Below are 107,348 nucleotides of genomic sequence, written 5' to 3'. Positions count from 1 at the left end.
CGCACGCGGCCACCACCTCGACGAGGCCACGTGGGATGCGTGGCGGGACGAGGACAACAAGTGGGTCGCGCAGCTGAAATGGCAGGCCGGCCGCACCACCAACAAAGCGCACTGGCAGTTTCTGCCCGACGGACACGGCGGCACCATCACCGCTCTGGACGACGCAGCGGCCGAGCTGGTCGATCCGGACTTCGGGCGTCAGCTCCGCGGTCTCGCGCCGGTCCGAGCCCTCGAAGTTGCCCCGCAGGAAGAGTCGCAGCAGACGTTCGACGAGTACTACGGCACCACCGCGGACAGTGAACTCGACGAAGCCGTCGACGACGAACCGGCGGACGTCGTTGTGAACGAGCCCAAACATGATGCACTTCCGGCACCCAAAAAGGACAAGAGGGGCAAACCTGCCATGCCGTCGTGGGAAGATGTTTTGCTGGGTGTCCGCAGCAGCGGGCACAGCTGACATGAACCGCTGACAGTCGAGAAGGGTGCCGGGAGTGGGGGTCAAAGTATCGACCATCTGGTACACCGACGCACCTGACCCGGCGTCCTTGTTACGCGAGACGTCGGCGTCCGATCACGCTGCGGCCGCGGCCCTCGTCGGCCGGTTGATCCCCGACCTCACCGCGCTGCCGACAGCACCGACCCCTTTGCCGCAGTCCGCCGGAGTCGGACCCGACGCGATCGTCGTCGGTTGTTACCCGGGCACCACCGTCGTGTGTTCGCTGAACCTCTCGATCGCCAAACCGTCGTTGATCCCGGAGTCCTGGGTACGGCCTCTCGCCTCGGAGCACACGTACTTCGTTGCAACCGACCCGGAGAACGCATGGGGTGCGTTCGCCTACTGGGAACGCGGAACCCTTCGCCGCTCGTTCAGCGCGACCCCGATCTACATCTACGAGGACCTCGGCCTGCCGCTGGTGTGGGAGCGACCGTTCTGGGCAGGCGAACGCCCGTTGATCTATCCGCCCGGGGTGCTACCGGACCCACAATCGCTTCCGTTCCACCCGCAGGAATTCGCGGAAGCAGCGAACGCAGAATGGCTCGGGTTCCGCTACACGGGAGCGCCGCGCGGCGACGAGTTCGATCCGATGTCCGTTCCCGCGTCCGGTTTTGCGCTCTACACACCCGGCGAGGAACCGGCCGCCGAAGCTCCCGCACCGGTGTCCGCGCCGACCGATCGCAAGTTCATGCGTTGGCTGCGACGGAAATCCCCAGAGCCACAAAGCTGAGCACCCCGCCGACGCACACGCCGTACACCGGCCATCGCCACACCCGCGTCGACCGCCACCGCAGTACGGTCGGAGCCGCACCGCCGACGACGATCAGGTTGATCCCGATCGCGAGGAACACGTTGATGTGGGCGAGTTCTCGTCCGAACGCCGTCAGGGCAGCGCCGACGAGTACGGCCACGAACACTGCCACCGGGATGCCGGTGAACAACACGTCACGGTCGCGTGCCACGGCCCTGTCGGTCACGACGGCTGCAGCCGAACACGTTCGTAGAACGCCATCGCGGCAGCCGTGGCGACGTTGAGCGAATCGGTACCGGGCGCCATCGGGATCCGGGCCCTGACGTCGGTGGCGCGCATCGCGTGTTCGGTCAGTCCTGGCCCTTCGGCGCCCAGCAGCAGGGCCACCTTCTCCCCGGTCATCGCCTCCGCCAGAGGAATCGCCGACGGGTTGGGCGTCAGCGAGATGGTCTGAAAACCTCTGTCCCGGAGTATCTTCAGACCTCGAGGCCACTCCGGTACGCGGGCGAACGGCACTCGAAGAACGTGCCCCATCGACACTCGCACCGCGCGACGGTAGAGCGGGTCCGCACACGCGGCACCGAACAGCACGGCGTCGGCACCGAGTCCGGCCGCGTTGCGAAACATCGACCCCAGGTTCTCGTGATCGTTGACGCCCTCCAACACGACGACAGTTCTGGCGCCGTCGAGTACGTCCGCGAGCTCCAGTTCCGGCGGGCGGTGCGCGGCGGCGAGAACGCCACGGTTCAGGTGGAAACCGACGGCCTCGGCCATCACGTCCGCGGTCGCCCGATAGAACGGCACGTCGACGCCGTCGAGTCGGTCGCCCAGCTCTTTCAGGCGGCGGTCGACACCGAGAAGGCTGATGGGCGCGAACCTCGAGGTGAGCAGACGCTCGGCCACGAGCACACCTTCCGCGATCACCAGGCCTTTGCCGTCGGGCAGATCGGGTCGACGGTCGGACGAGTTGAGATCGCGAAAGTCGTCGAGCCGCGGGTCCGCGGAGTTTTCGATGTCGATTACGTGTACCACGTGTCCATCTTCCCACCCGTATGAAAAGCGTCCCCGTCTATGCCAAGCTGAGGAGCGATGACTACCGACGACACGATCACGATCCGTACCGCCACCGACGACGACTGGGATGCCGTCGCGCTGCTCGACGCGCACGCGTTCGGAGAGCACCAGAATTCCGAGGACCTGGCGGAGACACAGATACTGACCAGCTCCGAACACGTCGTCATGGCGTGGGACGGGGATGCGCCCGTCGGAGTCGCGATGCACTTCCCGATGTCGGTGACGGTCCCCGGCGGCACGCAGGTGGAGGCGTCGGGTGTGTCGTGGGTATCGGTCGCGCCGACGCACCGCAGGCGCGGAATCCTGCGACGCATGTTCACCCGGCAACACGAGAAACTCGAGAAGGCTGGTGCGCCGCTGTCGCTTCTCACCGCGAGCGAAGCCACCATCTACGGCCGGTTCGGTTACGGGCCTGCCACCGAGGAACATTCTGTGGTGCTCGATCGCCGGTTCGCGCAGTTCCACAAGGACGTCCCTCCCGTCACCGGGGTTCGCCTGATCGAGTCGGCCGAGGCATCGACCCTTCTCCCGGACATCTATCACCGGTGGCAGCGCAGGACGGCCGGGGCCCAGCCCAAACCGCCCATTCGCTGGGAGCGCTTCTTCGCGGACCGCGAGAACCGGAGGCACGGACTCACCGAACTGTTCTTCATCGCGCACGCCGACGGTTACGTCGCCTACCGGCGCAGCCCCACCGAGTCCAAGATCGTCGTCCAGGAATTCATCGCCGTCACGGACCAGGCGTACGCGGAGCTGTGGCAGGTACTCGCCGGGGTCGACCTCGTCGACACCATCGAAGTGAACCAGGCTCCCGACGAAGCGTTGCCGTTCCTGCTCACCAGCAATCGGCTACCGAAGATCACCGCCCACCACGACGCACTGTGGTGCCGGATCATGGACGTCGAGGCAGCGTTGGAGGCCCGCACGTACGGAGTCGACGCTCAGTTCGTCCTCGAGATCGAAGATCCGTTCCTGAACGCGGGCGGCACCTTCGACGTGACCATCTCCGAGGGACGTGCGTCGGTGACGCGTACCGAAGCAGCACCGGACGCGACGATGAAGCTCGACGTGCTCTCGGCGATGTATTTCGGCACTCACAGCGCCACCAGGTTCGCGGCGGCGTCGAGGCTGTGGGCACGTGACCCGGAAGCGCTGCACACCGTGGACCTCGCCTTCTCCACCGACCGCGCCTCGGTCATGGGCTGGGCCTTCTAGAAATCTACGGCCGGCCGACCACGCCGTTGGTGAAGGCGTAGTGCACGGCCTGCGCCCGGTCCCGCAGCCCGGCCTTGGCGAACAGGTTGTTGATGTGTGTCTTGACGGTCGCTTCGCTGACGAACAACGCCGAAGCGATCTCGCGGTTGGTGAGCCCTTCCGCGATGTGACGGAGCACCTCGGTTTCGCGCGGGGTCAGCTCCACCGGAGGAGCCGTCGGCGCCGCAGGTCGGGCGACGGCCAGCAGGCGCGCCTGCACCGCACGGTCGAGTACCGACTGACCTGCCACCGCCGCGCGGAGCGCTGCAGCAATTTCGTGTCGTCCGGCATCCTTGGTCAGATATCCGACGGCCCCTGCGCCGAGCGCGCCGAGGATGGAGTCGTCGTCCGCGAAGGTCGTCAGCACCACGACGGGCAGGTCCGGGTGTCGTCGATGCAGCTGCGCGGTCGCCTCCACCCCACCGATCCCCGGCATGCGAAGGTCCATCAGGACGACGTCGGGATCGACGCGGTCCACCTCCGCGATCGCCCCCTCGCCGTCGGACGCTGTCGCGACGACGGAAATGTCCTCGACGAGATCGAGCATCGTCGCCAGGGCTTCTCGCACCGACGTCTGGTCGTCGGCGATCACCACGCGCACGCTCATGCGTCGAGTGTGACGTGTACGCGCCACCCCTGGTTGGTCGGCCCTGCCGTCGCCGTACCCCCGACGAGGGCAGCTCGTTCACGCATTCCGACCAGACCCATCCCGCTGCCGACGACCGCGCTCGGCGACTCGGACGCCTGATTGTCGACGGTCAGTTCGATGCTCTTCGGGTGGAACGTCAGTGCGACGTCGACGGGTGCGTGAGGTGCGTGCCGATGCGCGTTGGTCATCGCTTCCTGAACGGATCGAATCAGGAACTGCGAGCCCTCGACCGACGGTTCTCGCGGTGATCCGTGCACCTCGAACCTCGCCTGATCGCCGACGAGATCACGCAGCGTCGGCACCAGCGGGAGGGCGTCGTCGCGCAGTGCCTGTACCGCGCGACGTGCCTCCACGAGGCCTTCTCGCGACAGCGACTGCGCCCGTCTGATCGATTCGCGGGCGGACTCGATCCGATTGCCGTCGAGCAACGCGTCGGCGACCTCGAGCTGCATGGTCACCCCGGACAACGAATGCGCGAGAACATCGTGGATGTCGCGCGCGATCCGGGCCCGTTCGGCGAGCGCTCGTTCACGAATCTGTGCCTCCAGTGCCGCCACCCGGTTACGTCGCGAATAACCGAGAAGCGCCGGCATGCCGACGACCAATCCGGCAATGGGCGGCCAGGTGTCGATGCCGCAGGCGTCGGCGATCGCGAGCGACACCGCACACGCGACGCTCACCGATGCCGCGAGCGGTAACGACACCGACGGACGGAAGCGGTACCCGATACTGCCCGCGACGAAGAACGGGAACACCGAGGCGATGGAATCGGTCGCGAACGGAAGCAGGGCCGCGGAGGCGACGATTCCGACACCGATCAAGCCGTTGCCCACCCGTGCCGGCACCCATTTCTCCGGCGCCGTCCGCACCGACATGACGACGCTGTTGACGACGAGCAGGCACAGCACGAGAAGGCCCTCACCCTCCACCCCGAGTGGGCGGAGGGTGAGGAACGAGGCGACGACGATCACCGCCGCGAAGTACGGGGTCAGCACGGATTCAGTCTGTCACTCACGCCGCGCGGGCGGCTCCGTGCCGCCACACCGCGTGGTCACCGGTCTTGCGTGCCTGCCATGCAATGGCGTGCCCGGTACGCGTGGCGCGGTAGAGGACCACAAGGCCCTCGGCCAGGAAGCCGACGCCCAGCGACAGCATCAGCGCGTGTCCTGCGACGGTTGCCGCCGACGCGTCGATGGAGGCTTCGATCGGTGCCGCGACCAGACGTACGGCAACCGACGCGATCAGCAGGGCCACCGACGCGACCGTGTAGCGCATGAAGGCGAAGCCGTCGCGGGGTTCTATCTTGATGGTGAACCCGCGAAGCACTCCCAGAGCCGCGGCGACGGCGACGCCGAACGCCACGAAGGCAACGGCCATCGGGGTGATGCCGACGGAGCCGATACTCGCGAGGCCGATGACCGCGATGACCCCGGGGAGCACCAATGTCCGGCGAACTTCGATCATCTGACCCGTCATGCGGCGGAACAGTAAGTAGAGAACCAGGGCTGCGATGAGGACGATCCAGGTGATGTTCATGTCCACAACGCTAGGAACGATCGAGTGCATTCGTATCGACCCACGGGTGGAGATCAGGTGGAGCTCGTCTCCGCCCCCTGACATTTGTCATGGCTCGGCCGTGACATCGTCACGCCAGCCGATGACGCACAGCACTACTGGCCGCGGCCGGATCGGACGAAAGTTGTTCTCATGAAACAACCAGACGAAGGAAACCTCTTCACCGACCTGATGGAGTTCGGCCCCGCGCCGACGATGGCGCGAGAGGTCGTCGTCATCGTCATCTCCCTTGCCCTCCTGGCCGCCGTCATCGCCCTCGTGGGCACCAGCACGCTCGTGTGGATCGTCGCCGCGGTCGCGGTCGTGTTCCTCGCGGCACGCTTCGCGTTCGGTCTTCGTGAGTGGGGCAAGCGATGAGCATCATCGACGTCGACGGCATGACCCGTCGTTACGGCACCGGCAAGACGGCGTTCGAGGCGGTCAGCGACCTGAATCTCTCGGTGCGGGAGGGCGAACTGTTCGGACTCCTCGGCACCAACGGCGCCGGTAAGACGTCCACTCTCGAAGTGATCCAAGGACTTTCGCGTCCGAGCGAAGGGACGGTGTCCATCATGGACATGGATCCGGTCCGCGACCGCCGCGACGTGCGCCCGAATCTGGGGATCATGCTTCAAAAGGGCGGACTTCCATCCGACCTGACCGCACTCGAGAGCCTGGAGATGTGGGCGGGCACGTGCAGCAACCCGCTGCCGGCACGCGACGTCCTCGCCCGAGTGGATCTGGCGGACCGCGCGGACACCCGGGTCAAGTTCCTCTCCGGCGGCGAGCAACGACGATTGGACCTGGCGTGCGCGATCATCGGGCAGCCGCGGGTGCTGTTCCTCGACGAACCGACGACGGGTCTCGATCCCGAGAGTCGCCGCAACACATGGACTTTGATCGAGGAACTCAAGCAGTCAGGTGTGACGATCATGCTGACCACGCACTACCTGGACGAAGCCGAGCAGTTGTGCGACAGGCTCGCGATCATGCACAAGGGCCGCGTCGTCCGTAGCGGAACCGTCGCCGACGTCATCTCCGGGCATCCCGCGAAGATCCACCTGGAACTCCCACCCGTGACGCTCCCCGAGCTACCCGGGGCGACGCTCGACATCGAAGGCGGTCGCCTCGTCATCTCCACCCAGACCGTGCAGGACACGTTGACCGACCTGTTGCTGTGGGCACGACAGTCCGGAGTACGCCTCGAAGGACTCGACGCCCGCGCCGCATCGCTGGAAACCGTGTTCCTCTCCATCGCAGACGAATTCGACGATCGTAAGGAAGTTGCAGCATGAGTACCCTGGCCACTCTCTCGCGCTCGGAGTTCACACTCCTCGTTCGCAACCGAGTACTGCTGTTCAACGCCATGATCATGCCGCTGCTGTTCCCCGTGGTGGTCCTGATCATCGGGCGGAACAGCGACGCGGGGTTGACCGACACGATCGTGTCCTCCGCCCTCGAAGTCTTCTCCCTGTTCCTGCTCGTGTTCCTGGTGTACTACAACTTGCTCTCGGCGTACGCCACGAGACGGGACGAGCTGGTACTCAAGCGACTTCGCACCGGTGAAGCCACGGACAATCAGATCCTGCTCGGCCCGGCCGTACCGTCGTTCGCCCTGACGATTCTCCTGACCATCGTCATCGTCGCCGTCATCGCAGTCCTGGGAGGCGGACTCCCCGTCAACCCGATACTCCTCGTGATCGGATTCGGCGGCGGCGCAGCACTGTTCGCCGCGCTGGCCCTGATCACGTCGACGTTCACCCGCAACGCCGAGGCAGCACAGATCACCAGCCTGCCGATCATCCTCGTCGCCATGGCCGGAACGTCGTTCCTGCGGGGAATCGTTCCCGAGTCGGTGGACACGGTCATCGACCTGACTCCGATGGCGGCCGTCCTCGACGTCGTCAACCTGGGGTGGCTCGGAACCACCGATCCGGATTCGGCCGCACTCGCCTTCGCCGACACCTTCTCCCCCGCCCTGAAGCCGATTCTGGTCATCGCCGCGTGGATCGTCGGGTCGATCGTGATCGCCAAGACACACTTCCGCTGGGAACCACGTGCCTAGAGTCCTCGGTCACGCTCTGGAAAGGTGGAGGACATGAACCTGCGGCGCTACCTCGATCCGCGAACGACATGGCGGGACACCAGCGACGTCGACAAAGTGCGGCTCTACACCCGCCAGTCGTTCGTGAGCATCATTGTCCTTCTCGGAGTGGTCGCGCTCGCAGAATCGGTGACCGAACGACTGTGGGTGTCCGGAGTCGCTCTCGCCGTCACCGCGGGCGCGACCGTGATCACGGTGCACCGGATGCCGATCATCGGCGGAATGCGCACCGGCGAGATTCGGTGGCCCCTCGCCGTCACGGCGGTCGCTGCAGTGGTGGCGGGGATCGCCGGAACGGCCACGTTCAAGATGTGGGCACTGCTCATCGTGGCCATCCCGGTGACGGCCCTCATCCCGCTCCGGTGGTCGGCGGCCATCGGGGTGGTCGCCGGAGTCGCAACCGGCGTCTCCCCTTACGGCCCCCTCGCCGGCGTCATCGCATTCGTAGTCGTGGTGGGTATGGCAGCCACGGTCAAGCTGTCGATGTGGCTACTGGCCGTCGTCACCGAACTCGACGCGTCCCGGGAGGCGGCAGCCCTGCTGTCCGTCGCCGAGGAGCGACTTCGATTCTCCCGCGACCTGCACGACGTCGTCGGCCGCGCTCTGTCCGCCATCGCGGTCAAGAGCGAACTCGCCGCCACACTGTCCCGACGCGGCGACGAGCGCGCCGCCGAGCAGATGGAGGAAGTCCGAGACCTGGCTCAGCACTCCATGACCGAGGCCAGACAACTCGTCCGCGGATACCGCTCGATCGACCTCGCCGCCGAACTGAACGGAGCATGCTCGCTCCTGCGGGCCGCAGGCATCGAGACGACCGTCACCGGCAGCCCCGACGACGTCTCACCCCACTTCAGCGAAGCTGCCGCCTGGATCGTGCGCGAAGGTGCCACCAACATCCTCCGCCACTCCGACGCCACCCACAGCAGCTTCGACGTCACCGAGAACTCCGTCCGCATCACCAACAACGTCCCCCACCGGCAACGGACAACCGACGGCACCGGACTCGCAGGACTCCGGGAACGACTCGCCGCCGTCGGCGGAACCGTCGACACCACCCTCACCGAGGACGAGTTCACCCTTACCGCGACCTTCGCCTCGGCATCGGCATCGGCATCGGCATCGACGAGCACCTCCACCCCCGCCCACCCCACTCCCGCCCACCCCGGTCATTCCGCAGGCTCCACTCCCGCCCACCCCGGTCATTCCGCAGGCTCCACTCCTAAGGTTGGTTCATGATTCGCGTACTCCTGGCCGACGACGAGAACCTGATCCGTTCCGCCCTCGCGACGATGCTGTCGCTGGAGGACGACATCGACATCGTGGCGCAATCCGATTCCGGGGAAGCAGCCGTCACCGCGGCGCAGCAACACTCACCCGACATCGCTGTTCTCGACCTGCAGATGGGCGGAATCGACGGTATCGAGGCCGCGGGTCTCATTGCCGACGCCGTCCCCACCTGTGCCGCCATCATCGTGACCAGCCACGGCAGGCCGGGATATCTCAAGAAAGCATTGGAAGCCGGAGTTCGCGGGTTCCTACCGAAGACGACATCGGCCGCGACGCTCGCCGAAGTTGTCCGGACCGTGCACGGCGGCGGCCGATACGTCGATCCATCGCTCGCCGCGGAAGCAATCGGCGCGGGAGATTCTCCACTGACCCCGCGTGAAGCGGACGTGCTCGAGTTCGCGGCGGACGGCGCGACCATCGCCGAAATCGCCTCACGCGCTCACCTGTCCCAGGGAACCACACGCAATTACCTGTCCTCGGCCGCTGCGAAACTGGGAGCAGCCAATCGGCACGAGGCGTCAGCCGTTGCGCGACGCCACGGCTGGATTTGACGTCACTTCCAGGGACGGCAGCCGACGACCGGGCGCGGCCCGGCTGACCCCGATCCGTAAACCGTTGTGCTTCAGCAGGTACACGGCCGCGATGACGCCGGTCAGGAGCGAGACGACGCCGCCGACGACGAGAGGGGCGCGGGGGTCCAGTACGTCCGCCAACCACCCGAGGACCGGACTTCCGATCGGTGTACCGCCGAGGAAACAGAGCATGTAGATACCCATGACTCGTCCACGCATGTCCGACGGCACGGACATCTGCAGTATGTTCATCGCCGACGTCGAGAACGTCAGGTTCAGTGCACCCGTCGGAATCAGCAGCAGCGCAACGAGCAGGTAGTTGGGCATCAGGCCGACGAGAAGTTCGAACACACCGAACGCGATGACCGCCCCGAGGAACAACCGGAGCCGAGGCGTCGTCGATCGTCGCGCGGCCAACGTCGCTCCCAGCAAAGTGCCCACCGCCAGCGTCGTCGACAGCAGACCGTATGCATCGGCACCGCTGCCGAACGAGTTCCGAGCCAACACCGCAAGACTCAGCGGAAAGTTCAAGCCGAACGTGGACACCACGAACACCGTCGCCAGCAACACTCGCAGGTCGGGCCGTCCCCACACGTAGGAAAAACCGGCTCGTACTTGCCCTTTCGCTCGTGGGGCACGTTCCACGGCGAACAAGTCCTTGGCGCGCATCGCGATCAACGCACCGAAGACGGCGGCGAACGACGCTGCGTTGATCAGAAAGACCCAGCCCGTTCCCACGAGCGTGATCAGGACACCGGAAATCGCGGGCCCGATGATCCTGGCCATGTTGAACGTCATGGAATTCAATGCAATTGCGTTGGACAGAGTCTCCTTGCCGACCATCTCGATGGTGAAGGACTGACGCACCGGAGCGTCGATGGCGGACGAGCACCCCAGCACGAAGGCGATGACATAGACATGCCACAACTCGACTACGTTGCCCACGTCCAACAGTCCGAGCACCAGACCACACACCGCAGCGAAGACCTGCGTGATCATCAGAAGCTTGCGCTTGTCGTAGCGGTCCGCCAGCACACCGCCCCACACCGACAGCAGCAACGTCGGACCGAACTGCAACGCCATGACGATGCCGACGGCAAACCCGTTACCGCCGGACAACGTCAGAACCAACCAGTCCTGAGCAACACGTTGCATCCAGGTCCCGACGAGCGACACGATCTGCCCCGACGCCCACAATCGGTAATTGCGCGTACGAAGCGCAGCGAACATCGGCGAGGCTGTGGGCACCCCATAGATATTAAACCTATCTAACGAGTCGTTCCGCAGGCTCCACTTCCGCTCCCTGCCTATTCGGACTCGCTCACCAACGCGCTGATGATCCCAACGGCATCGCGCAGGGTTGCGAGCTGGGTCTCGTTCAACCCGGCCAGCTGCGCAGTCATCCACGCCTCCCGCGCACTCGCCTCGTCCGCGATGAGCGTGTGCCCGGCGGGCGACAGCGACACGATCACCTGACGGCCGTCGGTCGGATGCGCGGTGCGCACCACCAATCCCAGGTCCGCCAGTGACGCGATGACCCTGGTCATCGACGGTGGCTGCACGCGTTCACGAGCCGCGAGAGCCCCCGGTGTCATGTCCCCCTCTCGGCTCAGCGTGGCCAAGGCCGACAGCTGAGTCAACGACACTTGCGAATCGACTCGTCTCCCCCTCAGATGACGAGTCAATCGCACGACGGCAAGCGACAGGTCGCTCGCCAGTTCACGGTTGTCCTTCACGTTATTTCCCGACGTCACAGCGAGGAGACTACGCCTAGCAGCGAGGATGAGCTCAGGTAACCGCGTCCGTGATGGGTCCGACCACGAAATACGCCACGAACAGTAGAGCGACGACCCAGAGCAGGGGATGTACCGACTTGGCCTTGCCTCGACCGACCGCGAGTATGACCCAGGCGATGAAGCCGACGCCGATACCGTTCGCGATGGAGTAGGTGAACGGCATCACGAGGATGGTCAGGAACGCGGGAAGAGCGATCTCGAACTTCGTGAAATCGATGTCCCTGACCTGTCCGATCATCAACGCACCGACCACGACCAGGGCGGGGGCCGCGGCTTCGATCGGGACGATGGCGGTCAACGGCGTCAGGAACATCGCGGCGAGGAACAGCACACCGGTGACGACGTTGGCCAGGCCGGTACGCGCTCCTTCCGCGATTCCCGACGCGGACTCGACGAACACCGTGTTCGACGACGCCGACGCCCCGCCGCCGGCGATGGCTCCGGTGCCTTCGATGACGAGTGCCTTGCCGATGCCGGGGAGCGTGCCCTTCTCGTCGACGAGATTCCCCTCCTTGCCCAGACCGGTCATCGTTCCCATCGCGTCGAAGAAGTTCGCGAGCACGAGGGTGAACACCAACAGGCTGGCAGCCAGTACACCGATGCGGGTGAACGCACCGAACAGGTTCACATCTCCGACCAACGACAGGTCGGGGATCTGGAAGAGCTGATCCGGGAGAATCGGGACGCTGAGGTTCCACCCCTTGGGGTCGACGCCCTGCGACGGACCCACGTCGGTGACGGCCTCGACGATGGCCGCGACGACGGTGGTGACGACGATTCCGATGAGCAGTCCACCGCGCACCTTGCGTGCGACGAGGATGCCCATGAGGAGAAGTCCGAAGACGAACACTGCCGTCGGCCACGACGCGATGGAGCCGTCGATGCCGAGCCCGACGGGAACCGTCGTACCGGCGGCGTCGGGAATTCGCCGGACGAATCCGGAGTCGACCAGACCGATGAACGCGATGAACGCTCCGATGCCGGCCGCGATCGCAGCTTTCAGCTCGGACGGGATCGCGTTGAACACGGCGGTACGGAATCCGGTGACGGCCAACAGCACGATGATGATCCCGTCGATCACCACCAGACCCATTGCCTCGGGCCAGGTGACCTGAGGCGCAATGGTCACCGCCAGCAGGGTGTTGATGCCGAGTCCGGCTGCGATGCCGAAGGGGTAGTTGGCGACGATGCCGAACAGAATCGACATGAATCCCGCGACGAGCGCGGTCACGGCAGCGACTTGCGACACCGGCAAGATGTTGCCGAGCACGTCCGTCTTGGCCGCGGCGTCGTCGGCGGAGAAGCTGCCGAGGATCAACGGGTTGAGTACGACGATGTACGCCATCGCGACGAACGTGACGACGCCGCCGCGCACTTCGGATCCAACGGTGGATCCACGTTCGGTGATCTTGAAGTAGTTGTCCAGGAGCCGGGACTGGAAGGCCATGGAGGTAACCTACATTTCGTGGACCCCGAGTCGGAACCGAACGAGCTCAGCCCCAGGCTGACCGATCCGGCTCCGGTGCTCGCGGCCGGTCTCGCTCTGTGGATCGCGGCAACGGTGGTCGTTCTGCTCGTCGGCGAACGGTGGTCGTCGGCGCTGCCCGTCTGCTGGGCCGGAATCGGCGTCGGAGCAACCGGTTACGTGGTGTTTCTCGTCCAACGCGCAGCATCGAGGCGCGGCAAAAAGACCGCGCAGCGCGGCTTGAACTGACCGACCGCCGTCCATAACCCACGTCACGTCGTGCCGCCGCACGTAATCGTCGTCACGCCACACATGCTCTGACGTGCGGAAACTCACCTCTGAATCGGTTGAGTTACACAGATTTAACGTGGAGTATTGGTTATGTCAGTTTCAAGCAACCGAGTAATCCACGAAAGCAAGGCCATGAAGTTCGTTTCGCAGTTCCGTACCCGCCGTAACCACACCCGCTCGCTTCGCGCCCTCTACGCACGCGCACACGCAGTCAGCAGCCCCTCGATGCGCGACGAACTCCTCGTCATCGCGCAGCGGTCCGACTACGCGGGTCGCTGATCGCACGGACCACGACGATCCACAGCAGTCCCCACAGGGCTCCGAACACCCAGCCCGCCAGCACGTCCGTCGTCCAATGGGCGCCCAGGTAGATCCGGGAGAACCCGATCGCCAGGGTGCCGACGACGGGCAACGCCAGCAGACTGCGCCTGTGCAGCCACGGCGTTCGTGACGTCACCAGGACAGCGATCGTCACCGTCGCGAGGATCGCGGACATCATCGCGTGGCCGGACGGGAACGAATAGCTCGAGATCTCGACCAGTCGCTCCGGAACCGGTGGCCTGGCACGCCCCCACAGCAGCTTGGCCAGACTCATTGCGCCCCAACCCGTCAGCATGGCACCGCCGACCATGATCGCGTCGGGCCGCCGGCCGGACATCAGCAATGCCGAGCATCCCGCGATGGACCACACGAACATCCACACCGTGTTCCCGAGTGTCGTGATCACCCAGAACAGTGACGTCACCCAGGCCACGCGATGCTCGACCATCCACAGAAGGACGTCAGCGTCCACCCTCGGCCTCCCTGTTGTCGGCGATGTGAGTGGTGCCGTCCTCGGCCACCCACCAAGCGAGGGTTCGGTCCCCCGCCACAGCTCCGCGAAGTCGAACGATCAATTCGTGGTGCACGACGACCCGCCCCGCGGGTAAGTCGAGTCCCAGTGCCGCGCAGGCCAACACCGCCGATGGCTCACGATCGAAGGAACTCACCCGTCCCACGCCTCGGACATCACCCTGGACAGCGTCCGAGGCGAGGCGCACATCGAGCACCGAAGCCAGCACGGACGCGGACTCCAGTGTCGACAGCACGGTGACGTCGGCGTCGAGGACGGCTGCGAGCCACGGTCGATCGAGCACCATCGCATCGATCGGGTCGACGAGTGCACCCGACACGGATCGAACCTGCGGTGGCAGGTCCAGGTCGTCCTCCTCGACGCGCCCGGACGCCACTGCGTCGGCGATCGCTGTATGAGTTGTCGCGATCACCGCAGGAGTCGGTGTGCGCGAGGGATCGGCGAGACGGTCGATCAGCAGCCGGGTGAACCAGGCGCTGTCGCAGTGGGTCGGCGCCAGCGCAGCTGCGAGATCGTCCGCACTCGGGTGCTCGAACACGTCGAGCAGTCCGTCGAACGTCGTGTCCGACGGCGCACGGTAGGTTCCGACCGACGTGCCGTCGACGACGGCGTGACGCCGCAACCACCACGCGGTGTATCCGTCCCGATCCTGCAGCGCGGCACGCGTTCTCGGATCCGCCAACAGCTGTGACAGCGCTTCCGGCCAGGCATCGGAGTCCACGAGATCCAGGTCGCGGACCGCGACGAGCGTCTCCGGGTCATCGGCCAGCGACGCCCACCACTCGGCCTCGTCGTCGAGATCGTGATCCGGCTCGGTCGGCAGGTCGTCGGTGACGACCCCGAATCCCCAGCCGACACCCACAGCGCGTAGCGCATCCGGTCCGTGTGAACGTACGACGGCGGGATCGACCGTACCGAACGGCGAGTCCTCGGCCAAGACGGCCGCCAACGGTGCGTCGGGCAGCAACAATTCGTCCGCCGCACGCAGTTCGCCGGTGGAACTGGCCAGCGGAATCGATCCGAGCCACCCGGGCAGACCGTCGGCGTTCGCGGCAAGAGTGAGTACGGCGTCGGTCAGCTCGTCGACGGCATCACCGTCGTCCCAGTCCAGTTCGTCCAGAAGAGCTTCCAGCGCAGGATCGGACAGCATCTCCGCGGCGGACAACTGTGCCGCGCCCAGCCTCGTCAACAGTGGACGAGCGGCATCGGGGTGAACCAACCGAGTCCAGTGCACCCCGATCGCACCGCTGACGCCGTCGGCGAGCACCGTCGTCCGCGGCCCCGTCACCGTACGGCCGTCCGCGAGTGGAACAGGAAGTGCAGCAAGCTCTTCCGATGCAACGCCGTCGACGACGAGAGCCGCGAGCCCGTCGTACAAGCGACCCCACCATGCCGGTTCGCGGTCCACACCGGTGAGCATCTCGGCGAGACGTGCCAAACCGATGCGACGAACGTCGACCGCCGCCAACGCCGCTGCGTGTCGTGGACCGGACATCGACGGCGCAACCAGGTCCGGGAACGTCTCGGCCATCACCTCCGCCAACTCGTCCGTCAGCCCGGGCAGAACCATAGCGCGGGACGGAACCAGATCCACCCCTCCGACTCCGAGAAGCCATGCAGTGGAGGATGCCTCACGCAGAATCGACTCCCGCAGGACCTCGTCCACGGCACTGCGCGCGAACCCGGGCACCGGGACGAACACAGGCCGCACCGAGGGAGGCAGGGCCGCCAGCATCCGGCCGTATCCGGCGGCAAGCCCGGCCACATCGGCACCGGGCAGTACCCGTCGGCGATCGGGTTGCATGGCCACGTCGGCGATCGGTATCGCCGGTAGCGACAACTCCTCGTCCGACCGCGTGGGCGCGCGAAGAACATTCGCGGAATCGGGTACCGGCCGGCCGTCGACGGTCGGCATCAGCCACCGCACACGCTCGGTGCGATACTGCCACCACCGGCGCCCGTCCACGTCGACGGCTTCCACCCCGACGCCGACGTCGGTGACGGCGCGTTCGAGCCGGTCGCCCGCGATGTCGATGACCGTCAGAGCTTCCAGTTCCAGCAACAGCGACGCCGCGTCCTCGCGCATCGAAGCGAGGATCTCGTCGGCGTCTCGCACCCGCAACACGATTTCGGAGTCGAACCCGTCGGCGGGCGGGACCGAACTCGGCCACGCCAGTCGCAGAACCGGAACACCGGTCGCCGGCGGCACCACCCCGGCGTCCGCCAGCGCCTGCATCGTCCGATCGGCGCTGAAGACCACTCCGCCTGCAGCGGAACGGAATTCGATCTCGTCACTGACTGCGCGCACCGCGGTGAAACCGACACCGAACCGGCCGACACCCTCGGTTTTCGCGGACACCCGCAACGCCGTCAGAGCGTGCACCCCACTTCGATCGAGCGGAGCGCCGGTGTTCGCGACGTGCAGGAACTCCCCATCCGACCACGCGCGGAGCGAACCGGGCACCCCGCCGCGTGCGGCAGCGTCGGCGGCGTTCTGCGCCAGCTCGGTCAGCAGCCGTTCGCGATAACCACCGCGCACCAGATCACTCTCGGTGGCAGAGTCCTCCCGCAATCGGGTCGGCGACGACGTCCACGCGGACAGAACCGCCGCGCGCAGCGATTCGGTGTCGAATGGATCGCTCAATCGGTCGATCGATCGTCCTGCTCGGCGGCGTCGGCGATAGCCTCCGACTCGGCCTCGGGCGCGGCGACCTCAGTCGTGGCGGCCTCAGGCGTGGCGGCCTCAGGCGTGGCGGCCTCAGGCGTGGCGGCCTCAGGCTCGGCGGCCTCCGGTGCGGGTGGTGTGGCGACGACCTCGAGAGCCGCGTCGTCGTACGGGTCGAACTGTGGGGACCCGGCGCCGGTCGGCAGCTCGGTGTCGGAGTGCGCACCACAGCCGTACTCGACGTGCACCACTCGCCCGTCGGCGGAGTACTCGTTGCCGCACACTCCGAAGGCAGCCGACAACGACCCCGCGATCGGCAGGAAGAATCCGCAGAGCCCGCAGGTCGACGGAGCGGCCTTCGCCATCTCGCTGCCCGGGCCGAAGTCACCGTCGTGCCACCGTTCGGCTGCGTCGAGCCTCTCCTCCCGGCTCGGAACCTGGGTGCGACCCAGACCCAGTTCGAGAGCGACGTCGTCGACAGCGGGGTCACCGGTCGCCACGTACCCGGGAACCAGACGCGGATCCTGGTGCCGGGGCGGGAGTAGATCACCCGGTCCGAGGTCGCCCGGACGGATCCGCTCGTCCCACGGCAACCACGCGGGCGCAACGAGAGCATCGGGGCCCGGGAGCAACACGATTTCACTGATGGTCGCGACGTCGGCGTCCTCGGGCGCGGCGACGACCACCGCCCACTGCCATCCGCGGTAGCCCTGCAATTCGGCACGGAAGCGGTGGGTGGCCGCCGAGCGATCCTCGGCGGTGACGCCGAGATATTCTCCGACGCCGCCTTCGGCCGAATCGATCAGCGCCGCACGAGCCAACTCCGCGGCGTCGGCGAGAACGGGACGAATCTGGTCGAGCTCAGGAGACGATGTGAAACTCACACATTCATTTTGCCGCATCACTTCGGATGCGCCCAGTTCGGGCTGCCATGATGGGGCGATGCCTGCGCCGTTTCGTTCCGGGGTGAAGACCACAGCGGCTGCCGCGATGGGTTTGCTCACCGCCGCGGGACTGATGACCGGATGCACCGAGACGGAACCGGAATCGCCGGAGACATCGGCCGACGCGCTGTCCGTCACCGTTGTTCGCACACTGCCCCACGACCGGACGTCGTTCACCCAGGGGCTCGAGATCTCCGACGGAGTGCTGTACGAGAGCACGGGCCGCAACGGAACGTCCTACGTCCGCGTGAGCGACCTCGACACAGGCGACATCCTTCGGCAGGTCGACCTGTCCTCCTCCTACTTCGGTGAAGGCATCACCGTTACCGACAGCACGGCCTGGCAGATCACCTGGCAGGACGGTGTCGCGTTCGCCCGCGACCCGCAGACACTGGCCGAACGCGCCCGCGTCGACTACGACGGTGAAGGGTGGGGACTGTGCGAAGCGCCGACGGACGGTTCGTCGCGGCTGATCATGAGTGACGGTTCGTCGACGCTGACGTTCCGCGATCCGGCGACGTTCGACGCCACCGGCGAGGTATCGGTCGCCCGGGACGGGAACCCGCTGTCGAACCTCAACGAGCTCGAGTGCGCCGAGGACGGATCCGTGTACGCGAACGTGTGGAAGACGTTCGACATCGCGCGGATCGATCCGCAGACCGGCGCCGTCACGGCGATGATCGACGCTCGGCCGCTGTGGGACGCCATGACCGACGAGGAACGGGCCGGAGCCGACGTCCTCAACGGCATCGCACAGATACCGGGCACCGACCGGTTCCTCGTGACCGGAAAATTGTGGCCGACGATGTACGAGGTGGAGTTCACGTGAGTCGGTGTACTCGCCCATCCGACTTTCAGTGCAGAATTGATCCGTGACCGATCCCCGTGATTCCGACGCCCCCGCGGGTGAGGACCACCCAGGGTTCGACAATTACCGGCCGGCCCCCCGCGCCGCGAACCGGCGTACCCCGCTGCCTCCTCTGCACCCACCGAATCCCCAGCCTCAGGCCGATCGGCCGCAGGACCGGAAACCGCAAGGGCCGAAAGCTCCCCCGATTCCGCGGAAGCTGACGGTCACCCGGGTCGCCGCGATGCGCAGCCGAGAACTGACGGGCAAGGGCATCGCGACGTTCCAGCGCGCAGCAAAAGCCGACGGCGCCGACAAGTCCGGCCTGACGGCACTGACCTACGCGACCATGGCCAACTTCGCGTCCGACGCTGCCATCGCCGTCGCCCTGGCCAACACGTTGTTCTTCTCTGCCGCAACCGGCGAGGACAAGCTGAAGGTCGCGCTCTACCTCGTCATCACGATCGCACCGTTCGCCGTCATCGCGCCGCTGATCGGACCGATGCTGGACAGGTTGCAGCACGGCCGTCGCATCGCGCTCGCCACCTCGTTCGGTCTGCGGACGGTGCTGGCGGTGGTGCTGGTGTTCAACTTCGACAGCTGGGTCCTGTATCCGGCTGCACTGGGAATGTTGGTGCTCAGCAAATCCTTCGCGGTACTCAAATCCGCGGTGACGCCCCGCGTACTTCCACCCGAGATAGACCTCGTGAGGGTCAACTCACGGCTCACGGTGTTCGGCCTCATCGGCGGCACCATCGTCGCGGGCGGAATCGCCGCCGGAATCGCGTTCGTCGCAGGCTCCCCTGGTGCGCTCTGGTTCGTCGCCGCCGTCACGGTGTTCGGTGCATACCTGAGCATGCGCATCCCCTCGTGGGTGGAGGTCACCGAAGGCGAAGTCCCCGCAACCCTGAGCTACCACGGCGACGACGCCCAGACGGAAGTGATCCGTCGCGGCCGAGCCGGGGAAACACCGTCGGCGACGCCCGCGAAGGCGCGACGCCAGCCGCTGGGCAAAGCTGTGATCATCGGGCTCTGGGGTAACGGAACCATCCGAATCCTGACCGGGTTTCTGACGCTCTACGTGGCCTTCGTCGCGAAAGCTCAGACCGAACACGAGCCGATCAAGCAGGCTGCGATGCTGGGGCTCGTCGGCGCCGCTGCCGCGATCGGCAACTTCGCCGGCAACGCGGCAGGCGCTCGGATCAAGCTGGGCAGGCCCGCCATCGTCGTCCTCCGGTGCACCACCGCGGTCACCGTCGGCGCGATCGTCGCAGCGATCACCGGCAGTCTGCTGACCGCCGCGCTCGCAGCGCTGATCGCATCCGCGGCGAGCGCACTGGCCAAGGTCTCGCTGGATGCATCACTGCAGTCGGACCTGCCACCGGAATCCATTGCCTCCGGATTCGGCCGATCCGAGACCGTGCTCCAGCTCTGCTGGGTGATGGGCGGAACCATGGGCGTACTGCTGCCCACCGAGTTCTGGCTCGGTTTCACCGTCGTGTCGGTGGTGCTTACGATCGGTCTGGTCCAAACCTTCCTCACCTACCGTGGGAAGTCGCTGCTCCCCGGATTCGGGGGCAACCGACCCGATCACGCCGACCAGGAAATCCCCGACGCCGTCGGACATCCGTCCGCCGCGACCAGCACGAACAGAACGTGAGCACAGTGAATTTCGCACCGAAGACCAAGAAGATACTGGCCATCGGCACCGTCGGCCTCGTAGTCGTCGCAGTTGCGTTCGTCGCGGTTCTCGCGTTGCTCGTCAAGGATGCACCGTCGCATCGGCCGACCGTCACCGCATTCGCCGACGGTAGAACCGTCGTCGTCGAGCCGTACCTCTACTGCCCCGTGAACGAGCCGCTGTGCGACACCGACGGCACCAGCGCCACCGTTCCGGTGAGCGAGGGCCACCCGTTGCAGCTGTCGTTGCCCGGTGAGATCACGTCGGCGCCCTGGATCCTCGCCGCGGTCTACGCGGACGGCGACGGCGCCGTCGAGTCGGACACCCTCTACCTGCCCGACGAGAAGCTGGGCATGACGGTCCAGCCCCTCGACGACGAGGGCAGGGAGCTACTGGGCGTCGAAATCCGACTGCCGTCGGGCGTCATCGACGCCGACACTCAGCAGGAGGAGATCATCAGCCACGCGATCTGGTCGATCGCGACCAAGACCGACTGATCAGCTGTCGAGCTCACGCGCGACGGCGCGGACGACCTCGGAGATCTTCTGAGCGGTCTTGCGGTCCGGGTACTTGCCCTTGCGCAGCTCCGGCTGAATGGTGGCCTCGAGCAACGTGATCATGTCCTCGACCATGCCGTGCAGCTGGTCCGGGGTGTGCTTGCGCTCGACATGCTCACGCCGACCCTGAGTGTTCTGACGCACGGTCGGAGCCGGTTCGAGGACCTTGAGACTGAGCGCCTGCGGTCCGCGGCGGCCTGCGGCCATGCCGAATTCCACGCGCTGACCGGCCTTGAGGCCGTCGACACCTGCAGGGAGCGCAGACGAGCGAACATAGACGTCCTCACCTTCCTCCTGAGAGAGAAAGCCGAATCCCTTGTCGACGTCGTACCACTTCACCTTGCCGGTAGGCACTGCGCTCACCCGTCCATTTGTCTCGATTGTTGTTGCTGGCACAAAATTTCGCGCCCCGCACGATCGGCGAGACGCGAATACGACAGTCTACCGCGAGTGGGCCGGTGCAAGCACCTGGGTTTCTCCGTCGGGTGAGCCGACGTCCGGCGAGCGACTACCGTCTGGAGATGTGACCGATCGACGACCCCGAGGCAGCTCGGCTCTGCTGCGCGTAGCACTCGTTCTTTTCGTTGCCGGACTGGTTGCCATCGCGGCGATCTTTCTGGTTCCGGCGGTGGGCGGAAACGAGCCGCCGCTGTGGCTGTACCTGACCGCGATGATCGCCGCACCGCTCGGCTTCGTGCTGGCGCTGGTGTTCGCACTGTTTTCCGGCCGACGAGCACGATAGACGGGAGTACCGACCATGCGTCCGATACTTAACATCATCTGGCTGATCTTCGGCGGGCTGTGGCTCGCCCTCGGATATTTCGCAGCGGGAATCATCTGCTGCATCCTCATCGTCACGATTCCGTTCGGAATCGCGTCCTTCCGAATCGGCGTCTACGCACTGTGGCCGTTCGGAAAGACGGTCGTCGAACGTCCGACGTCGGGGGTCGCATCGGTGATCGGCAACGTGATCTGGTTGATCGTCGCCGGTGTCTGGCTCGCCATCGGGCACATCGCGACTGCCGTCGCGATGGCCATCACCATCATCGGGATCCCGCTTGCGATCGCGAACCTGAAGATGATTCCGATCTCCCTGATGCCGCTCGGCAAGGACATCGTCGACGCGTGATCACTTCTGCCCCTTCCGCCCCAATCCGGATGGGTGTGACTTCCATCACATAACAGGGTGGTAACGGAAGGGCAACGGACGGACGTCGTCGCGGTGCCGACGCCTCTAGCTGCAGATTCGTTCGTTACCGAAAATCGGACACGAGCACGCCGCGTTGCGGCTCGAAAAAGCAACAGTTACCAAATGGTGACACTCCACGGGAACTTCAGTACGGTCAGTGGCGGCTGAGAAACTTCGGCCGAATCCGTTCCCGCAGCGCCAAACCTCGTCCCGCGGAAACGGACCCCCACCAAGAACACCCAGGGGACGAGGACGGGGGACCCACACGTCCTCTCGGATAACCGGAACGCTCCGCTCACGCGGAACATTCCTTGGGGTGAAGCCCGTCGATCCTGCAGTGATCTCACTGCTGGACACGCCGGGCCGGGCTACCTCTCAGCCCGAACCCGACAGCTGACCTCGCAGGCGCCTGTGGAGAGGATTCGAAGAAAAGTATGAGCGGACGTCATCGCAAGCCGACCACCACCGGCCGCACCGTCGCCAAGGTCGCCGTCACCGGCGCCATCATGGGCACCGCAGGCATCGCCTTCACCGGTACCGCCAACGCAGCTCCTGACTCCGATTGGGACCGTCTCGCTCAGTGCGAAGCAGGCGGCAACTGGGGCATCAACACCGGCAACGGTTTCCAGGGTGGTCTGCAGTTCTCCCCGAGCACCTGGAACTCGCACGGCGGCCAGCAGTACGCAGCCACCGCGAACCAGGCCAGCCGCGAAGAGCAGATCGCAGTCGCCGAGAAGGTTCTCGCATCGCAGGGCTGGGGCGCATGGCCCTCCTGCTCCTCGAGCCTCGGCCTCAGCAGCGCACCGTCCGAGCGCAGCGTGCCTGCCTCGCCGAAGTCCGCTCCCGAAGCACCCAAGCTCCCCGACCTGACGTCCATCCCGACGGTCGACGGCTCTGCCGAGGTCATCGACGGCATCACGAGCGCCGTGCAGACCTTCACCAACGACCCGCAGATCGCCTCGATCATCAAGGACGCGACGCAGGGCATTCAGCTCGACCCGCAGCTGGTCGAGTTCTACCAGGCCAACAAGGCGTTCCTGCCTCAGTAAGGCACATCGCCGGTACGAGAAAGGCCCCCGAGACCGTGGTCTCGGGGGCCTTTCTCGTCTGTTCGTATCGGCTGTGTCAGCGGTTGACGACGGTCACAGGGTGCGCGTAGGGCAGTTCCTCCACGGGCAGCGGGAACTCGGTCTCCTCGCCGTACGGCGACAAGCCTCCCGAGCGCGTGGACGACAATTCTGTCACCGCATGGTCACCGCGTGCGGTGTCCGGCCAGCCTGGATCGACATAGGGCTTCTTCGACTTGTTCACCATGCGCCCATTTTGACACCTGCGCTGCGGCATACACCAGCCCAGGTCACTAATCTGATACGTGATGACCGATAAAGCAGCGCCACCGGACCTCGCCACGTGGCTGGAGTCCCGCTCCGATTCCGAACTCGTCGGCTTTCTCACGCTGCGTCCGGACCTGACGGTGCCACCGCCGTCGACCATCGGTGTTCTCGCCGGCCGCGCCGAGCAGCGCGCGTCGATTCTCCGTAGCGCCGACTCACTCGACACCCTCGCGCTGACGATTCTCGAGCTTCTCTCGATCGAGGGTGCGGGTGATCTGCCGGTGACTCGTGCGCGTCTCGACGACGTGATCGACAAGCGCGCCACCGCCAAAGCCGTCGATCGTGCGCTGACGGCGCTGCGGGAACGCGCTCTGGTCTGGGGCACTCGAACCCTTCGGATGGCTCCCGCGGCACCGGACGCCGTGCCGTGGCGAATCGGCCGCATCCTGGACGCAGACGACTCACTCACGCCCGAGCGCGTCACCGAAGCGCTCGCCGGTATCGAATCGAGCGAACGTGGCCTGCTCGACACTCTCGCGAGGTCTTCTCCCGTCGGTCGGACCCGCGATGCCGCGCCGGGCACGTCGCCGGACCGTCCGGTCCAGAAGCTGCTGCGCGCCGGGCTGCTGACGTGGCTGGACGAGCAGACGGTCGAGCTTCCGCATCAGGTGGGTCAGGCGCTGCGCGGCGAGCCGATCTCCGATCCCACCTCGCTGACTCCACCCAAGCCGACGACGACCAAGTACACGGCAGCCGACGTCGACGCCGCGGCGGCGGGCGAATCGCTCGAGCTGATCAGGCATTGCGCGGCGATCATCGAGTCCTTGGCGGTCGCACCCGCCCCGGCGCTGAAGGCCGGCGGTCTCGGCATCCGAGAACTCAAACGCATCACCAAAGCGACGGGTCTCGACGAGAACCAGGTGGGACTGCTCGTCGAACTCCTCGCGGCCGCGGGCTTGATCTCCAGCGGCACCCCCGATCCCCTTCCGTCGAACGACTCCGGCGACGACTACTGGGCGCCCACCTCCGCCGTCGACGCCTGGACGACGGCAACGCCTGCCGCGCGCTGGCACGCCCTGGCGTCGGCGTGGCTCGATCTGCAGCGTGCCCCCTGGCTCATCGGTATGCGCGATTCCAACGACAAACCCGTCGCCGCGCTGTCCGAGGAAGTTCGCTCGCCTGCGGCCCCGCGCGACCGTCGTACGATCCTCGAGTACCTGGCCGATCTGGGCGCCGGAAACTCGGTGACGCCCGCCGACGTCTCGCGCGGACTCGGCTGGAGACGTCCACGGGCAGCGGCCAGGTTCGCGATGCGCCCGACGCAGAAGATGATCGACGAAGCCACGACCCTCGGCATCGTCGCCCGCGGTGCGCTGTCGTCACCGGGCAAAGCGTTGTTGCACGGCGGCGACGCCGAAGCCGCCATGCGGTCCGTTCTTCCGAAACCGATCGACTACATCCTCCTCCAGGCCGACCTCACCCTGGTGGCACCGGGACCTCTCGAACCTGATCTGAACGACCGGATCGAGCTCGTGGCCGACGTCGAGTCGGCAGGCGCGGCGACGATGTACCGGATCACCGAGGACAGTCTGCGCCGAGCTCTCGACGTGGGCATGAGCGCGGCCGAGTTGCACAGTCTGTTCACCACACACTCCCGTACCCCGGTTCCGCAGGGACTGAGCTACCTGATCGACGACGTCGCCCGGCGCCACGGACGACTCCGGGCCGGTGTGGCCTCGTCGTTCGTCCGGTGCGAAGATCCGGCTCTGCTCGCCGAGGTTCTGGCCTCCCCGGCGAGCGAACAACTGGCGCTCCGCGCGCTCGCTCCGACGGTCGCCATCTCGCAAGCGCCCCTGGCCGAAGTCATGAACGTCCTCACCGCGGCGGGGCTTGCACCCGCAGGCGAGGATTCCAACGGCGCCATCGTCGACCTCCGCAGCCGCGGTGCGCGGGTCCCGGTCCGCAGAACCCGAGCCCAGTTCCGCAGCCCGGCCGTACCCACCGACGAGCAACTCGCCCGGCTCGTCACCGAACTGCGAGCGGGCGAACGCGCCTCCCGGGCGAGCGGTCACACCGTGCGTTCCGACGGCACCCGCGCAACCGGAACCGCGACGCTCGCCCTGCTCCAGACCGCACTGCAGGTGCGGCGAAGCGTCACAATCGGCTACGTCGACGCCCAGGGCACCGCGTCGAGACGCGTCGTCGATCCGGTCGCGATGGGCGGTGGTCTGCTCGAGGCATTCGATCCCGCGACCGGTGAAGTACGTCGCTTCACCCTGCATCGCATCACCTCGGTGGCTCTCGTCGACTGACGTGAGCGGCAATGCAGTTCCGCTCACATGCGCGGACGGCACGTTATGTGGACAATGGAACAGTTGCGCATTTTCGATGCGCATCAGGCGCGTTGCGCCGAAGAGTTCTGTAGGAGGAACACGTGACCGATGGGCCTTTGATCGTCCAGTCCGACAAGACTCTGCTGCTGGAAATCGACCACCCGCAAGCCGGTGAAGCGCGCGGCGCCATCGCTCCGTTCGCGGAGCTCGAACGAGCGCCCGAGCATGTGCACACCTATCGCATCACCCCGCTCGCACTGTGGAACGCGCGTGCGGCCGGCCACGATGCGGAGCAGGTCGTCGACGCACTCGTCAACTACTCGCGCTACGCCGTGCCTCAACCGTTGCTGGTGGACATCGTCGACACGATGGCACGGTACGGACGCCTTCAGCTGGTGAAGAGCCCGGTCCACGGACTCTCGCTCATCAGCCTGGACCGTGCCGTCCTCACCGAGGTCATGCGGCACAAGAAGATTGCGCCGATGCTCGGCGCCAAGGTCGACGAGGACACGGTCATCGTTCACCCGAGCGAGCGCGGGCATCTCAAGCAGATGCTGCTGAAGATCGGCTGGCCCGCGGAAGACCTCGCCGGGTACGTCGACGGCGAAGCGCACCCGATCGATCTGGATCAGGAGGGCGGCCATTGGTCGCTGCGCGACTACCAGGAGATGGCCGCGGATTCGTTCTGGGCCGGCGGCTCGGGCGTCGTCGTCCTCCCCTGTGGCGCCGGCAAGACAATGGTCGGTGCCGCCGCGATGGCCAAGGCCAAGGCCACGACGCTGATTCTCGTCACCAACACCGTCGCGGGCCGCCAGTGGAAGCGCGAGTTGATCGCGCGTACCTCGCTCACCGAGGAAGAGATCGGTGAGTACTCGGGCGAGCGCAAGGAAATTCGCCCTGTGACCATCGCCACCTACCAGGTCATCACTCGTCGCACCAAGGGCGAGTACAAGCACCTCGAGCTGTTCGACTCGCGCGACTGGGGTCTGGTCATCTACGACGAGGTCCACCTGCTTCCGGCGCCGGTGTTCCGCATGACGGCCGATCTGCAGTCGCGGCGTCGCCTCGGCCTGACCGCGACCCTGGTCCGTGAGGACGGCCGCGAGGGCGACGTGTTCTCGCTCATCGGCCCCAAGCGATACGACGCTCCGTGGAAGGACATCGAGGCGCAGGGCTGGATCGCGCCCGCCGAATGCATCGAGGTTCGCGTCACGCTGACCGATGCCGAACGCATGGCGTACGCGGTGTCGGAACCGGAGGAGCGATACAAACTGTGCTCGACGGCGCACACCAAGATCGCCGTGGTGAAATCCATTCTGGCGAAGCACGAGGACGCGCCGACGTTGGTGATCGGGGCGTACCTCGATCAGCTCGACGAATTGGGTGAGGCACTGAACGCCCCGGTCATCCAGGGGTCGACCAAGAACAAGGAACGAGAAATCCTCTTCGACGCGTTCCGCAAGGGCGAGATTCAGACCCTGGTGGTCAGCAAGGTCGCGAACTTCTCCATCGACCTCCCGGAAGCATCTGTGGCCGTGCAGGTTTCAGGAACCTTCGGATCACGTCAGGAGGAAGCACAGCGCCTCGGACGCCTCCTTCGGCCGAAACACGATGGCGGACAGGCGCATTTCTACTCCGTCGTGTCCCGGGACACCCTCGACGCCGAATATGCTGCGCACAGGCAACGATTCCTCGCCGAGCAGGGATACGCCTATCGCATCACCGACGCCGACGACATGCTGGGGCCTGCGATCTGAGCTGCCGGCGTGCTAATAATGGGCAGGTGCGCCGATTCGATTTTCCCGTAGACGTTGCCCACGCCAACTCGGTGAACGAGACCATGGGCGACGTCCGGCGGCTCCGTGTCTCCGCCGTCGTCACCGCGGTCGTGCTGATCGCCGCCGCCGCGTGGTTCTTCTGGTTGGCGCACCCGTGGTCCTACATTCTGGGCGCGGTGTTCCTGATCACGGCGGCGACGTCGCTGTGGGTGACCGTCTGGGCGCCGCGCAAGGTCGGCACCGTCGAGGACCTCTATGCCGAAGGCGGGCTGGTGCCCGCCGTCATCGCGGAGACGCGTGCACGCGGCGTCACCCTGCTGGCGCTGATCGACATCGCCAAGCCCGACGCGGACGCGTCGCACTACGCCCTCGTCACACGCAGCATCCGATCGCTGCCCGGCCACGAACTGGTCGAAGGGGAACTGGTTCCGTCGATCTCGGTCCTGTCGGATCGAAGCAAGAACGCGATCAGCGACACCTGGCAGATGGTCGCCCCGATGCCCATCGCCTGGGGCACCACGGACGCATCGGTGGTCGAGCGCGCTACCGCGGAGATCAGCGAAGCGGAATGGGCTCTGCTGGTCGCCAACATCGGTCTGTCCCCCAAGGTCCGTCAATCCGACAACCAGCAACTCCTGGTGGATCCGCACGACTTGCCCGACGAACTGCGGTAGCGCACCACCGATCACGACAGGGCCGGAATGACCTCGCGCTCGAACAGTTCGATGCCGGAACGGTCGTAGGCGGCTTCCGGGAAATAGAAGATGCCGTACGCGAGCCCCTTCTCCTTCAGCGCCGTCAAATTCTCGACGATCTGCTCCGGCGTGCCGACACCGGGAAGACCACGGAACGCGTCGAGCGCCGCGTCCGCCTTCTCGGCCCCCACGTACTGCGTCAGACGCGCCTGAAGCCGGTCCAGCCTGTCCTTCACTTCTGCTTCCGTGGTCCCGATCGCGACGTTGTAGTTGGACGAGCGCACGATCGAGTCGAAATCGCGTCCGACCGCGTCGCAGTGCCCCTTCAGCAACTCCGACTTACGCGTGAATCCCTCCGGGGTGCCGTCGAAGTTGGTGTAGTCGGCGTACTTCGCCGCGATCTTCAGCGTGACCTTCTCGCCGCCGCCGGCGATCCACAGAGGGATGCCGCCTTCCTGGACCGGCTTGGGCCACACCCGAGCGCCATCGACCTGGAAGTACTTGCCGTCGAGCGTCGCCTCACCGGTTTCCCAGGCCTGCTTGAAGATCTGCACACCCTCCTCGAGTGCGCCAAGACGCTGCCCGGCGGGAGGGAAGCCGTATCCGTATGCCCGCCACTCGTGCTCGTACCAGCCGGCACCGATACCCATTTCGACGCGGCCGGCCGAGATCAGATCCACCGTCGCCGCAACTTTCGCCAGATACGCGGGATTGCGGTACGCCATCGACGTGCACATCTGCCCCAGACGGATGCGCGACGTCGTCGCCGCGAACGCGGACATCAGAGTCCAGGCCTCGTGCGTCGCCTCGTCCGTCGGCTCGGGGACGGTATGGAAATGGTCGTACACCCACAATGATTCCCACGGTCCGGCGTCGGCGGCGGATGCGAGGTTCCGCATCACGTCCCACTGCGCCGCAGGATCGATACCGACCAGGTCGAGTCGCCAGCCTTGAGGAATGAAGAGTCCGAATCGCATGACCGGAATCCTACCGATCCAGTAGGAATCACACTCCTCGACCGACACCGCCGATGACGGACGACCACGATGCCCGAAATGTGACACCAGCTACGCTGCAGGAATGTCCGCGGAGTATCAGAGCCGAACCGTCGAGCGCCTACGCCCGTTCGGATCCACCATCTTCGCCGAAATGACGGCGCTCGCCGTGTCCACCGGTGCCGTCAACCTCGGCCAGGGTTTCCCCGACACCGACGGACCCGCGTCGATGCTCGACGCCGCGAGGGGCGCCATCGCCGACGGCTTCAACCAATACTCACCCGGGCCGGGGTTGCCCGTTCTGCGCGACGCCGTCGTCGCGGACAGACAGCGCCGTCTGGGCATCGAGTACGACCCGGCAACGGAAGTGCTGATCACCGTCGGCGCCACCGAAGGCATCGCAGCCACCATTCTCGGACTGGTCGAACCCGGCGAAGAGGTTCTGCTCATCGAGCCGTACTACGACTCCTACGCAGCTGCCATCGCACTGGCCGGGGCACGACGCAAGGCCGTCTCGCTGGTCCCGGACGGCAACGGATTCGCGCTCGACACCGATGCCCTGGCCGCAGCGATCGGCCCGAACACGAAACTCCTCGTGGTCAACACACCGCACAACCCCACCGGGACCGTGCTCACACACGCCGAGCTGACGCGAATCGCCGACATCGCCTGTGAGCACGACCTTCTGGTCCTGACCGACGAGGTCTACGAACGACTGACCTTCGACTCCCCCGACTCGTCCGGTCGATCGGCGAGATCCACCCACGTATCACTCGCGTCTCTCCCTGGAATGTTCCAGCGCACGGTCACCGTGTCCAGTGCCGCAAAGACCTTCAACGCCACCGGCTGGAAAACCGGCTGGGCCTTGGGACCACGTGAGCTCATCGATGCAGTACGCGCGGCCAAACAGTTCATGACCTTCGTCGGCGGAACTCCGTTCCAGCCTGCCGTCGCGCATGCGTTGAATCACGAGGACGCGTGGGTGGAGAATCTACGTACGTCCCTGCAGGCCAAACGAGATGTACTGTCCTCCGCGCTCGCCGACGCCGGTCTCGACGTGAAGGCAAGCGACGGAACCTATTTCGTGTGCGCGGACATCTCGTCGGTGGGCGGAGTCGACGCCCTGCAGTTCTGCCGAACCCTGCCGGAGAGAATCGGAGTCGCGGCCGTTCCGGTCAGCGCCTTCGTCGACGATCCGACGCCCGCCTCCGGCCCGAGCAACTGGACGACGCTCGTACGGTTCGCTTTCTGCAAGAAGGACGACGTGCTCGCCGACGCCGCCTCCAGGCTACTCACGCTGTGATCCCATGAGTGCCCGTACGATTCCTGCCGAGTTCATCGCCAAGGCTGTCGTGCTCGCCGAGAGCGGTGGCGTCGACCTGTCCTACCCCATGACCATCGCCGGAATCGACCGGTCTTCGCTGCACGATCCGAGCAACCGGCTGACCGCCGAGCAGGTCACCCTGTTCACCCAGGCGGCATGGCAGGTCACCGGTGACGAACTGTTCGGACTTGCGTCGACGCCGATGCGGCGCGGAAGTTTTCGGGTCATCTGTCTGACGCTGATCCACTGTCCCGACCTTTCCGCCGCACTCAACCGCATGTCCGAGACGACCCGTGTTCTGTCGGGAATGCCCCCGATGCTGATCACCGGCGACGACGGGGCGACGCGGCTGACCATCCCGCCCGCCGACAACAGCCACCTACCCGAGCATGCGAGGGCTGCTGCCGGCAGATTGCTCACCGACTTCCGGATGGTTCTGGTGCACCGCTTCGCTGCATGGCTCATCGGAGGACGAGTCAAACTGCATTCCGTCGAACTCCCCTACGACCTCGACGATCCGTCCACGGGGAAGCTCTACGACCGAATGTTCGGTACGAGAGTCACTTTCGGAGCGGACGTAGCCGCTCTGGAGTTCGACAACTCCGCGATGCGAGCACCCATCGTGCAAACGGAGGACACTCTCGCCGAGTATCTCCGCGAATCCCCCAACCTCCTGTTCACGGCCCGCGACTACGACAGCACTGCATCCGCCCAAGTCCGACGTGCACTCGAACTCGGCCTGCAGGGTCAAGCACCCGGCACCGACGACATCGCGGACATGTTGTCCGTCAGCACCGCCCATCTACGTCGACTCCTGCGACAAGAAGGCACGTCCGTCAACCAGATTCGTGAGGAAGTCCTACGAGACGCCGCCGTCTCCGGTCTGAGCCGCGGCGACTCGGTGGACGACATCTCCAACAGACTGGGCTTTTCCGAACCGTCCGCATTCCGCCGAGCCTTCAAGCGCTGGACAGGACAGACCCCCGGTGCCTACCGCTGACACCCCGTCCCGGTCAGGACACGCAGAACTCGTTTCCCTCGGGATCGGTCATGGTGATCCACGTGCTCGGACCGACCTGACCGCGGTGCGAGACCGAGGCCCCGGCGTCGACCAGCTTCTGGGCGATGGCCTCGCGTTCGTCGCCGACCCTGATGTCGAAGTGAAGACGGTTCTTGACCGTCTTCGGCTCGGGCACGAGTTGGAAGAGAACACGCGGGGTTCCAGGAGTGTCCGGATCGAAGATCGCCGCGCCGATCTTCCAGACCAGGTCGCCCTCGAACACCACGGTGTCCTCCTGCCTGGCGTGACCCGCCGCGATCAGGCCCTCGATGAACGCACCATCGGTGGGTTCGACGACCCACCCGAGCGCGGATGCCCACCATTTCGCCTGCTCATGAGGTTTCCCACTGTCCACCGTGACCTGAAATTCGTATCCCATGTGCACACGATAGGCCGATGCACCGACACGCATACGTCGGTCAGTCGACGTTCTCCGCAGCAGCGTTCAACGCAGACGCAATATCGTCCAGGACGACGGGAATGGTCAGCACGGTGAGTCCACCGAACGCGAAGTTCTTTTCCACCGAGAAGCTTTCGGTCGAAGCGGTTCGTCCATCGGCGACGACGGGAAGCTCGGCGATGACCGGTTCCGCCAGGAACGCGGCCAGGGACGGCTTGTCGTACGCGACGACGAAGAGGACGTCCGATGCGATCGCCGACGCCTTCTCGTAACTGAGGTCGAAGTACACGGCCTCGGCGTCGTCGGTGGGATCGGACTGCTGAATCGACTCCTCGTTGACCAGACCGAGTTGCTCGAGGAACTCCACGCGCACGTCGTCGTCCTTGCTCACCGAGAACACACCGGGCTCGTTCGGCAGGGCGACCGTGATCGACTTGTCCTTCAGCGCGGGGTATTTCGCCGCGACCTCCGCGATGTTCTTCTCCGTATCCGCGACGACCGCGGCCGCTTCGTCCTGCTTGCCCAGGGCCTCGCCTGCAATCGTCACCTGCTCTTGCCACGACGCGGTCCACTGTCGCTCCGGATACGCGACGACGGGCGCGACCTCGGACAGCGCGTCGAACTCGGCCTGGCTCATGCCGGAGTAGGGCGCGAAGATCAGGTCGGGTTCGGCCAGGGCGAACTGTTCGATCGGGGCTTGGCCGGTGCCGTCTCCAGCCAACAATGTGGGAGTCGCGGCGCCGAGTTCACCGAGAGCGGTTCGATCCCACGGCAGCACGCCCTCGGCGTCGGCGCCGTAGCTTTCACCGACGAATGCCGGCATTGCGACCGGCACCACGCCCAAGGCCAGGAGAGCATCCTGGTTGGACCAACCCCAGGTGGCAACGCGAGTCGGGGCCGAGTCGATGGTGGCGCTTCCGAGAGCGGAGTCGATGGTGACAGGAAACGAACCCGCCGCCGCGGCCGACCCGGTCGCTGCGGACGTCTCGGTGTCGGCCGCAGAGTCACCGGAGTCGGTACTGCATCCGACCAGCGCCGTTGCCATCGAAGCAGCAACGAGGAACGCGGTGATACGACGCGTCGGCGACCCTATGTACATCGACAGAACCCTCCGAGAGTTGGTTTAGGTTCACTAAAGTAGCACGCTGGGAAGGGTCGCCTAACCTCGTAACAGCCACCCCTTGATATGAGTGGAACATACGTTCGAATGCAGCTACGCTGGCGTGATGAGCGTGGAACTTCAGGGCTCGCTGTTCACCGACGACGAGGAGCGGTTCGGTCCTCTCGGATCGACCGTGAGCAGGCGGGCACTGTCGAACGGCGCATGGGTGGACGTGAGGCCGGGATGGGCAGGCTCGATCGATCTGTTCGACCGCCTCGTCGACGCGGTGGACTGGCGGTCGGAGCGGCGTCGGATGTACGACCGCGTGGTCGACGTGCCTCGCCTGGTCCGGTTCTATTCGGAATCCGAGCCGTGGCCGGATCCGGCGTTGGACGAAGCCAAGAACGCACTCGACGCACACTACGGCCGGGAACTGGGCGAGACGTTCGCGACGGCCGGATTGTGTTATTACAGAGACGGATCCGACAGTGTGGCGTGGCACGGCGACAACATCGGCCGCAGCGCCACCGAGGACACGATGGTCGCCATCGTCTCGCTCGGCGCCACCAGGCAACTGATGCTGCGCCCCCGTGGAGGCGGCACATCACTGAAATTCACACTGGGACATGGCGATCTGATCGTCATGGGCGGCTCGTGTCAGCGCACCTGGGAGCACGCCGTCCCCAAGAGCACCCGCGCGACCGGACCACGCATCAGCGTGCAGTTCCGGCCGCGCGGTGTCCGCTAACCGCGGCGAGTCTCGACGGCGGCAGCCAACACATCGAGTTGTGCTGCAGTGGTGTCCCAATCGAGGCACGCGTCGGTGATGGACTGGCCGTAGGTCAGGTCCTCCTTGCGTCCGAGCGTCAGATCCTGACGGCCTGCGACGAGGAAGCTCTCGAGCATGACACCGACGATGCCGTGCTCACCCTCGCCGAGGCGTCGGGCAACGTCGGTGACCACGTCGACCTGCTTGTTGTGGTCCTTGCGGCTGTTGCCGTGACTGGCGTCGATGACGACGCGCTCGGGTAGCGACGACTTCCGCAGACGCGCGACCGTGTCGGCGACGGATTCTGCGTCGTAGTTCGGTCCGTCGGTGCCGCCGCGCAGGATGACGTGGCAGTCCGGGTTGCCGGTGGTGCGAATCAACGCGGCCTGGCCGTCCAGATCGGTACCGGGGAACACATGGCTCGAGGCGGCAGCACGGGTACCGTCGACCGCGACCTGGATGTCGCCTTCCGTCGAATTCTTGATCCCGACGGGCATCGACAGAGCGCTGCACAGCTGGCGATGCACCTGGCTGGCTGCGGTGCGAGCACCGATGGCACCGTAGCTGACCAGGTCCGCGATGTACTGCGGCGTGATCGGGTCGAGGAATTCGCACCCGACCGGCAGTCCGAGAGCGGAAATGTCCACCAGCAGCTGACGCCCCACGCGCAGACCGGAATTGATGTCGAACGAGCCGTCGAGGTGCGGATCGTTGATCAGGCCCTTCCAGCCCAGCGTCGTACGCGGCTTCTCGAAGTACACGCGCATGACGATGTGCAACCGATCGCCCAGCTCGGACGCCTTCTCGGCGAGTGTGCGTGCGTACTCCATCGCGGCCTCGGTGTCGTGCACCGAGCACGGCCCGACCACCACGATGAGACGGTCGTCCGCGCCGTTCAGGATGTCGACCACACCGGCGCGGCCGCGACGAACCGTCGACGACACCGCGTCGTCCGCGGCGTGCTCACGTCGCAGCAACGACGGCGCCACCAGCGGGCTGATGCTGATGGTGCGCTGATCGTCCAACGACGTATCGGTAGGGGTGACAGCTGTAGTCATGAGAAATCCTTTTCGATTCTCAGACCGGCCCTCGGAGAGCTCCACGCACGCTTCGAGCCGGTCTGCATCCGGCTCGTGGGGTGGGGTCTCAGCGCATGGCGTCGCTGGCTGACCCACCCGGGGCCGGCCTGCTAAACCAGAAATACGTGCGCTGCATGGAACAGACGGTAGCACGCCTCTCCACGGAGGCGGGCGCGGCACCTGCGCTCATGCGTGCAGTCGGTTCGCCCAGCGGTCGCGAGGAGCCCCGAAGTCCACGGACGGCGACGCAAGAGGGAACCCGGTGATGTTCCTCCTTCTCTCCAAAACCGATTCGATCCTCGCGGCACTGAATTCGGTTCCCGCCGAAAGGTTGTGGGTCGACCCGGATTGCAGGCTGAAGACACGCGGAACCATCGAGGTCGAGGCGTCGCTGCGCAATCTCGTCGAGGCGCCGCGCGCCGTTCGCTAATTCTGACCTCGATCCTCCGGTGAGCGGCGAAGCGCGTCGTTCACCTTCGCGAGGATCGGCATGGCGTCCTCCACTGCCCGACGCTCGGCAGCGGGGAGTTTCGCGATTTCGGCTGAAAGTACCTCGATCCTGCGGTCGGCCCGGCGTTCGCGTCGGGCCGCCCGTTCGCCGTTCACCCGGAGCACGACGGCTCGGCCGTCGGCTGGGTCGGGGTGCCGGTCGATCAGGCCTTTGTCGACCAGTGTGCGCACCAGCGTGCTGACGGTGTTGGGGCGAAGTCGCAGTCTGGCGGCCACGTCACCGATCCGACTGTCCGGGAACGCCAGGATCGTTCGGACGACTTCGGCTTGTGCGAGCGGCAGCGTCTCGTCGGTACCGGAGGTGTCCAGGTGGAGCCGAAGAACGCGGCGTAGGTCGAATGCGACCTCGAGAAGGCCGCGGGCGACGTCGTCGGGGTGGCTCATGCCACAAAACTATATCTGACACAGATATTGTTTACCGGCACTGATGCAGGATAGCGTTACCTCATCTTGTCGATCCCGTCCCCAGAGGCCTCGTGAAACGCGCACCGATCTTCCTGCCCCTTCTCGCCACCGCAGTACTCGTCACCGCATGCGGGTCGAGCGAGAACCCCGCCGACCCGAGCACCACACCGACGACGACTCTCGCGGCACCGGCGGTCGTCGAGGCCCCAGGCCCGACCGGCATTCCCGACGGGATGGGCTCCCCGGGAGTCGACGACGGTGTCTTCCCCCGCACCGTCGTTCATTTCGGCGGGTCGACGGAAATACCGGCCGAGCCCACGCGAATCGTCGTCATCGCCACCGGCCAACTCGACGCGGTACTGACACTGGGCGTCGTTCCCACCGGAGTTGCCTACGGTGACGGAGCAGCCCTGGTTCCGGACTACGTCGGCCGTGAATTCCCGCAGTTCAGCGCGGAGATGGCGGAGTTCGTCGACGTCGGGAACAGGCAGGCCCCCAACCTCGAGGCCATTGCGGCGCTGGAGCCTGATCTCGTTCTCGCGAACAAGGCTGCGTCCGAGGACATTTACGAGACGTTGTCGGCGATTGCGCCGACGGTGTTGACCGAGGGCACGGGCGTCAACTGGAAGCAGGATTTCCTGCTGCTCGCGGATGCTCTCGGCCGAACCGAGCAGGCGCAGTCGTTCGTGGACGACTTCGTCTCGCGTGCACAGGATCTCGGTAACGAGGTCGGCGACGACACCGTGTCGTTCGTGCGGTTCACTGCCGACCGCGCCCGAGTGTTCGGGGTTCCGTCGTTCGCCGGCTACATCGCCTGGGATGCAGGTCTTGCACGCCCGGAAAGCCAGCAGTTCGACAAGACGTCACAGGATTTCAGTGAAGAAGAGATCCAATCGGCCGATGCGGACTGGGTTTTCGTCGGCAGTCAGGACAACGGCCCGGGTTCCCGGCAGCAGACGTACACCACCAACCCCCTGTGGACCGGGATGAGCGCGTCCACCGAAGGCCACATCGTGACCGTCGACGACGATCCGTGGTACCTCAACGCCGGTCCGACGGCGGCGACGATCGTTCTCGACGGACTGACGGAGACGTTGACCCGGTAAAGCAGTCAGGATGGGGAACGTGCGCGTTCCCCATGTGCTTGCCTCGATAGGTTGCGCACAACTTAGTTGTGCACTACATTCGTTCCTATGTCAGACGACCTCGCACTCGACCGTCAGGTGTGCTTCGCGCTGTACTCCGCATCGCGGGCTACCACCGCGGTGTATCGCCCGATGCTCGAGCGCCTCGGCGTGACATATCCCCAGTACCTCGTCCTTCTGGTGCTGTGGGAGAAGGACGGGCGCGGAGTGCGGGAGATCTGCGCAGAACTGGATCTCGACACCGGCACACTGTCTCCGCTCCTGAAGAGATTGGAAGGACTCGGCCTCATCGAACGTCGACGCCTGGCGTCGGACGAGCGTCGAGTAGAGATTCATCTCACCGACGAAGGCAAGGACCGACGCCGTCATGCCCTCGACATCCCGAAAGAGCTTGCGGGCAAGACCGGCATGACCGTGCAGGACCTCGAACACCTCCGCGACTCGTTGATCACACTGACCAACGCGCTGCACAACACGAAAGGCGTATCGGAATGAAGACGATCTACACCGCAGAAGCACTGGCCACCGGCGAAGGACGCAACGGGCACGCCCGCACGTCCGACGGCCGTCTCGACCTCGACCTCGCGATTCCCGAGGCCATGGGAGGAAGCGGCAACGGCACCAACCCGGAGCAGTTGTTCGCCGCCGGTTACGCCGCGTGCTTCCACTCGGCCCTGCAGATGGTCGCTCGCCAGGACAAGGCCGACGTCACCGACTCGGCCGTCGGCGCCCGAGTCGACATCGGACCCAACGACGCAGGCGGCTTCCAGCTCGCTGTGACGCTCGAGGTGACCCTCCCCAACCTGGCACGTGACGAAGCTCAGGCCCTCGCGGACAAGGCGCATCAGGTCTGCCCGTACTCGAACGCCACCCGGGGCAACATCGACGTGACCGTGACGGTCACGGAAGACTGAGGCGATACCGTATGCAGTCCAACGAAATTCATCTCGCATCCAGGCCACACGGTGAGCCCACGCCGGAGAACTTTCGGACCGTGACCACCGAACTGCCCGCCCTGGAGGACGGTCAGATCCTGGTACGCAACCTCTTCATGTCGGTGGATCCGTACATGCGCGGACGAATGAACGACGTCAAGTCTTACGTCCCGCCGTTCCAGATCGACGCACCTCTCGACGGTGGAGCCGTCGGCGAAGTGATCGAATCGAAGAACAGCGCGATCTCCGTCGGCGACGCCGTCTCCCACGGCAAAGGATGGCGTGATCTCGCTGTCCTCGACGGTGATTCGGCTCGTGTCGTCGACCTGACGAAGGCGAACGCGTCGGCGTACCTCGGCGCGCTGGGAATGACCGGTCTGACCGCGTACTCCGGGCTGACCGCCGTTGCGCAGTTCGAGCCGGGCGACACCGTGTTCGTCTCGGGCGCGGCAGGCGCGGTCGGGTCCCTCGTCGGGCAGATCGCCAAGGCTCTGGGCGCTGCTCGCGTAATCGGCAGCGCAGGCTCACCGGCGAAGGTGAAGCGCTTGCTGGAGCTCGGATTCGACGCGGCGTTCGACTACCACGACGGACCGGTGAAGAAGCAGCTCGCCGACGCCGCACCGGACGGAATCGACGTCTACTTCGACAACGTCGGTGGCGATCACCTCGAAGCAGCACTTGCGTCCGCCAACAAGTACGGCCGGTTTGCACTGTGCGGGGCCATCTCTCAGTACAACGCCACCGAGCCGACCGCCGCGCCGCGCAACCTTGCCCTCGCCATCGGAAAGGAATTGACGCTCAAGGGATTCATCGTCGGTTCCTACAGTCACCTCGCGGGAGAGTTCTCCGAGAAGATGGCCGGATGGCTCGCCGACGGCGTCGTCGAGTGGGACGAAACCGTCGTCGACGGTCTGGAGAATGCGCCTCGCGCGTTCATCGGGCTGCTCCGCGGTGAGAACACGGGAAAGATGGTCGTCAGCATCTGACGTCCAGGCGCCGTGGAGGGCGATCCGATACCGGTCACCCCCACGGCGTCACCGACTCCCGAAAGAGGGAAAGCGCACTCCGGTCAGTCTTTCCGACCTGTCCCACAGCGCCTCCTGAACGGCGCGGTCCCGCGCAGGCCGACTGGGAGCGACGATCGTCGGATACCCTCGCAACTCCTGCCGACCGCCCGGTCCGATATACAAGCCACCGGTGACCTCGGGTGATGTCGCTGCGTACAACTCTGGGAGAGCACCCATGTCTGCGGACTGGGCGACGATTCGGTTCCCCACCGACAGGAATGCGTCCTGTACGGACTCGGTCTGGCCCTGCAGATTGGTCGTCGCGTAACCGGGATGTGCGGCAACGGACTTGATCGCTGAATTCGCCGCGGTCAACCGTCTGTCGAGGTCGAGTGCGAACATCAGGTTCGCGAGCTTCGATTGCCCGTACGCCGGCCACCGACGATACGGCCGGCGCGAGTAGTTCAGATCGTCCAGATGGATCCGGCCGATCCGGTGCAGGCCGCTGGACATGGTGACGACGCGGTCGGTGATCTTCTCGATCAGTAGGCCCGTCAGAGCGAAATGCCCCAGGTGGTTGGTGCCGAACTGCATCTCGAACCCGTCGGCAGTCCGGCGCTCAGGCAACGCCATCACGCCCGCATTGTTGATCAACACGTCGACGGTGTCGACGGTGTGCGCGAACGTCCTCACCGACGACAGGTCCGCCAGATCCAGTCGCCGTACGTGCGCACGCGGCCCGATGCTGCGCGCGACCTCGTCGCCTCTGCCGGTGTCGCGGCAGGCGAGCACCACGTCGGCGCCGGCTGCCCCGAGGGCCCGGGCCGTCACCTCCCCCAGTCCGCTGTTGGCCCCCGTGACGATGAATCGTCTGCCCGTCTGATCCGGGATGTCCGACGTGGTCCAACCTCGCTGCGCGCTCACCGACCGAGCCTAACTCTGCAGCGGCGTCAGGACGCCCCGATCGCCTCGCTCGCTGTCGCGGACACCTCGGCCATCGGCGGCCGGTCGAGTCCCAGAACGTCGCTCGTGACGCCCCGGAACGGGTCGCTTTCGAAGCCGAACGTCGTCAGCCCGACGGCGGAGTCCGCGATGCCGAGTCGACCGAACATCGTCGCCATTATCTGCCTGCTCATCACCGCCAGCTCGGACGTCGGACGGTTGCGATGCTCCCGCACACCGAGGCCGACCTGACCGATCGAGTCGACGCCCAGGCGCCGATACGTGTCGATGAGAATCCCGATCTCGACACCGTATCCGGGGGCGAACGGTATCGACGAGAGAAGCTCGCGCGTCCCGCCGTACTCGCCGCCCAGCGGTTGCAGAACACCGGCGAGGTCCGGTAGCAAAGCGGCCAGCAGGGGTCGCGCCACCATCTCGGTCACTCGCCCACCGCCGTTCGGGGACGTCATCCCGTCGCCTCGGAGCGGTCGACGATAGAACCCCTTGACCAACTGCACCCCGGTGTCCAGCAGCAGCGGCCCCAGAAGTGACGGCACGAACCGAGGGTTCGGGTCCAGCAGGTCGGAGTCGACGAACACCACGAGGTCTCCATCGGTCGCGGCCAGTGATCGCCACAGGACTTCCCCTTTGCCGGGTCGGGGTTGCAGATGCGGTACCGCCTGTTCACGGGTGACCACTCGGGCGCCCGCACGACGCGCCTCGGCCGCCGTCGCGTCGACGGATCCCGAGTCCAGGACGAGGAGATCGTCGACGAGACCGCCGAGCAGAGGCAGGATGGACCGAACCACGGCCGCGACCGTCGCCTCCTCGTTCAACGCGGGGAGAACGACCGACACGGTTCTCCCCTGTTTCGCGGCCGTCAGTTCCTCGACGGACCACAGCGCCTCGCGCCACGAATTGCGCAGGACGTCGCTCATCTACGCCACCCCGAGCGACCGGGCCAGCAGTGGCCAGGAATCGTGCAGGTCGCCCTGCCAGTACCCCCACGAATGCGTGCCGTTGTCTCGGAAGTTGTAGGTCGCCGGGATCCCCAGAGAATCGAGACGAGCCTGCATCATGCGCGAACACCGGTCGGTCGCCGACTCGATCAAGGCTCCGACGGCCAACTGTTCCACGAGCTTTCCCGGACTACCGTTCACATCCGGCCCGTCGATGGTGTCGAGTGGCCCCGGCAGTCCGCTACCGCTGGAGAGGTAGAGCTCGGTTCCTCTCAGCTTCTCCGCGTTCACGTACGGGTCGTTGTCCGTCCACGCCCGATCCGAGTCCGGACCCCACATGTTGAGAGTGTTTCCCCGACCGCGCATTTCGACGACGGATTTGACGTACGCACGCCCCAGCGGATCCGACGTCATGGCACACCCGGAGTACGACGCGGCTGCCGTGTAGAAGCCCGGATGGGCAAGGGCCAGTTGGAACACCGAGGTTCCCGCCATGGAGATACCTGCAATCGCGTTCGTTCCGTTGCCACGAAACTCCGCGTCGACCACCGCGGGCAGTTCACGAGTGAGGAAGGTCGCCCACTGGTTGCGCCCGAGAACTGGATCGTCGCGGTACCAGTCGGTGTAGTAACTTGCCGCACCCCCGGTGGGTACGACGACATTGACCTGCTGGTCGCCGAAGAACCCGGCGATGTCCGTGCGGTCGAACCAGCTGCTGCCACCGTCTCCACCGGCGGCACCGTTGAGCAGATACAGAGTAGGAGCGGGGATTTCAGGATTCGCGGCCCGGTACACCGTGACCGGAATCGGCCTACCCATCGAGGGAGAGAAGACGTCCACGACGCTGGTCCGGTCCGCGATCACTCGGTTCGACACAACCGCGGCACCGCCGCCGGGGTCTGCGCCCGCACCTCCAGCCGCAACGCAGGACAACAAGCACGCCGACGCGAGCGCGGCGAGCAGTTTCAGAGCAGGGCGGTGCGACATTTGTGAAATGGTAAGTCGGACTGCATCACCGATCGCGTCGACCGACGAGAATTGAGAGAAGTCGGCGTTGGAGCAGGCCATGTTTGGGCCGTCTCACAAGCCGGAAACCGTCGCCATGTCATGCCTGCACGACCATGATGGATCCCGCGTCGGCACGCTTCGTGCTGCGCATCCGAATACACCTTGTTGTCGGGAGAAGGGGTCCACGTGGTCAGTTTCGGTCTCATCGGCGATTGGAAACCACAGCCAGGACTGGTGACCACGTGGACCGCGACACCCGAGTCGAGGGCACGCGTGCATGCTGCGCCGCCGCACCCGACACCCGCGTCGCACATCCAGGAGGAATACCTGAAGTCCGCGTACCGAAATCGCGACTCGGGTTTTCGGTTCTCTCGATTGTGTCTGGTCACCTTCGACATCTTCGAACCGCTGGACCCGGCCGCCATGGATAGCGCGATCAACGGTTTCGTCCGACGACACGACACGTTCTCGACGTGGTTCGTCACCGACGACACCGGTGTCGTGCGCCATCAGGCCTCAGCGGACGACATCGAGCTCGCACCGACCGAGCACGGCAGATTCGACGACGAGGAAGCCCTGCGCGTCCACGTACAGAACACGACACCCGGTCCGACGTCCTGGGACTGCTTCTCGTTCGGTGTGATCGACCGCGGTGACGGGTTCACGGTCTACGCAGCGGTGGATCACCTCGACACCGACGGGATATCTCAGGCACTGACGTTCTTCGAGCTGCGCTCGCTCTACACCGACGCGGTTGCCGGGACGCTGGACGTGCAACCCTGCCTCGGCAGTTACCTCGAGTACTGCGCCCGCGAACGCACCGCATCCGGCGAGCTGACACTCGATTCGCCCGAAGTGCGTCAATGGGTCGAACTGGTGAAGGCCAACGGTGGAGACCTGCCGTCCTTCGCGCTTCCCCTCGGTGAGCTCGAGAAGTACACGCGATCCGAGGTGGCCACGCAGCCGCTCTTCGACCGAGCCGAGGGCGAGGCGTTCGACGAGGCCTGTGCCAGGTTCGGAGCGAAGTTCATCGGTGGCCTTTTCGCTGCGGCGGCGATCACCGAGTACGAACTGGCCGGCCACCTCACCTACCTCGGCCTGACTCCGAAGAGCACGAGGAGCATGCCCGCCGAGTTCGGCGCGATCGGCTGGTTCTCCAGCCTCGTCCCCGTTCAATTCCCGGTCTCGGGGACCCAGACGTTCTCGCACCTCGCCGGGGTCGCGCAGCGCGCGTTCGACGCAGGAAAGGCACTGTCCGACGTCTCGTACCACCGCGTCCTCGAACTCGTGACACCCGACACGGGTATTCGAACCCGACCCGGGTGGTCGGCGCCGATGATTTCGTACGTCGATGTCCGTACGCTGCCCGGCGCGGACATCGTCTCGAGCGTCAACGGTGGACTCTTCGGAAATCAGGGCAGTTCCGACGAGGTGTACATGTGGATCAACCGATTCCAGAACGAGACCGGGACGACCTTCATGTACCCGGGCACCGACATCGCACGGGATTCGGTGGCGCGGTACAACGCCAAGATCAGTGAAATTCTGAAGTCCGTCGCGACCACCGGCGACTACTCGTTCGCCCAGTCGATGACCGGAAAAACCGCGTAGGACAGTGCAACCCCCACGGCGCACGGCACGGCGCAGGCTCGCCGCGTGCCTGGTGGCCGTGTTCATGTTGATGATCGACGTCACGATCGTCAACGTGGCTCTTCCGTCCATCGCCACCGACATCGATGCTGGTTCGAGCGCGCAATCGCTGATCGTGTCCTCCTACACGTTGGCGTTCGCATGCACCCTGTTGACCGGGGCGTGGCTCGGCGGGATCGTCGGCCGGAGAACGGTTTTCGTAACCGGGATGTCGGTGTTCGTCGCTGCCTCGATCCTGTGCGGGGCCGCCGATTCGCCGACGCTGCTGATCGCCGCGCGAGTTCTGCAGGGCATCGCGGGCGGGATGGTGTCCGCTCAGACCGTCGCCATCATCGCCACGGCGTTTCCGCGCGAGCGCCACAGCGTCGTGTTCGCGCTGTACGGTGCCACCGCGGGCGGTGCCGCGATTCTGGGTCCGTCCGTCGGAGGGATCCTGGTCTCGTTGGACATGTTCGGCTGGGGTTGGCGGTCGGTGTTCCTCGTCAACGCACCGCTCGGCGTGGGGGCGATGGTGATCGCGGCCGCGAGCTTCTCGCGTGAGAAACCCGCAGGCGTTCAGCGTCTCGACGTTCTCGGAGTAGTTCTGTCCACCCTCGGACTGGTCCTTCTGATCTATCCGTTGGCTCACAGTTACGAGCACGGATGGAGTATCGGCGGCACCTCGGCAGTTCTCGCCTCGCTCGCGGTCCTCGCGCTGTTCGTACTCCACGAACGGCGATGGAGCCGAGCCGGACGCCACCCCATGGTGAGGGTCGATCTGTTCCGGCAACGTACGTTCGCACTCGGCTGCGCCCTGTCCGTTCTCATGTTCGGCTCGTTCACCGGCTTCTTCTTCACCGTCTCGCTGAGTCTCCAGTTCGGCCTGGAGTTGTCGCCGATGCGCACCGGCGTGATCACGTTGCCGTTCGCCGTTGGCGCCGCGGTGTTCTCGGTCCTGTCTCCAACCTTGTTCGCACGGCTCGGCACTCGGATGCTGCCGCTCGGCTTCGTCCTCTTCGGTGTATCCATGATGTGCTTCGCCGCCCTCACCTACCGTGAGGACACGGCACACAGCCTCGCCCTGCTGGCACCACCACTGTTCGTCGGCGGCGCAGGGATCGGCGTGTTCGTCGCACCGTTGCAGACGACGATCGTCTCGGGCACCGACGACACGACCGTCGGATCGGCGTCGGGGTTGATCCCTACCGTCCAGCAGGTCGGTCAAGCCGTCGGAATCGCTCTCGTGGGGCTGCTGTTCTTCCACCGACTGTCGACGCTGTCGGACGCACTCCCACCGGGCAGCACCGGGTGGATCGCCGCACAGCCGTACATCGTCGCTCAGCGTCACGTGTTCTTCGTACTGTCCGCCGTCGTCGCGTGTGCGGCGGTGCTTGCCTTCGCCTTGCCCAAACGGGTCGCGGGGCCGCCGCCCGTTCCCGTACCTGCCTGATCACCGCCCGCCCGAGAAGAAGGAAAGATCCGTGCGTTCTCGCATCACCGCTGTGTTCGTAGTGCTGGCAGCCGTCGGCGCCCTGGTCGGGTTTCCGGCCACCGCTGCCGCGGAACCCGTCGAACTGGTCGCCGATCCAGATCCGTTCTACGCCGCGCCCGCCGACGTGGCCGACGCCGCCAACGGCGACGTCCTCGACAGCCGACGTGTCCCTACGTCCGCGTACCCGGGCACCGACGTGTGGCAGGTCAAGTTTCGCTCCACCGATTCCGCAGGCGATCCCATCGCGGCCGTGACGACTGTCCTGATGCCGCAGGGACACGGTGAGGGCACGCCCCTCGTGTCGTACCAGGCGATCGTCAATGCCCTCGGCACCAAATGCGCACCGTCGCACGGGTTGTTTTCCGAGGAACTGATCGAAGCACCGGCCGTGTATCTGGGAATGGTCGCCCGCGGCTGGGCCGTTGCCGTGCCGGATTACCTCGGCCCGACGGCAGCCTACGGTGCCGCGCGCATGGCGGGCCAGATCACCCTCGACGGTGTACGAGCGGTGAAGCGGTTCGAGCAACTGCCGCTCCGTGACTCGCCGGTCGGCCTACTGGGCTACTCCGGCGGTGGACTCGCGACATCCTTCGCTGCTGCGCTCGCGCCGACGTACGCGCCGGATCTCGACATCGCCGGAATCGCCGAGGGTGGAATCCCGGCCGATCTGGCGCAGATCGCCCAGAACCTGGCGTACAGCCCGCTACCGCACCCGGGCTTCGGCATGGCGATGGCGGTGGCGCTCGGGCTCGAACGCGAGTACCCGGGTCGATTCCCCATCACCAGCAACCTCAACGACCGAGGAATCGCACTGCGCAACAAGATGTTCAACGAGTGCCGACGCTCGATCCTCATCGACGGCGCCTTCCACAGCGCTCGCGACCTGAGCACCGCCGCGTCACTGGCGGACACACCGAGTGCGCAACAAGTACTACGCGAGAACAGTGTCACCTTCTACGACGGAGTCCCGACGGCACCACTGTTCGTGTGGCAGGGCGTCAACGACTTCATCGCCCCGTACCAGCCTGTCGCCGACATGGTCGACCGATACTGCCGATCGGGCGCCGACGTCGTGTTCCGCGGATACCCTGCGGCCGAGCACTTCTCCGCGACCGTCCTCGGCCTCCCCGAGGCCTACCTCTGGCTCGACGCTCGGTTACGTGGCGAGCCCGCGCCGAGTGGCTGTTGATCCCGAGCAACTAGGGTGGGCGCATGGCGCGTGCTCCCCTACCCGTGCGCGACGGGCTCGGTCCGACTCGGATTCGGATGCCCGACGACCCGAGCCCTGTCACTGTGTTGCAATACCTGATTTCGCGGTTTCCGCAGGACGAGAGGAGGCTCCGCGAGAAGGTTGCACTGGGTGAGGTCGTCGATGCAGGCGGCACTCCCATCTCGCTGGATTCCGTGGTGCGTCCTCGCGCGGACATCTATCTGTACCGAGACCCGCCCGTCGAACCGGTCGTGCCGTTCCCGATGGAGATTCTGCATCGCGACGAGAACCTTCTGGTCGTGGACAAACCGCACTTTCTGGCGACGACCCCCCGCGGTGCCTATGTGGCGCGGTCCGCGCTGGTCGTTCTCCGTCGGGAACTCGACCTGCCGGATCTGTCGCCCGCCCATCGCCTCGATCGGCTCACCGCCGGAGTTCTCGTGTTCACGATCCGGCCCGAGGTGCGGCGCGCGTATCAGGAACTGTTCGCGGCTCGTACCGTCACCAAGATCTACGACGCCATCGCTCGCCACGATCCGAACCTGACCGTTCCGTTGGTGATCAGAAGTCGAATGGTCAAAGAGCGCGGCGTTCTTCGTGCCGAAGAGGTACCTGGCGAGCCCAACGCCGAGACACTGGTCGAGGTCGCTGCCGTCCACGACGGCTGGGCACGGTACACGTTGACACCCAAAACCGGACGCACACATCAACTTCGATTGCACATGAGCTCACTGGGAGTGCCGATCGTCGGGGACAACTTCTACCCGACGTTCTACGAGGTCGCTCACGACGACTATTCCCGTCCCCTGGCACTGTTGGCTCGTGAGCTGAGTTTCGACGATCCTTTCACCGGCGAACGGTGTGTCTTCGAGACCCGTCGAACGCTCGATTTTCCGTCCTGACAAGTCTATTTCGGCATCGACACGACGTCGCCCCGCGACGCGTTCTCCTCGGCGATCTCGGCCGTTCGCACCGAGATTCGGTGAGAAAGAACAGCCATTGTGAACAATCCGATCGCGACATTGATCAGCGCCGTGAATCCTTCTTGCGCGAAATCGACCAAGGCATTCAGCAGAGTGAACACCAATGCGGCGATACGCAGGGATCGAAGTGGCCACAATCTGCCCTTGCGAAGCCGGAGCACGGCCGGAAACGCGAGCAGAAACGTGATCGCCGACGACGCGAACAGAATTCCGCCGGCAATTCCCATTTCATCGATATCGATGGTCCTGTCGCGCGTGTCGAGATCGAGTCCACCGAGCGTCAGTTCGACCACCCCGAAGACCACACCGACGAACGACGCAGCCGTCATCGCCCACGCCACCACCGGAACCAGGCGCGGACTCTTCAGGAAGCCAGGGATCAGCCGCGGCGCGAACATGCGAGCGTCGTACAACCGCGAACGCGTCACCGGGGCACCCTCCAGCAACAATCGAAGACCGGCGACGGTATCGACCTCGGCGCCCTCGGCTTCCGCGCGGTCGACCATGCGCAACGCCCATTCCCGGCGATGATCCGGCAACCCGTGTGCGACGCCCTCCGCCGCGATCGCGGCCGCATTGGCCAGAGTCTCCTCGTGGGAAGGCCGTCGGGAATCCCGCACGATGCGGTTCAGCACGAGGACCACGACGACGAGGACGTACATGATTTCCGACGACGGCCCGTAGAAGTAGTCGTTGTCCTTGGTGACGAACTTGCCGACCTCGTCGAGGAACAGCCCGAATCCGACGCCGCCGAGGACGACGGCCAGCGCCCGGACACCGAACCCGATGAACAGCCACCCGACGAGCAACGCCACCATCATCAGCGCGCCGCCGTACAGCGCGTGTGCGATGTGCAGGGTCTTGCCACCCACTTGGGGGTAGTGGGTGAGTTCCAGATACAAGCGGGTGACGAGGATCGTCACGATCGCGATGATCATGAATGCTTCGGCGGCGGTGCTGCCGTACGCGTCACGGTGCACGCGCGAGTGCCGAACTCGGACGGTCGTGTGTGCGACGTCGGGGGTCACTGCACAAGTATGGGCGCGATCACGGGCCGATGAGGGTGAAAAGGCGACGTCGGTGATGCGCGATAGCATCGCGGACATGACGATCGTTTCGCGAACCCGTACTGCGGCCCTGTCCGTCGTGATCGGTGCCCTGCTTCTTGCGGGGTGCACTGCGGAGGATCGATCCGACGCGGATCGGTCGCTCGAGAACGCCGCCGGCTCGGCAAGCAGCATCGCGACGAGTGTCCGGGATCGCGCCGGAAGCGTGTTCGACGAGGCCAAGGTGCAAGCGTTCGTGGTCGCGTTCCGTGCACAGTTCGGTGGGCTGGCCGAGGGCAGGGACGACACCGCGATCGAGAACCTCCTGTCCAGTACGTGTAACGAGATCGCCGGCGGTACCCCGGAGTCGGACATCGTTGCGCAGTTGGAGGTGGAGGCCGCGAAGGGCGACGCCGTTCCGACGACCGAGCAGGCGCAGCGGATCTACGACCAGGCCGCACTCGCCTGCCCGTGACTCGCGCTTGACAAAACTGTTTGCCGAAACTGCAATATACTCATGAGCACTTCCGAGGACGACGTCGGTTCGGTCATCGCAGGCGTCGGCCCGCGCCTGCGGAAGGTGCGCAGCGAACGCGGAACAACACTCTCCGCGCTGGCGGACACCACGGGCATCTCCGTCAGCACACTCTCGCGGCTGGAATCCGGCTCACGCAAACCGAGCCTCGAGCTGCTGTTGCCGATCGCACGGGCCCACCAGATTCCGCTCGACGAGTTGATCAGCCCACCGCCCGTCGAAGACCCTCGCATCAAGAGCACCCCGGTACGCCGCGAGCACGTGACCATTCACCCGCTGACCCGTCGGCCGGGCGGGATGCAGGCGTACAAACTCGTCGTGGATCCGGTGCGTACCGAGCCGTCGCCCCGTGTCCACGAGGGGTACGAATGGTTGTACGTTCTCAACGGTCGATTGCGCCTCGTTCTCGGTGAACACGACATCGTCATGAAGCCGGGCGAAGCCGCCGAGTTCGACACCCGGGTACCGCATTGGTTCGGTGCAGTCGACGATCGCCCTGTGGAAATCCTCAGTCTTTTCGGCCCGCAGGGCGAACGGATGCACGTTCGAGCCAAGCCCACCGATTCGTAGCTGTTTCGCTACTTTCCAGTCGGATCCATATGGCAGAGTGAGCGATCCGAGAGCAGACGACGTCGGCTCCGGAACCACCGAAGCACACGAGAGGTACGAGGAACGTTCATGACTGAGAGAAATCCCGAAACAACGGCGTCTCGGGGACCCGCATCGCGCTCGGATGTGGATATCGCGACGGGTGTGCTCGTCGGCCGATGCGGCGTGACCGTCACTGCCGCGGTGAACGACCTGTTCGCCACCGCCCGTGACAACAGGGTGAGCCTGTTCGAGTTGGCGCGGACGGTCATCACGATCGCCGAGGGCCGCGACAGCCACGATTCCGAGTCACGACGGATAGCACTGGCGCGCTGGGGGCACGTGTTGGCGCCGGGCTCAGTTGCGCAGAGCGGGGTCTCCGCGTAGTTCGGGAAAGCGGGCGGTCATGTTGTCGATCTGGCGATACATCTCGTAGAGCTCACGACGCAACGTGGCCGCTTCGCTGTCGAGTTCACGTGCCCGGGTCATGGCCTTGTCCGCGCGCGCTCGAAAAGACCGGGCCTGCGCAACCTCGATGGACGCCGAACACTTCTCGATGTGCTCTGCAAGACTCCTCGCGAAGACGCGGGCCTGCGCAAGATTGACCGCGTAGTTGGCGTCGCGGTGACTCGTCTCCTGCGGGGTGGGATCGATGATCGTGCCTTCTGTTCCGGACGGTGTCGAAAAACAAACTTTACGCCTGCAGTATCTCCGACCGTCGCGCAGTGTGTCAGGAGAACACGATGGCCAGCACAACCGATGCAGACGTCGCCGCGATCGCGACGATCACCAGGGTCGCCAACACACGCTGACGCAGTGGCCTGTCGCTGCGAGTCACGCTCCCGTCCGAGAACTCGTCGTCGACGAAATCGTCGACATCGACGCCCGCCTCGTCGAAGTACACCGTGTCCCTGGGTGGCACCCACTCCTGCCCGCCGGCAGCGATTGCGGTGACCAATCGGTCGAGCCGCGCGCGAGCCCGCTCCGGATAGTACCGAGACGGGGCGTTGATGGGCAGCGATTTCGCCAACTCGAGAGCAGAACGATGACGGGCAGCCAGGGCCTCGAACGCCGACGACGCGGTCGGGTCGTCGTCGGCTTTGTCGGTCAGGAACCACGCCGCCCCAGCGGAAGCACGATCGCCCCGCAACAGGTGGGTGTACGCGAGCAGTTCCAGAACGGGCTGGGATGCCGGCGCTGTCCTCAGCGCCTCGCACAGACGCTCCCGAGCGCCGTCGAGGTCACCCGCGGCCAAGGCGCGCTGCGCGCTGTCGATCACGTCCACAGCGAGAAGCGTAACCGTCCGGCAACTCGGTCGGCGCCGTGACCGTGAAGCGGAGCCTGCGGCAACCGGAAACGAAACAAGCCCCCGACCGATTTTCTCGGTGGAGGCTTGTGAACGCTGTGGTGGCCAGGGCCGGGATCGAACCGGCGACCTTCCGCTTTTCAGGCGGACGCTCGTACCAACTGAGCTACCTGGCCGGGCGGCACCGGTGACAATGCCATCTCGTGAACTACACGCAAGCCGATGCTTTCGCATCGAATTTGCGACCCTGACGGGACTCGAACCCGCGACCTCCGCCGTGACAGGGCGGCGCGCTAACCAACTGCGCCACAGGGCCTTGCTGTGAAACATTCCCGGAGGAACTTCCCGCCGTAGACCTTAGCAGGCTTTGAACCTGCTTCGAACCGCGGCGGCCTGCAAGAGACTGCTGTACTGCCGACCGGTTTGTCAATTCCGATCGTTTCCTGCGTACCCCCTACGGGATTCGAACCCGCGCTACCGCCTTGAAAGGGCGGCGTCCTAGGCCGCTAGACGAAGGGGGCCCGACGGAATGACCCGGACCCGAATTTCTTCGGTTCCGAACTGCTCCGCCGCTACCCTCAACGGCGTTCCGTTGGGAGCTGGGATAGCTTAGGACACTTTTCGCAGAAAACTCAAACCGGCAGGTCAGACTCGGTTTCTGCGGTGTTTTCGCGCCATCCTTCAGCCTTCCAGCGGTCCAGCCATGCCGGTGACGCCATCGCGTGAAGTACGACTTCGAGCGATTCCTCGAACATCACGCGAAGATCGCGACTGTCGGAGACGAGGTCGGCCATGTACCGCTGGCCGGCAAGAGACGCAGACAGCACTCGGATGAACTTCTCCGGGCCGAACTCGGGGTCGAGGTCCCCCATCTCCTGGGCCTTCCGCGCGAGCTGCACCCCCGCACGGCCCCACACACGGCCTCCGCCGGATTGAATCTCGGCGTAGAACTCGGGCTCGACTATCAGCCGGAACTCGGCACGAACGATCACGTCGTTCTGGAACCCGAGCGCCAGGTCGTCGATGATCCCGCGGATCACCTCGAAGGGGTGCAGCGGCGAATCGAGCCATTTCTCCGTGATGGCGACGTACCGGTCCAGCGCGGCCGTCAGAACGGCACGAGCCAGGTCTTCCTTGGATTGGAAGTGAAAGTACATCGCACCCTTGGTGGCATTCGAGCCCTCCAGAATGGTGTTCACCGACGCAGCCGCGTACCCGCGGCGTGCAAACTCCGATGCCGCCGCTTCGACTATCGCTGCTCGGGTTCGCCGAGCGCGCTCTTGTTGTGCCATTGCTTCCGTGCCTCCGAACCCGAGCGACCTGCATCTATCAGCAGGCAGTACCGCTAGTCGAGCGTACTTGAACCAGCGCACTCGAGACCGACCACTCGCTCGGAAAAACTGCTGGAAACAGTAATCCGGACAAATCTCCGAGCTGTCTTCAAACAATCCGAGTGGTACGATCAGGCCGGCTCGAGTGCGCTGCAGGGGGTGCGCACTCGAGCCGTTTCTTTGTCGCGGGCCGCGCTATTGGAGCTCTACACCGAGCAATTCCGAACGGCTTTACATATAGCCCGCCGGTGTCAATCCACGATTTCGACGCACGGGCGAAATCGAGACCTCCGCCACAAAAGCGTCACAATTGTGTGAAGCGCCTCTTCCGATGGACTCGAAATGCAGCACCCCCATCGGCCACGGGTCCGACACACTTCTACCGTGCCGACGGTCGACCGAGCCCGGCCGGTCACGAATCCCCTGCCACGCAGACATTCTGGACCGCTCGACCACACCGATGGCGTCGAAACAATCGAACACCCCGGGATTCGTTGCCAGTTCGATTCATTCGCACGTCTCGACGCCGATATCGCTGTGGCCGTGCAAGTCTCAGAAGGGGTTCGTATAACGGTTTCGCCTCCGAAAGCGCCGGAAGCACTCGCCCACCCGAACTCGCCCTTACTGTGGCCCACAACACATCGTGGTCAACGACGACAACGAATTCGGGGCACGCATGACTCTTCGAACCATCCTCCGCCGATCGGCAGCAACAATCTTCAGCGTCGCGCTGCTGACCACCGCCACCTGGACGGCGAACGCCGACCCGGTGTCCGATTTCCTCGATCCAGCCCAGGACCCGACACTGGCCGCGGCAACACCACTGGGCGAGCCGTGGTTCGATCCACCACCAGGATTCGAAAGCTACTCTCCCGGCTCGGTTCTCAACACCAGAACAGTCACCGTCGGCCCGTTGCTCACCCCTGTCCAATCGACACAGATCCTCTTCCGAACAACGGATTCGAAGGATAGGCCGGTCGCCGGAGCTACCACCGTCATCGTGCCGACAGCACCCTGGGCGGGGCCGGGACCACGACCCGTCGTCGCCTACAACATGGCAATCGACTCACTCGGCCAGACATGCGCGCCGTCCTGGACACTGCCACGCGGGATCGCACCGGAAATCGCTGCGGTACAACTCTTCCTGGCCAAGAACTACGCCGTCGTCGTCACCGACCATCAAGGCCCGCGTCAGGCGTACGCCGCCGGACGCATGGCGGGGCACGCCGTCCTCGATGCCCTACGCGCCATGGTGAATCTGCCGTCACTCGGCCTGCCTGCCGAATCACCGATCGCCATCACCGGGTACTCCGGAGGCGCCATCGCATCCGGATGGGCGGCCCAACTCGCACCGGTGTACGCACCCGACGTCAACATCGTCGGAACGGCATTCGGCGGCGCCCCCATCGACTACCGCATCCTCCTCGGGTCGATGAACGGCAACAACGCCGCATCGACCCTGTTCCTGTCGGCCGCGATGGGCGTGGCACGTGAATATCCCGAGATGTTCCAACTGATGAACGCCAACGGGCTGCGACTCGCCCAGATCGCCAAGGACATGTGCGTGTACCTGCTCGCGCCCGGCGGCCTCGTCGCGCCGATTCCTGTCCAGGCTCTCTCCGACGTGCCGAACGTCGACCGAACGCCCATAGCCGAAGAGATCATCCGGCAGACCCGCATGGGTGGTGACCTCACACCGTCGGCGCCGGTCTTCATCTATCAGGGACAGCACGAGTTCTGGATTCCCAAACAAGGCGCCGAAACCCTGTACGACGAATGGTGCGCGGGCGGCGCCCAGGTTCGACTGGAGGAATACGTCGGCGAACACATGATCGTCGCCGTCTCCGGGCTCCCCGGCTCCCATCAGTGGATCGACGACAGGCTCGCCGGGATACCGGCACCCGACGGATGCAGCAGTTTCGGTCGGTGACCGAACCCTCCCGGTGTTCTTTTCGATAGCGCGCCAGGGGGCGTGGCGAAGTGCCGGGGCGGACCCACTACACTTTCGATCCGCGCCCCTATAGCTCAGTTGGTAGAGCTACGGACTTTTAATCCGCAGGTCGTAGGTTCGAGTCCTACTGGGGGCACTTGCAGGCGTTGTATCAGCGCCTCCGGCTCGACTGAGCTGGGTATCTGCACCGTGCCCAGCCCCCAGTCGTCCGGGTCCTGGCCGAGCGCCGTTAGCAGCAGCCACGCCCGCCACTGGTCTTTACCGTTGAGGTCGGCAGGGTCGTCCACGCGCAGGAGCTTGGCGAACGTGTTCCTTGACCCAATGGTTGGTCCCAGCTCGCGCTGAATCGCGTCCACAACCGCCTTAAGCCCGCCGACCGCACGGAACAACTGCACCATCAGCGCGTCGCCCCACATCACTTCTCTAGTTACCGACATTTTCGGCTTCCTTACCCGTGTAGAAGTAGTAATCCTCTGGCAGCCCATCGCTCACGTGGTTCTCGAACAGCCAATGCTCCGGCCACGACGTACCGCTGAGCCCTTCTAGCGCCTCAGCGGGCGTCTGATCGGTTTTTGAGAACCAATCGATGAGCGACCTCATCCCGCCGATCACTGCGTCAGCGACAAGCAAGCATGACCCACAGCAGGGCGTGTATTCATCGCCCATCACGGCGTTCTGGTGCTCGAATTTCGCGCACAAGGACCGCCCGTCTGGCATCCAGAGATGGATACGTTTCTGCGACATGGCAAGAATGCTATGCGTGTCGTCTTGACACGTCAATCTTGCGCGTGACAGTTTTGCGATATGTCAGAACTGAACACAGGGCAGTGCGTTCGCAGAGCGCGTGAAGCCCGTCAGATGACGCGGGTGGCCCTCGCTGAAGCGATAGGCGTTTCTGCCGACACAGTTCTTCGCCTCGAGGTTCACAACCGCCTTCCCAAGGTGCACGCGATCGCGGCCATCTCATCGGTGCTCCAAGTATCTCTTGACGAGCTGCTCGCCGACGAAGTGTCGAAGGCGGAAACGGCGGTGACGGCATGAAGCGTAATCACCCGCACGCGCCAGACACCGTGACCGTCAAGGCGGTGAATCAGGCGCTCACCGCTCTCGGTATCAATCCGATCGGCTTGTTCGCTGTCGAGATTGGCCGCGTCGAGGGCACAGTGCGCGTCGAGCGCCTCGTGACCGACTCGGAAGGCCGCTACGTAATCGAGGGCACCGAGTACGTCACCGAGTCACACACGCTGGACGTGATCTGATGGCCGGCCGCTACGTGACACCCGCGGATCGCCCTCAGTGGCCCGTGAAGAAACTTGCCGGCTGGGCCGCGCTGATCCTCACCTCGTGGGTGGTGCCGTTCGCGTGTGGCTTCGCTGCCGTGTACGTGCTCGGTCGTATGTACTTCGCCGCCGGCGGTGCACTGTGAGCGCCGCTGAGGGCTGGGCACCGATGCACAACAAACAGCGCTCGTTCCATTACTACAAGCGCAACGAGGTAGGCATCCTGTCCGCGCTATGCGGCCGGTGGATGATCGCGCCGGCCCACGAGGAATATCTGCCGCTGCAGAAGAGCGACCCCGAGAACCACGGCCCTGAGGATTGCACGAGCTGCCGTAAGAAGCTCATGGCGGCGAAAAAGTGAGTTGGCCGTTCGACTCGCAGGACCGGGACGCGATCCAGACGCTCGCGTTGACCGGACGCGAGCTGCGCACCCTCGCCGCTGCCGCTTACAACCGTGCAGAGCTGGCCTACGCCGAGAACGATGTAGTTGCTCAGGCCCACGAACTCGATCGAGCTGCCTACTGGCAGCAGGCAGCGGCCGGCTTCCCATGAAGGACTTCGGAGACCGTCTACGCCGCGTCGTGTGCGACGTGTGCGAGCGCCCATTCGATCCGAACCGGATCATCCCCAACCCGAACATTTGCCGCGACTGCCGCGCAATCGTGAACCACCTCGCAGCCCCGATGCTGCTGGACGAGGACGGTGAGGCCCCCGCCTGACCGTCCTATTTTGCTGTGCGTCGCTATCTGGTGAGTCCGACGTTAACCGACCGCTCTAGGCATGTGGACCCTTACGAAGCCGACCGGACCTAGCTGGTTGGACCTGCCCTCGACTGATCATCGAGACGTGGGTAATACCTGAAATGCCTTGCGCGCCAACAGGCCGCGAGGCTATAGGCGTTGGCGCGGACAAACGGGGTTCGGAAATTTGGGAGGTCGCTTGGGAGGTCCCCAAGCAAGGCCACAATTCCATCTTCGTTTCGGTGACCACCCACACTCATAGAGAGGACCTATCGAATGGAAAAGCTCGTTGTACGTCTCTACAGTCGGTCCCCCTCGATCGTGAGTGCGGTCCGAAAAGTCTGTGAAGAACACGAGTTTGATCTAGAGGTGAATGCAGGCCCTCGCCCTGCTTCTGCTTCGTTCGTGGTGACCACCGCCGCTCACTCCCGAGACAGTGTGGTCCTCGCCAATACCTACTGCACGCCCCTGATCCGTTGTGAGTCACTGACGCTGCCCGAGGCCGGCCTCTACTTGGCGGCTGGTGTTCGGTACGCGCGCGGACTGACTGTGTGCGGATCTGATCACATCTCGAAGCCACCCCCTGAACCGAAACAACCTGAAGGAGTGCTGTTCTGATGGAGAAGGACATAGCGACACTGTTGGACGCTGCTGCGTTCCAAGCGGCCCATATGGTCGGGCCGGCGATCGTGCTGGAGGGCGCCGGTCGTCATCTGCTCGATCGACTCGACCTGAACGACCCTCACCGATTCGCTGTCATATCGGCGGTCGGGTCGATCACGGCGGCGCGGAAGTCGTTGGAGTCAGCGGCCGAAGAGCTGCTCGCTGTCGTCGCCCAGGACGGCGCAGACATGCTCGCAGTCGAAGTGCACAACGGCGAAATCGTCAAAGCCTGCTCCACGTTCAAGCCCATGATCTACGACGACCCGGACGTATGTTTCGACTGCGGCGAGCGACAGGCAGCTCACTGATGGCCGGCGAGTTGGTTCCCGTTCTGGGTCGGTCGGATCGGTTCGTGTCGGCGTGGTTCGATCCTGCGTCGTCCATGATCCGTGTGCGGTTCGAGGACGCGGCCGGTAACGAGCTGGGCGAGGTGGGCTACATCGAGCCGACCGAGATTCCCGAGTACGTGCCGCCGGCCACCGACGAGCAGGTGACCGAACCATGAGCTTCACCGAGTGCGGTGCGGAGTGGCCCGACCCTGGCGACATCGACCACGTGTGCACGCTCGAACGAGGTCACGCCGGCCCGCATCACTGCGTGTGTGGAGAGCGCGAACAGTGAGCCGTTGCCGAGGGCGTGCTGACGAGTACGAGTATGCGAATGTGCCTGGTGGACAGTGGCGTACGAAGCGTCAGGCAGCTGAGCAGTTGTGTGCTGGCTGCCCGCTGTTGTCCTGGTGTGCGCAGCTCGCCCTCAAACAGCACGCTCTCGGCATGGTGTACGCCGGTGTGCCGATTCCCCCGGAACATAACGACCGCAACCTGACCCGTGCTCGTGAACTATTGATAGAGGTGGCCCGCTATGGCAGACAGCAGTGACCGTCGCCCACCCATCCCACCGGACATGGCTGCACGTGTCCGGTCTCGTGCTGGCTACGTGTGTCAGAAGTGCGGTAGCGATGACCGCTGCGAGATAGACCACATCGTGCCGTGGCACATGGTGAAGGTGCATGAGGAGGACAACCTCATGCTGCTGTGCCTACCGTGCAACAGGCGCAAGGGCGCGAAGTTGGAGACGGACAGCAGGCATACGTGGTTCGATCCGGACTTCTTCGGAGCCAACGCATGAGCATGCGATCGTGTGTATATCATGCATGCATGTTCATTCACGATCATGCATGGTATGGGCGCATCGTCATGCATGCACGTGCATGGATGGCGGTACTGGCCGGCCTTCGCTTTTTGCCAAGGGGGGCAATGACACCAAGGGGCTCCTCGGATTTACACCCCCCAATGGTTCAGAGGTCCAGTTCCATACCGTGGGATGAATGGGCGTTGCATATTCATGCATGGGTTCATGCATGGCGGATGAATGGTCTGCATGTTTCATGCATGGATGAGCGGAGGTCGTCGTGGGCTTTGTGGTGAACGAATCGTACGAGAACTCGATCGCGACGTTCCTGGCTGCGAACCTGTGGGTGGGTGACTCCGAGGCCCCGTATCTGGCGTCGTTGTTCCACATTGCTCGGCTCCTGGACCTGAAGGTGGCGGCGAAGCAGGCTCTGCCCGCCGGCCTGACGATGGAATTTCGGATGCTGTTCTCCGAGCTGCGCAAGTGCAAGCCCGAGGACGAGGGCGACGACGAGGATGACTTCGACAAGACCATAGCGAACATCTGATGATCGGACTGTCCGATCGGAAGATCACGCTGCCGGAAGAGTACCGCGAGGACTGGGTGGACGAGGTGCCGCCCTGGCTTCCTCGCGTCTACACGCAGCCGATCGAGAACCCGGACTACTCCGAGGGCGACAAGCTCATACGTCTGTCGGAGAAGGTGTTCAGGTTTGCGGCCGGCGACGAGCTGCGTCTGGACACGTGGCAGAAGTGGCTGATCCGCGAGATTCTACAGAAGTACCCCGAGGACTATCACGACCAGTCCCTCGCCGGCCAGCTCGTGTACAAGCAAGTCGTCGTGAGCATGGGCCGGCAGAACGGCAAGACCGTGCTCGGTGCTGTCATGGCGCTCTACGGCCTGGTGCTCATGGTGCCCCGAGCGCCCGAGGTCATCTCCATCGCGGCGTACGTCGAGCAGGCGAAGAACCTCTACGCCAAGGTGCGCTACTGCGTCGACAACGTTCCGCTGCTGACCAAACGGTTCAAGACCACGGACCGGAACGGCATCAAGTCGAAGAACCTCAAGAAGCCGGCCTCGTACGTCGTGAAAGCGGCCGGCGACGGCGACGGCCTCCAGGGTTTCTCCGGCTGCCTGATGCTGCTCGATGAGCTGCACCTGCTCAAAGCTGCGGCGTGGTTCGCCCTCGTACTCGGCGCATCGGCGCAGGTCAAGGCCCTGGTGGCAGGGTTCACCACCGCCGGCGACGACAATTCCGAGCTGCTCAAGCTGCTCTACCGAATCGGCCGCTCCGCTGCTGCGAAGGAAGAGGGCCACGACCCGCGATTCGGATTCTTCCTGTGGGAGGCCGATCCGGCGCTCGAACTGTACGCACCCGAGGCGCTGATCCAGGCCAACCCCGCGATCGCATCGGGCCGTCTCCGGCTCGAAGACGAGTTGCGTACCGGCCGGAACATGCTCGAATCGGAGTACCGGCGCTACCGGCGCAACGAGTTCGTGTCCGTGGAGAACATCTGGATGGCAATGCCGTCGTGGCTCAACGCCGCGTTCGGTCCGATGCCCAAGGCCGCGCGCAGTCAACCGCTGATCATCTCGTTCGCCCGGTCCAGGCGGTCGTGGGATTACGTGTCGATCGTCGCATCGACCAAGTACAACGACGTGGTGTACACGCAGCTCATCGCCACAATCACGTTCGGTAACGATGATCTGCTGTTGAAAAAGCTTGTGGCACTTGCCAAGAAAGTTCGAGTAGAGAAGTTCGTCACGGACGCCGAGACGATGAAACCGACTGTCCTGGCGCTCGATGCGAAACACTACAAGGCGGAGTATCTGACGCGGGCGAACATCGCGAACGCGACGGTGACGGCTCACTCGATGTTCAAAGATGGCCGCGCTCGGCATGCCGGTCAGAAGGGTCTCCAAGATCAACTCACCAAGACTGTCGCGGTGAACGCCGGCAACGGTGTCGTCATTTCGTTGGACAAATCGCTGGGCGATATCGACGCGATCTACGCGACCGTGATGGGCGTGTTCATGGCCGAACAGCAACAACCGTTCACCCTTCCCATCAGGCGATTCTGAAAAGTTCTACAGGAGAATCACACCGATGGGATTAGCGTCTCCCACCAATGAACGCAATCAGCAGGTACTTCGGATTCGGACGGGACGTGGAGACACGCTCCGGATCGGTCGATTCCGCCGGCGGCGATTCACCGCTACCCGGCGTAATGCCTCCTCCCCGAACGGATTCCGTCGCATACGTCACATGGCGAGAAGCGCTGAAGGTGTCGGCGTTCTCGCGGTCGATGGACCAAACCAACACGATGATGTCCTCCATGCCGCCCACGGTCCGCGACATCACCAAGGCCCTCCTCGATCCCACCGAGCGCAACTACCCGGTGATCGTCAACAAGCCAAACCTCGACATGGACTACGAAGAATTCGTGCAGTCGTCGGTCAACGATCTGTTCCTGCACGGCGAGTTCTTCTGGCTCCGCGTCGGTGATCCGCAAACGGTCAACCTCATTCCGACCTCGCCGGAAGAGATGACCGTCGTCCGCGATCGCCTGCCCGATGGCACCTGGGGCCGGCCGCGCTACGGCCACAACGGCCGCTTCATTCCGAACGCCCGCGTGATCCACAAAAAGCACACCGCGATCACCGGCGAGCCTCGCGGCATCGGACCCCGCCAACTGGCGCAGACCGAGCTGCGCGCCGCGCTCACGCTCGCAGAGTTTCAGCGCGAGTGGTTCGACTCCGGTATCCCGTCCGGCACCCTCAACACCGACATGCACCTGAACTCCGAGGACCAGGACGAGCTACAGGAACGGTGGAACGACTTCCTCCGCTCGCACCGCGGACAAAACGTCATCCTGTCGTCTGGACTGAAATACGAAGCGCTGCAACTCAAACCAGCCGACGCACAAATGATCGAAGTGCAGGATGCCATCGACCGGAAGATTGTCCGCATCTGCGGCACGCCGGCGTTCGACCTCCTCGTTCCCGGCGGCACCGAGAGTCGGACATATCAGAACCTCGAACAGTCGACGCTCCAGTACCTCGTCGCCACGCTGGCGAAGTACATGAACGCATTCGAGCGCGGCCTGTCCGACTCGATCGGCAGCGGACTCAAGGTCGAGCTGGACGAGACCGGCCTGCTGCGCATGGACAGCAAGACCCGCGCCGAGGTCGACACCGCGAACATCAACAACGGCACCCGGACCGTCAACGAGCTACGCGCCCGCGACGGACTCAAGCCGTTGCCCGGTGGCGACGAGAAGCCGGCCCCGAAACAGGTCGCATCCGAGCGCCTCGATCAACCGAAGGAAATCGAAGCATGAGCTACCACCCCTCCACTCAGCATCTGCTCGATCTGTTCGAGCACGCACACCTACCTGCACATCTCCAGGCTGTATCCGCGCCACTGTCCGTGCTGGCCTACCAGATGGCCAACACAGTCGGTTCGGGGGCGGAGTTGACGACCGGCCTCCGCAAACTGCTGGAGGCGAAGGACTGCTTCGTCCGTCAGGCCGTGATCGACGCCCGGTCGATCGAGACGCGTACCGCTGCCGTCGACACCGAGGTGGAAGTGCGTACCGCGCCGATCGTCGGCGTGGACGAGCAGACGCGCATGATCACCGGTATCGCGGTGCCGTGGGATACGCCGGCCACAGTCCGCACGTCCGCCGGCGAGTACCTCGAGCAGTTCGCTCGCGGCTCGATCGCGGACGGTGAGCTGGTGTCCGTCCACGTCAACCACGGCGGTATCAAACGCGGCGATCTTCCGATCGGCGCGCTGGTGTCCAGTCGCTCCACCGATCCCGGCCAGCTCGTGGAGTGCCGGATCGCGAACACCGCTCGCGGCGACGAAGTTCTCGAACTCGCTCGTGACGGCGTTCTGAAGTTCTTCTCGGTCGGCTTCCGGCCCACCGAGCACGAGGTCCGCGACGGCGTGGTCGTCCGAACCAAGGTCGCACTGGTCGAGGTGTCGATCTGCGAAAACCCCGTCTACAAGGGCGCGGTCATCGAAAGCGTGAGAAGCGCTGCAACAGAACAGGAAACAGAAATGACCGAAGAGGAAATCCGCGCGCTGATCGAGGGCCACCCCGAAGTTGCGCAGCTCCGCACCGACAACGCCGAGATGGTCCGCCGGATCGGAGTACTCGAAGCCGGCGGCGCGCAGCAGCAGGGCCGGCGCGAGTGGAAGACCCGCTCCGGTGGCGAACTGCTCAAGGCGATGCTGCGCGGTGACGCCGACGCGGTGGAGGAGATTCGCGAAGCGCTCCAGGACATCGGCATGGACCGCGCCGAGACCCGCGCCTACGAGGGTCAGACCCTCGCAGAGAACGGCCTCGACCGCCCGGTGTGGCTCGACAAGCAACTGCGCCTGGTCAACCGCCGCCGGCCGCTGACGACCCTGTTCTCCCGCGAACCGCTCCCCTCCGAGGGCTCGACGTTCGAGTACCCAGTGATCGAGTCGGAGACCGGCACTGTCGAGGTCCAGGCTGCGGAAGGCGACGACCTCGCGTTCATGCAGCTGAAGGTCGGCACCGCCGGCGGCAGCATCCGCACGGTCGGTGGCTACACCAGCCTGTCGCGCCAGCAGATCGAGCGAAACTCCGTCCGCTTCCTCGACGCGACCATGCGCTACATGGACATTCAGTACGCCGAGGCGTTCGAACTGTACGTCCGCGGGCACCTGCTCGCCCTGCCCACCACGGCCGGTGACGTGTCCAAGCGCGCCAACCTCATCGCACTGGCCGGCCCGAAGCCCGACAGTGCACCCGAGTGGATCTCGGTCGTCATCGACGCAAAGGCCATGATCGAGGACGAGTCCAAGGGACTGCTGCCCGACTTCATCGTCATGTCGCGTGACGTGTTCAAGGGCATTGCCCTGATCGAGGACTCGACCGGCCGGCCGATCTTCGACGTGTCCGGCGACGGGCAGAACACCTGGGGCACCATGGACCTCAGCTCCGTCGAGCTCGGCGGCAGCATCTCCCGGCTGCCGTTCGTCGTCGTGCCGCGTCTGCCGGCGAACAGCTTCTACGTCGCCAGCCGCGAGGGCATCACGTCGATGGAATCCTCCGGTGCACCGTTCCGCCTCCAGGACGAGAACATCGTCAACCTGACCAAGGACTTCTCGCTGTACGGCTACCAGGGCATCTACAGTGAGCAGCCCAAGGGCATCACCAAGGTCACCTGGACTGTCTGATGACCGCACCCGACGACGCGGCTGGCTCGACGGTTCCGACCGTCGAGCAGTTCCGCAAGTTCGTCGGCGCTACCGAGAGCGACGACGAGAATCTGCAGCTCGACCTGGACAGTGCTGTCGAGCTGGTGGACGACTTCTGTCGGAACCCGTGGCGCGAGATTCCGCCGGCGACACGCAGGCGGTGGTACCTCCTCGTCGGCGCTGAGCTGTTCGACGTGACGTCGGGTCCGAGCACCAGCACCGACCCGTTCGGGAACTCGCGCCAGACCCGCTCGTCCCGCGACCCGCTGCACGTCATCATGCGGCAGGCGCGCCGGTACGTGAGTTTCATATGAACATCACGCAGGCAGGCGCGGAGGTCGTCACCGCACTGGAAGGTGCCGGCATCCGCGTCCAGGGATGGGAGAACAAGCAAGTCGTCGGCCCGGTCGCCATCCTCGTGCCGGCCGAGCCGTTCCTCGACACGGACGGCGAGACCACCTTCGATGAGCCGTTCGTCGTGCACTACGTCGTGCAGCTCATCGCGGCCCGAGGCACCGGCGAGGTTGTCCGGTCCCATCTGGAGACCATGATCGGCGGCGCTGTCCTCGCGCTCCGCAACATCAACATGACGGTCGATGAGGTCCAGTACCCGCTCATCGGCACCGAGGACGAAAAACTCACCATCGGCGCACAGGTCGTGGTGTCCGCAGCAATCAATCTGAAAGAGGATGTGTAGCAATGCCATTCAAAGGAACCAAAGGTGAGAACCTCAAGATCACCATCGACGGTGAGGAGTACAACAGCTACCTGCACCAGGTCCGCGCAGAGCCGGACGACGGCGAGGACGGCGACTTCATCACCTTCGCGAACGCCTCGACCGGCGACACGTCGCAGTGGTTCCTGCGCGGCACCATGTACGACGACTATGCCGCCGACAGCCTGTGGACGATGGCATGGCTGAACTCCGGCCAGGTGGTGCCGTTCCTCATCAAGCCCTACGGCAACGCGGTCGCTACCGAGGCGCAGCCGCACTTTGGTGGTGACGTCAAGATCACTCGCAAGCCCGGTGTCGGCGGCGAGGCGGCCGAGGCGCACGAGACCGAAATCGAGTGGGAAATCGAGGGCGTGCCCGAGCGGATCACGGCGTAGTCGATGGCCGGCCTCAGGATCGACGTCAAGCTCGACGGCAGGGACGAGATAGTCGCGAAGCTCACCACGTTCGCAAAGACCTCCCGTCAACTCAAGCCGGCATTCCAGCAGATCACCAGTCGTGCACTGGTGACCGGCCGGTTCCAAGCCCCGAGGTACAGCGGCAAGACCCGCGCCTCGCTCAAGGGCAAGGCGTCGAACCTGAGGTCGCACCTGAGCGCCGGCGGCGCGGCGCGCAAGAGCCACGGTGGCGGCATCTACGTGGCGATGAACCACGCCGGCACCCGATGGGACGGCCAAGCACCGAACCCGTGGCTGTACCGAACACTCAACGCCAACAGGACATTCGCCGTGCAGCGCGTGCGGCGCGAACTGATCAAGAAAAAGGACGAGGCAGGACTATGACCGAGAAGAAGAGCGGACTCGCAGACGCGATCGACAACCTGACCGGGCTCCAGGTGAAGCGCGTGCAGTCGCTCACCGGCTCGCAGATCCACGACGGCAAGGACTACTACGCGACCCTGTTCGCGGTCGAGTACGTGCGCAAGCTCCCGGCCGACGACGTGCGCAAGTGGGGCGCGGCCCAGAAGTCCGGCTTCGACAAGTTCCTCGAGGAAACCACGACCAAGCAGGTAGCCGACTCGCTCAGCCTCGACAGCGAGGACAGCGACCCAAAAGACAAGCCCGCGAACTAGCCGACCACGAGGCCGAACGGCTGGCCGAGTTCTGCATGCTGACCGGCCAGCCGCCCTCCGTCTACTACGAGCTGACGGTGCGCGAGGTCAACGCGTTCGTCGCAGTCGCCAACAAACGAGCAGTGAGAAGCAGGAGAAGGAAGTCATGACTGTCACCACCGAGAACGGATGGGCGCAGATCGGCAACCCGACCCGCCGCGCCATCGCCGGGACAAACATCGTCCTACCGCTGCACCCGCACGATGCAGGGTTCGTGCTCGCCAGCTTCGCCGCGATGTACAACCGCGATATCGAACCGCTGTCCGGCGGTGCATCCGACGAGGGCGGCTGGACCCCGACGAACAGCGTGTGGAACTCGAATCACCTGTCAGGCACAGCAATCGATCTGAACTGGAACAAGTACCCGTTCCGTAAGCACACGATGCCGCAGGAGCGCGTTCAGCGGGTGAAGCAACTCCAAGCCGGGTTCCGCGGCCTGATCGACTGGGGACGCGACTGCTGGGGCGGCAACCCGGTGGACGAGATGCATTACCAGGTCGCCAAGGGCAAGCCGGTGCAGGCCTACGTCGACTTCGCCCACGAGCTGCGCGCCGGCCTGTTCGGGCTGTACGGCGGCACAGCGCCCACGCCCGCCCCCGTCGTCGTGCCCAACCCCGGCGTCGGTGGCGGCTCCACGTTGCTGATGCGCGGCTCACGCGGTGACGCAGTGCGCCGGCTCCAGGAGCGCCTGAACCGCGACTACCCGCGCTACTCACGGCTCGTGGTCGACGGCGACTACGGTCCGGCGACCGAGGCCGTGGTGCGCGAGTTCCAACAGCGCGCCGGCCTCCTAGTCGACGGCATCGCAGGACCGGCCACTCTCGGCAAGCTCGGCCTATGAGGTACGGCGTGCAGACCCTCGCCACGGCGGTGGTGCTCGGAGTCGTCGCCGGCATCACCGCCGCGACGAGCTACCTCCTTCGGACCGAGCTGCCGTCCGAAACCCAACTGATGGAAGAGAAGTCATGACCGGACCCCTGGACCTCGTGCGCGCGGAAATCATGAAGCGCGTCGGTCCCGAGATCGACGCTCGATTCGAGCAGCTCATCCCGATCTTCACCAAAGCGCTCAACCGCAACCAGCCTCTCGAAGAGGTCGACGTGCCGCCGGCGACCGAGCCGGTGCAGCCTGCCACCGCCGCCAAGCGCACTGCCGTGCAGGGCGTCGTCACACTGGTGCTCGCCGGAGTGTTCGGATTCGCGGCCGACACGTTCAGCGGTGGCGACTTCGATCTGCTCGACTACAGCGACTGGAAAGGACTCGCATCCGGTGCCGGAGTCGCGGCCATCATGACCTTGCTCGCGTTCGGGCAGCGCAAGATCGGGCGCTGATGAACGAACGTGCGGTCCTCGCGGCAGCGCAAGCCCTCTCGGTAGTACTCGCCACCGCCTCCATCGTCGTCGGTGCGCTGTACGCCGGCCCCGAGCACTTCGTCCGCCGGCCACTACCTCCAGGGCAAGAGACACTCGTCGTCCTCGTGGAGTCGGCATTCCCCGTGTGGCCGTTCCTGTTCGGCGTCACCGGTGTAATAGCGCTCGTCTGCGCGCTGATGCGCCGCGAGGTCATCATCGGCCACGGCCTCGTCGTGGCGTCCTGGGCGTTCTGGGGACTGTGCCTGATCATCGCTCCACTGCGCAGCGTTCCCCCTACCCCCATCCTCGTTGGCGTCATCGCGATCGTTCTCGGCGTCGGCGCGAACGTCTGTGCGGCCATCTTGTGGGCCGCACTCGGAGTGAAGTAATGGACACGGCGGCGATCATCGCCGCGACCATCGGCGCGATCGCCACCGCAGTCGCCACTGTCGTCAGTGTCCGCGCCAAAGTGCAGACCGAAAACGTTGTCGCACTGGTGAAGTCGAACGCAACCCTGAACCGTCAGGTCGCTCGGCTGGATGAGTGGAAGATATCCGCCCGCTACTACATCGCACGCCTACGCGGGCAGGTTGCAGACCTGGGCGAGGAACCGCTGCCACTGCCGGCCGTACTGAGAGAGGACCTGGGCGATGGCTAACAAGAACACCGTCGACATCTATTTCGACGGCCACGAGAACGGTCTGCGCACCGCGATACAGAAGGTCAAGGCTGACCTCCAATCGCTCCGCAACGAGCGCATCAGCGTCAAGGTCGACACCGACACCGGCGAACTCTCCCGTCTACGCCGAGAGCTGGACGCACTCCGCGACCGGACCGTCACCGTCGATGTCGAGCTGCGCAATGCCGGCGCGCTAGCAGAGCTGGCCGCGTTCGACGCTGCACGCGGCAACGCCACCGTGTCGCTCGACCTCGATACCGGTGCGGCCGCTGCCGAGCTGGCCGCGTTCATCGCTGCCGTCCCCCGGTCGGTAACCATCAACCTCGACGTGGACACCGCCGGCGCGGCCGCTGAGTTGGCCGCATTCCGCCTCGCGCTGCTCGCCCTGAACAACGACACCATCAATCTCGGCAGCAGCGCCAGCAGCGCAGCGCGAGGTGTGGGTGCGCTGGGCGCAGCCGGTGGCGGTCTGCTGAAGTCGGCGCCCGGTATAGCCGCTCTCAGTGTCGCGCTCGCCCCGCTTATCTCCGGCGCGGCCGGCGCCTCGGTCTACGCGGTCGCGGCCGGCCTCGGCGCGGTCACTGCCGCCGCCGGCGCACTGTCGGTCGGCTTCGGTGGCGCGCTCGCCGCTATCCCCATCGCATCCGCTGCCACCTCGCAGAAAGTGGTCGATCACTTCACGTTCATGAAGAACGACGTGATCGAGACCATGAAGGAAATCTCGGCACCGGTGCAGGAGCCGCTGGTCAATCTCGCCACGGCGGTCGGTGCCGCCTTCCATCAAATCCGGCCAAGCCTCGACGTGGTGACGGCCGGCGCTGCCCGCCTCGTGAATGAGCTGTCCGGGAAAATGCCGGCGATCGCTGCCCAGATCGGCCCCGCGATGGAACAGGCGTTCGGTGCCGCCGAGCCGCACATCAAGAACCTGATCAGTAATATCCCGTCCTACATTCAGGCCATCGGCAACTTCGCCGGCAAGCTCGGTGACCCCGCCATTGTCCAAGGCGCACAACGGGTTTTCGGAATGATCCCCGGAATCATCGACGGTGCCGGCGACTCGCTCGTCTCGATGGCCAACGGCTTCCAGAACGTCATGAGCTACCTGGACTCTGGCGCGCTCGACGGCTTCACCACCGGCGTCGGCGCACTGTTCGACGAACTCGGTAGCACCGACTGGTCGGGCACGATCGATGGCATCTCGAACATGGCGAACAGCTTCGGTGAACTCGCCGGCAGCATCGACGGCGACTCGATATCTGGAGCAATCGAGGGCATCACCAGCGACATCACCAAGTTCACCAACGCGGCCAAAGACGTCGGGACAGCGGCGTCGGCGTTCGGAGACTTTCTCCAGGGCGTCGGTGACAGTGCGGTCAACTTCGGAGAAGTGTCCGGGCTGAACAGCTTCGGCGACCAGATCAATGCCGCGCTGGACAAGATCGGCCTAATCAACTGGAAAGGCCCGAAGGTCCAGGCCAACCCGGACCTGACCTCCGTCACGCCGATGATGGACCAAGTTCTCGCCGCGCTCGGTCAAGGCCCACCGGTGCCACTGCCGCCGGTCGAGCAGCCCGTGATCCCGGTGTTCGATGACCTGGGGCTAGCGCCGGCCATCCCTCCGGTGGAAGTGCCGCTGGAGCCCGGACCGATGCCACCGCCGCCACCGCCGATCGAGCCGGTGAAGATCGAGACGCAGGCCGAGCTGACCAACCTCGCGCAGCCCGAAATTCCACCGCTGAAGGTGCCGGTGGAGTACGACACCACTGGTATCGGAACGCTCACGATCGACGCACCCGAGCCGATCAAGGTGCCGGTGGAAATCCTCCCGCCGCCACCGCCGGACATGTCCGCGTTCAATGTCGATCTGACCGCGCAGGGTGCAGCGGCCGGCGCGACGTTCGCGGCTGGCCTCGCAGGGTCGGCCGGCGTGGTCGCCGGCGCAGCTGCGTCGATGGCCGCAGCCGCGCAGAACGTCTCGGTCGACCTCTCCGGGCAGGGCGCTGCCGCCGGCGCATCGTTCGCGGCCGGCATCCGATCGCAGGCCGGTGCGGTCGCTGCCGCTGCCGCCGAACTCGGCCGCATCGCCGCCGCGAACAAAGGACATTACAAGGGACGCAAAGGAATTGCCGCTGACCGGATCATGCTCATTCCCCACGGGCAGGCGATGGTCAAGGGCTTCATCGGCGGCATGCAGTCCCAGAAGTCCGATCTGATCAACGCTGCGCAAGGACTCGCCCGCGATGTGTACACCGCGTTCGATGACGACCTGGTGCCGAACATCGGACTGTCCGGCGGCATGGACATCCGGCAGAAGGTCGTCGTTCAGGTGGAGGCCGGCCTGATGGCCGACCCGATCAAGATCGGCCGCGAGGTCAAGGACGTGTTGAACGCGTACGGCAAGGAAGTCGGCTCATCGAGCCAGGTGATCAATGTCTAGGTTCATCGACCGATCGATGGTCGAGCTACAGGTCGAGCAGTCCCGCGACGATGTGTGGGTACCCGAGGGAGTCGCGCTGCCGCAGCGCACGTACGAACCCGGCGGCATCGTCTACGACTGCACCCGAGGCATGGCATTTCACAGCGAGACCACGACCCGAATCCAATCCGACAGAACTGCTAGAACTTTCAAATCGACTCGCACCAACTGGGTGATCAGTGTCAACGGCAGCGGCACAGCACAGAAGGCGGTAGACATAGGCCCAGTGCTCGCCCACTCAAGAATGGCCATCCCCGTCGCGGAAGGCATGCAGGTGAACTGGTCGGGTCGGATCAGGATTCGGCGCACCGGCTACAACCCCGACGACGAAGACGGCAATCAGACCAACATCAACGTGCGCGTCGTGCTGTGGGGCACAAAAGAAGTCACCGACGAGTACGGCGTCGAGTCCACGAACAAGGTCGAGCTACTCGCCTACCAGACCCAGATGCAGCAATGGGTCTACGCCTCCCCCCAGAACAACTACATCGCACTGACACTGCCGACTGTCAGCGACGTGGCCGTCCCCCCGAACGTGGACCGACTGCACCTGACCGTCACCATGCACGCATCCACGACCGGGAACCCCTTCAAGGCGCAGTACCGCTCGTTCTACTGGGGCGCTCTCGACACCGATTTCTTCGCGGTGTACACAGCCAACCCGCTGACCGTGTACGTGAAGAAGCCGAGCATCGTCAACTTCACCCAAGACAATGCGCTCAGTCGGACCGGGACTGTTTTCCGCAACCGAACAACGTTCACCAACGTGCCGGCCGATGCCGAGCTCGTGCTGTGCGCAGATGTGGGCGCGTCCGGCAGCGTGACGGTGCAGGCGTGGGATGGAGCAACTCTGCTCGCCAATGTCGTCGTGCCCGCCGGTGCTCGCGTGGTCACCCCGCTAGCGCCGGCCGGCGGTGTCGTCACACTCACCTCGACGGGCAACTACGGTGTCGAACGGCTTACTGCCCGTGAGCATTCCACCGTCACGATCGAGCAGACACCGGCCCGTCGCTACAACTATGTGAACGTGATCGATGACGTCAACAAGATCACGACCGAGAGCATCGAAGCCGACCTCGCAATCGCGACAATCCGCTTCGTCTCGAACACCATCAGCTCGCAGCTCACCGCCGGGAAGCGCATTCGGTTGGTAGCTAAACACGCTGCCGGTTTCACGACGGTCTACACCGGAACGATCAGGCATCGCCGGATCGTTCACTCGTTCAATCGCAAGGATCAGGTCGAGCTGACCGTCCACACTGCACATGGCGTTGTCACCCAGTCGGACTGCCCAGTCGCATACGACCGATTACACGAGTACGCACCGCTTCTCGCCGCCACCGGCGCACAGGTCGCGATCGATGGCGTCGACTACACCGGGATCGCCGGCCCCCTCCCGGACGGCTGGGACTACTTCCCGTCGTACTCCAAGTCAGGTATGACGATGGGCGACTCCCTGATGATGGTCCGAAACACACGCAAGGCGTTCCTGTTCGTTGATCGGCACAACCGACTGCAGCTCTCGTCCTCGCTATCGGACACACCCACACTCGACCTGTCGGACATGCCCGGCCAAGCGGACATGAGCTACACCCTCGAAATCGAGTCAGGTTCGGACACCGTGAATCTCGTGAACGCGGTCGCAGTGACCGAGCACTACCTCGACCGCGAAGACTTCCTGGAGCGTCAGACAGACGGCGAGGACCCGCCGATCATGGCGCTCACGGACATCGCAGCCAAGACACGCACGATCGAATACAGACGGCAGTCCTCGATCGAGGTGTACGGACTGCAGAAGCGATCGTTCGACGTGGTGCGCGGCACGGGTAGCTGGGAAGACCTGATAGCAGATCGCTACGGCACCACGTTCCAAGCGTGGGCGTCCGCGATCCTGGACGAGCACGGCGAAGATGTGCAGTCGGTCAATAAGATTCGGCTCACCGTCACCGAGGACCGTCACATTCAGCTCGTGTCCAAACTGCAGGCGCTCGACGGCATTGTGGTCCGATTCCGCGGGCAAGCTGCCGTCCGGCGCATCCGTCGCCTCGAGCACACGATCAAGCCCAACAAGTGGACTGTCGATATCCGCTTCGACCCCACTGCCGAGCAGTCGCACTGGGTGCCAGCCACGGCGGTGCCGGTGCTGCCGCTGGGCGATGTCGATGCTGGCACACTCGCACGGCCGGCGACAACGATCATCGACGGCGGTCACCCCGCCGACACCGTTACTTCGATCCTCGATGGAGGCACCCTCTGATGGCCGTACGTTCCCGCATTCAACAGCTCCGCGCCACAGCCGCCGAATGGACCGCACAGAACCCTGTTCTCAAGGCCGGCGAACTTGGTGTGGAAACCGACACCGGCTACATGAAAGTCGGCAACGGCGTCCAGACGTGGACGCAGCGCCCTTACCAAGCAGGACCCAAGGGTGACACCGGCGCGACCGGACCCGCAGGACCCACCGGCGCGAAGGGAAACACCGGCGAGGTAGGGCCGACAGGACCCACCGGCCCGACCGGACCCCAGGGCACCGGCCTGCAACTCAAGGGGCAGGTGGCTACGTACGCAGCGCTCCCGACCACAGGCCTCGCAGCCGGTGACGGGTACATGGTTACTGCTGATGGCAAGGTCTACATCTGGTCCGGGACCGCGTGGCCGGCGAACGGCAACGGCGTCCAGCTCCAGGGCGTGGCCGGCCCCCAAGGTCCCGTCGGCGCGACCGGTCCCGCTGGCGCGAAGGGTGACACCGGTGCCACTGGCGCGAAGGGTGACACCGGTGCAACTGGTCCCGCCGGACCCACGATCGCTGCCGGCGCGACGACGAAGGTCTGGTCGGGTACCGAAGCGATGTACACCGCGCTCACTGCCGCAGAGAAGAACGCGGTCGGGTTCATTGCGGTGATCGTCCCGTGACGGTCCGGCTCGCCGGGGCTGCCATCAAGCGCATCGTCGCTGGCGTCGGCGGCTCGACCGTCGCAGTCAAGCGCGTCATGGTCGGCACTGGAAACGCCGCTGTGCAAGCGTGGTCCGCTATCTCAAACATGGGCATGGACAAGGCCGGCAACTTCGGCGGTGGCTCGGCAGCCGGCTACATCACCGGCTGGACAGCGCGGTCGGGCTCGACCGTCACGGCCGACACGTACCTGGTGAGCGACGGAGCCGGCAGCAAGACCGCCCACTGGAAAGTGCAGCTCACGTCCGGCGCGGCCAGCGGTGGCCAGACGTACCAACTGCACCAGAACGGTGTCGCCATCGCCACCGTCAATATCCCGACGCTCGACACGACGACCACATTCGCAGACGTGCCGATCACCCTGAACGCCGGCGACCAGCTCGCGATCTACAAGTCATCGACCGGCACAACCCGCACAGTCGGTGCCACCAACACCTACCTGTACTGGGACTAGCGTGCCCTAGTATCCGACCCGAAGCGCAAGGCTGCCGTTCTGGACTCGATCGGCAGGCATGGTCACCGGCTCGCGTCGTCCAATGGTCACCTCATAGAAGTCGCTGGTCTCGCTTACCTCGATTTGCGCCGACAACACACAGGAGCCGTCCGTCTGAACTATGCCCGCCGCGAATTGACTTGCGCCAATTGTGGTCCCACTGTCGTTGCGTATGACTACAGGCGTTCGCTCCGCCACACCGACGAGGGGACGTGCCTCGCAACCGTTGGCTAGTCGCTGCACGTGAGTGGGCGCGACGTTCAGGGCAACCTCTATGTCGATCGGTTCGGCATCCGAGGCTGCCTGCTCGGAAGAACAGGCAGCGAGGGTCACGGCGGACAGTGCCGCCAGCATCAACTTGCGCATGCGTGATTGATAGCACAGCTACGCGATGGCGCGGTACAGGTCCAGCTTCTCGATCGCGGTCCGCATGCGCAGGTCTGTGACGCCGGCGTACCCCTGGGTGGAGTGGATCGATCCGTGGCGCATCAACTCTTGCACGACGCGAATATCCGCCCCGTCCTCCAGCAGCGTGGTGGCGTACCAGTGCCGCAGCGGGTGAGCGGATCCCGGAATCTTCGCGCGCCGGAAGGCATCACCGACGCTCTGGCTCACACTCTTGCGGGTGACGTGTTGCCCCGGCCGTGTCTTGTTCGACGGGAACCACCAGCCCCGCGCCGGCATCGTCTCGGCCGTGGTCGCCAGCACCGGGTGGATCGGTACCCACTTCTCGGTCCCGCCCTTGCCGGGGATGAGCATGCGGCCGCGTGGCAGGTCGACGTTCTCGCCCCGGAACGACGCTATCTCGATGCACCGCAGACCGGCGAGGGTGGCGAGGAGGATCATCACGCGGGTGCGGTGGTGCATGTTCGTGCGCAATAGCGCGATGAGGTGCTCGTCGGCCACGGGGCGAGGCTGCCGCTTCGGTTGCTTGATCTTGCCGACTTTGATCATCGGGTCATCGCTCCGAATGTCTTGTAGCTGTAGCCATTTGAACCACGTCACCAAGTACGAGTGGTAGGTGTAGTGGGTGCTTCTGCTCCACTCCGGGTGCGAGGCGTACCAGCGCACGATGTCGAGCGGCAGCGCGTAGGTCGGGTCGACGCCCGTCTCCAGTGCGAACTGCTGCATCACGCGGATGCGCTCGGTTCTCGTCGTGTCGGCCAGGCGTACGCCGTGGTGCCAGAGTTCCCATTGGTCGATCGTCGCGTTAGTGCTCATGCGTCCCAACAGTCACAGGCGCACCAGTGTTACTGGCGGGTTGAGTCCGACAATTCACCGAATCGCGACACGTCCGATGTCGAACAGGTACCGGCGGTGCCGAACCGGACACACTCACGCAGAACTCACCGCACACCCGGCAGTAGAGGTCGACATCGTTCTCACCCTTGCCGTGGCCGGTCATGACGCGGCCCTCAGCCCGGTCAGGACGCCAAACCTAGGACCTTTTAATCCAAAGTCCGTGGGTTCGATTCTGCGCCTTGCGTTTCCGCTGCTAGCTCGGCCGGAACGGTGCCGTCCTTCAACCACTCGAACGGGACTCCGGTCGCCATTGCCCAGACGCGCAGCGTCGGGCCGGGCACGCGGACGTGGCCGTTCATGTACCGGCCCACGGTCTCGCGGGTGATCTCTAGGTAATCGCCCATTTCCTGCACGCTCATTCCGGACACCCGGAGCGATTTCCGGAGCCGGTCGGCGAGGTCGAACACGGGGATCTGCAAGCGCGGCGCGCTGGGTGCACTCATCGTCGGGTCTCCTTCATCAGTGCGGGTCTTCGTCTGAACAAGATCAATCCTCGCACAACCTTATGACTGCCGCAAGCGCGCGATACGTCACAACATTGTGAATCCTCGCAGACACGCCGGAAGCACAATGTTTTGACAGGCTCAAACATGCCTGCAACGATCACATTGTGACGATCACAGAGAAGCTGATTCCGACGCGTGAAGCTGCGGACCGTCTCGGCGTGACTCCCTCCGGGATTTCGCGGATGGTCGCACGTGGTGAGCTGACGCCGGCGCACAGAGGGACGGGCGTTCGCGGTCCGTTCCTGTTCGACCAGCGCAAGGTCGCGAAGATCGCGGCGCAGCGCACGACGTCCGAATCGTGAAGGCACACAACGAAAAAAGTCCGCGGGCTGTTGGCGCAGCACGCGGACCGAACTCCACCCCTGACGAAAGAGAAGAGGGCACCAGTATGTCCCAAGCACACACGATCGACAAGAGGGACGCCGGCGCGGCGGAACTCGACGAGCATTTCGCGACCGTTCCGCGCGACGACGCGGCCGGCCTGACCGTCGACAACGGCGGTATCGACTGGCTCGTCGTCGGCGGCATGGCCGTAAACCTGTTCCTGCTGGCCGTGGTCGGAATGCTCGGCTGCCAGCTCGTGCGCTGGGTCGCGGTGGTCGCATGAGCGTGAGCACCGACGAGCGGCGATGGGAAACATTTGCCGACCTGACCGCACGGATGCGTGAGCGATTCGAGTCGGACCTGTTCGACGCGTGCGAGGTCGTCGGCGTCTGCGTCGACGAGAAGATCGTCGCCGAAGCGGTCGACGAGACGTTCGACGCGATCCGCGACTGCGGGCTCGAGGTCGAGGACGACGGCGACCCGGACGGCGACTACGACCGGGCGCGCGACGCAGAGGTCGGGCTGTGAGGGCCGCGGGCACGCGCGTGTCCTTCAAGTTCGAGATGCCCTCTCGGACGGAGCAGGGATCCGGCGTTATTTCCGCTGACGGCGAGGACGGGTTCCTGGTCCTCGACGACGCGCGGTTCGACTCGGGCAAGTCCGCGGCGCGGATCTGGATTCCGCTTACCAAGCTGCGCCTGTTGTGGGCCGACGAGCTGCCGGCGCTGTCGGACTCGTCTCGCGAGAAGTCGACCGCCGGGCGGCGTGGTTCGCCGGTCTCGCCGGGGACGGTGCTGATGATGGGCGACCTCGTGCTCGACCGGAGCGGCTACGCCTGGTCGATGTTCTCGGACAAGCGGCTGCGCTCGGGCTGGTTCTCGGACGAGTACGCGCTGACCCTCGGCGAGCTGGTCGAGATGCGCGGGCCGATCACCTTTCACGGACACGACGACACGGACGACGAGAACGACGGGCGGGACGAGTGATGGACGCACGAACTGATCGAGCATGGAACGGGTTCGCGGCCGACGTCGCGGTGTGGATCGACCGCGCCGGCGAGCAACTGTCGGCGATCGCGCACGCGCACGGCGTCAAGGTGAGCCGGCACGAGATAGAAACGGCGCTCGAATCCATCGTAGGGACGGTCGAGGACAAACACGCGATCGAACCTCGACCGGAGACGGCGACCGTCGACGACGTGCTGTCCGGATTCGCCGGCATGGCCGCGCGGGTACTGGCGCGCTCGTCCGCGCAGCAATGGGCGAGTGCGGCCGGCGACATTGCGGTCGACGCGTATTTCGACGCGATGGACGGATCGAAGGATCCGGGCGCGTCGTCGCCGCAGTGGCGCGACGCCGCGCGGACGACGGCGATCGACGCCTACCTCGACGGCATGGCAGTCGGCGCGCGGATCGACGCGTTCGGCGTCTCGATGCGAAAGGCGGCCGGCTTGTGAATCCAACACTCATTCGCGGGCGATTCGGGCACGCGTGCGAGAAATGCGGCGCGATCGTCGTCGGGGCGGCTCTGACGCCGTCCAAGTCGGCGATCCTTGAGCTGGTCGCAGCCGGCGGAAACTATGCCGTCGACCTGGACTCGGCCGGTTCGCCGGTAGCAACGCGGCTGACTGCCCACCAGTCGCGGATGCGCAACAAGGCCGGCCTCGGCGTTTGGTCGGAGCACCGTACGAACTGCGTGGGCCGACGATGAGCGCGCGGACGTCCGCGGACCTGTCACGTGACCAGTCCGCGGACCTGTCACGGGAGACATTCGACGCGGGCGAGCTGGTCAACATGCGCTCGACGTCCGGCGGGCGGGTCGAGGTCACCCTCGCCGTGCCGGCCGGCGTCGCGGCGGAAATGACGCTCGGGCACTGGTACGAGCCGGTTTCGACCGATGGTGTCGACGCGCAGGTCGTCGGCTGGCAGGACGACGGATCGCTGATCCTCTCGCCGGTCGAGGCGGCCGCGGTGCGCGAAGTCCTTCAGTCCGTGCGCGCGGAAAGTGCCGGAAATTTGCGCCGCATTTCGTACGCGCTGGGGGTGGTCGTCGAATGAGCGTGAAGATCAAACCGGGGTCTCCGGAATGGCTCGCCACCATGTCGCCGTCCAAGGCCGCGGCCGTCCTTGGGCTCTCGCGGTGGGAATCGCCGCGGTCGCTGTGGCACCGGATGCGCGGCGATCTGCCGCCGGAGGATCCGAAAGACGAGTTCGCGGTCGGGCACGCGTTCGAGCTGGCGCTCTCGGAGCTGTGGCGCGGCGCTAATCCGGGCTGGCGGCTCTCGCCGGGCGAAGTGCAGTTCGACGCGTCCGATCGGTTCGGGTTCCCCTTCATCGCCACGATCGACGGCCGGGCGTCGCGGGGCAGCTCGCGGCGCGTGGTGGAGAAGAAAACGGCGCGCAAGCTCGAGGAGTGGGGCGACTTCTTCACTGACGAAGGGCCGGCGGACTACATAACGCAGGTCATCGTGCAGCAAGGCGTCTCGGGATACACGCGTGAGCCGGCGCACCTGGTGGTGATGGGTCCGTTCTTTCAGTGGCACACCTACCGGGTGCGGTTCGACGCGGACCTGTTCGACGAGATTGTCGGCACGCTGCGCGCGTTTCACCGCTCGCTGTCGGATCCGGACGCCGGGCCGGCGCTCGACGATCACGTCGCGACTTACGACACGGTGCGCGCGCTCCATCCTGACGTCGACGGCTCGGCGGTGCAGCTCGAGGAAGAGCTGGCGCTGGCCTACCTCGGCGCGGTGGTCGATCACCGGGAGTCGGAGGCGCGGCTGCGCGGGCTCAAAACCGAAGTGCTCGACGTGATGGGCGACGCCGCGGAGGCGTTCCTGACGCGCGAAGAGCAGGACGGAAAACAGACATACAAGGTCGCCGGCCGCGGGCCGGGGCCGCACAACTCGATCCGGCTCAATCCGGCGGGGAAGAAAGTAATGGAGGCGCTGAGCGTATGAGTAACGAACTGGCAGTGCGGAATCCAGTAACAGAGCTGGCGATCGAGCCGGAGCAGGTCGGCTTCACCGACCAGCAGCGCGCGGCGGTGCTGCGCCTGGCCGGCGTGCAGGACGCGCCGAACGAAGAGGTCGAGCTGTTCTTTCACCAGTCCAAGCGGACCGGCCTCGATCCGTTCTCGAAACAGATTTACCTGATCGCGCGGGCGAAGCGGAAGAAGCAGGGGAACAACTGGGTCGACGACGGGCACACGTACACGATCCAGACGGGGATCGACGGGTATCGGGTGCTCGGGCATCGGGTCGCGCGGGCGCGCGGCGACGTCCTCGAGGTCGAGGAGCCGCTGTGGCGCGATCGCGATTCGGGGTGGGACGACGCGTGGTTCGACCAGCGTCCGCCGGCCGCGGCGAAGGTGACGATCACGGTCAACGGGAATCGGTACGTCTCGGTTGCGATGTATGCCGAATATGTCCAGCAAACCGGCTACGGCGAGTCTCTGCGCCCTAACTCGATGTGGGCGAAGATGCCGGCAAACCAGCTCGCGAAGTGCGCAGAGGCGGCGTGCTGGCGACTGGCGTATCCGAACGACTTCGCCGGCCTCGTCCTCGAGGACGCCGCGCAGAACCTCGCGGACCTGAACGAGCCGGCCGTCGCCGAACGCAAGCGTCGGGGTCCGGGCCGCGGCGTCGCCGGAGTCCGGGCCGCGGTGATGGGCGGAGACAAGCCGGCGCACGAGGTCGTCGACGCGGATCCGGAGCCGGCGGCCGGCGGGGCGTCACCTGATCCGGAGCCGGTCGCGGCGACGCAGCGCGACCGAACCAAGCTCGTTAAGGCGCTCGACGCCGCGGGGATCGGTAACGACGAGGAGCGGCGCGCGTTCCTGAACCAGCGCGTCGGGCGCGAGCTGTCGGCGCTGACGGACCTTACGCGCGACGAGATAGCGGGCGTGGTGCGTTTCCTCGAGGAATCGGTCGCGGACCGGGAGCCGGTGGCCGGCGCGTGACGGCGGCGGACTCGGCCGTGGCGCTCTACGAGCGGGCCGTCGACGCGGCGTTCGGCCGCGACGACGAGCAGGGGCTCGCGGTGTGCCGGCGGGCAGCGTTCCGCCCGGAGCCGGGGCGGCGGACCTTGTGGGACGGTTCGGCACCGGACGAGACGTGGCGCGATATGCGCGTGCGTCAGTCCGCGGCCGCGGAACTGTGCATGGTCTGCCCTGCCTTCACCGCGTGCCGGGAAATGGTCGCCGATATGGACGAGCGCGGACTGCTCGTCGACGGCGTGGTCGCCGGTGAGGCGCGCATGTGGCGGCGGAGTTACTGAGCGCGCAGTGACACAACTCGATTTGTTCGACCAGAGCGTCGGCGGCGGCGACGAGCTGCCGCCGGCGCGCTGGTGCTTCGTGTGCGAGAAGCGCCAGCGGCCGCCGGCCGGGATCTGCGGGCCGGCGTGCATACCAACCAATCAAGAGGACGAAAACTAATGACTTGCAACATGATTGACGAGCGAACGCCGATCCTCGTCGACGCGTTCGCCGGGCCGGGCGGATGGGACGAGGGCGCGCGTATAGCGGGCTATACCGGGCAGCTCGTCGGAATCGACACCGATCCGGACGCGTGCGCGACCGCTGAAGCGGCCGGCCACAACCGGATCCGCGCGGACGTCGCGGCGTTCGATCTGACCTACTTCGAGCAGTACCTCGTCGACGTGCTCGTGCTCTCGCCTCCGTGCCAAGCGTGGAGCAGTGCCGGCGGCAAGCTCGGCGAGTTCGACCGGGTGCAGTGCCACACACTCGCCGATCGCATGGCCGCCGGCGACGACTCGACCGACTTCTATGCGTGGGCCGACGATCGCTCGCCGCTGGTGTGCCAGCCGGTGCGCTGGGTGCGCGAGCTGCGGCCGCGCGTCGTCGTCCTCGAGGAAGTGCCGGAGGTCGCGTCACTGTTCGAGCACTTCGCGCGGATCTTCCGGAGCTGGGGCTACTCGGTGACGGTGAAGCAGCTCGCGGCCGAAGCGCACGGCGTCGCGCAGACGCGCCGGCGGGTAATTCTGATCGGGCGTCGCGACGGTGTGCCGGCGACCGCGCCAGAGCCGACGCGCGCGCAGTGGCCGGAGCCGGTCGAGGTCGACCTGTTCGGATCCATGCTCGACCGGCCGCGGACTATGGCCGACGCGCTCGGGTGGACCGGCGGCGCTTCACCTGAAGGATTCGGGCCGGGCGATGTGACCATGCTCGCGGCCGGCGTCACGGGGCAATCGCGGCCGCGCGATCCGTACGGCGCGCCGGCGGCGACGATCACGGGCAAGGGCACGGCCGTGTGGAAACAGTCCCTCGGTGTCGGGGCCTCGGTGACGCGGCGCGTCTCGGTCGCCGAAGCGGGCGCGCTTCAGAGTTTCCGGGCGGACTATCCGTGGTCGGGCTCGGTAACCAAGCAATTCGAGCAGGTCGGAAACGCTGTTCCCCCGCGGCTCGCGGCCGCCATTCTGGGCCCACTACTTCCGCCGGCGACGTCGTGACGCGGCGGCGGAGCGGGTGGCGTTCGTACGTCTGCGGTCTCTACGACGATCTGGTCGAGGCGCAGGCGCAGCGGCGCGACGAGTACGCGCTCGGCTACCAGGCCGACGAGGAACTGTTTTACGCGCGGGTCGAGTCGCGCGTGACGTTTAAGCAAACCCTGATTATGTGCCGCGGTTGGGCAGACCGTTTCGGTGCCGGCGCGGACGCTGGGAGGTCCTGACGTGGAGAAGGTATGGCTGTCGACGACGTACTACATGGATCCGGCTGTGGAGGAGCTGACGCCCAACGCTGAGCGTCTGATGACGCGGGCGATCGCCTACTGCGGCAACGCGGAAAACGGCGGAAAAATCACGCGAAAAGCGTTGGCAAACCTCGGCATACCGGCGAGTAGATCGCGAGTAGCTGAGCTGTGCGCGGCAAAAATTCTCGTCGAAACCGACGATCCGAACGTGCTCGAATTTCGGACGTGGGGACAGTGGCAAGAGTCCGGCGACGCGCTGGCCAGGCGAAAGAAGGCCGATCGCGAACGTAAAGCGCGTGAGCGGGACAGAAAAAAGCGCCAGGAAGAGGAGGGGGTGTCACGGGACATGTCACGTGACGTCCGCGCTACAGAGAAGAGAAGAGAAGAGAATATACCTACTTACGTAGGTAGTTCGTCTCACGTAAGCAACGCGGGCGAAGCCGATTCGCGGCCGTCGTCGGGCCGGGTCGGTTACGAGGATCCGAAGACCGGTCACGTCGTGGTCGTCGAGTCGGATCCGGTGCTCGATATCGACGTGAACGTGGCTCGCGGTCCGGCCGTCGATCCGACGCCGTGGAAGCTGATCCGCGACGCGATCCCGGTCGAGCATCCGCAATCGGTGAAGACGGCGCTCGCCCTCGAGGTGAAGATGTTGCTCGCCGGCGGGACGACGCACGAGGACGTGAAGTCGGCGCTCGTGCTGTGGATGCAGAAGCCGGGCCTCGGGCCGCGCACGCTGCCCTCGCTCGTGTCCGAAGTGATCCGGACGCGCTCGGCACCGGCTCGGACGGCGGCGGCTCGGCCGTCGACGACGGACGCTCGGGTGGCCGCGGTGCAGGAGGCGAAGGCCGCGGAGCGCACGACCGGGCGGCGGTCAATCTTCGCGGTCGGTAGCAACGAGCCGGCGGAGCTGGCGCAGTGACGCGCGATGACGTGTGGGATCTGCTGACGGGGATCGCGGCGTTCGACCAGCGCACGGTCGGGCAGTCCGACGTCGACGTGTGGTTCGCGACGGTCGGGTCGGTGCCGATCGAGGATGCCGTCGAGGCCGTGGTGATCCACCACAAGACGTCGCCGGATCGGATCAAGCCGTTTCACGTCGTCGACGGTGCTCGGCGGCTGGCGAATGATCGGGTTATGCGGCTCGACGCGGAGGGCCGGGCGCAGCGCGAGGACTCGCGGGATCGCCGGCTGCGACTGGTCGGACCCGACGAGCAGCTCGGCGCGCTGCCGATCGCGGCGGACGGGGATCCGGTGCCGGGCGCGTACGACGTGAACGGCGCGGTCGATCGGCCGTGTCCGAAGTGCGGGGCCGAAGAAATGTCGCCGTGCGTGAACGTCCGGAGCGGCGAGCCTCGCCGGATTCCGTGCCTCGAGCGGCTGACCGGGAAGGCTCGGCTGTGACGGCGGCGGTCGAGGCGAAGCGGTGCAAGGACTGCGGTCCGGAGTCGAAGCGGCCGGCGACGTATCCGGGTCCGCGGTGCGCGACGCATCACCGGGAGGCGCGCAAGGCGTCGAAGCTGCGGGCGCACGGCCGGCACGTCGAGCGGACTTACGGGATCACCGCGGAGGACTATTGGGCGCTCTACCAGGCGCAGGACGGGCGGTGCTTCATCTGCCGGCGGGCGACGGGCAAGGCGAAGCGACTGCCGGTCGACCACGATCACGGCACCGGGGAAGTCCGCGGGTTGCTGTGCGGGCCGTGCAATCGCGACGTGCTCGGGCATCTGCGGCACGACGCGGCGGCGTTCGTGCGAGCGATCGAGTACCTACTCGATCCGCCGGCTCGTGCCGTTCTGGGCGACCGCCGGAATGCCGGCCAGATGGACGCAGGAGCGACGAACGGGGTCGCCGGCGGGTGAGTTGCCCGGCGGAGCGTCGGCGCCATGCTCACAATCGAGCTGCGCCTCATAACGTGACAGAGGGTCACGTTGTGACTTCTAGCGGTGTTTGCGAGACTGACGAGCGCGACGCCGATCGGCGTCGCGGACGTCGACGACGAGGAGCGCAGGGTGCCGGATGCGGTGAGCTACACGCACGACACGCCGGAGCGCCGGCCGACGCGGCTGTGGGAAGTCCAGAACGCCGTTACGGCGCTCGCCGATTTCGAGTCGCACAAGGAAACGACGTGCTACACCTACGGGCAGTTTTCGCTGATCGACGCCGTGGTCGCGCTACTCGACAAGACCGGGCCGGCGCATATGGACGTCTGCACGTGGACGGTCGGGATCGCCGATATGGCGCGCGTTTACGAGCTGATCGAGGCCGGGCGGATCCTGTCGGTTCGGTGGGTCGTCGACCAGGGATTCGAGTCTCGCCAGCCGGGCTATTGCGAATACTTCCGGCACCTGTACGGCGACGAGCGGATCCGCACGCTACGGGCGCACGCGAAGTTTATCCTTCTACGAAATGAGCAGTGGGACATAATCATTCGCACGTCGATGAACCTCAACCAGAACACTCGATTCGAGCACTTGGACGTAACCGACGATCCGAAGCTCTCGCAGTGGCACCGATCGGTGATCGACGGAATTTTCGAGACGGAAACGCTCGGCGACTTCAAACCAAAAAGCAACGTCGAAGTGAACGGCGTCGCGGCCGCGGAACACGCCGGCAAGGTCAAACGCGGACGCGTCGAGAGCAGAGGGCGAGTCAATGTCGGAACGTAAACCACCACAACATCTTTCGGAGTCCGCGGCCGCGGTGTGGCTGTACACCGTTGGGCGGCACAACTCCCCCGACGACATTCTCGGGCCGGAACTCGACTCGTATTGCGTCGTCGTCGCGCGCTCTCGCGACGCCGCGAAGCGGATCGACGAGGAGGGCGCAGTCGTGAACGACGAGCGCGGAAACGCCGTCGAGCATCCGGCGTTCGCGATCGAGCGCAAAGCGCAGGCCGCGATCAAGGCGTGGGGCGATCGGTTCGCGCCGTGAGCGCGGTCGGTGCCGGCCGGTCCGGGCGCGCGTGGCGCGCACTGTCGGCGGACTTCCGCAAGGCGTGCGAGGAGTCGGACGCGCCGTGCTGGATGGACGGCCAACCCATCAACTACGCGGCCGGGCCGGACGAGCCGGACGCGTTCAACGTCGACCACTTCTACCCGGTGTCGACGCACCCAGAACTCGGGAACGATCCGGCGAATCTTCGTGCCTCACATCGCGCGTGCAACATCGCGCGCGGCAACGGTGACGCGCCGCTCGGGCTCGGGGAACTATCAGAGGATTGGTGAACATGGCTCGAATCAGAGCACTATCGGCGGCCGTACTGCTGGCCGCCGGATCTGGAATTTTCGCGGCTGCGCCTGCCGGCGCGCAAGGTCTCGGCTGCGCCTCGACAATCGTCGTCGCCGTCGACGGGACAAGCTCGGTCGGGCTTGAGCACACCGTCGTGACTGCGCACACCGACATAGCCGCGGCGAACGGCGCGGACGTCCGACGTATCGACTACCCCGGCTCTATCTGGCCGCTCGGTCCGTACACGTTCGACCAGTCCGTGCAGATGGGCGTCGACGCGACGCGCGCAGAGCTGGCGAAGATCGCGGCGGAATGCCCGGACTCGGACGTCGAGCTGATCGGGCACTCGCAAGGCGCGACCGTCGTCGGCGACACGATCGAGCAGATGACGGCGGACGGGCTCGACACGAGCGCATATCGCGCCGTACTGCTCTCGGACTCTCGCAACCCTGCCGGCATCGGCGCACGCGTGCCCGGAATCTTTCCCGGCTACACAATGCGCGGGATCCGCGGCGACACCGGCGGCGTCGAGCTGGTGCAAGTCTGCCGGCCGCGGGATCCGATCTGTGACTGGCCGACCGTCGAAGAACTCGACCGGTTCGTGACGCTCGGCGCGGACTTCGCGGCACATCACACCGACTATCCGCCCGGCTACCTCGACACCGTGCCACCACCAGCGCACGGTCCCGTGCTGCCGGCCGTCGACGTCCCGGAGCTGCCGGAGCTGCCACCGCTGCCGAACCTGACGGAGCCGTACACGCCGCGGCCGCTCGGGCTGTACCTGCCCGAATGGCTGCGCTCGGCACTGCCGGCGGCCGTCGTCGACTGGGTGCCGCCGGCACTCCCCCGACCCTGACAACACCAACCAAGGAGGACCAACACATGACAACGCACGCACTGCTCGACGCCGCGGCATTCCTCGGCGCGCTGATCCTGTTCCTACTCGCGGCCGTCGCCGTGCTCGTCGTCGTCGCCGGCATCATCGTCGGCGTCGTCGTCGCACCGATCGCTCGGCTCGTCCGGACGCGAGGGCCACGTGACCACGTAACGATCGACCACGACAAAGACGGCGGACTGCGGTTCGACGGACCAGTCGACCCGGCGACCGCTGAACAAATGCGCGCCGCATTCGACGCGCACGCACGCGCGGCCGGCGACGCCGGCGACGCCGGCGACGGACTGAGCGACGAACAACGCCGCACCATTCGCGAAACATTCGGACCAGGCGGACCCGGCGTCGTCCGCGCGGACGGAATCAACCTCGACAAGATGGGCGGCAACCGGTGAGCGCCGGCGGTCGACTCATCGCTGCGCGCGTACTCGTCGGCGTCGGTGCCGGCAACCTCGGCGCGGCCACGGCGAGCGGCGGCGCTTGGTGGTGGCTCGCGCTCGCGCTCATCGCCATGTTCGCCGGCGACGCGCTGCTACTGGGAACCATCGCGCGATCGGAGTCCGCGGCATGAACAACTGCGAACACTGCATGAGAGAAGCGGAGTACCGCGCCAGCAAAGCGGCCGGCACCGTCGACGAGCACTACGCCGCGGTACTCGACGGCCGAACGCTGACGTCGACCAAGCTCGCGCACGCGAACGGCGGTGCATCGTGAGCGATAGCTATAGCGCGCTAGACGTGCTCGACGACTTACACGCGGTCGGAGTCTGGCCGATCCCCTTATGGGCAATGGGCGTCGCCGTCTGCCACGACTGCGGCCACCAGCTCGGCACATTCGAGCGCCAGCGCACACTCTGCGCGCTATGCGAGCGCACGCGAACCTCGGCCATGCTCCGGCGCTACCTGACCGCCGACGAACGATCGGTGACACTGCACCACTGGACGCCAGGGGTAGGGGCTTTCCCATCACAGCGCGCCAGCCAGCCGGACGGGTTCGGGTCGGTACCCGTCCTCTCCCCCCGGAAGGTGACCACCCATCACGCGCGCGCACGCGTAGCGGACGCCGGCGGTGCGCCGTGATGCCGGTCGACTGGTGGTTCGTCGGGCTGATCGCGGCCGTCTGCGCGGTGAACACGGTCGCGTCGGGCGTCGTGGCTCGCCGGCGTTCGGTCCGGGCCGCTGCGCTCGTCGAGCTCGAGGAGGCGACGGATGCGTTCCGGTGGGCGGAGGCGCGCGAGTGGTCCCTGATCGGCGGCGACTGGTTCGCGCACCGGCGCGCGGTGTCAGAACTCGGCCGGGCGCGCGGGCGCATGATCCGGGCGCGGCGTGATCTGCCGCGGCGTCGGTCGTGGTGACGGATGCGCCGGCGCGCCGGCGATACCTGAAGGGCGACGCGGCGGCCGCGGTCGTCGAGGACTTCATGTGGTTGCTCGACGTCGGCGAGTACGTCGACCGGGCGCTGCGGCGCGTCGGGGTGACGCCGGCCGCGATGGAGAAGTTGCTGCGCCGGCGCGGCGTCGAGCTGCCGGCGCAACTGGTGGGCGTCGCGGCGCAACGCCGGCGGGAAGGACTGGGGAATGGCTGACGACGAGACGGTCGCAGAGCGGGCGCTGCGTATGCGTAAGTCCGGCTCGTCGTGGGCGACGATCGAGGAGTCGGCGGGGCTGCCGGCCGCGGTGCTCGCGGAAATGGTCGCGGATCTGCTGGTCGCTTCACCTGAAGTCACGCGCGATATCGAGACGCGGCTCGACCTCGCTCGGCTCGACGAGCTGCTGGTGCCGGTGTGGCGATACGCGAAAAAGGGCGATCCGAAGTCGGTCGACCAGGCAATGAAGATTCTCAATCGCCGACACGAGTTGCTGTCGGAACTCGGCGGATCCTCGGTCGAGCTGCCGGCCGGCGCGGAGGCCGGCGACGAGGACGGGCCGGCTCCGGAGGATCGGCCGGCGGTCGCGGTGACGCCGGCGGACTACCTCGCGAGCGTGCGTCGGGCGGCGGCCGGTTCGGCTGCGCCGGCGCTGCGGCTCGTGGAGGACGACGACGAGGACGGGGACGAGTAGATGACTGACCAGGACGAGAGTCTGCCGGCGTCGGTGGCGCGGGCGGTCGCGGCGCGCGGTGCTGAGATTAAGCGCGAGGACCAGGCCGCGGTCGACCTCGCGATGCGGTACGCGCTTCAGATCGAGGCCGGCGTGCAGGCCGGCGGGCAGGATGCGACGAAGGCGCTCTACCTCGGGCCTCACCTGTTGAAAACTCTCGGCGAGCTGGGTTGCACTCCGGCCGGCCGGGTCACGCTGGCCGGCGGCGACGCCGGCTCGGCGAAGGGCGGAAAGTTGGCGGCTCGCCGTGCTGGCCGCGCCGGTTAAGGGTCACACCACGCCGCGCGTCTTCACTCCGGAGCTGCGCGAGCTGACGCCGGAGACGTCGCTCGGTTTCGAGTGCGTCGCGTTCCTCGAGGAGGATCTGGGCTGGGTGCTGCGGCCGTGGCAACGGTGGTTGTATATCCATGCGCTCGAACTCGACGAGTCGGGCGAGGGCTTCAGGTTCGACACGATTGTCGTGCTGATTGCTCGCCAGAACGGGAAGACGAAGTGGTTGCTCGGGCTGGCGCTGTGGCGGCTCTATGTCGACATGGCTCGGCTCGTGATTTCGACGGCGCAGGATCTCGACAAGGCGGAAGAACTGCTCGACGAGGGCGCGGGGATCATCGACGAGGATCCGGAGCTTAACGGCGAGCTGGTCAAGTACCTACAGACGAACGGAAAACGGAAGATCACCCTTACCGGCCGGCGTCGGTGGAAGGCGCAGACGGCGACGCGTAAGGGTGGCCGTTCGTTGTCCGCGGATCTGGCGATCCTCGACGAGCTGCGCGAGCATCAGAGCTGGGCGGCGTGGTCGGCGATCGTGCCGACGACGACGGCCGTCGCGCGCTCGCAGGTTGTCGCGGTGTCGAACGCCGGCGACCAGACGTCGATCGTTCTACGTACGTTGCGCGACGCGGCCGGCCGGAAGATCGAACTCGGGCAGACGGACGAGACGAAGGTCGGACTGTTCGAGTGGTCGGTGCCCAAGGGCGTGCCTTTCCGGGATCCGCAATATTGGCCGTACGCGAATCCTTCACTCGGGTACGGGATCACGCTCGAAAAGCTAAAGGGCTTCCTCGACACGGGAATGCCGGAGGCGGAGTTTTGCACGGAGTACCTGTGTCAGTGGGTCGACACGCTCGATCCGGGAGTGTTCCCGGAGGGCGCGTGGGAGAAGTGCCGGGATCCGGAGTCACGGCGCGCGCCGGATGCGCCGCTGTCGGTGGCGCTCGACGTGTCGTTCGATCGTCGGTGGTCGCACATCACGGTAGCCGCACCGCGTGCGGACGGCGCGTTTCACGTCGAGCTGATCGCGTCGCGGGCCGGTACTGATTGGATCGTCGACTGGTTCGCCAAACGGGCACAACGTATGCCGGAGGTCGTGGTGCAGGCGCGCGGCGCGCCGGCGTCGTCGCTGATCGAGGATCTGAAGCTGGTCGAGTACGAGGACGAGGACGGGAACAAGCGCACGCTGAAGGTCATCGAGTGGGGCGGGCCGGAGCTGGCGGCGGCGTCGGGCCGGTTCTATGACGCGGTGATGCAGCGGCGGATCCGGCACCGGGGGCAGCCTCGACTGACCGCGGCCGCGGATCTGGTGAAGTCCAAACAGTCCGGCGACGCATGGTTTTTCGAGCGTAAGAACAGTGTCGGCGACGTCGCGCCGGTGGTGTCGGGTGTTGCGGCGGTCTGGCGTGCCATGCAGCCTAAAGAGGACGAATCGTCGTCCGCTTATGACGAATACGACGACGCGGAAAGCATGTTCGCGTGATCGGGAGGGCAACGAATGCCGGGTGTACGGCGGTATCTGAAACAGAACATCGGCCGGGAGGTCGTCGTGCAGTGCTGGGGTTTCGCGGTGCGCGGCCGGCTTCATGCTGAAAAGGGCGACGGGATCGTTCTCGTCGACGTGTCGATGCTCGACCAGGAGTCGCGGACGCCGGTCTGGGCGACTATGCCGGGCGAACTGATGGTGCCGGCACCGGGCGTTCGTTTCGTGCAGGTCGTGCCCTGATGGTCGTTTTTCAGTCGCTCGACGGACTGTCAACCCATCTTGAATCATCGGGCGCTACAGTCGATTTCCCGGACGCCGGCGTTCCGCTGACGGACCTTACCGGGTCCAAGGTGAACGAGGCCGCGGTGCTGCGCAACCAGCCCTCGGTCCGCAAGGTGACGAGCTTCATTGCGGCGAAGGTGTCGGCGGTGCCGGTTCATCTGCACCGGCGAATCTCGGACACCGATCGCGAGCGCGTGACCGATCATCCGCTGACGACGGCGCTACGCGAGCCGGTGCCGCGCATGACGTCGGTTCGGTTCTGGCATGACGTGATGATGGATCGGCTGATTCACGATCGCTATTGCATGGTGTGGGGGTACGACGACGACCGGCTGACGCTGACTCGGATTCCGGCGCGGCGCACGAAGTTCTACGGCGACGGGCTCGGGTCCGTTACGCGGATCCGTGTCGCGATGCCGGACGGCTCGGTGGTGAAGCTGGATCCGTCGCAGTGTGTGATCGACGTCGGTTACTCGGTGGGATCCTCGGCGAACGGATTGTCGCCGATCGAGACGCTATCGCACATCTTGCAGGAGTCCGCGGAGGCGGTCGAGTACCGCCGGAGTGTGTGGGAGAACGGCGCGCGTATTCCGCAAGTGGTGCGCCGGCCGGCGTCCGCGCCGAATTGGAGCAAGGAGGCGCGCTCTCGCTTCATGCGCGGGCTCGAGGCGTACCGGAAGGGCGGCGGCAAAGAGGGAAAGTGGCTGCTGCTCGAAGACGATATGGAGATTTCCGGATCGTCGGCGAGCGCGTTCCGGCCGAAGGACACGCTCGACCTCGAGGGCCGCAAGCTGACCGATATCGAGGTCGCGGCGGCGTATCACGTTCCGCCGGAGCTGGTCGGCTCTCGTGAAGGCACGTACTCGAATATCGACGCGTTTCAGAAGATGCTCTACGGGCCGGTGCTCGGGCATCACTTCATCCGTAACGAGCAGGCGATTAACACGCAACTCGTGCCGGCGGTGAGCGACGACGCGGATCCGATCTACGCGGAGTATGCGATCGAGGCGATGATGCGCGGATCTTTCATCGACCAGGCGAAGGTCGGGCAGACGGTCGTCGGCCGGCCGACGATGACGGTCAACGAGTGGCGCGCGCGTATGAACATGCCGCGGGTCGACGGCGGCGACGAGCTGATCGTTCCGATGAACGTGACGGTCGGCGGGCAGGCGTCACCGACCGACGTCGAGGGCCGGCCGGCCGGCGACGAGTGAGCACAATCGAGAAGGGTGGGACACGTTGAAAATAAAAGACTTTCAGGTCGCGATCAAGGCGGCCGGCGAGGGCGACGGACTGAAGGCCGGCCAGGTGCGGATGCTGGTCTCGGTGTTCGGCAACGTCGATTCTTACGGCGACGTCGTGATGCCGGGCGCGTTCGCGAAAAGTCTTGCGGACTGGGCGGCTAAGGGCGATCCGATCCCCTTCATTTGGTCGCACCAGTGGGGCGACCCGTTCTCGCATATCGGCGCGGTCGATTCGGCGGCGGAGGTCGAGGCCGGCCTCGAGGTCGTCGCGACTCTCGACGTCGACGGCGACGAGCCGGAGAACTCCAAGGCGCGCAAGGTGTACCAGCTACTCAAGGACCGGCGCGTCACGCAAGCATCGTTCGCGTACGACACGCTCGACGCGGAACTGGTCGAGCGTGAGGCGGAGGACGGCGGCAAATATTACGTCTACGAACTGCGCGAGCTGGCAATCCTCGAGGTCGGTCCGACACTGCTCGGCGCGAACCGCGACACCGAACTACTCGAGGCGAAGTCGCGCGAAGTGCTCGCGGCCGCGGCGAAGGCCGGCCGGGTGCTGTCGACGAAAAACTATGCGGCGCTTCAGGACGCGCACGCCGCGATCGGCGACGTCCTCGCCTCGGCGGAGGCGGAGAAGTCCGGCGACGCGGCGGTGGGTGTTGAAAAGGTAGGCGGGGCAGGCGAGTCTGAAGCGACCGGCGGCGGATCGGCGCAAGCGCGGGCGCGGCTGACCCTGATCGGGCAATAACCAGGAGGAATTATGGGGCCACGGGCCAAGCTGAAGGCCGCACTCGAACGAGTGGCGGAGCTGAAGAAGCACGACGGCGATTTCTCGGCGGAGCAGATCGAGGAAATTACCAAGCTCGATACCGATATCAAGTCTCTGCGTGCGGAGATTGCGGCGAACGACGCGGCGCAGGCGGCGCTGAAGAACATCGCCGGCGAGCCGAACGAGGGCGACGGCGACTCGCTCGAGGACCAGGACGTCGACGACGAGCCGGCCGGCGGAGCCAAGTCCGGCGGAGCGCGCACCACGCCGCGCGGCGGCAAGACGTACGGCGAGATGTTCACCAAGTCCGACGCATACGGGCGTTTCGCGAAGGAGTACCCCTCGGGCGTCTCCAACGGCTCGCCGGTCAATATCGGCCGCGTGAAGGTCGGCGATATGTCCGGCTACTTCCGCAACCGTAAGGACGGCACCCTGACCACGGGCGACGCCCGGATCGCGCCGACGCGTATGCCTACCGTCGATCTGGTCGAGCGTTCGCGTCTGTCGCTGCTCGACCTGATTTCGCGCGGCCGCACCGACGGAAATTTCGACTACGTGCAGGTGCGCGCGGTGACGCGTAACGCCGCGCTGGTCCCGGAGGCCACCAGCGGCACCGACGACGCGGCGCTGAAACCGACGTCGAACATGGAGACGGCGATCGAGGACGCGAAGGTCTGGACCTACGCGGACGGATACGACGTCACGAACCAGCTGCTTTCCCGTGCGCCGGCTTTCGCGTCGTACATGAACAACGAACTCGCGTACTCGCTCGACGACGTGATCGAAGATACGTTGCTGAACTCGGACGGCGAGAACGGCCGGCCGCGCGGCATCCTGCACACCACGGGCGTACAGGAAGAGACGTACGTCGGCGGCACTGGTGACACGATCACCAGCGACGCGGCGTTCGACTTCATCCGCGCATCGCGCCGGGCGATCACGTCCGTTACCCGCAAGGGCCGCGGCGGCAAGGTCGACGCCGTGCTGCTCTCGCCGGAACTCGACGAGGCAATCGACCTGTTGCAGGACGCGGACGGCCGTTTCCTCGGTAACGGTCCGTTCTCGATGGGTCCGGGCACCCTGTGGGGTCGTCCTCGTGTCGTGTCGGAGCGTCTGGATCCGCTCGAGTCGCTGCTCGGCGATTTCAAGCAGGTTGCACTGCTCGACTGCGAGGGCCTGTCGGTGCAGGTGTTCAACCAGCACAAGGACTACGCGCAGCGAAACCTGAACTACGTTCGCGCGGAGCTGTCGGCCGCGCAGGCGTTCTGGCGTCCTGCTCGTATGGTGCACATCGCGCCGGCCGCTGCGGCTGGTGGTGCCTGATGCCTGAGCACAAGATGGTCGTTCTCGACGGTGTTCGTTACCGGCCGGGCGACGTTCCGGACGGGCCGCGCTCGGCGGCCGTCCCGGAGCCGGCGGCCGGCGACGCGGACAAGAGCAAGGCCAAGACGAGCGCGAAGGCGGGCACCGGTGGCGGTAACCGGAGCTGACGTAATCAAGGCCGGCGCGGGCCGGTTCGACGACGAGGAGCTGGCGGACGAGAAGGTCGCGCAGGTGTGGGACGCGGTGCGTTCTTACTGCGAGTGGCATATTTCGCCAGTCCTCGAGCGCGTCGAGCTGACCGTCGACGGATCCGGCTCGCCGATCCTTCAGGTTCCGACGCTTCGCCTGCTAGCGGTGCACTCGGTCCGGGAGGAGGGCGAGCCGGTCGATCCGTCGCGCTTCATGTGGTCGGCGGACGGCACGCTGAAAAAGCGTGTCGGCTGCTGGACGAGTGAATGGCGCGGCGTCGAGCTGGTCGTCGACCACGGGCTCGAGGACGTGCCGGCGCTCGACGGTGTGGTGCTCGAGGTTGCGACGCGGGCGATGACTGCGCCGGCCGGCCAGATCGGGTTACGCGTCGGCCAGGTCGACGAGCGTTTCGGCGCGACGGTCGGCGGGTTCGCTTTCCTCGCGACCGATTACGCCAAACTCGACAAGTACGTCGTACCGGCGGAGGCGTAGCCGTGGCCTACAGCGCGCGAATCGACATACTCCGGCCGCGGGAGGTCAAGGACCGCTATTCGTCGGAGGCGGTGTCACTCGACTACTCGGATCCGATCGTGATTCCGGTCGAGCGGCGGGTGTCACTGCAGCCGGCGGCGTCTCGCGAGCAGGGCGACAACCGGAACGGGATTATCACGGGCTGGGTGCTGACGACGCCAACCGGGATGGACCTCGATCTGCGCTCGACCGATCGCGTCCGACACGGTGAGCGGGTGCTCGAAGTGATCGGCGACGTCGCGCGGTGGCCGCATCCGATCCGGCCGGACCTCGTGCACCACGTCGAGGCCGCGCTCGAGGAGGTGCGGGGCTAGTGAGGCTGACGCAGAAACAGGTCGACGCGATCATGCGGCACGGTCCGCTACAGGCTCGGCTCGCGGAGAAGGGGCGCAGCGTGGCACGCCGCGCGCAGTCGATCACGGATGAACTCGGCGGCGAGGCAACGATTTCGGTCGTCTCCGGGATCCGGCCGGGCGGGCGATCGTTTACGAACGTCGAGTCGGACTCGGCGGAAGAAGAGTACGGATCGGAACGGAAGACGCGGCGGCGGGCGCTGGGTCGAGCTATTCGAGAGGTTAGGTGATCTAGCGGTGAAAATTCGCTACACGGTGCATCGCAAGGCGGCGAAGGTCGGCACGGTCGAGGACGTCGCGGAGGACTGGGCGGCTCGTCTGATCGGTGCCGGCCACGCCGTGCCGGCGGATTCCGGTCGCGCAGCTCGGCCGGCGGCCGGCGGCCGCTCGGCTTCACCTGTGCAGACGGACGCCGGCACGGCCGGCGAGAACAAGGCGGACTGAGCGGTGGCCGGCGTCGACGTCGAGGCGGAACTCGTGGCCTACCTCGGCGCGGCCGGCCTTCGCACGTTCGCAACGCTGCCGCCGGGATTCGACGAGGATCTGCCGGCGGTGCGCGTCGTCGAGCTGCCGGCGCGCGAGCGGGCGCGGGCGTGGAACGGGCCGGCTCTCGTCGACGACCGGGACGTCGACGTGGACGTGTTCGCCGGCACCGACGAGGCGGTCGCGGACACGGCGGCGCGGGTGCGCTCGCTCGTCGAGTCGCTGAGCGTCGCCCGCATGACGGTCGCGCGGGTTCCGTTCTTCACTCGCCGGCCGGATTGGAACAACAACACTCGACGGCGCGGTGCTGTGCTGTCGTTCATCACAAGGTAAGGGGCACAACATGACTGCACCGACGAGCAACTACGACGACGCGCTGGTGCGGCTCGGCGTCACTGGCGCGCTACGCGTCGGCGATCGCGGATCCGAAATGCCGGTGAACATGGAACCGTGGATGGCTCCGTTCGTCGACCTCGGTTACATTTCGGATGAGGGGATCACGGAGAACCGCGAACAGGATTCGACGCCCTTCACTCCGTGGCAGACGAACGCTCCGGTCCGTGTGGAAACCACGAACGAGGTCATTTCGTGGGAAACGACCCTGTGGACGACGAGCTGGGACACGATTTCGGTCTACTTCAAGGTCAAGGCCGAAGATGTGGACTACGACGAGACGTCCGGCGTGACGTCGTTCGTCGACGGCGACAAGAAGGCTCGGGATCTGCGCGCGTGGGGTATCGACGTGATCGACGGCGTTTACGCGCGTCGCGCGCTCGTGCCGAACGGTGAGATTACCGAACGCGGCGGGCTGGTGTACCGGAAAGACCAGCTCATCGGCTACCCGGTGACGCTGACCGCTTACCCGGGACCGGAAGGCTGGTCGGTCAAACGTGAGTTCAAGGAGGGCTGGCGCGTGCCGGCTCTCGGCGGGGCTTAGTTCGGCACTGCCGGATCGCCGGCCGGGGGTGCGCCCTCGGCCGGCGCTTGCTCCGAAACGGGGTCGCCGGCTGGCGCTTCAACCTCGGCCGGCACCTGTTCCACAACGGCCGGCGCGTCGGTCGCGGGTTCGTCCGCGGTCGGCGCGCTGTTGTTTGCGATATAGAACGATGCGCCGATGGACGCGCCGGCGACGACGATCGCGACGATAATTGCGATGACGGCTAACCGCTTGCTGCTCTTGGCGTAATCGCGGCTTTCCTCGGCGATACGCACGCTGTCTTTCGCGTAGTCGCGGCTCTCGCCCGCAATCTTCACCCCGTTCTCGGCGACCGCGAAGCTCTTTTGCGCGATGTCGCGGCTTTCCTCGGCGATCTTCAGTCCGTCGCGCGAGAGTTCCACGCCGTCCTTGGCAAGCTCGGCCTGTAGCTCGGAGAGTTCGAGCTCGCGCGCGCGGTCCCTGTCCTCGGCCGCTTGGCGCTCGGCTCTCGCTTCTTGTATCTGCTCGATGGACTTGTCGATTTCGCGCTGGTGTTCGGCCTGCGTCTGCGCGTGCCGCCGAAAAGCGCTCATAGCGTCAATTTCGGGCCGCATCGACTGCGCGATATCGCGCAGCGCGTTGTCGATTCGCGGGTCTCGGTCTGCCATGTGCGGAGGATAACCGACCTTCAAAAGACGGCGATCGCCGGCTAAATCACATTGTGATGCTTTCTTACATGTACGGGTTTCGGCACACTATGAGAGGGCAGCGGCCGGCGCGGTGCCGGTGGACGCAACGCCGGTCGCTGCCGGCTCGGAATCCACCAGGCATCCACCGGAGGAGTTGCAACACATGGCAGATCACAAGGCGCAGCCGATCGACCTCGACGCAATGCTCGAAAAGCGCCAGGAGGAGGTCGGCTCGGTCGATCGATTCCCCTTCACTTTCAAGGGGATTCAGTGGTGGGGTATGGACCCGGTGCTGGCGGATGACGACTGGAAGGACGACCTTCGCGATATCTCGGAGGACGAGGAGTCGACGCCGGCGGACGTTGCGCGTCACTACCTCGGCGATGAGCAGTGGGAGAAGTTCGTCGAGGCCGGCGGATCGTCCGGACTGTGGTCGCAGGCGCTTACCCAGTACCTCGAAAACCAGAGGGCGGTCGATGCGAACGGTGACCCTACACGGGCGCGTCGATCCTTCAATCGTTCCCAGAGGCGATCGAAGCAGCGCTGATCGCTGAATACGGAGACGACTACGTGGGCGCGTACTGGCGGCGCGAGATTTCCGCTCGCCAGCTACGCGTCCTCGTCGAACATCTTCCGCCGGGTTCCGCTCTCCACCGGGCGCGGAACGACGGCCAGCAATGGACGAACGTCGAGGCGTTGCTGTGGCAGCTACTGCACTACTTGAAGATTCTCGACCAGCGTCTCGTCTGGCATCGGGGCAAGCGGCCGAAGTGGCCGAAGTGGTTGCAGTTTCCGTGGTCTCGCGACGCGGTGCAGCTCGGCGACCGCGGCGAAGCGACGTCGCAGGAAGTTCTCGACTATCTGCGCTCGATGAGTCCGCAACGAAACACGAAGTAGCGACGGAGGTTCCCGGTGGCGGCTGACGATGTGGTGTGGGTGCCGGTACTTCCGTCGCTACGCGGGTTCGCGAACTCGCTTTCTCGCGGCACTCGCGACGCCGGCGAGCGTGCGGGCCGGGAGGCCGGCGACGCGATAGCGGACGGGCTCGGCCGCGCGCAGTCCGCGGTGAACAAGGCGACGGAAAAGCTCGCGCGCGCACAGGACAAGGTGTCGGACGCGACCGGCCGGCAACGGGTCGAGCAGCAGAAGCTCGAGGATCTACAGAACTCGGGCCGGGCGACCGCGGCGCAGCTCGCCGCGGCGGAGGAGCGCGTCGAGGCCGCGCGGCGTGGAGTCCGGGCGGCGACGCGTAACGCCACCACGGCGACGAACGACCTTGCGGACGCGAACGATCGGGCAGCTCGCGCGCAGCGCGACGCCGGCGACGCGGGCGAGCAAGGCGCGCGTGGGGTGCGCAGTTTCGGCGACGACGCGGACGCGGCCGGCGGCAAGCTGAAGAATCTAGCGGTCGCGGCGGCCGGCATCGGATCCGCGGTCGAGCTGGGTCTCGCCGCGATCGACAACCAGGCGGTGACGAACAAGCTCGCGGCGTCCCTCGGCGCGACGGGCGAACTCGGCGCGGAGTACGGCCAGATCACGGGTGACCTGTACAAGAACGCTTTCGGCGACTCGATGGAGGACGTCTCGACCGCGGTCGGCGCGGTCGCTTCATCCTTCCGGACGGCCGGGTTCGAGGGCGAGGCGTCGATCGAGCAGATTTCCGAAAAGGCTATGAACTTCGCCGGCATATTCGGCGGCGACGTCACGGAGTCGGTGCAGTCCGCGGCGCAGCTCGTGACGAACGGGCTCGCGAAGGACTCGACCGAAGCGTTCGACCTGATGACGGCGGCGGCGCAGCGGGTGCCGGCCGCGATGCGCGACGAGCTGCCGGAAATTATGAACGAGTACGGCACCAACTTTCGCGCGCTCGGGTTCGAGGGCGACGCGGCGTTCGGCGTCCTCGTCGCGGCGTCGGACAACGGAAAGATCGCCCTCGACAAGACGGGCGACGCGCTGAAAGAGTTCACGATCCGCGGATCCGATATGTCGACGGCCTCGGTCGCGGCTTACGAGCGGGTCGGGCTGAACGCTGAGGCTATGTCGGCGGCGATCGCCGGCGGCGGCGCGGAGGCGCAGCAAGCACTGCGCGACACGGCGTCCGGACTGCTCTCGATCGAGGATCCGGCGGAGCGCGCGAACACTGCTATCGCACTGTTCGGAACGCCGCTCGAGGATCTGTCGGTCGATCAGATCCCGGCATTCCTCGAGGGGTTGACCGGCGCAGAGGCGAACATGGCCGGCTTCGAGGGGTCCGCGGCCGCGGCCGGCGAGACACTGCGCGGCGGTGCCGGCGTCGCGCTCGAGGAGTTCTCGCGGACGGTGAAGGGCGGTCTCGTCGGCTCGCTCGGCACTATGGCCGGGTTCCTGATGGACAACGCCGGCGCGCTTCAGTCTCTCGCGATCGCCGTTGCACCGCTCGCGGGAACACTGCTCGCGATCGTCGGCGGGATCAAGGCGTGGACTATCGCGCAGGCCGCTTTCAACATCGTGATGAACGCGAATCCGATCATGCTCATTGTGACCGGCCTCGGATTGCTGGCGGCCGGCCTGATCTACGCCTACCGGGAGTCGGAGACGTTCCGGAACATCGTGCACGGCGCAATGAACGCGGTCGGCGCGGTGTTCTCGTGGCTGTACGACACCATTATCGCGCCGATCATGGGATGGTTCGGCGACCGGCTGCGCGAGGCCGGCGCGGCCGCAACGTGGCTGTACGACAACGCGATTCAACCGGCCATGAACGGGATCGGGTCCGCGATCGAGACGGGCGTACGCATAGGCAGCGGCGCACTCGACGCGCTCAAGTCCGCTATGGGCGCGGTCGGCGATTTCTTCGGGTCGGTCGGCCAAACGATTTCGGGCGTGTGGGACAACATCGTTATCGGGATCAAGCGCGCGGTGGGCAACATCGGGCGCGTACTGCAACGGATCCAGATTCCGGACTGGGTGCCGGGCGTCGGCGGGATGGGGACAAAGGGGCTCGGCGACTCGCTCGTGTCGTGGGCCGCGCCGTACCGCGACGGCGGCCGTGTCACGGGTCCGGGCGGACCTCGCGACGACGCGATCCTTGCTCGCCTGTCGAACGGCGAGTTCGTCGAGCCGGCGCACGCGGTGACACCGGAGACGCTGCCGGTGCTCGAGGCGATCCGCGGCGGCTGGGTGCCCTCGGCGGAGTTCCTGCACGGAATGCTGCCGGGCTACGCGGACGGCGGGCTGGTCACTACCGGCGAGCTGATCGACTTCGCGCGCGGCGTCGAGGGCGCGGAGTACGAGTGGGGCGGGGTCAACTGGGGCGATTGCTCGGGGGCTGTTTCTGCGCTCGCGAACTTCGCGACCGGCCGCTCGCCGTTCGGATCACGCTTCGCCACGGGGAACCAAGAGTCGGCGCTGGCGGCGATGGGCGCAATTCCGGGCGTCGGGCCGGCGGGCTCGCTGTCGTTCGGCTGGTACAACGGCGGACCGTACGGCGGGCACACTGCCGCGACGCTGCCAGACGGAACTCATTTCGAGATGGGCGGCGCGCGCGGCGACGGCCAGTTCGGCGGGATCGCGGCCGGCGCTGACGATCCCATGTTCTCGGACCACGCGCACTTCCCCCCTGAGTTCTTCGTGGGCGGTGACGCGATGCCGGACGGCACGGTCGGCGGGCCGGCCTCGGGCACCGGCGGAGTGTCGGGCATCGGCGGCACGTTCGACGCGCCGGCTCCGGTCGGATCCGCGCCGTCGAGCACGGGCGGCTCGTCGAGCGCCGGGACGTCGGCCGGCATGTCCTCGGCCGGCGCGTCCTCGTCGACGTCGGGCGCGTACTCGGCGCAGGAGTTCGAGGGATTCCTTCACCAGCTACCGCGCCAGATATTCGACGAGACGGTCGGCGACACTCTCGACTTTTTCGGCCTCGGGAAGCTCGGCGACATTGCGTTCGACCTCGCGGAGTCCGCGGCCGCGCCGGCGTTGTCGTCCGCGCCGGCTCTCGGCGAGCAACCGGCCACACCGACCGACGCGGAGGGCGCGGAAGGTGCCGGCGGTGACGGCGAGCGCGGGCCGCTCGTGTTCATCGAGCAACTGATTACCAACAATCCGGAGGAGGCGGCGCAGGAAATGAGCAGAGAAGCGCGGCGACTGGTCCGCTCAGACGCATTGGCCGGCGGATGGTGAGCCGGGCGCGGGACGGCTTCATTCCGGGCTCGATGACGGTCGTTTACTACGTCTCCCCTGACGGGGTGGTCCTTCACCTGTCCGGGGGTGTGCACGGCGGCGAGGGCGGATTTCGGCTCGGCTCCGGCCCGGAGGGGCTGGGCCACGTCGACGTCGACGCGATATTCGATCCGTCCGCGCGAGGCATCGGCGAGCACTACCTCGGTGCGACGTTCGCCCACGGGAAGATCGACCTACCGATTCACGTCTACGGCTCGACCCCTGACGAGGCTCGCCGTCGTCGCGAGTGGCTGCGGTCGCTGATCCAGCGCGACCGCATGGGCTGGCTGTGTGGGTACACGTCGGCCTCGGGGTGGCGGTGGCTACCTGTGCGCCGCGGGTCGATCAAACCGGCCTACACGCGCGATCCTGCCGGCACGAACGGAACGACGTTCGACGTCCTGTTCATCGCCGACAATCCGTTCGCGCGCGCCGCGGACGGTGACGCTCCGGAGTGGCTGAACCGGGCCGGCGCGGGCGCGGTGTCCGGATCCCTGTCGCTGTACGCGGGGCCAGAGGTCGAGTCGTGGCCGATCTTCGTGTTCACGGGTCCGGGGCAGCTCCGGCTCGTCTACGCCGACAACGATGTGACCCTGCCGGCCGTCCTCGCAGGTGAGCGCGTGCAGATCGACACGACGAACGGCGCGCAGACATTGCGAGCTCGCAAGATCGGCGACACCGGCCGGGGCCGCAACCTGTGGCCGCTGATGAAGGGCCAGCAGTTCGTCGGACCGATTCCGCCGGCGGAGGTAACGCGGGTGTCCTTCACTGTCCGCGGTGCCAGCTCGGCGACGCGCTTATGGGCGACGACGCCGCGGTGGCAGGAGGGCGTGCTGTGAGCCGGCAAGCGTTCGCGGACTTCCAGCAGGAGGCCGCCGACGAGCGCCGGGTGTTCGGCAACCCTCGGGCGCGCGTTCGCATGATGACGAAAATGATGGACACGTTCGCGCCGTGCAACGATCGGCGCGGACTGACCTTCACGGACAAGGAGAATGCGGCCGGCGGGCTGTCGTTCAAGGTTCCGGAAAACGACACGTGGATCGAATATTTCTACGGGCAAGCCAAGTACGCGGTGCGGCCGATCGTCGTCGAGCTGCCGGGCTATAAGACGCTGTGGTTCGTCACGTCCTACGGGCGGGTGCGGGAGGGCCGGCGGCGGTGGATTCAGGTCGAGGCGGTGCACTGCCTCGAGCATTTCAACTGGATCCGGATTTTCCCGGACGCGTTCCTGCCGCCGGAGTTTCAGCCTAGTAAGTATTCACTCGGGCTCGGCGGCGCGTGCTCGGTGCTCGCCGGCGAGCTTATGTCGAACCTCATTCGGACACAGGCGAATCTGTGGTCGATCCCGACCGGAAACCTGTTCGCGCTCGAAACGTGGAACTACCTACGTAACGCGTTCTGGCCGATGATCGTCAACCCTCGGAACAAGGGGTTCGGCGACGGCTCGAAATGGGCGATCACGACGTCGCGCATGGACAAGTTTATGGACCTCGCGACGGAGGTCTGTTCGACGACGAACGTGTCGATGAAGGCGGACCTGTTTGAGCCGGGCGATCCGCAACCGTTCCCGGAATTTACGATTCTGGACCGGCCGACGCTGGTGTTCGATTTCGTCGAACGCGGGCCGCATCTCGAGTTCTCCGGAAACATCGTCACGGGCTTCATCCGGACGGTCGTCGAGGCCGCGACGGACGCGCTCGAATGGATCACTTATCCGATCCTGGGCGCGAACGGCTGGGACGAGTACGTGGACCGCGATTCGCTCGACGGCACGCTTGCCGGCCGGCCGTTGGCGCTGTATCGGACGGGGCAATACTCCACGGTCGGCCACGTCGAGCAGATGACGCATATTCCTATGGCGACGCGCGCGACGGGCGGCGGCAAGTCGCCGACGTGGATAAACGACATTGCGGTGAACTCGGCGAACTTCGTTACGGGCCTGATCGGGCAGCTTTTCGGATTTCCGGGGCTCTCGCTCGGGATCTTCACGGACCGCGTGAAAGATGTCGCGTTCGCGTTCCATTCCGTCGAGGATCTGCGCGCGGCGAACGAGGCCGGGCCGTGGCGGTTCCGGGAGACGTTCGTCGCGTCGGAGGGAACGGGCCTGTCGCTGAACACGTTCGCGTCGATGTGGTCGAGCCTGCACGCGGTCCGCGGGTACGAGTCGACGGCGATTCAGGTCGTGAACGGATCGCCCTATTTCGTCGGCCTGCACGTGGGCAAGGGCGACCCGGTGGCCTACGAGAAACCGAACGGCGGCGTCGCCGTCGAGCACATCGCGGAAGTGACGTACACGGAGGCCGACAACGGCGTCGGTCGCTTCACGTTGCAGATCGGCGACGGTGCGGCGGAGCAGGAGCCGGGCGCAATCGCGCTCGGCAAGGTTCGCAAGCTGGGCTCGACGATTACTCGCGTCGCGCTCGGCGGATAACGGGAGGTGTTGGTAATGCCTGAGTTTCGGCTGAAGGTGCCGGAGGAGCGACGCCGGCACGCGGAGTTCATACGCGAGCAGGACGCGACGGTGCGCGAGCATCTGTCGCGGTGTTGCTCGCCGGTCGACGGCGTGGAGCTGGCCGGCGAAGTGGTCGTGTCGCGGCGGCCGTCGCGGACTGGCGGGTTCTGGATTCACGGCGTCCTCGACCGGGAGGTCGTCGACACTGCGGAGCCGGCGGATCCGGCGGACTGGTCGCAGCAGCGGCCGGCGACCGAACACAAGTCGACGGACCTCGACGCGGCGGAGCTGCGCGAGCACATGGCACGGAAGGCGGAGCGGTGACGTTCGTTCTCGAAATTGCGAAGCGGGTCGAGGCGCGCGGGGTTCCGCTCGTGCTCGGTCCGAACATCAACAAGGGCAACGGGTCCGCGTGGGCGAATCCGAACGGCGTCGACGGTCACGTGAACCACCACACCGGCGGCGGAAACAACATCTACCTAGACGGAAACCTGACCTCGGGCGTGCCGGGCCTGTCGGGTCCGCTGTGCAACTACGCGATCCTGTACGACGGCGACCTCGCGGTCGTCTCGCTTCATCCCGCGAACCATGCCGGCGCGTCGGGCGGCTGGGACACGTGGCCGCTGCCGATCACGCGCGATTTCAACCGGCGCACGCTCGGCACTGAGATTCAATACCGCGGCGTCGAGCCTATGTCGGGGCCGCAATATCAGACGATGTGCATTCTGAACGAGGAGATTCGGAAGTGGCACCGGTGGCCGGATTTCGCGCGGTGCAAGACGCACAACGGAACGAGCGTCGAGGGCAAGTGGGATCCGGGTTACGCGCCGGGCAAGACGTACGACATTGGTTCGTTGCGTAGGGATTACGCGGTGCGCGGCGGATCCGGGCAAGCGCCGGCGGAGGTTCCGGCCGGGTGGGTGTTGCCGCTCGGACTTTATTACGGTCCGCTAGAAGGCGATGAGAACTCGATTTCCGGACTGTGGCGGACCGATCGCCAGGAGTGGCGCGACGCGCTCGCGGCGTGGCAGCGGGCGACCGGGATCGGCGCGGACGGGCTGTACGGGCCGGCGACGGCGGCGCGTGCGCGAGAGGTGCAGGAGTGGGCCGGCTTCAAGGTCGACGGACTGATCGGGCCGGGCACATATGCGGCCGGCTTCAACTGGGCGAACAGAGGAGACGATTTCATGGCAGCACTGACTGCGGAGCAGCAGCAAGAGATGTACCGGGCACTGTGCGAGCCTCGCCAGTCGTTCGTCGAGGGGTCGACGGCGAAGTTCGCAGCGCCGGAGTTCATTCGATTTACGGACGCTTCGGCGTTCCGTACTGAGGCGATGGTGACCGAACTCGTCGAGGCCAAGCGCGCCGGCGGCAAGGGCGGGAAGTGATGCGCGCGCTAGTGGGTGGGCTCGGCGGGCCGGCGAAGGTCCGGGCGCTGGTGTACTTGCTGGCGTTCGTCGTGTTCGGCGCGCTGGTGATCTTCGGCGTGATGAGTCTCGACGACGCCGATCGGTGGTTTACCCTCGCCGGCGGCGCGCTCGGTATGTCGACGATGGGCCTATCGCTGCACAACCTTCAGAAAGCGCCGGACGTGATCGACGAGGCCGGCCGGCCGGCCGCTGCGCCGGCGTCGCCCGATCCCGGTCTGGGTGATCTGCTCGCGGCCGTCGAAGGGCTGGTGCGTCGCGTCGAGCTGGTCGGCGGATCTGTGTCCGCGCCGGCGCAGGACGGGGTGCCGGCGACCGTCGTCGACGGTGAGCCGTACGCGGCCGCGGATGCCGTACTCGCTCGGCGGCTGGCGCTCGAAGCTCGGGCGTCACAATGACGCGGGCGGCCGAATGGCTGCGGTTAAAAGCGTTGGCGCTGTTGGTAACTGCCGGCTCGTGCTTCGGGATCGGGGGCGCGTACCTCGTGCCGTCCGCTCCGGACGCGGTGCGCCAACTGACATTTATCGAGACATTCGCGCCGCTTCAGGTCGTCGCGTGGGTATGGGTCGCTCTCGGTGCGGCGTGCGTCGTGTCGGTGGCCTGCCGGCGGATCCGGCCGTTCATGTTCGGAGGCGCGGCGTTCCTCCACGCGATGTGGGGAATGTCCTTCGCGGCGTCGTGGGTGTTTTTGGAAAACTCGGATCGCGACTGGGTGTCGGCGCGTAGCTATCTGGCGATTGCGTGCCTGATCTTGGTCGCGGCCGGCATAAAGGAAGGGCCGCGGCGGTGGGTTCTACGGTCACGATTGCGTTGATATCGGCGGCCGCGGTCGTTCTGTCGGCGCTCGTCGGGTTCCTCGGCGTCGTCGTCGCGCGCCGGTCCGATCGCGACGACGATACGCGCGAATGGGTCGCTCTGCGGATGGAGAAGCAGGACGAAACGATTCGCCAGCTCGACGAGAAGGTCGCCGGCCTGAGTTCGGAACTGAAGACGGCGCAGTCGACGGCGATCGAGGCGCAAGAGACGGCGCTCGAATCGGAGCGGCGGACGTTCTCGCTCGTCGGTTACGTACGCGAGCTGTTGGCGTGGGCGTCGTTTCATTTACCGGACGTGATGCCGCCGGCGGCTCGCGGACTAGCACGGGAGGTTTTGCACGATGACTGATCGCACACGCGCGGCGGATCCCTTCACCCTCGACGACGAGAACACGGTCGAGCTGGGTCGGTTCCTGCGCGCCGCGCCGCTGTCGAACGGGGCGGTCGCGCAGATTCCGGGCGGGCAGTCCGAACTGCTCGCGCAGTCGGTTCTGAACTGGCTTCACAACGCGGTCTACGAGGGCGGCGAGTGGATCACGCGGGCGGACCTCGAGTCGACGCCGGAGTTCGGCGACGTCGAGGTGACCATTCTCGGCGACGAGGAGGCGGTGAAGCTGCGGCACCGGCGGACGGGAATCGTCGCGCTCGAGCTGACCAAACCGGAGGCGTGGGCGTCGCTGAAAGACAAGGTGCGCAAAGCGCGAGAGGCGGGGCAGGAATGACCAACGTTAACGATCCGATCGAGCGGCTTTCGGTCGACCTCGAGATATTTGGTATCCCGCAAGCGCCGGGAATGCCGCCGATGACGGAGACGTATCTGCACGTGCGCCGGCGTCAGGATGGATCCGGCGGCCGCGCGGTGCTCGGTCTGCCGATCTACAAGGGCGACGAGGGCGAGCAGGGGCCGGCGGGCAACGTGCACCGCGGCGACCGGACGACGGCGGAACTCGACGGGCTGGCGCTCGTGCTCGGCGAGGCGGAGCTGAACCAGTCGTTCCGGAACACCGACGATAACTCGCAGTGGGTGTGGAACGGCGAGACGTTCATCGTCTACGCGGACGCGTACGGGACTCCGGGTCCGGTCGGTCCTGCGCCGGTGATCGCCGGCGGGTCGGTGACGGTCGGCGGCGAGCTTCAGGACGCGCCGGCCGGCGTCGACGTCGTGGGCGCGCCGGGCGGTCCGTACACGGTGAACCTCGAGCTGCCGGAGCTGCCGGACGGTCCGGAGGGTCCGGTAGGTCCGTCCGGATCCGTATACAAGTCGGTCGACGTCGTGGGCGAGCCGGCGGACGGCGACACGCTCATGCACGACGCGGCCGCCGGAAAGCTGGTGTGGACACCGACCGGGGCCGGCGCGGTGGTCGAGGAGTACGTCGTGCCGGCGGCGAGCTTCCCGGAGACGAGCAAGTCCTCGGCGGACGTGCGCGAGCTGCTGGTGAATCTGACCATTCCGGAGCGGCCGTTTCCGTACCGGATCGACGTCTCGGGCGGCGTCGACGTCGAGTCGTCGTCGGGGCACCGGATCGACGTCGAGGTCCGGGTCGACGATGCGGTGACGGGCCGGCTCGTCGGGTACGGGAAGGGGCTCGCCGCGGCCGGCTGGTTCGAGGTTCCGCTGCGTTCGCACTCGGATACGGCGATCCTTCCCGGCTCTCCGGACGGGATCGTGCCGGCCGGCCGCGTGGTGACGGTCTACGCGTCGGCGGTGAAAACGGCCGGCTCGTCGCGCGGCTGGTCGGTGCGGCCGGACTTCGCGAACCTGCGGATCCGCTTGCTCGGGGTGGCGTAGTGGTGCGCCGCGCCGTCGAGCTGCCGATTCCGCGATCGGTCGACCGTGAGGCGTCCGAACAGGCGTTGCGTCGGTTCGGCTACATGGTGCAGGAGACGTACGAGACGGGGCAGCGGACGGCGATCGAGCAGGAGGAACTGAACGGGCGTCAGGATCTACTCTCGCCGCTGCTCGACTACGGCTCGGTGTATATGAACGGCGCGACGGCCATTGCGGGGCCGATGACGCTTCCGTTCTCGAATCAGGTCGGGCCGATGCGCGGGTGCGAGCTGTCGGGGCGAAGGATCCGATTACTCGACCGCGGGCTGTGGGACATTCGCTGTCAGGTGTGGTTGAACGAGGTTCCGGCACCGGGTCTAACCGGCGTCGTGAACTGGGAGGTCCGGGTGCTGCGTCCGGATCTGTCGCTGTATTCGGTGCAGGCGCAGACGAACGAGACTCAACGGCCGTACTCGCAGACTGCGGTCGCGTCGGTGGTCGTTCCGGAGGCCGGTTATTTCGTCGAGGCGTACCTGTCTTTCATCGCGTCGTTTCGGTCGATGCGCGGCGGCGTGAATTTCAATCGGCTTACTGTGCAACATATTTCGCGTGACGTCACGACCGGCGACACCGGGCAATAACGAGGGACGGGGCAGCAATGGCGATCGCATACCAGCACGTAACCGGCGGCTGGAAGATCACGGATTACGACTCGCGGACGGACGAGGATCCGTTTCCGGACGAGTCGACGCTGAAGGGGAAAGTTACGTTCGTCGCGTCGTTCGACGAGCGCGATCGGTTCGCGGCGATCCGCGTTCCGGGTGACGAGTCGGATCCGGCCTACGCGCTGTCGGTGCGGCCGATGGTGTTTCCGGTCGTCGCCGGCCGGCTTCAGGACCGCCAGGCGCGCGACGGTGTGTGGTTGCCTGCCGTGGTCGCCGGCGTTCCGATCGTGTGGACGGCGACGCCGGAGCTGTTCGAGGATCCGGGCCGCGGTGTCCTCGGTGACAAGGTGCGCGCGGACTCGGTGACGTTCGGGCCGGCGGATCCGGACGCGTCCGGCGATCGAGCGGTGAACCTCGCGGACATCATGGACGCCGGCACCGAATATCCGGCTCCGGTCATCTCGCGCGTCGCGCAGCTCGTGCGCGATGCGGAGTCGGCGGCGGAGGCTGCGGCCGGCTCGGCGGCCGGTGTTGCGGAGTCGGCGCGCGTCGCGGGCGTCTCGGCGGCGGAGGCTGCGGATTCGGAGTTGGCGGCCGCAAGCTCGGCGACGGCTGCGCTCGGTTCGGAGGTCGCGGCCGGCGACTCGGCGGAGGCTGCGCAGATTTCGGCCGACGACGCTGCGTCCTCGGCTGCGGCCG

General features: G+C 65.8%; 143 protein-coding genes, 4 tRNA genes, 1 pseudogene and 1 riboswitch (1 of these 149 running past the window's edge). Of the genes and pseudogenes, 115 read left to right on the top strand and 33 right to left on the bottom strand.

Annotated features, from left to right (window positions below; translation table 11 throughout):
* Both sepH and BH95_RS26110 read left to right on the top strand, forming a co-directional pair.
* Positions 1-457, top strand: the 3' portion of a protein-coding gene (gene sepH, locus BH95_RS26115; RefSeq protein ID WP_019664363.1) for a septation protein SepH. 386 nt of this gene lie to the left of the window's left edge; the window shows 457 of its 843 coding nt (coding positions 387-843); its start codon lies off the left edge, out of view; it ends in the stop codon at positions 455-457.
* Positions 458-491: 34 nt separating this feature from the next.
* Positions 492-1,226, top strand: coding sequence for a DUF6928 family protein (locus BH95_RS26110; protein ID WP_019664362.1), 735 nt, complete (start codon positions 492-494; stop codon positions 1,224-1,226).
* On the opposite strand, the gene BH95_RS26105 is transcribed toward BH95_RS26110, so the two are convergent.
* Complete coding sequence (locus BH95_RS26105; RefSeq protein WP_020111509.1) at positions 1,183-1,473, bottom strand: DUF2537 domain-containing protein; 291 nt, start codon at positions 1,471-1,473, stop codon at positions 1,183-1,185. The genes BH95_RS26110 and BH95_RS26105 overlap by 44 nt on opposite strands.
* Positions 1,470-2,279 (bottom strand): TrmH family RNA methyltransferase, encoded by an 810-nt coding sequence (locus BH95_RS26100; RefSeq protein WP_019664360.1) that lies wholly within the window; start codon positions 2,277-2,279, stop codon positions 1,470-1,472. The genes BH95_RS26105 and BH95_RS26100 overlap by 4 nt, the downstream gene beginning before the upstream one ends.
* Positions 2,280-2,336: 57 nt before the next feature.
* Here BH95_RS26100 and BH95_RS26095 point away from each other — a divergent pair, with 57 nt between their 5' ends.
* Positions 2,337-3,536, top strand: coding sequence for a GNAT family N-acetyltransferase (locus BH95_RS26095; RefSeq protein ID WP_019664359.1), 1,200 nt, complete (start codon positions 2,337-2,339; stop codon positions 3,534-3,536).
* 4 nt (positions 3,537-3,540) lie between these two features.
* Here BH95_RS26095 and BH95_RS26090 read toward each other — a convergent pair whose 3' ends face one another.
* From BH95_RS26090 to BH95_RS26080, 3 genes are read right to left on the bottom strand one after another with little or no spacing between them, the layout of a single operon-like run.
* Positions 3,541-4,182: a response regulator transcription factor gene (locus tag BH95_RS26090; protein WP_019664358.1), complete on the bottom strand. Its 642-nt coding sequence runs from the start codon at positions 4,180-4,182 to the stop codon at positions 3,541-3,543.
* A complete protein-coding gene (locus BH95_RS26085; protein WP_037184979.1) occupies positions 4,179-5,219 on the bottom strand; it encodes a sensor histidine kinase in 1,041 nt (346 codons plus the stop codon). The genes BH95_RS26090 and BH95_RS26085 overlap by 4 nt, the downstream gene beginning before the upstream one ends.
* 16 nt (positions 5,220-5,235) lie before the next feature.
* Positions 5,236-5,760 (bottom strand): hypothetical protein, encoded by a 525-nt coding sequence (locus tag BH95_RS26080; RefSeq protein WP_230594381.1) that lies wholly within the window; start codon positions 5,758-5,760, stop codon positions 5,236-5,238.
* Between the two features lie 171 nt (positions 5,761-5,931).
* On the opposite strand from BH95_RS26080, the gene BH95_RS26075 reads away from it, so the two are divergent.
* The 5 genes from BH95_RS26075 to BH95_RS26055 are packed head-to-tail and all read left to right on the top strand — an operon-like array spanning position 5,932 to position 9,720.
* On the top strand, positions 5,932-6,156 hold the full coding sequence (locus tag BH95_RS26075; protein ID WP_019664355.1) for a hypothetical protein: 225 nt from the start codon (positions 5,932-5,934) through the stop codon (positions 6,154-6,156).
* Positions 6,153-7,073: an ABC transporter ATP-binding protein gene (locus BH95_RS26070; protein ID WP_020111514.1), complete on the top strand. Its 921-nt coding sequence runs from the start codon at positions 6,153-6,155 to the stop codon at positions 7,071-7,073. The genes BH95_RS26075 and BH95_RS26070 overlap by 4 nt, the downstream gene beginning before the upstream one ends.
* Positions 7,070-7,843: an ABC transporter permease gene (locus BH95_RS26065; RefSeq protein WP_020111515.1), complete on the top strand. Its 774-nt coding sequence runs from the start codon at positions 7,070-7,072 to the stop codon at positions 7,841-7,843. The genes BH95_RS26070 and BH95_RS26065 overlap by 4 nt, the downstream gene beginning before the upstream one ends.
* Before the next feature lie 33 nt (positions 7,844-7,876).
* On the top strand, positions 7,877-9,118 hold the full coding sequence (locus BH95_RS26060) for a sensor histidine kinase (protein ID WP_037185582.1): 1,242 nt from the start codon (positions 7,877-7,879) through the stop codon (positions 9,116-9,118).
* Positions 9,115-9,720 (top strand): response regulator transcription factor, encoded by a 606-nt coding sequence (locus BH95_RS26055; RefSeq protein WP_019667292.1) that lies wholly within the window; start codon positions 9,115-9,117, stop codon positions 9,718-9,720. Before BH95_RS26060 ends, BH95_RS26055 begins: the two co-directional genes overlap by 4 nt.
* Here BH95_RS26055 and BH95_RS26050 read toward each other — a convergent pair.
* From BH95_RS26050 to BH95_RS26040, 3 genes are all read right to left on the bottom strand, one after another.
* A complete protein-coding gene (locus BH95_RS26050; protein WP_170947491.1) occupies positions 9,688-10,971 on the bottom strand; it encodes an MFS transporter in 1,284 nt (427 codons plus the stop codon). The two genes, BH95_RS26055 and BH95_RS26050, sit on opposite strands and share 33 nt — an antisense overlap.
* A gap of 77 nt (positions 10,972-11,048) precedes the next feature.
* Positions 11,049-11,477, bottom strand: coding sequence for a MarR family winged helix-turn-helix transcriptional regulator (locus BH95_RS26045; protein WP_019667294.1), 429 nt, complete (start codon positions 11,475-11,477; stop codon positions 11,049-11,051).
* 52 nt (positions 11,478-11,529) lie between these two features.
* On the bottom strand, positions 11,530-12,984 hold the full coding sequence (locus BH95_RS26040; RefSeq protein ID WP_019667295.1) for an NCS2 family permease: 1,455 nt from the start codon (positions 12,982-12,984) through the stop codon (positions 11,530-11,532).
* Positions 12,985-13,002: 18 nt separating this feature from the next.
* Here BH95_RS26040 and BH95_RS26035 point away from each other — a divergent pair, with 18 nt between their 5' ends.
* Together BH95_RS26035 and BH95_RS29175 are read left to right on the top strand one after the other, a co-directional pair.
* The gene (locus BH95_RS26035) at positions 13,003-13,251 is read left to right on the top strand and encodes a DUF2530 domain-containing protein (protein ID WP_019667296.1); all 249 of its coding nucleotides are present in this window, start codon (positions 13,003-13,005) and stop codon (positions 13,249-13,251) included.
* A 174-nt stretch (positions 13,252-13,425) separates the two neighbouring features.
* A complete protein-coding gene (locus tag BH95_RS29175; protein WP_167336921.1) occupies positions 13,426-13,572 on the top strand; it encodes a hypothetical protein in 147 nt (48 codons plus the stop codon).
* On the opposite strand, the gene BH95_RS26030 is transcribed toward BH95_RS29175, so the two are convergent.
* From BH95_RS26030 to BH95_RS26020, 3 genes are read right to left on the bottom strand one after another with little or no spacing between them, the layout of a single operon-like run.
* On the bottom strand, positions 13,538-14,086 hold the full coding sequence (locus BH95_RS26030; protein WP_019667297.1) for a phosphatase PAP2 family protein: 549 nt from the start codon (positions 14,084-14,086) through the stop codon (positions 13,538-13,540). The two genes, BH95_RS29175 and BH95_RS26030, sit on opposite strands and share 35 nt — an antisense overlap.
* Positions 14,076-16,790, bottom strand: coding sequence for a sacsin N-terminal ATP-binding-like domain-containing protein (locus tag BH95_RS26025; RefSeq protein ID WP_020111517.1), 2,715 nt, complete (start codon positions 16,788-16,790; stop codon positions 14,076-14,078). Before BH95_RS26025 ends, BH95_RS26030 begins: the two co-directional genes overlap by 11 nt.
* Positions 16,787-17,716, bottom strand: coding sequence for a DUF3027 domain-containing protein (locus BH95_RS26020; protein WP_371828344.1), 930 nt, complete (start codon positions 17,714-17,716; stop codon positions 16,787-16,789). Before BH95_RS26020 ends, BH95_RS26025 begins: the two co-directional genes overlap by 4 nt.
* A 37-nt stretch (positions 17,717-17,753) precedes the next feature.
* Between BH95_RS26020 and BH95_RS26015 the strand changes: the two genes are divergently transcribed.
* Genes BH95_RS26015 through BH95_RS26005 form a run of 3 tightly spaced genes read left to right on the top strand, consistent with a single transcriptional unit; the run spans position 17,754 to position 20,780 of the window.
* Positions 17,754-18,584, top strand: coding sequence for a glutaminyl-peptide cyclotransferase (locus BH95_RS26015; protein WP_371828331.1), 831 nt, complete (start codon positions 17,754-17,756; stop codon positions 18,582-18,584).
* A 43-nt stretch (positions 18,585-18,627) separates the two neighbouring features.
* Positions 18,628-20,262 carry an MFS transporter gene (locus tag BH95_RS26010; RefSeq protein ID WP_176458701.1) on the top strand — a complete coding sequence of 545 codons (1,635 nt, stop codon included), beginning with the start codon at positions 18,628-18,630 and terminating at the stop codon, positions 20,260-20,262.
* Positions 20,259-20,780, top strand: a complete 522-nt coding sequence (locus tag BH95_RS26005) for a DUF2771 family protein (protein WP_037165163.1) — start codon at positions 20,259-20,261, stop codon at positions 20,778-20,780. The genes BH95_RS26010 and BH95_RS26005 overlap by 4 nt, the downstream gene beginning before the upstream one ends.
* On the opposite strand, the gene BH95_RS26000 is transcribed toward BH95_RS26005, so the two are convergent.
* A complete protein-coding gene (locus BH95_RS26000) occupies positions 20,781-21,194 on the bottom strand; it encodes a cold-shock protein (RefSeq protein WP_019667303.1) in 414 nt (137 codons plus the stop codon).
* A 169-nt stretch (positions 21,195-21,363) separates the two neighbouring features.
* Here BH95_RS26000 and BH95_RS25995 point away from each other — a divergent pair, with 169 nt between their 5' ends.
* The 3 genes from BH95_RS25995 to BH95_RS25980 all read left to right on the top strand — a co-directional run bounded on the left by BH95_RS25995 (position 21,364) and on the right by BH95_RS25980 (position 23,078).
* Positions 21,364-21,582 (top strand): hypothetical protein, encoded by a 219-nt coding sequence (locus BH95_RS25995; protein ID WP_019667304.1) that lies wholly within the window; start codon positions 21,364-21,366, stop codon positions 21,580-21,582.
* 15 nt (positions 21,583-21,597) lie between these two features.
* A complete protein-coding gene (locus tag BH95_RS25990; RefSeq protein WP_019667305.1) occupies positions 21,598-21,969 on the top strand; it encodes a YccF domain-containing protein in 372 nt (123 codons plus the stop codon).
* A 286-nt stretch (positions 21,970-22,255) separates the two neighbouring features.
* A riboswitch (cyclic di-AMP (ydaO/yuaA leader) is annotated at positions 22,256-22,453 on the top strand.
* Positions 22,454-22,463: 10 nt separating this feature from the next.
* A complete protein-coding gene (locus BH95_RS25980) occupies positions 22,464-23,078 on the top strand; it encodes a transglycosylase family protein (RefSeq protein WP_019667307.1) in 615 nt (204 codons plus the stop codon).
* Between the two features lie 76 nt (positions 23,079-23,154).
* Here the strand turns inward: BH95_RS25980 and BH95_RS25975 are convergent, their stop codons facing one another.
* Positions 23,155-23,343 (bottom strand): hypothetical protein, encoded by a 189-nt coding sequence (locus BH95_RS25975; RefSeq protein ID WP_019667308.1) that lies wholly within the window; start codon positions 23,341-23,343, stop codon positions 23,155-23,157.
* A gap of 61 nt (positions 23,344-23,404) precedes the next feature.
* Between BH95_RS25975 and BH95_RS25970 the strand changes: the two genes are divergently transcribed.
* The 3 genes from BH95_RS25970 (at position 23,405) to BH95_RS25960 (ending at position 28,148) form a co-directional block, all read left to right on the top strand.
* The gene (locus BH95_RS25970; RefSeq protein ID WP_037184973.1) at positions 23,405-25,675 is read left to right on the top strand and encodes a helicase-associated domain-containing protein; all 2,271 of its coding nucleotides are present in this window, start codon (positions 23,405-23,407) and stop codon (positions 25,673-25,675) included.
* Between the two features lie 122 nt (positions 25,676-25,797).
* Entirely contained in the window at positions 25,798-27,453 is a 1,656-nt protein-coding gene (locus tag BH95_RS25965; RefSeq protein WP_026348165.1) for a DNA repair helicase XPB, read from the top strand.
* A gap of 26 nt (positions 27,454-27,479) precedes the next feature.
* Complete coding sequence (locus BH95_RS25960; RefSeq protein WP_244165143.1) at positions 27,480-28,148, top strand: DUF3239 domain-containing protein; 669 nt, start codon at positions 27,480-27,482, stop codon at positions 28,146-28,148.
* An 11-nt stretch (positions 28,149-28,159) separates the two neighbouring features.
* On the opposite strand, the gene BH95_RS25955 is transcribed toward BH95_RS25960, so the two are convergent.
* On the bottom strand, positions 28,160-29,146 hold the full coding sequence (locus tag BH95_RS25955) for an LLM class F420-dependent oxidoreductase (RefSeq protein ID WP_026348167.1): 987 nt from the start codon (positions 29,144-29,146) through the stop codon (positions 28,160-28,162).
* Between the two features lie 103 nt (positions 29,147-29,249).
* On the opposite strand from BH95_RS25955, the gene BH95_RS25950 reads away from it, so the two are divergent.
* Positions 29,250-30,467 carry a pyridoxal phosphate-dependent aminotransferase gene (locus BH95_RS25950; RefSeq protein ID WP_037165152.1) on the top strand — a complete coding sequence of 406 codons (1,218 nt, stop codon included), beginning with the start codon at positions 29,250-29,252 and terminating at the stop codon, positions 30,465-30,467.
* Positions 30,468-30,471: 4 nt separating this feature from the next.
* A complete protein-coding gene (locus tag BH95_RS25945) occupies positions 30,472-31,488 on the top strand; it encodes an AraC family transcriptional regulator (RefSeq protein WP_019667314.1) in 1,017 nt (338 codons plus the stop codon).
* A 13-nt stretch (positions 31,489-31,501) separates the two neighbouring features.
* Here the strand turns inward: BH95_RS25945 and BH95_RS25940 are convergent, their stop codons facing one another.
* Together BH95_RS25940 and BH95_RS25935 are read right to left on the bottom strand one after the other, a co-directional pair.
* Complete coding sequence (locus BH95_RS25940; protein WP_026348168.1) at positions 31,502-31,927, bottom strand: VOC family protein; 426 nt, start codon at positions 31,925-31,927, stop codon at positions 31,502-31,504.
* A gap of 40 nt (positions 31,928-31,967) precedes the next feature.
* A complete protein-coding gene (locus BH95_RS25935; protein WP_019667316.1) occupies positions 31,968-33,047 on the bottom strand; it encodes an iron-siderophore ABC transporter substrate-binding protein in 1,080 nt (359 codons plus the stop codon).
* 127 nt (positions 33,048-33,174) lie between these two features.
* On the opposite strand from BH95_RS25935, the gene BH95_RS25930 reads away from it, so the two are divergent.
* Positions 33,175-33,798 (top strand): alpha-ketoglutarate-dependent dioxygenase AlkB, encoded by a 624-nt coding sequence (locus BH95_RS25930; protein ID WP_019667317.1) that lies wholly within the window; start codon positions 33,175-33,177, stop codon positions 33,796-33,798.
* Here the strand turns inward: BH95_RS25930 and BH95_RS25925 are convergent.
* Positions 33,795-34,877: a 3-deoxy-7-phosphoheptulonate synthase gene (locus BH95_RS25925; RefSeq protein WP_033190686.1), complete on the bottom strand. Its 1,083-nt coding sequence runs from the start codon at positions 34,875-34,877 to the stop codon at positions 33,795-33,797. The genes BH95_RS25930 and BH95_RS25925 overlap by 4 nt on opposite strands.
* A 310-nt stretch (positions 34,878-35,187) precedes the next feature.
* On the opposite strand from BH95_RS25925, the pseudogene BH95_RS25920 reads away from it, so the two are divergent.
* Positions 35,188-35,328 (top strand): annotated as a pseudogene (locus BH95_RS25920) (hypothetical protein); the annotation flags it as partial.
* Here BH95_RS25920 and BH95_RS25915 read toward each other — a convergent pair.
* Positions 35,325-35,792, bottom strand: a complete 468-nt coding sequence (locus tag BH95_RS25915; RefSeq protein WP_037165134.1) for a MarR family winged helix-turn-helix transcriptional regulator — start codon at positions 35,790-35,792, stop codon at positions 35,325-35,327. The pseudogene BH95_RS25920 and the gene BH95_RS25915 sit on opposite strands and share 4 nt — an antisense overlap.
* A 92-nt stretch (positions 35,793-35,884) precedes the next feature.
* Between BH95_RS25915 and BH95_RS25910 the strand changes: the two genes are divergently transcribed.
* The 4 genes from BH95_RS25910 to BH95_RS25895 all read left to right on the top strand — a co-directional run bounded on the left by BH95_RS25910 (position 35,885) and on the right by BH95_RS25895 (position 38,879).
* Positions 35,885-36,919, top strand: a complete 1,035-nt coding sequence (locus BH95_RS25910) for an ABC transporter substrate-binding protein (protein ID WP_037184967.1) — start codon at positions 35,885-35,887, stop codon at positions 36,917-36,919.
* 87 nt (positions 36,920-37,006) lie between these two features.
* Positions 37,007-37,453, top strand: coding sequence for a MarR family winged helix-turn-helix transcriptional regulator (locus BH95_RS25905; protein WP_019667322.1), 447 nt, complete (start codon positions 37,007-37,009; stop codon positions 37,451-37,453).
* Positions 37,450-37,872 (top strand): organic hydroperoxide resistance protein, encoded by a 423-nt coding sequence (locus BH95_RS25900; protein WP_019667323.1) that lies wholly within the window; start codon positions 37,450-37,452, stop codon positions 37,870-37,872. The genes BH95_RS25905 and BH95_RS25900 overlap by 4 nt, the downstream gene beginning before the upstream one ends.
* A gap of 11 nt (positions 37,873-37,883) precedes the next feature.
* Positions 37,884-38,879 (top strand): NADP-dependent oxidoreductase, encoded by a 996-nt coding sequence (locus BH95_RS25895; protein ID WP_019667324.1) that lies wholly within the window; start codon positions 37,884-37,886, stop codon positions 38,877-38,879.
* 48 nt (positions 38,880-38,927) lie between these two features.
* Here the strand turns inward: BH95_RS25895 and BH95_RS25890 are convergent, their stop codons facing one another.
* From BH95_RS25890 to BH95_RS25880, 3 genes are read right to left on the bottom strand one after another with little or no spacing between them, the layout of a single operon-like run.
* Positions 38,928-39,824 (bottom strand): oxidoreductase, encoded by an 897-nt coding sequence (locus BH95_RS25890; protein WP_037184964.1) that lies wholly within the window; start codon positions 39,822-39,824, stop codon positions 38,928-38,930.
* A gap of 26 nt (positions 39,825-39,850) precedes the next feature.
* Positions 39,851-40,780: a glucosyl-3-phosphoglycerate synthase gene (locus BH95_RS25885; RefSeq protein WP_037145193.1), complete on the bottom strand. Its 930-nt coding sequence runs from the start codon at positions 40,778-40,780 to the stop codon at positions 39,851-39,853.
* A complete protein-coding gene (locus tag BH95_RS25880) occupies positions 40,781-41,788 on the bottom strand; it encodes an alpha/beta hydrolase (protein ID WP_033190681.1) in 1,008 nt (335 codons plus the stop codon). It lies immediately after the preceding gene.
* A 207-nt stretch (positions 41,789-41,995) separates the two neighbouring features.
* Between BH95_RS25880 and BH95_RS25875 the strand changes: the two genes are divergently transcribed.
* The 4 genes from BH95_RS25875 to BH95_RS25860 are packed head-to-tail and all read left to right on the top strand — an operon-like array spanning position 41,996 to position 47,042.
* The gene (locus BH95_RS25875) at positions 41,996-43,420 is read left to right on the top strand and encodes a condensation domain-containing protein (protein WP_019667328.1); all 1,425 of its coding nucleotides are present in this window, start codon (positions 41,996-41,998) and stop codon (positions 43,418-43,420) included.
* A 4-nt stretch (positions 43,421-43,424) separates the two neighbouring features.
* The gene (locus tag BH95_RS25870; protein ID WP_230594380.1) at positions 43,425-44,888 is read left to right on the top strand and encodes a DHA2 family efflux MFS transporter permease subunit; all 1,464 of its coding nucleotides are present in this window, start codon (positions 43,425-43,427) and stop codon (positions 44,886-44,888) included.
* Positions 44,889-44,919: 31 nt separating this feature from the next.
* A complete protein-coding gene (locus tag BH95_RS25865; protein WP_033190679.1) occupies positions 44,920-46,119 on the top strand; it encodes a lipase family protein in 1,200 nt (399 codons plus the stop codon).
* A gap of 23 nt (positions 46,120-46,142) precedes the next feature.
* Positions 46,143-47,042 carry a pseudouridine synthase gene (locus BH95_RS25860; RefSeq protein ID WP_026348170.1) on the top strand — a complete coding sequence of 300 codons (900 nt, stop codon included), beginning with the start codon at positions 46,143-46,145 and terminating at the stop codon, positions 47,040-47,042.
* A 5-nt stretch (positions 47,043-47,047) separates the two neighbouring features.
* Here the strand turns inward: BH95_RS25860 and BH95_RS25855 are convergent, their stop codons facing one another.
* Positions 47,048-48,151: a hypothetical protein gene (locus BH95_RS25855; RefSeq protein WP_019667332.1), complete on the bottom strand. Its 1,104-nt coding sequence runs from the start codon at positions 48,149-48,151 to the stop codon at positions 47,048-47,050.
* Between the two features lie 76 nt (positions 48,152-48,227).
* On the opposite strand from BH95_RS25855, the gene BH95_RS25850 reads away from it, so the two are divergent.
* The 3 genes from BH95_RS25850 (at position 48,228) to BH95_RS25840 (ending at position 49,679) form a co-directional block, all read left to right on the top strand.
* Positions 48,228-48,644: a hypothetical protein gene (locus BH95_RS25850; protein ID WP_244165141.1), complete on the top strand. Its 417-nt coding sequence runs from the start codon at positions 48,228-48,230 to the stop codon at positions 48,642-48,644.
* Positions 48,645-48,686: 42 nt separating this feature from the next.
* Positions 48,687-49,274 carry a helix-turn-helix domain-containing protein gene (locus BH95_RS25845; protein WP_019667334.1) on the top strand — a complete coding sequence of 196 codons (588 nt, stop codon included), beginning with the start codon at positions 48,687-48,689 and terminating at the stop codon, positions 49,272-49,274.
* A gap of 108 nt (positions 49,275-49,382) precedes the next feature.
* Positions 49,383-49,679 (top strand): ANTAR domain-containing protein, encoded by a 297-nt coding sequence (locus tag BH95_RS25840; RefSeq protein ID WP_244165140.1) that lies wholly within the window; start codon positions 49,383-49,385, stop codon positions 49,677-49,679.
* Here the strand turns inward: BH95_RS25840 and BH95_RS29865 are convergent.
* From BH95_RS29865 to BH95_RS25815, 6 genes are all read right to left on the bottom strand, one after another.
* Positions 49,650-49,781, bottom strand: a complete 132-nt coding sequence (locus tag BH95_RS29865) for a hypothetical protein (RefSeq protein ID WP_019667336.1) — start codon at positions 49,779-49,781, stop codon at positions 49,650-49,652. The two genes, BH95_RS25840 and BH95_RS29865, sit on opposite strands and share 30 nt — an antisense overlap.
* Positions 49,782-50,022: 241 nt before the next feature.
* Positions 50,023-50,577 carry a DUF6584 family protein gene (locus tag BH95_RS25835; RefSeq protein ID WP_037184957.1) on the bottom strand — a complete coding sequence of 185 codons (555 nt, stop codon included), beginning with the start codon at positions 50,575-50,577 and terminating at the stop codon, positions 50,023-50,025.
* A 120-nt stretch (positions 50,578-50,697) separates the two neighbouring features.
* Positions 50,698-50,774, bottom strand: a tRNA-Phe gene (locus BH95_RS25830).
* Positions 50,775-50,840: 66 nt separating this feature from the next.
* Positions 50,841-50,914: transfer RNA gene (locus BH95_RS25825), tRNA-Asp, on the bottom strand.
* 132 nt (positions 50,915-51,046) lie between these two features.
* Positions 51,047-51,119: transfer RNA gene (locus BH95_RS25820), tRNA-Glu, on the bottom strand.
* A gap of 111 nt (positions 51,120-51,230) precedes the next feature.
* Positions 51,231-51,890: a TetR/AcrR family transcriptional regulator gene (locus tag BH95_RS25815; RefSeq protein ID WP_019667338.1), complete on the bottom strand. Its 660-nt coding sequence runs from the start codon at positions 51,888-51,890 to the stop codon at positions 51,231-51,233.
* Positions 51,891-52,572: 682 nt separating this feature from the next.
* On the opposite strand from BH95_RS25815, the gene BH95_RS25805 reads away from it, so the two are divergent.
* Entirely contained in the window at positions 52,573-53,859 is a 1,287-nt protein-coding gene (locus BH95_RS25805) for a lipase family protein (protein WP_037184951.1), read from the top strand.
* Between the two features lie 84 nt (positions 53,860-53,943).
* A tRNA-Lys gene (locus tag BH95_RS25800) sits at positions 53,944-54,016 on the top strand.
* A gap of 287 nt (positions 54,017-54,303) precedes the next feature.
* Here BH95_RS25800 and BH95_RS25795 read toward each other — a convergent pair.
* Positions 54,304-54,624, bottom strand: coding sequence for a hypothetical protein (locus BH95_RS25795; protein ID WP_037184948.1), 321 nt, complete (start codon positions 54,622-54,624; stop codon positions 54,304-54,306).
* Between the two features lie 60 nt (positions 54,625-54,684).
* Here BH95_RS25795 and BH95_RS25790 point away from each other — a divergent pair, with 60 nt between their 5' ends.
* The 27 genes from BH95_RS25790 (at position 54,685) to BH95_RS25665 (ending at position 72,688) form a co-directional block, all read left to right on the top strand.
* Positions 54,685-54,921, top strand: coding sequence for a helix-turn-helix domain-containing protein (locus BH95_RS25790; RefSeq protein ID WP_080738099.1), 237 nt, complete (start codon positions 54,685-54,687; stop codon positions 54,919-54,921).
* Positions 54,918-55,139, top strand: coding sequence for a hypothetical protein (locus tag BH95_RS25785; protein ID WP_037184944.1), 222 nt, complete (start codon positions 54,918-54,920; stop codon positions 55,137-55,139). The genes BH95_RS25790 and BH95_RS25785 overlap by 4 nt, the downstream gene beginning before the upstream one ends.
* Positions 55,139-55,306 carry a hypothetical protein gene (locus BH95_RS28935; protein WP_157773205.1) on the top strand — a complete coding sequence of 56 codons (168 nt, stop codon included), beginning with the start codon at positions 55,139-55,141 and terminating at the stop codon, positions 55,304-55,306. The genes BH95_RS25785 and BH95_RS28935 overlap by 1 nt, the downstream gene beginning before the upstream one ends.
* The gene (locus BH95_RS25780) at positions 55,303-55,521 is read left to right on the top strand and encodes a hypothetical protein (protein WP_037184941.1); all 219 of its coding nucleotides are present in this window, start codon (positions 55,303-55,305) and stop codon (positions 55,519-55,521) included. The genes BH95_RS28935 and BH95_RS25780 overlap by 4 nt, the downstream gene beginning before the upstream one ends.
* Complete coding sequence (locus BH95_RS25775; protein WP_037184939.1) at positions 55,518-55,712, top strand: hypothetical protein; 195 nt, start codon at positions 55,518-55,520, stop codon at positions 55,710-55,712. Before BH95_RS25780 ends, BH95_RS25775 begins: the two co-directional genes overlap by 4 nt.
* Positions 55,713-56,517: 805 nt before the next feature.
* Positions 56,518-56,871: a hypothetical protein gene (locus BH95_RS25770; RefSeq protein ID WP_037184936.1), complete on the top strand. Its 354-nt coding sequence runs from the start codon at positions 56,518-56,520 to the stop codon at positions 56,869-56,871.
* On the top strand, positions 56,871-57,068 hold the full coding sequence (locus BH95_RS25765; protein ID WP_037164970.1) for a hypothetical protein: 198 nt from the start codon (positions 56,871-56,873) through the stop codon (positions 57,066-57,068). Before BH95_RS25770 ends, BH95_RS25765 begins: the two co-directional genes overlap by 1 nt.
* A gap of 10 nt (positions 57,069-57,078) precedes the next feature.
* Entirely contained in the window at positions 57,079-57,441 is a 363-nt protein-coding gene (locus BH95_RS30035) for a WhiB family transcriptional regulator (RefSeq protein ID WP_371828330.1), read from the top strand.
* Complete coding sequence (locus tag BH95_RS25755; RefSeq protein WP_037184931.1) at positions 57,425-57,691, top strand: HNH endonuclease; 267 nt, start codon at positions 57,425-57,427, stop codon at positions 57,689-57,691. The genes BH95_RS30035 and BH95_RS25755 overlap by 17 nt, the downstream gene beginning before the upstream one ends.
* Positions 57,692-57,986: 295 nt before the next feature.
* Positions 57,987-58,241: a hypothetical protein gene (locus tag BH95_RS25750; protein ID WP_157773201.1), complete on the top strand. Its 255-nt coding sequence runs from the start codon at positions 57,987-57,989 to the stop codon at positions 58,239-58,241.
* Entirely contained in the window at positions 58,241-59,776 is a 1,536-nt protein-coding gene (locus BH95_RS25745; RefSeq protein ID WP_037184925.1) for a terminase large subunit domain-containing protein, read from the top strand. Before BH95_RS25750 ends, BH95_RS25745 begins: the two co-directional genes overlap by 1 nt.
* Before the next feature lie 47 nt (positions 59,777-59,823).
* Positions 59,824-61,035, top strand: a complete 1,212-nt coding sequence (locus BH95_RS25740) for a phage portal protein (protein ID WP_037184922.1) — start codon at positions 59,824-59,826, stop codon at positions 61,033-61,035.
* A complete protein-coding gene (locus BH95_RS28480) occupies positions 61,032-62,909 on the top strand; it encodes an HK97 family phage prohead protease (protein WP_080738098.1) in 1,878 nt (625 codons plus the stop codon). The genes BH95_RS25740 and BH95_RS28480 overlap by 4 nt, the downstream gene beginning before the upstream one ends.
* A complete protein-coding gene (locus BH95_RS25730) occupies positions 62,909-63,244 on the top strand; it encodes a hypothetical protein (protein ID WP_037184919.1) in 336 nt (111 codons plus the stop codon). The genes BH95_RS28480 and BH95_RS25730 overlap by 1 nt, the downstream gene beginning before the upstream one ends.
* Positions 63,241-63,627, top strand: coding sequence for a hypothetical protein (locus BH95_RS25725; protein ID WP_037184917.1), 387 nt, complete (start codon positions 63,241-63,243; stop codon positions 63,625-63,627). Before BH95_RS25730 ends, BH95_RS25725 begins: the two co-directional genes overlap by 4 nt.
* 2 nt (positions 63,628-63,629) lie before the next feature.
* A complete protein-coding gene (locus tag BH95_RS25720) occupies positions 63,630-64,040 on the top strand; it encodes a hypothetical protein (protein ID WP_037184914.1) in 411 nt (136 codons plus the stop codon).
* Between the two features lie 3 nt (positions 64,041-64,043).
* Positions 64,044-64,445: a hypothetical protein gene (locus BH95_RS25715; protein WP_037184913.1), complete on the top strand. Its 402-nt coding sequence runs from the start codon at positions 64,044-64,046 to the stop codon at positions 64,443-64,445.
* Entirely contained in the window at positions 64,442-64,735 is a 294-nt protein-coding gene (locus tag BH95_RS25710) for a hypothetical protein (protein WP_037184911.1), read from the top strand. The genes BH95_RS25715 and BH95_RS25710 overlap by 4 nt, the downstream gene beginning before the upstream one ends.
* A 145-nt stretch (positions 64,736-64,880) precedes the next feature.
* The gene (locus BH95_RS29290) at positions 64,881-65,615 is read left to right on the top strand and encodes a peptidoglycan-binding protein (protein ID WP_052060185.1); all 735 of its coding nucleotides are present in this window, start codon (positions 64,881-64,883) and stop codon (positions 65,613-65,615) included.
* Positions 65,612-65,743, top strand: a complete 132-nt coding sequence (locus BH95_RS29860) for a hypothetical protein (RefSeq protein WP_275041265.1) — start codon at positions 65,612-65,614, stop codon at positions 65,741-65,743. The genes BH95_RS29290 and BH95_RS29860 overlap by 4 nt, the downstream gene beginning before the upstream one ends.
* Positions 65,740-66,105 (top strand): hypothetical protein, encoded by a 366-nt coding sequence (locus BH95_RS25700; protein WP_037164952.1) that lies wholly within the window; start codon positions 65,740-65,742, stop codon positions 66,103-66,105. Before BH95_RS29860 ends, BH95_RS25700 begins: the two co-directional genes overlap by 4 nt.
* On the top strand, positions 66,105-66,515 hold the full coding sequence (locus BH95_RS25695; protein ID WP_052060184.1) for a hypothetical protein: 411 nt from the start codon (positions 66,105-66,107) through the stop codon (positions 66,513-66,515). The genes BH95_RS25700 and BH95_RS25695 overlap by 1 nt, the downstream gene beginning before the upstream one ends.
* Positions 66,515-66,784, top strand: coding sequence for a hypothetical protein (locus BH95_RS25690; RefSeq protein WP_052060183.1), 270 nt, complete (start codon positions 66,515-66,517; stop codon positions 66,782-66,784). Before BH95_RS25695 ends, BH95_RS25690 begins: the two co-directional genes overlap by 1 nt.
* Complete coding sequence (locus tag BH95_RS25685) at positions 66,777-69,242, top strand: hypothetical protein (RefSeq protein ID WP_037184908.1); 2,466 nt, start codon at positions 66,777-66,779, stop codon at positions 69,240-69,242. Before BH95_RS25690 ends, BH95_RS25685 begins: the two co-directional genes overlap by 8 nt.
* Positions 69,235-71,538, top strand: coding sequence for a hypothetical protein (locus BH95_RS25680; RefSeq protein ID WP_037184905.1), 2,304 nt, complete (start codon positions 69,235-69,237; stop codon positions 71,536-71,538). Before BH95_RS25685 ends, BH95_RS25680 begins: the two co-directional genes overlap by 8 nt.
* Entirely contained in the window at positions 71,538-72,194 is a 657-nt protein-coding gene (locus tag BH95_RS29855; protein ID WP_167336920.1) for a collagen-like protein, read from the top strand. The genes BH95_RS25680 and BH95_RS29855 overlap by 1 nt, the downstream gene beginning before the upstream one ends.
* Complete coding sequence (locus tag BH95_RS25665; protein WP_037184904.1) at positions 72,191-72,688, top strand: hypothetical protein; 498 nt, start codon at positions 72,191-72,193, stop codon at positions 72,686-72,688. Before BH95_RS29855 ends, BH95_RS25665 begins: the two co-directional genes overlap by 4 nt.
* A 6-nt stretch (positions 72,689-72,694) precedes the next feature.
* On the opposite strand, the gene BH95_RS25660 is transcribed toward BH95_RS25665, so the two are convergent.
* The 3 genes from BH95_RS25660 to BH95_RS25650 form a co-directional block, all read right to left on the bottom strand.
* Positions 72,695-73,093: a hypothetical protein gene (locus BH95_RS25660; protein ID WP_037184902.1), complete on the bottom strand. Its 399-nt coding sequence runs from the start codon at positions 73,091-73,093 to the stop codon at positions 72,695-72,697.
* 18 nt (positions 73,094-73,111) lie between these two features.
* Positions 73,112-73,948 carry a tyrosine-type recombinase/integrase gene (locus BH95_RS25655; protein ID WP_037164943.1) on the bottom strand — a complete coding sequence of 279 codons (837 nt, stop codon included), beginning with the start codon at positions 73,946-73,948 and terminating at the stop codon, positions 73,112-73,114.
* 227 nt (positions 73,949-74,175) lie between these two features.
* Positions 74,176-74,472, bottom strand: a complete 297-nt coding sequence (locus BH95_RS25650) for a helix-turn-helix domain-containing protein (protein WP_052060182.1) — start codon at positions 74,470-74,472, stop codon at positions 74,176-74,178.
* Positions 74,473-74,639: 167 nt separating this feature from the next.
* On the opposite strand from BH95_RS25650, the gene BH95_RS25645 reads away from it, so the two are divergent.
* From BH95_RS25645 to BH95_RS25465, 38 genes are all read left to right on the top strand, one after another.
* Positions 74,640-74,837, top strand: coding sequence for a type IV toxin-antitoxin system AbiEi family antitoxin domain-containing protein (locus BH95_RS25645; protein ID WP_037165103.1), 198 nt, complete (start codon positions 74,640-74,642; stop codon positions 74,835-74,837).
* 86 nt (positions 74,838-74,923) lie between these two features.
* On the top strand, positions 74,924-75,142 hold the full coding sequence (locus tag BH95_RS25640) for a hypothetical protein (protein ID WP_037184899.1): 219 nt from the start codon (positions 74,924-74,926) through the stop codon (positions 75,140-75,142).
* Complete coding sequence (locus BH95_RS25635; RefSeq protein WP_037184897.1) at positions 75,139-75,387, top strand: hypothetical protein; 249 nt, start codon at positions 75,139-75,141, stop codon at positions 75,385-75,387. Before BH95_RS25640 ends, BH95_RS25635 begins: the two co-directional genes overlap by 4 nt.
* On the top strand, positions 75,384-75,845 hold the full coding sequence (locus BH95_RS25630) for a hypothetical protein (RefSeq protein ID WP_037184895.1): 462 nt from the start codon (positions 75,384-75,386) through the stop codon (positions 75,843-75,845). The genes BH95_RS25635 and BH95_RS25630 overlap by 4 nt, the downstream gene beginning before the upstream one ends.
* Positions 75,845-76,315: a hypothetical protein gene (locus tag BH95_RS25625; RefSeq protein WP_037184893.1), complete on the top strand. Its 471-nt coding sequence runs from the start codon at positions 75,845-75,847 to the stop codon at positions 76,313-76,315. The genes BH95_RS25630 and BH95_RS25625 overlap by 1 nt, the downstream gene beginning before the upstream one ends.
* Positions 76,312-76,569, top strand: a complete 258-nt coding sequence (locus BH95_RS25620; RefSeq protein WP_037184890.1) for a hypothetical protein — start codon at positions 76,312-76,314, stop codon at positions 76,567-76,569. Before BH95_RS25625 ends, BH95_RS25620 begins: the two co-directional genes overlap by 4 nt.
* A complete protein-coding gene (locus BH95_RS25615; RefSeq protein ID WP_037184887.1) occupies positions 76,566-76,916 on the top strand; it encodes a hypothetical protein in 351 nt (116 codons plus the stop codon). The genes BH95_RS25620 and BH95_RS25615 overlap by 4 nt, the downstream gene beginning before the upstream one ends.
* The gene (locus BH95_RS25610) at positions 76,913-77,818 is read left to right on the top strand and encodes a YqaJ viral recombinase family protein (protein ID WP_037184885.1); all 906 of its coding nucleotides are present in this window, start codon (positions 76,913-76,915) and stop codon (positions 77,816-77,818) included. Before BH95_RS25615 ends, BH95_RS25610 begins: the two co-directional genes overlap by 4 nt.
* Positions 77,815-78,819: a recombinase RecT gene (locus tag BH95_RS27985; protein WP_052060181.1), complete on the top strand. Its 1,005-nt coding sequence runs from the start codon at positions 77,815-77,817 to the stop codon at positions 78,817-78,819. Before BH95_RS25610 ends, BH95_RS27985 begins: the two co-directional genes overlap by 4 nt.
* Before the next feature lie 17 nt (positions 78,820-78,836).
* Positions 78,837-79,136, top strand: coding sequence for a hypothetical protein (locus BH95_RS25600; RefSeq protein ID WP_157773199.1), 300 nt, complete (start codon positions 78,837-78,839; stop codon positions 79,134-79,136).
* A 7-nt stretch (positions 79,137-79,143) separates the two neighbouring features.
* Positions 79,144-79,296, top strand: a complete 153-nt coding sequence (locus BH95_RS28915) for a hypothetical protein (protein WP_157773197.1) — start codon at positions 79,144-79,146, stop codon at positions 79,294-79,296.
* Positions 79,297-79,307: 11 nt separating this feature from the next.
* Positions 79,308-80,330 carry a DNA cytosine methyltransferase gene (locus tag BH95_RS25595; protein WP_037184880.1) on the top strand — a complete coding sequence of 341 codons (1,023 nt, stop codon included), beginning with the start codon at positions 79,308-79,310 and terminating at the stop codon, positions 80,328-80,330.
* Positions 80,327-80,551 (top strand): hypothetical protein, encoded by a 225-nt coding sequence (locus BH95_RS25590; protein ID WP_037184878.1) that lies wholly within the window; start codon positions 80,327-80,329, stop codon positions 80,549-80,551. Before BH95_RS25595 ends, BH95_RS25590 begins: the two co-directional genes overlap by 4 nt.
* Position 80,552: 1 nt before the next feature.
* The gene (locus BH95_RS27980; RefSeq protein ID WP_052060180.1) at positions 80,553-81,494 is read left to right on the top strand and encodes a hypothetical protein; all 942 of its coding nucleotides are present in this window, start codon (positions 80,553-80,555) and stop codon (positions 81,492-81,494) included.
* Entirely contained in the window at positions 81,491-81,976 is a 486-nt protein-coding gene (locus BH95_RS25580; RefSeq protein ID WP_037165081.1) for a hypothetical protein, read from the top strand. The genes BH95_RS27980 and BH95_RS25580 overlap by 4 nt, the downstream gene beginning before the upstream one ends.
* Positions 81,940-82,434 carry an endonuclease VII domain-containing protein gene (locus BH95_RS25575; RefSeq protein ID WP_244165136.1) on the top strand — a complete coding sequence of 165 codons (495 nt, stop codon included), beginning with the start codon at positions 81,940-81,942 and terminating at the stop codon, positions 82,432-82,434. The genes BH95_RS25580 and BH95_RS25575 overlap by 37 nt, the downstream gene beginning before the upstream one ends.
* Positions 82,435-82,584: 150 nt before the next feature.
* Positions 82,585-83,241, top strand: a complete 657-nt coding sequence (locus tag BH95_RS27975; RefSeq protein ID WP_157773193.1) for a hypothetical protein — start codon at positions 82,585-82,587, stop codon at positions 83,239-83,241.
* Positions 83,228-83,506 carry a P27 family phage terminase small subunit gene (locus BH95_RS25565; protein WP_037165078.1) on the top strand — a complete coding sequence of 93 codons (279 nt, stop codon included), beginning with the start codon at positions 83,228-83,230 and terminating at the stop codon, positions 83,504-83,506. Before BH95_RS27975 ends, BH95_RS25565 begins: the two co-directional genes overlap by 14 nt.
* Positions 83,503-83,799, top strand: coding sequence for an HNH endonuclease signature motif containing protein (locus BH95_RS25560; RefSeq protein WP_037165289.1), 297 nt, complete (start codon positions 83,503-83,505; stop codon positions 83,797-83,799). The genes BH95_RS25565 and BH95_RS25560 overlap by 4 nt, the downstream gene beginning before the upstream one ends.
* Positions 83,800-83,801: 2 nt before the next feature.
* Entirely contained in the window at positions 83,802-84,659 is an 858-nt protein-coding gene (locus BH95_RS25555; RefSeq protein ID WP_037184871.1) for a cutinase family protein, read from the top strand.
* 26 nt (positions 84,660-84,685) lie between these two features.
* Positions 84,686-85,090, top strand: a complete 405-nt coding sequence (locus BH95_RS25550; RefSeq protein WP_157773191.1) for a hypothetical protein — start codon at positions 84,686-84,688, stop codon at positions 85,088-85,090.
* Entirely contained in the window at positions 85,087-85,266 is a 180-nt protein-coding gene (locus BH95_RS25545; RefSeq protein WP_037184867.1) for a hypothetical protein, read from the top strand. The genes BH95_RS25550 and BH95_RS25545 overlap by 4 nt, the downstream gene beginning before the upstream one ends.
* The gene (locus BH95_RS28910; RefSeq protein ID WP_157773189.1) at positions 85,263-85,409 is read left to right on the top strand and encodes a hypothetical protein; all 147 of its coding nucleotides are present in this window, start codon (positions 85,263-85,265) and stop codon (positions 85,407-85,409) included. Before BH95_RS25545 ends, BH95_RS28910 begins: the two co-directional genes overlap by 4 nt.
* Before the next feature lie 364 nt (positions 85,410-85,773).
* On the top strand, positions 85,774-86,049 hold the full coding sequence (locus BH95_RS25535) for a hypothetical protein (protein WP_037184863.1): 276 nt from the start codon (positions 85,774-85,776) through the stop codon (positions 86,047-86,049).
* Positions 86,043-86,279 carry a hypothetical protein gene (locus BH95_RS25530; RefSeq protein WP_037184862.1) on the top strand — a complete coding sequence of 79 codons (237 nt, stop codon included), beginning with the start codon at positions 86,043-86,045 and terminating at the stop codon, positions 86,277-86,279. Before BH95_RS25535 ends, BH95_RS25530 begins: the two co-directional genes overlap by 7 nt.
* Positions 86,272-86,754, top strand: coding sequence for a hypothetical protein (locus tag BH95_RS27970; RefSeq protein WP_052060177.1), 483 nt, complete (start codon positions 86,272-86,274; stop codon positions 86,752-86,754). Before BH95_RS25530 ends, BH95_RS27970 begins: the two co-directional genes overlap by 8 nt.
* Positions 86,755-87,060, top strand: a complete 306-nt coding sequence (locus BH95_RS25520) for a terminase small subunit (RefSeq protein WP_052060176.1) — start codon at positions 86,755-86,757, stop codon at positions 87,058-87,060.
* Positions 87,041-88,546, top strand: coding sequence for a hypothetical protein (locus tag BH95_RS25515; RefSeq protein ID WP_052060175.1), 1,506 nt, complete (start codon positions 87,041-87,043; stop codon positions 88,544-88,546). Before BH95_RS25520 ends, BH95_RS25515 begins: the two co-directional genes overlap by 20 nt.
* Before the next feature lie 15 nt (positions 88,547-88,561).
* Positions 88,562-88,789 carry a hypothetical protein gene (locus BH95_RS25510; protein ID WP_037165056.1) on the top strand — a complete coding sequence of 76 codons (228 nt, stop codon included), beginning with the start codon at positions 88,562-88,564 and terminating at the stop codon, positions 88,787-88,789.
* 110 nt (positions 88,790-88,899) lie between these two features.
* The gene (locus BH95_RS25505) at positions 88,900-90,045 is read left to right on the top strand and encodes a phage portal protein (protein WP_157773187.1); all 1,146 of its coding nucleotides are present in this window, start codon (positions 88,900-88,902) and stop codon (positions 90,043-90,045) included.
* A 25-nt stretch (positions 90,046-90,070) separates the two neighbouring features.
* Positions 90,071-90,823, top strand: coding sequence for an HK97 family phage prohead protease (locus BH95_RS25500; RefSeq protein ID WP_052060174.1), 753 nt, complete (start codon positions 90,071-90,073; stop codon positions 90,821-90,823).
* Between the two features lie 12 nt (positions 90,824-90,835).
* Positions 90,836-92,167 carry a phage major capsid protein gene (locus BH95_RS25495; protein WP_037184855.1) on the top strand — a complete coding sequence of 444 codons (1,332 nt, stop codon included), beginning with the start codon at positions 90,836-90,838 and terminating at the stop codon, positions 92,165-92,167.
* Positions 92,167-92,334 (top strand): hypothetical protein, encoded by a 168-nt coding sequence (locus BH95_RS28905; RefSeq protein WP_157773185.1) that lies wholly within the window; start codon positions 92,167-92,169, stop codon positions 92,332-92,334. Before BH95_RS25495 ends, BH95_RS28905 begins: the two co-directional genes overlap by 1 nt.
* On the top strand, positions 92,315-92,848 hold the full coding sequence (locus tag BH95_RS27965) for a hypothetical protein (protein ID WP_052060173.1): 534 nt from the start codon (positions 92,315-92,317) through the stop codon (positions 92,846-92,848). Before BH95_RS28905 ends, BH95_RS27965 begins: the two co-directional genes overlap by 20 nt.
* A 2-nt stretch (positions 92,849-92,850) precedes the next feature.
* Positions 92,851-93,201 (top strand): hypothetical protein, encoded by a 351-nt coding sequence (locus tag BH95_RS25485; protein ID WP_037184853.1) that lies wholly within the window; start codon positions 92,851-92,853, stop codon positions 93,199-93,201.
* 276 nt (positions 93,202-93,477) lie between these two features.
* Positions 93,478-93,684 carry a hypothetical protein gene (locus BH95_RS25475; RefSeq protein ID WP_037184851.1) on the top strand — a complete coding sequence of 69 codons (207 nt, stop codon included), beginning with the start codon at positions 93,478-93,480 and terminating at the stop codon, positions 93,682-93,684.
* 3 nt (positions 93,685-93,687) lie between these two features.
* A complete protein-coding gene (locus BH95_RS25470; RefSeq protein ID WP_037184850.1) occupies positions 93,688-94,056 on the top strand; it encodes a hypothetical protein in 369 nt (122 codons plus the stop codon).
* A gap of 10 nt (positions 94,057-94,066) precedes the next feature.
* A complete protein-coding gene (locus BH95_RS25465; protein WP_037184848.1) occupies positions 94,067-94,660 on the top strand; it encodes a phage tail tube protein in 594 nt (197 codons plus the stop codon).
* Here BH95_RS25465 and BH95_RS25460 read toward each other — a convergent pair.
* Positions 94,657-95,307 carry a hypothetical protein gene (locus tag BH95_RS25460; protein ID WP_037184846.1) on the bottom strand — a complete coding sequence of 217 codons (651 nt, stop codon included), beginning with the start codon at positions 95,305-95,307 and terminating at the stop codon, positions 94,657-94,659. The genes BH95_RS25465 and BH95_RS25460 overlap by 4 nt on opposite strands.
* Positions 95,308-95,491: 184 nt before the next feature.
* On the opposite strand from BH95_RS25460, the gene BH95_RS25455 reads away from it, so the two are divergent.
* The 14 genes from BH95_RS25455 to BH95_RS29285 form a co-directional block, all read left to right on the top strand.
* Positions 95,492-95,875, top strand: coding sequence for a hypothetical protein (locus tag BH95_RS25455; protein WP_155291730.1), 384 nt, complete (start codon positions 95,492-95,494; stop codon positions 95,873-95,875).
* 23 nt (positions 95,876-95,898) lie between these two features.
* The gene (locus BH95_RS27960) at positions 95,899-96,225 is read left to right on the top strand and encodes a hypothetical protein (protein WP_052060172.1); all 327 of its coding nucleotides are present in this window, start codon (positions 95,899-95,901) and stop codon (positions 96,223-96,225) included.
* A 15-nt stretch (positions 96,226-96,240) separates the two neighbouring features.
* Positions 96,241-99,483, top strand: a complete 3,243-nt coding sequence (locus BH95_RS25445; RefSeq protein WP_037184842.1) for a phage tail tape measure protein — start codon at positions 96,241-96,243, stop codon at positions 99,481-99,483.
* Positions 99,484-99,515: 32 nt separating this feature from the next.
* Positions 99,516-100,361 (top strand): hypothetical protein, encoded by an 846-nt coding sequence (locus tag BH95_RS25440; RefSeq protein WP_157773183.1) that lies wholly within the window; start codon positions 99,516-99,518, stop codon positions 100,359-100,361.
* Positions 100,358-101,953: a Gp37-like protein gene (locus tag BH95_RS25435; RefSeq protein ID WP_157773181.1), complete on the top strand. Its 1,596-nt coding sequence runs from the start codon at positions 100,358-100,360 to the stop codon at positions 101,951-101,953. The genes BH95_RS25440 and BH95_RS25435 overlap by 4 nt, the downstream gene beginning before the upstream one ends.
* Before the next feature lie 15 nt (positions 101,954-101,968).
* Positions 101,969-102,298, top strand: coding sequence for a hypothetical protein (locus BH95_RS25430; protein ID WP_037184836.1), 330 nt, complete (start codon positions 101,969-101,971; stop codon positions 102,296-102,298).
* Complete coding sequence (locus BH95_RS27955) at positions 102,295-103,362, top strand: peptidoglycan-binding domain-containing protein (RefSeq protein WP_052060171.1); 1,068 nt, start codon at positions 102,295-102,297, stop codon at positions 103,360-103,362. Before BH95_RS25430 ends, BH95_RS27955 begins: the two co-directional genes overlap by 4 nt.
* Complete coding sequence (locus tag BH95_RS25415) at positions 103,362-103,799, top strand: hypothetical protein (RefSeq protein ID WP_037184833.1); 438 nt, start codon at positions 103,362-103,364, stop codon at positions 103,797-103,799. The genes BH95_RS27955 and BH95_RS25415 overlap by 1 nt, the downstream gene beginning before the upstream one ends.
* Positions 103,796-104,215 (top strand): hypothetical protein, encoded by a 420-nt coding sequence (locus BH95_RS25410; protein WP_037184831.1) that lies wholly within the window; start codon positions 103,796-103,798, stop codon positions 104,213-104,215. The genes BH95_RS25415 and BH95_RS25410 overlap by 4 nt, the downstream gene beginning before the upstream one ends.
* The gene (locus tag BH95_RS25405) at positions 104,188-104,565 is read left to right on the top strand and encodes a hypothetical protein (RefSeq protein WP_157773179.1); all 378 of its coding nucleotides are present in this window, start codon (positions 104,188-104,190) and stop codon (positions 104,563-104,565) included. Before BH95_RS25410 ends, BH95_RS25405 begins: the two co-directional genes overlap by 28 nt.
* Complete coding sequence (locus tag BH95_RS25400; protein WP_037184827.1) at positions 104,558-104,938, top strand: hypothetical protein; 381 nt, start codon at positions 104,558-104,560, stop codon at positions 104,936-104,938. Before BH95_RS25405 ends, BH95_RS25400 begins: the two co-directional genes overlap by 8 nt.
* Entirely contained in the window at positions 104,935-106,005 is a 1,071-nt protein-coding gene (locus BH95_RS25395; RefSeq protein ID WP_157773177.1) for a hypothetical protein, read from the top strand. The genes BH95_RS25400 and BH95_RS25395 overlap by 4 nt, the downstream gene beginning before the upstream one ends.
* Positions 106,005-106,625: a hypothetical protein gene (locus BH95_RS25390; RefSeq protein WP_052060170.1), complete on the top strand. Its 621-nt coding sequence runs from the start codon at positions 106,005-106,007 to the stop codon at positions 106,623-106,625. Before BH95_RS25395 ends, BH95_RS25390 begins: the two co-directional genes overlap by 1 nt.
* Before the next feature lie 17 nt (positions 106,626-106,642).
* Positions 106,643-107,348: hypothetical protein (locus tag BH95_RS29285; protein WP_208601200.1), on the top strand; the 706-nt coding region annotated here is incomplete at its 3' end.

The organism is Rhodococcoides fascians A44A (genome assembly GCF_000760735.1).
GTDB lineage: Bacteria > Actinomycetota > Actinomycetes > Mycobacteriales > Mycobacteriaceae > Rhodococcoides > Rhodococcoides fascians_E.
This window is presented reverse-complemented; position numbering and strand designations above follow the sequence as displayed.

What these genes read in the sequence shown, in the direction of transcription:
- BH95_RS26095 (WP_019664359.1), top strand. Translation starts at nt 2,337, where the DNA reads ATGACTACCGACGACACGATCACGATCCGTACCGCCACCGACGACGAC.
- BH95_RS26090 (WP_019664358.1), bottom strand. Translation starts at nt 4,182, where the DNA reads ATGAGCGTGCGCGTGGTGATCGCCGACGACCAGACGTCGGTGCGAGAA.
- BH95_RS26080 (WP_230594381.1), bottom strand. Translation starts at nt 5,760, where the DNA reads ATGAACATCACCTGGATCGTCCTCATCGCAGCCCTGGTTCTCTACTTA.
- BH95_RS26075 (WP_019664355.1), top strand. Translation starts at nt 5,932, where the DNA reads ATGAAACAACCAGACGAAGGAAACCTCTTCACCGACCTGATGGAGTTC.
- BH95_RS26070 (WP_020111514.1), top strand. Translation starts at nt 6,153, where the DNA reads ATGAGCATCATCGACGTCGACGGCATGACCCGTCGTTACGGCACCGGC.
- BH95_RS26065 (WP_020111515.1), top strand. Translation starts at nt 7,070, where the DNA reads ATGAGTACCCTGGCCACTCTCTCGCGCTCGGAGTTCACACTCCTCGTT.
- BH95_RS26060 (WP_037185582.1), top strand. Translation starts at nt 7,877, where the DNA reads ATGAACCTGCGGCGCTACCTCGATCCGCGAACGACATGGCGGGACACC.
- BH95_RS26055 (WP_019667292.1), top strand. Translation starts at nt 9,115, where the DNA reads ATGATTCGCGTACTCCTGGCCGACGACGAGAACCTGATCCGTTCCGCC.
- BH95_RS26050 (WP_170947491.1), bottom strand. Translation starts at nt 10,971, where the DNA reads ATGTTCGCTGCGCTTCGTACGCGCAATTACCGATTGTGGGCGTCGGGG.
- BH95_RS26040 (WP_019667295.1), bottom strand. Translation starts at nt 12,984, where the DNA reads ATGGCCTTCCAGTCCCGGCTCCTGGACAACTACTTCAAGATCACCGAA.
- BH95_RS29175 (WP_167336921.1), top strand. Translation starts at nt 13,426, where the DNA reads ATGAAGTTCGTTTCGCAGTTCCGTACCCGCCGTAACCACACCCGCTCG.
- BH95_RS26015 (WP_371828331.1), top strand. Translation starts at nt 17,754, where the DNA reads ATGCCTGCGCCGTTTCGTTCCGGGGTGAAGACCACAGCGGCTGCCGCG.
- BH95_RS25990 (WP_019667305.1), top strand. Translation starts at nt 21,598, where the DNA reads ATGCGTCCGATACTTAACATCATCTGGCTGATCTTCGGCGGGCTGTGG.
- BH95_RS25980 (WP_019667307.1), top strand. Translation starts at nt 22,464, where the DNA reads ATGAGCGGACGTCATCGCAAGCCGACCACCACCGGCCGCACCGTCGCC.
- BH95_RS25975 (WP_019667308.1), bottom strand. Translation starts at nt 23,343, where the DNA reads ATGGTGAACAAGTCGAAGAAGCCCTATGTCGATCCAGGCTGGCCGGAC.
- BH95_RS25970 (WP_037184973.1), top strand. Translation starts at nt 23,405, where the DNA reads ATGACCGATAAAGCAGCGCCACCGGACCTCGCCACGTGGCTGGAGTCC.
- BH95_RS25955 (WP_026348167.1), bottom strand. Translation starts at nt 29,146, where the DNA reads ATGCGATTCGGACTCTTCATTCCTCAAGGCTGGCGACTCGACCTGGTC.
- BH95_RS25950 (WP_037165152.1), top strand. Translation starts at nt 29,250, where the DNA reads ATGTCCGCGGAGTATCAGAGCCGAACCGTCGAGCGCCTACGCCCGTTC.
- BH95_RS25945 (WP_019667314.1), top strand. Translation starts at nt 30,472, where the DNA reads ATGAGTGCCCGTACGATTCCTGCCGAGTTCATCGCCAAGGCTGTCGTG.
- BH95_RS25940 (WP_026348168.1), bottom strand. Translation starts at nt 31,927, where the DNA reads ATGGGATACGAATTTCAGGTCACGGTGGACAGTGGGAAACCTCATGAG.
- BH95_RS25935 (WP_019667316.1), bottom strand. Translation starts at nt 33,047, where the DNA reads ATGTACATAGGGTCGCCGACGCGTCGTATCACCGCGTTCCTCGTTGCT.
- BH95_RS25930 (WP_019667317.1), top strand. Translation starts at nt 33,175, where the DNA reads ATGAGCGTGGAACTTCAGGGCTCGCTGTTCACCGACGACGAGGAGCGG.
- BH95_RS25925 (WP_033190686.1), bottom strand. Translation starts at nt 34,877, where the DNA reads ATGACTACAGCTGTCACCCCTACCGATACGTCGTTGGACGATCAGCGC.
- BH95_RS25915 (WP_037165134.1), bottom strand. Translation starts at nt 35,792, where the DNA reads ATGAGCCACCCCGACGACGTCGCCCGCGGCCTTCTCGAGGTCGCATTC.
- BH95_RS25905 (WP_019667322.1), top strand. Translation starts at nt 37,007, where the DNA reads ATGTCAGACGACCTCGCACTCGACCGTCAGGTGTGCTTCGCGCTGTAC.
- BH95_RS25900 (WP_019667323.1), top strand. Translation starts at nt 37,450, where the DNA reads ATGAAGACGATCTACACCGCAGAAGCACTGGCCACCGGCGAAGGACGC.
- BH95_RS25895 (WP_019667324.1), top strand. Translation starts at nt 37,884, where the DNA reads ATGCAGTCCAACGAAATTCATCTCGCATCCAGGCCACACGGTGAGCCC.
- BH95_RS25885 (WP_037145193.1), bottom strand. Translation starts at nt 40,780, where the DNA reads ATGAGCGACGTCCTGCGCAATTCGTGGCGCGAGGCGCTGTGGTCCGTC.
- BH95_RS25880 (WP_033190681.1), bottom strand. Translation starts at nt 41,788, where the DNA reads ATGTCGCACCGCCCTGCTCTGAAACTGCTCGCCGCGCTCGCGTCGGCG.
- BH95_RS25860 (WP_026348170.1), top strand. Translation starts at nt 46,143, where the DNA reads ATGGCGCGTGCTCCCCTACCCGTGCGCGACGGGCTCGGTCCGACTCGG.
- BH95_RS25850 (WP_244165141.1), top strand. Translation starts at nt 48,228, where the DNA reads ATGACGATCGTTTCGCGAACCCGTACTGCGGCCCTGTCCGTCGTGATC.
- BH95_RS25845 (WP_019667334.1), top strand. Translation starts at nt 48,687, where the DNA reads ATGAGCACTTCCGAGGACGACGTCGGTTCGGTCATCGCAGGCGTCGGC.
- BH95_RS25840 (WP_244165140.1), top strand. Translation starts at nt 49,383, where the DNA reads ATGACTGAGAGAAATCCCGAAACAACGGCGTCTCGGGGACCCGCATCG.
- BH95_RS29865 (WP_019667336.1), bottom strand. Translation starts at nt 49,781, where the DNA reads ATGACCCGGGCACGTGAACTCGACAGCGAAGCGGCCACGTTGCGTCGT.
- BH95_RS25815 (WP_019667338.1), bottom strand. Translation starts at nt 51,890, where the DNA reads ATGGCACAACAAGAGCGCGCTCGGCGAACCCGAGCAGCGATAGTCGAA.
- BH95_RS25795 (WP_037184948.1), bottom strand. Translation starts at nt 54,624, where the DNA reads ATGTCGCAGAAACGTATCCATCTCTGGATGCCAGACGGGCGGTCCTTG.
- BH95_RS25790 (WP_080738099.1), top strand. Translation starts at nt 54,685, where the DNA reads ATGTCAGAACTGAACACAGGGCAGTGCGTTCGCAGAGCGCGTGAAGCC.
- BH95_RS25785 (WP_037184944.1), top strand. Translation starts at nt 54,918, where the DNA reads ATGAAGCGTAATCACCCGCACGCGCCAGACACCGTGACCGTCAAGGCG.
- BH95_RS28935 (WP_157773205.1), top strand. Translation starts at nt 55,139, where the DNA reads ATGGCCGGCCGCTACGTGACACCCGCGGATCGCCCTCAGTGGCCCGTG.
- BH95_RS25770 (WP_037184936.1), top strand. Translation starts at nt 56,518, where the DNA reads ATGGAGAAGGACATAGCGACACTGTTGGACGCTGCTGCGTTCCAAGCG.
- BH95_RS25765 (WP_037164970.1), top strand. Translation starts at nt 56,871, where the DNA reads ATGGCCGGCGAGTTGGTTCCCGTTCTGGGTCGGTCGGATCGGTTCGTG.
- BH95_RS25755 (WP_037184931.1), top strand. Translation starts at nt 57,425, where the DNA reads ATGGCAGACAGCAGTGACCGTCGCCCACCCATCCCACCGGACATGGCT.
- BH95_RS25745 (WP_037184925.1), top strand. Translation starts at nt 58,241, where the DNA reads ATGATCGGACTGTCCGATCGGAAGATCACGCTGCCGGAAGAGTACCGC.
- BH95_RS25740 (WP_037184922.1), top strand. Translation starts at nt 59,824, where the DNA reads ATGAACGCAATCAGCAGGTACTTCGGATTCGGACGGGACGTGGAGACA.
- BH95_RS28480 (WP_080738098.1), top strand. Translation starts at nt 61,032, where the DNA reads ATGAGCTACCACCCCTCCACTCAGCATCTGCTCGATCTGTTCGAGCAC.
- BH95_RS25730 (WP_037184919.1), top strand. Translation starts at nt 62,909, where the DNA reads ATGACCGCACCCGACGACGCGGCTGGCTCGACGGTTCCGACCGTCGAG.
- BH95_RS25725 (WP_037184917.1), top strand. Translation starts at nt 63,241, where the DNA reads ATGAACATCACGCAGGCAGGCGCGGAGGTCGTCACCGCACTGGAAGGT.
- BH95_RS25720 (WP_037184914.1), top strand. Translation starts at nt 63,630, where the DNA reads ATGCCATTCAAAGGAACCAAAGGTGAGAACCTCAAGATCACCATCGAC.
- BH95_RS25715 (WP_037184913.1), top strand. Translation starts at nt 64,044, where the DNA reads ATGGCCGGCCTCAGGATCGACGTCAAGCTCGACGGCAGGGACGAGATA.
- BH95_RS25710 (WP_037184911.1), top strand. Translation starts at nt 64,442, where the DNA reads ATGACCGAGAAGAAGAGCGGACTCGCAGACGCGATCGACAACCTGACC.
- BH95_RS29290 (WP_052060185.1), top strand. Translation starts at nt 64,881, where the DNA reads ATGACTGTCACCACCGAGAACGGATGGGCGCAGATCGGCAACCCGACC.
- BH95_RS29860 (WP_275041265.1), top strand. Translation starts at nt 65,612, where the DNA reads ATGAGGTACGGCGTGCAGACCCTCGCCACGGCGGTGGTGCTCGGAGTC.
- BH95_RS25700 (WP_037164952.1), top strand. Translation starts at nt 65,740, where the DNA reads ATGACCGGACCCCTGGACCTCGTGCGCGCGGAAATCATGAAGCGCGTC.
- BH95_RS25695 (WP_052060184.1), top strand. Translation starts at nt 66,105, where the DNA reads ATGAACGAACGTGCGGTCCTCGCGGCAGCGCAAGCCCTCTCGGTAGTA.
- BH95_RS25690 (WP_052060183.1), top strand. Translation starts at nt 66,515, where the DNA reads ATGGACACGGCGGCGATCATCGCCGCGACCATCGGCGCGATCGCCACC.
- BH95_RS25685 (WP_037184908.1), top strand. Translation starts at nt 66,777, where the DNA reads ATGGCTAACAAGAACACCGTCGACATCTATTTCGACGGCCACGAGAAC.
- BH95_RS25680 (WP_037184905.1), top strand. Translation starts at nt 69,235, where the DNA reads ATGTCTAGGTTCATCGACCGATCGATGGTCGAGCTACAGGTCGAGCAG.
- BH95_RS29855 (WP_167336920.1), top strand. Translation starts at nt 71,538, where the DNA reads ATGGCCGTACGTTCCCGCATTCAACAGCTCCGCGCCACAGCCGCCGAA.
- BH95_RS25660 (WP_037184902.1), bottom strand. Translation starts at nt 73,093, where the DNA reads ATGCGCAAGTTGATGCTGGCGGCACTGTCCGCCGTGACCCTCGCTGCC.
- BH95_RS25655 (WP_037164943.1), bottom strand. Translation starts at nt 73,948, where the DNA reads ATGAGCACTAACGCGACGATCGACCAATGGGAACTCTGGCACCACGGC.
- BH95_RS25650 (WP_052060182.1), bottom strand. Translation starts at nt 74,472, where the DNA reads ATGAGTGCACCCAGCGCGCCGCGCTTGCAGATCCCCGTGTTCGACCTC.
- BH95_RS25640 (WP_037184899.1), top strand. Translation starts at nt 74,924, where the DNA reads ATGTCCCAAGCACACACGATCGACAAGAGGGACGCCGGCGCGGCGGAA.
- BH95_RS25635 (WP_037184897.1), top strand. Translation starts at nt 75,139, where the DNA reads ATGAGCGTGAGCACCGACGAGCGGCGATGGGAAACATTTGCCGACCTG.
- BH95_RS25625 (WP_037184893.1), top strand. Translation starts at nt 75,845, where the DNA reads ATGGACGCACGAACTGATCGAGCATGGAACGGGTTCGCGGCCGACGTC.
- BH95_RS25615 (WP_037184887.1), top strand. Translation starts at nt 76,566, where the DNA reads ATGAGCGCGCGGACGTCCGCGGACCTGTCACGTGACCAGTCCGCGGAC.
- BH95_RS25610 (WP_037184885.1), top strand. Translation starts at nt 76,913, where the DNA reads ATGAGCGTGAAGATCAAACCGGGGTCTCCGGAATGGCTCGCCACCATG.
- BH95_RS27985 (WP_052060181.1), top strand. Translation starts at nt 77,815, where the DNA reads ATGAGTAACGAACTGGCAGTGCGGAATCCAGTAACAGAGCTGGCGATC.
- BH95_RS25595 (WP_037184880.1), top strand. Translation starts at nt 79,308, where the DNA reads ATGATTGACGAGCGAACGCCGATCCTCGTCGACGCGTTCGCCGGGCCG.
- BH95_RS25565 (WP_037165078.1), top strand. Translation starts at nt 83,228, where the DNA reads ATGTCGGAACGTAAACCACCACAACATCTTTCGGAGTCCGCGGCCGCG.
- BH95_RS25555 (WP_037184871.1), top strand. Translation starts at nt 83,802, where the DNA reads ATGGCTCGAATCAGAGCACTATCGGCGGCCGTACTGCTGGCCGCCGGA.
- BH95_RS25550 (WP_157773191.1), top strand. Translation starts at nt 84,686, where the DNA reads ATGACAACGCACGCACTGCTCGACGCCGCGGCATTCCTCGGCGCGCTG.
- BH95_RS28910 (WP_157773189.1), top strand. Translation starts at nt 85,263, where the DNA reads ATGAACAACTGCGAACACTGCATGAGAGAAGCGGAGTACCGCGCCAGC.
- BH95_RS25535 (WP_037184863.1), top strand. Translation starts at nt 85,774, where the DNA reads ATGCCGGTCGACTGGTGGTTCGTCGGGCTGATCGCGGCCGTCTGCGCG.
- BH95_RS27970 (WP_052060177.1), top strand. Translation starts at nt 86,272, where the DNA reads ATGGCTGACGACGAGACGGTCGCAGAGCGGGCGCTGCGTATGCGTAAG.
- BH95_RS25520 (WP_052060176.1), top strand. Translation starts at nt 86,755, where the DNA reads ATGACTGACCAGGACGAGAGTCTGCCGGCGTCGGTGGCGCGGGCGGTC.
- BH95_RS25510 (WP_037165056.1), top strand. Translation starts at nt 88,562, where the DNA reads ATGCCGGGTGTACGGCGGTATCTGAAACAGAACATCGGCCGGGAGGTC.
- BH95_RS25495 (WP_037184855.1), top strand. Translation starts at nt 90,836, where the DNA reads ATGGGGCCACGGGCCAAGCTGAAGGCCGCACTCGAACGAGTGGCGGAG.
- BH95_RS28905 (WP_157773185.1), top strand. Translation starts at nt 92,167, where the DNA reads ATGCCTGAGCACAAGATGGTCGTTCTCGACGGTGTTCGTTACCGGCCG.
- BH95_RS25465 (WP_037184848.1), top strand. Translation starts at nt 94,067, where the DNA reads ATGACTGCACCGACGAGCAACTACGACGACGCGCTGGTGCGGCTCGGC.
- BH95_RS25460 (WP_037184846.1), bottom strand. Translation starts at nt 95,307, where the DNA reads ATGGCAGACCGAGACCCGCGAATCGACAACGCGCTGCGCGATATCGCG.
- BH95_RS25455 (WP_155291730.1), top strand. Translation starts at nt 95,492, where the DNA reads ATGGCAGATCACAAGGCGCAGCCGATCGACCTCGACGCAATGCTCGAA.
- BH95_RS25440 (WP_157773183.1), top strand. Translation starts at nt 99,516, where the DNA reads ATGACGGTCGTTTACTACGTCTCCCCTGACGGGGTGGTCCTTCACCTG.
- BH95_RS25430 (WP_037184836.1), top strand. Translation starts at nt 101,969, where the DNA reads ATGCCTGAGTTTCGGCTGAAGGTGCCGGAGGAGCGACGCCGGCACGCG.
- BH95_RS25415 (WP_037184833.1), top strand. Translation starts at nt 103,362, where the DNA reads ATGCGCGCGCTAGTGGGTGGGCTCGGCGGGCCGGCGAAGGTCCGGGCG.
- BH95_RS25410 (WP_037184831.1), top strand. Translation starts at nt 103,796, where the DNA reads ATGACGCGGGCGGCCGAATGGCTGCGGTTAAAAGCGTTGGCGCTGTTG.
- BH95_RS25400 (WP_037184827.1), top strand. Translation starts at nt 104,558, where the DNA reads ATGACTGATCGCACACGCGCGGCGGATCCCTTCACCCTCGACGACGAG.
- BH95_RS25395 (WP_157773177.1), top strand. Translation starts at nt 104,935, where the DNA reads ATGACCAACGTTAACGATCCGATCGAGCGGCTTTCGGTCGACCTCGAG.